Here is a 111,764-nt window from a genome sequence, read left to right as displayed (position 1 = left end):
CGAGACGCCCCTCCTGGAGCTCGACCTCGACATCGAGTCGGACGCGGACGTGTACGCGAAAGCCGAGTGGTTCAACCTCTACGACGCCCCGCACGGCGGCGGCTCGGTCAAGTCGCGGATCGCGAAGGGAATGCTCGACGGCGCCGAGGAGCGTGGCGACCTCGACCCGGGCGTCACCGTGATCGAACCGACCTCGGGCAACACCGGCAGCGAGATCGCCCGACTGGCGGCGGCGCGCGGGTACGACGTGGAGATCGTCATGCCCGACAACGCCGCCGGCGGGAAGGTGGAGGCCGTCCGCGACGCCGGCGCGGAGATCCACTTCGTCGACGCCAACCTCGGCTACGACGCCGTCATCGAGCGCTGCGAGGAGATCGTCGCCGAGGACCCCGACGCCTACTTCCGCCCGAACCAGTACGAGAACCCGGACAACCCCGGCACGCACGAGCGCACGACCGCCCGGGAGATCTACGAGGGGACCGACGGCGAGGTGACGCACTTCGTCGCCGGCGTCGGCACGGGCGGGACGATCACCGGAACTGGGCGCGGGCTGACCGACCTCAGCGACGGCGCGGTCGAGGTCGTCGGCTTCGAGCCGGACGAGCAGCTCCACGCCATCGACGGCCTGAAATACCTCAAGTCGGGCGACCACTACCACCCCGACACGTACGACGAGTCGGTCCTCGACCGGACGGAGTACGTCACGACCTCGGACGCGTACGACCGCGCTCGGGCCCTCCGCGAGCGCTACCTGGACCGCGAGATCGCGATCGCGGATCCCGGGCGACACGACGAGGCGACGGCCCGCGAACACCTCCGAGTGGACGAACAGTTCGTGGTCGGCACGTCCGCCGGCGCGGGCGCGGCCGTGGTGGCGAACCTCGACGCGGCCGGCGACCTCGCGGACGACGACGTGGTCGTGTTCATGCTGTGCGACCGCGGCGACAAGTACGCGGACATCCCGCTCTGGGAAGACTACTTATAAACGAAGGCGTCGGGTGAGCGGAAAACTGACCGGGTTACCGACCGCCGCTGGCGGCCGGAATGACGCGGACCTGCGCGTCCTCGGGCACGTCCGCGTCGAGGCCGTCGACGGGCGTTCCCTCGACGTAGACGTTGATGAACTCCTTGATATCGCCGTCTTCGATCACGCTGTCTCTGAGCTCCGGTCCGTGTTCGTCCGCGTGGTTCTCGAACAGCTCGCGGACCGTCTCGCCGGCGACCTCGACCTCCGAGGTCGAGGAGCCCCCGACCAGCACGGCCGGCAGTTTGATCGTTGCCATACCCTCGGTTCGCCGTCCTCCCCAAAAAGGGGTCCGTCGACGGCAATTGACACCCCGGTCTAACACGCCTCGTCGCTCGCGGAATCGCGGAGTACGAGCAGTCTCCGTCGATCAACAGGAACACTCGGCCGGCTCGGTCGGCAGCGGAAACTTTCCCGATCGGTCGTGCGCCGCGAGCGCACCTCCGAGAAGGCGGCAGTACCTCCGGTGGGCGGCCGGCTTATGAATTCCCGGTGCGTAACGGGGTCAATGAGCGATCTCGACCTCGATCCCACCCAGCTCGACCGGTACTCCCGACACATCATCATGGACGACGTCGGTCCCGAGGGCCAGAAGGCCCTGCTCGACGCCGAGGTGCTCGTGCTCGGCGCCGGCGGGCTCGGCGCGCCGATCATCCAGTACCTCGCCGCCGCCGGCGTCGGCACACTCGGGATCGCCGACGACGACGAGGTCGAGCTGTCGAACCTCCAGCGGCAGGTTATCCACGGAAACGACGACGTGGGGCGCAAGAAGGTCGACTCCGCCGCCGACTTCGTCGAACAGCTCAACCCCGATATCGACGTGCGGAAACACGAGCTGCGCGTCCGACCCGACAACATCGAGGACCTCATCGACGGCTACGACTTCGTCGTCGACGGGACCGACAACTTCGCGACGCGGTACCTCGTCAACGACGCCTGCACGCTCGCCGGGATCCCCTTCTCGCACGGCTCCATCTTCAAGTTCGAGGGGCAGGTGACGACGTTCGCGGGCGGCGACGACTCGCCGTGTTACCGCTGTCTGTTCCCCGAGGCGCCGCCGGCCGGGATGGTCCCGAACTGCGCGACCGCCGGGGTCCTCGGCGTCCTCCCCGGCACCGTCGGCTGTCTGCAGGCGACCGAGACGGTCAAACACATCATCGGCGAGGGCGAGACGCTCGACGGCTCCATGCTCTTCTTCGACGCGCTCGACATGGAGTTCGACAAGGTGGATATCCCCAAGCGCGACGACTGCCCCGTCTGCGGCGACGACCCCGCCATCGAGTCGGTCCACGACGTGGAGTACTCCGCCTCCTGCGCCATCGACGTCGGCGGCGACGACGAGGCGGAGCCGGAGATCGAAGCGAGCGACTGAACGGCCGGGGTCCCGCGCCGTTCCGCCGGCCCCCGTCCCTGCGGTCCGTCTCCCACATTTATCCGGCGCTCGTTCGTATCCGTCCTCACATGACCGACGAGCCGAGCGGCCGCAACCTCGACGGCGACGCGCCGGTCGCGGAGTCGGTCGCCGAGACGGAGGAGGCGACGATCACCGAGGGCGCCGAGCTCGAGCGCACCATCGGCCTGACGGGCGGTCTCGCGATCGGGATCGGGACGATGATCGGGGCCGGGATCTTCGTGTTCCCCGGCCTCGCCGGCGGTGAGATCGGGACGGCGGCGACCGCCTCGTTCGCGGTCGGCGGGCTGATCGCGCTCCTCGTCGCGCTCCCGACCTCGGAGCTGGCGACCGCGATGCCGCGGAGCGGCGGCGGCTACTACTTCATCTCGCGGGGGCTGGGGACGCTCGTCGGGACGGTCATCGGGCTGTCGCTGTGGCTCGGGCTGGTGTTCGCGACCGCCTTCTACCTCGTCGGACTCGGGTACTACGCGCTCGACGCGCTCGCGCAGGTCGGGGTCACGGTCGGCGCGGGCTCGGGCGCGATCGTCTCCGTCATCGCCGTCGTCGCCGGTGTCGCGTTCACCGTTTTGAACGTTACCGGTACCGAGAACGCCGCGAAGCTCCAGAACGGCATCGTCGCGCTACTGTTATCGATGCTGGCCGCCTTCCTCGGGTTCGGCCTCCTGGAGGCGTTCGGGGTCGTCGCCGTCGAGACGCCGCCCGGAGAGGCCGAGAGCGTCTGGGAGGCCGTGCCGATCCTCTCGGTCGCCGCGCTCGTGTTCACCTCCTACCTCGGGTTCGCGCAGGTGGCGACGGTGGCCGGGGAGATGAAGGACCCCGGCCGGAACCTCCCGTTGGCGATGGTCGGATCCGTGGTGATCGTCACGGTCCTGTACGTGCTGACCATCTTCGTCGCGACGAACATCTTCACCCGGGACGCGCTGCTCTCGGCCGGCGAGACCGCGATGGTCGAGGTCGGGCGGGCGCTCCTCGGCCCCACCGGAGCGCTCGTGATCATCGTCGGCGGGCTGTTGGCGACGATGTCGTCGGCGAACGCGTCGATTCTCAGCACCTCGCGGGCGATCTACGGGGTCTCGAAGGACGCGCTCCTCCCGCGGTGGGCGAGCCGGATCAACCTGCGGTACGGCACGCCGCACGTGGCGCTCGGCATGGCCGGCGGTCCGGTCGTCGTCCTGGCGGCGACCGGACAGGTCCAGCTGCTCGCCGAGGTCGCCTCCTTCCTCCACCTGATCATGTACGGGCTGATGTGCGTCGCGCTCGTGGCCATCCGCCGGGACCGGCCCGAGTGGTACGACCCCGACTTCGTCGTACCCGGAGGGCCAGTCATCCCCGTCGTCGGCGCGCTCGCCAGCTTCGGGCTGATCGCGTTCATGGACCGACTCTCGATCGCCGTCGGGGTCGTGGTCATCGCCGTCACGGCCGGATGGTACTTCTATTACGCCCGCGACGTGACGCTCAAGGGGGCCCTGTAAATGACACGAGTACTCGTTCCCGTCGCGGTGCTGGAGGGGGAGACGGTCTCGCCCGGCCTGATGTCGCTGCTCGGCACCGTCGACGTGACGGTGCTCGGCTACCACGTCCTGCCTGAGCAGACGCCGCCGGACCAGGCCCGGCTCCAGTTCGAGGACCGCGCGACCGCCGCGCTGGAGGACCTGAGCCAGGAGTTCCGGGCCGCCGGCGGCGACGCCGACCACCGGCTCGTGTTCACGCGCGATCGCAAGCAGACGGTCCGGCGCGTCACCGACGAGGTGGGCGCGGACGCGTTCGCCGTCTCCAGACCGACCGGCGACGTCGACCGGATCCTGGTGTCGCTCTCGGGCGACGTCGACGTCGACCGGATCCTCTCGTTCGTCGAGGACGTGGTCGGAGACCGCGACATCGGCGTCACGCTGTTTCTCGCGGCTGGAGCGGATCTGTCCGGCGGGCCCGGCGACGCCGGCGGTGTCAGTGATACCACCGCCGGCCGACTGGAGGCCGCGGCCGGTCGGCTCCGCGACGCGGGGATCGACGCGGTCACGGAACGGGCGGCCGACGGGTCGGCGTTCGACGCGCTGATCGACGCGGTCCCAGGTCACGACGCCGTCGTGATGGGCGAGCGCGCGCCGTCGTTCCGCTCGCTCGTCTTCGGCGACGAGAGCGGTCGGGTCGCGGCCGCGTCGGTCGGTCCTGTGCTCGTGGTTCGGAACCGCCGGGAGGTCGACGCGGACGGCGCGAACGGCGCGGAATAGTGCGGCGCAGCGCGCGCCGCTTAAAGGGTCCTACCGCTCGCTCCGAATCGAGACCGTCTCCTGTTCGAACCCGTCGTCGTCGCCGCGCCAGCGCCACGAGCCGACGAACGGGTAGCCGTCGAGCGCGCAGATGACGTACGAGTGGTCGGGCCACGTCGCCCGCGCGGCGTCCGTCTCGCTCGGATTGGCCGGCCCGGTCGGGTGCGAGTGGTAGAACCCGACCACGTCGAGCCCGTCGTCCTCGATCGTCTCGATGAGTTCGAACTGCTCCTCGGGGTCGATCAGGTACCGGATCTCGGGCGTCTCGGCGACGTTCTCGGCCCGGTACGTGTCGGTGACGACGCTCGGCTCGCCGTCGTCGCCGTGCGTCCCCGCGAGGACGCCGCAGATCTCCGCTTCGTCGCCCTCGTACGCGTGGTACACGATGTCGTCGTACACCGCCCGCGAGAGTTCGATCATGGGTGGAGTGAGGCGGGTCCGCCCGATAAGTCCGTCCCGTCCGGCAAGCGACGCGGCCCGTCCGAGGTAGCGGCAGGGGTTGGTCGGCGCGGAGCCTTTTTACCGTCGCCTCCGGAAGCGCCCGTATGAGCGACACCGCGGCCGAATCGCGCGCGCCGACCGCCGACGAGGCGCTCCACACGACCCTCGACGTGCCGTTCGAGGACGCGGTCCCGTTCGTGCAGATCGAACACGAGCTGGCCGACTTCGAGACGGTCCGCGTCACGCGACTCGACGAGATGATCGAGGGCATGCTCGGCCACGACGACGCCGAGCGCACGGCCCTGATCGTCGTCTGCCACCCGGAGATCGCGTACGACGCGCTCTCGATCGACCCGACGCTCGCGGGGATGTTACCCTGCACCACGCTCGTGTACGAACGCGAGGCCGACGACCTCGTGCACGTCCATCACGTGTCGGCGACGAAGGCGATCCGGGACCTCGGCTGCGCGCCCGGCGACTGCGGCGACGCCGTCGACGACCTCGTGGAGAAGACGGGCGAGCTGATGGCCGTCGTCTGGGACAACATCGAGGAGCACGGCCGGGAGTAGCGCGGTCCCCGCTTCTTTCTTATATACTCTCGACGCGTCGGAGCCGCTCTCGCACGCCGTCCGGCGTGGCGTACGGGCCGCCCTGTACCCGGTGGTCCGGGAAGAGGATCGGAATCGGGTTCTCGCGGAGGGCGTCGGTCACGAGCTCCAGGTCCTCCGGGTCGTCGGCGTCGAGCGCGGCCAGCCGCGTCAGGCGGCTGACCGAGACCTCCTCGCCGTAGGGGATCGTCTCGAGCGCTTCGAGGACCTCTCGCTGATCGGTGGGGACCGTGAGCCCGGTGGCGACGTCGTCGAACGCGTCGCGCTCGCCGTCGAGGTACGCCTCGATCCGATCGAGCAGGTCGTGGTCCGGGGTCGCGTCCGCCGGCGTCGACTCCGGGAACGACACCGAGATGACTCGTCCGCCGGCGAAGCCGACCTCTACGGCGCGGTCGATCTCGTCAAACTTACGCGCGAAGACGCCCGACGTTCCCGTCGTGTCCATATCTCTTGTTGGATGATTTGATTACTTAAACGGTGGCCCGTCGATATCTCAGGATCGCCCTCGACCGACAGCGGCGGAGCGGTAAGTCGGTTCGGGCGGCGATCTCACCGGCTTTTCGGACCGCTACGGCCGAGGCAGCGCCCGCCACTTCGCGGCGACGAACCCCCCGAAGATGAACGCGAACCCGGCGACGGTCGCGGGCGTCACGTCCTGCCCGAGCACGAGCCAGCCCGCCAGCGCCGCGAACACGGGAATCACGTACTCGATGAAGCTCATCTCGATGGGGCCGAGGTCGTCGAGGAGCGTGAAGTACAGCAGGAAGCCGCCGACGCCGGCGACCGCGGAGAGGTACGCGAGTGCGCCGAGCGCGGACGGCGTCCACGCGGCGGCCGCGAACGACTGGCCGGGGAGAGCGAGCACGGCGGCGTGGAGGACGACCGCACCGACGGCCATCATCCACGCCTGCGTGGAGAGGAACGGCATCGACGGCGATCGGCTGTGCGTGACGACCGCGGCGACGGCGAACGCGAGCGCGGACGCGAGCACGAGCGACACGCCGAGGACGCTGTCCGCGATATTCGCGGGGTCGGGGTCGGCGATGACGACGACGCCGACGAACCCGAGCGCGACGCCGAGCGCGGTGGCGGCGGTGAACTCCGCGTCGGTGGAGACGAGGCGCGTGAGCGCGGGCGTCACCACCGGGACGAGACCCAACAGAACGGCGGCGACGCCGCCCGTGATGTACCGCTGGCCGGCGAAGAGGAACGCGTGGTGGGCGCCGATGATGAGCGCGCCGCCGACGAGCACGTAGACGTAGTCGTCCCGAGTCCGGGGGCGGAACTCGGTGCCGGACGCGAGAACGGCGGCGAACAGCAGCGCGGCGGCGACGTCGAAGCGCGCGGCCGCGAACGGCACCGCGGGGAGGTCCGCGAGGCCGACGTCCGTCGCCATGAACGCCGTTCCCCAGACGGCACACAGTAGCAGAAAACGGCCGGCCGTCCCGTAGCGACTCATTCACGAGGAGGTCGCCGCCGACGGCGAAATATGCGTCGAACCGCCCCGCCCCTCCGAGCGTCCGGACGCGCTCGGCGACGGCGTTGCGAATGGATTTCTCCAACGCCCCTTCCCCCCGCAAGTCTTATGAACAGATACGTGCATTAGTGTACACTAATGGAGGATCAAACCGAGCTGGCCCCGGCGGTCAGATCGATCCTGTCGGCGGCCCGCGACCGGGCGGCCGAGGGCCGATCCGGCGAGGTCGCCGTCGAGCCGCGCGACCTGCGGGCGGCGTTCGACCGCGCCGGGGCGGAGGGGCGCGTCCCGGTGATAGCCGAGGTGAAGCCCACGAGCCCCACGACGGAGGGTACCCGCGAGGACGACCCGGTCGCGCTCGCGGAGGGGATGGTCGCCGGCGGCGCGACCGCGCTGAGCGTGCTCACCGAGCCGGCGCACTTCGGCGGGAGCACCGACACGCTCGAACGCGTGCGCGAGGCGGTCGACGTGCCCGTCCTCCGGAAGGACTTCGTCGTCGCGGAGTCGCAGCTCGACGCCGTCGCAAGCGACGTGGTCCTGCTGATCGCCCGGTTCGTCGGGGACGACCTCCCGGACCTGCTGGCGGCCGCGCGCGATCGGGGTTTTCAGGTCCTCGTCGAGGTCCACGACCGCGAGGAGCTGGAGCGCGCGCTCGACGCGGGCGCGACGACGATCGGCGTGAACAACCGCGACCTCGGAAGACTCGAGGTCGACCTCGGAACCTTCGAGTCGGTGGCGCCCCACGTTCCCGACGACGTGACGCTGATCGCCGAGAGCGGGATCGGGTCGCCCGCCGACGTCCGGCGGATGCGCGCGGCGGGCGCCGACGCCCTCCTCGTCGGCAGCGCGATCATGGACGGCGACGTGGCGGCGAACACGCGCGAGTTGGTGCGGGCGGAGGCGGACGAGGACGACGGAACACCGGACGCGACAACGGAGCACACGACATGAGCGAGACCGACACACCGACGACGGACGAGACGGAGCGGAGGCGACGCCCCGGCCGCGAGCGCGGCCGCGACGACGGGAAGTTCGGCCGCTACGGCGGCCAGTACGTCCCGGAGGCACTGATGCCCGCGATCGAGGAGCTGACCGACGCCTACGAGCGCTACGTCCTCGGCAACGAGGACGGGTTCATCGAGGAGTTCCGCGAGCGGCTCGCGGACTTCGGCGGCCGGCCGACGCCCCTCCAGCGCGCCGACCGTCTCTCGGAGCGCTACGACACGGAGGTGTTCCTCAAGCGCGAGGACCTCCTCCACGGCGGCGCCCACAAGCTGAACAACGCGCTCGGACAGGTGCTCTTGGCGAAGTACATGGGCAAAGAGCGGATCATCGCGGAGACGGGCGCCGGTCAGCACGGCACCGCGACCGCGATGGCGGCCGCCCACCTCGACATGCCCTGTACGATCTACATGGGCGAGCGCGACATCAACCGCCAGCGCCCCAACGTCTTCCGGATGAAGCTCAACGGGAGCGAGGTGAAGCCGGTCACCGCGGGGCGCGGGACGCTGAAGGAGGCCATCTCCGAGACGATGCGCGACTGGGCCGCCACGGTGGAGGACACCCACTACGTGATCGGCTCGATCGTCGGCCCGCATCCCTTCCCGGTGATGGTCCGGGACTTCCAGGCGGTCATCTCCGAGGAGGCGCGCGCACAGTCGATCGAGAAGGCGGGCGGCCTCCCGACCGACGTGGTCGCCTGCGCGGGCGGCGGCTCGAACACGATGGGCGCGTTCGCCGACTTCGTCGACGACGAGTCGGTCGCCCTGCACGCGGTCGAGGCCGGCGGCTCGACGCTGGAGGTCGACGAGGAGGCCGGCGTCGCGCCGAACTCGGCGTCGCTGTACACGGGGGACGAGGGCGTGCTCCACGGCGCGCGCACGAAGCTCCTGCAGGACTCGGACGGGCAGATCATGGAGAGCCACTCGATCTCGTCCGGACTCGACTACGCCGGCGTCGGCCCCGAGCTCGCGTACCTCGTCGACGAGGGGCGCGTGAATCCGGTCGCCGTCGACGACGACGCCGCCTTGGAGGGGTTCCACCGCCTCTCGCGCACGGAGGGGATCATCCCCGCCTTAGAGACGGCCCACGCGCTCGGCTTCCTGGAGGAGCACCACGAGGACCTCGGCGAGCGCGTCGTCGTCAACGTCTCCGGGCGCGGCGACAAGGACCTCGACGCCGCCATCGAGGAGACGGACAAGCGCGACATCGACGAGGCGCCCGACATGTCGATGTTCACGGGGGGGATCTGAATGGCGGACGCCGGTAACTCGGCTGCGATCGCCGAGGCGTTCGCCGACGGCCCCGCCTACGTCCCGTACCTCGCGGTCGGCGACCCGGACTACGAGTCCTCGAAGGCGTACGTCGAGGCGCTTGACCGCGGCGGCGCGGACATCATCGAGCTCGGGCTCCCCTTCTCGGAGCCGATCGCGGAGGGGTCGACCATTCAGGGGGCCTTGGTCCGCGCGCTCGAGGCCGGCATGACGCCTGACCGGTTCTTCGCGTTCGCGGAGGAGGTAGACGTGGAGGCGCCGCTGGTCTGTATGACGTACTACAACCTCATTTACCAGTATGGCTCGGAATCTGGACCAAGACCGTTCGTCGAGCGCGCCGCCGCGGCCGGGATCGAGGGGCTCGTCGTCCCCGACCTCCCGGCCGAGGAGGCCGACCCGCTGCGCGAGGCCTGCGACGAGTTCGGACTCGATCTCGTCTTCATCGTCGCGCCCACCACGGTCGGCGACCGCCTCGACCGGATCATGAGCCGCGTCTCGGGCTACGTCTACGTGCAGGCGCGACTCGGGACCACCGGGGCGCGCGACGACGTCTCCGATCAGACCACCCAGAGCCTCGACCGGCTCCGCGAGTACGACGTGCCGAAGGCCGTCGGGTTCGGCATCTCGGCGGGCGAGCACGCCGAGCGCATCGTCGCCGGCGGCGCCGACGGGATTATCGTCGGCTCCGCGCTTGTCGACATCGTCGCCGAGGGCGTCGAGGAGGACCGCTCGACCGCCGAGGTCGCCGATCGACTGGAGGCGCTCTCGCGCGAGCTGAAGGAGGGGGCCGAGCGGGGCTACGCCGCGCGCGCCGAGGCTGCAGAGTCGACGGCGACCGAGCCGCGCTGATCGCGGCTTCGAGCCAATACGTCCCCGAACGAAACCCACTTACCTACGATTGCCACAGTTTCACACAACGACCGACCCATCATGACAGCAGGACTCTCGGCACGACTCGACCGCATCTCCACGAACGACCGGTACCTCATCGTCCCCATGGACCACGGGCTCACGATGGGCGCCGTCGACGGCCTCGTCGACATCGAGTCGACGATCGACGGCGTGACGAGCGGCGGCGCGGACGCGGTGCTCACCCAGCGCGGGATCGCGCCGCGCGTCCACGAGAACAAGAACGACGCGGGCTACATCGTCCACCTCAACGGGTCGACGACGATCGGCCCCGACGAGAGCGACAAGCGCGTCACCGGCACCGCCGAGGACGCGGTCCGCGCCGGCGCCGACGCCGTCTCCTTCCACATCAACGTCGGCTCCGACCACGAGCCGGACCAGATCGAGGAGCTCGCGGAGCTGACCGCCGACGCCGACCGCCTCGGCCTCCCCGTGATCGCGATGGCGTACGCGCGCGGGCCGGGCGTCGACGAGACCGATCCGGAGGCGCTCGGGCACGCGGTGCGACTTGCCGAGGAGCTCGGCGCCGACGTGGTGAAAACGGGGTACTCCGGCGACGGCGACTCCTTCGCCCGCGTCACGGAGTCGACCCGACTGCCGGTCGTCATCGCCGGCGGCTCGCGGGGGACCGACCGCGACACCGTGGAGATGGTCCGCGGCGCGATGGACGGCGACGCGGCCGGCGTGTCGATGGGGCGGTCGATCTTCCAGCACGAGGACCCCGAGGGGATCGCTCGCGCGGTGTCGGCGGTCGTCCACGACGACGCGACCGTCGACGAGGCGCTCCGCGCGGGCGGGTTCGTCGAGGCCTGACGGTCACTTCGCCCCGACGTTCTGTTCTCCCTCGAACGAGTCCGGATCGGGCTCGATATCGGCGTACTGCACGGCGCGACGCCCCAGCGTGAGCACTCGCCCGTCGAGGCTCTCGTCGAGGAGGTCGCCGTCCTCGAACTGCGCGTGGGCGCGGGGGATCGCCACCTGATGGGGGATCACCCACGCGTTGAGCGCCCGACACACGGAGCGGAGGTGCTCTAAGGCGGTCACCGGAAACCCGCCGCCGGCGACCGCGAGGAGCCCGACGGTCTTGTCCTCGAACTCCTCGAAGCCGCAGTAATCGAGCGCCGTCTTCAGCGTGGACGAGTACGACCCGTGGTACATCGGCGTCCCGAGGAGGACGGCGTCGGCCTCGCGGACTCGCGCCTTGAACGCGTTCGCGTCCCCCGCTTCGTCGAGATCGGCGTCGAACGTGGGGAGGTCGTACTCCCGGAGGTCGAGCAGTTCGGCGGTGCCGCCCGCGCGGCGGGCCCCGTCGAGCGCGCGACCGACGCCGAGCCGGGTGTAGCTCCCGTCTCGAAGGCTGCCGACGACGCCGACGACGCGTGGTGAATCGGACATGGTCCGGACGACGCGCCATCACCACTAATACGATCGGGCCGCTCCGACCCCGGATACGCCCAAGCCCGCGACATCCGACCCGTTCGCGGACTTCGATTTTCCGCGAGCACGCCACCGGAGGTAGCGACGCGAAGCGGTGCACCAGCGAGGTCAGCAGGCGACCCGTACCCGCTCTTCCGGCTCCGGCTCCCCCACCGGCCCGTTCGGATCGACCGCCTGCTCGACGTGGAAGACGGTCACGGACTCCACGCTGCGGTCCGATCGCTCGCAGACGTACTCCGCCACCGGTCGATACCGCGACTCTCCGGCGTTCTTCATCCTGAATCCGTACTGGTGCCAGAGGGTCGTCGGATACGTCTCCGCCGCGTCCGGCGGTCGGTCGTACGTGACCGTCTCCCCGTCGCGTACGTCGATCGATTCGCCCGATTCGAGCGTCCCGCGGACGACGTACCAGCCGGAGGCGTCCGGCGGGTTCGGCGCGAAGAACGACCAGCTCACCTCCGACAGATCGCCGTCGGAGTCCGACGCCGGGAGGTCGACGAGCCCGACCCCCGCGGCCTGCCACCACACGAGCGCGAGGAAGAAGCCCACGAGCAACAGGGTGGCTCCCACCCGGATCGCACGGCGAGCTCGTGGGGGAACCGGAGACGCGGCCTCGGTCGCGCTGCCGCCGTTATCTCGTTCGATCTCGCTCGTGTCGCCGCCGTCGCTTCGGTACGCCCGATCCGCGGACCGGGAGGGGACGTGGAGGTTCGACGTGGCGGCCTCGACGAGGTTCCAGGCCCCGGGCGGGAGAAACAGGAGCAGGACCGCGATCATGACGAACGGGAACACGGCGAGCCGCATCGTCGCGGCCATACCGAGGTGTGCGGAGACGAACGCGAGCGCGATTCCGACCCTGAGCCACCCGGTCGCGACGACCAGCAGAACGGACGCCGAGAGGAGCGCGATCCAGAGCCAGTTTATCGTCGCGAGAACCGCAGTGTGCTCCGAGACGAACGGTCCCAGCCCCACGGTGAACTCCTCCAACTGGAAGATCCGAGGGACCGCGCCCCCCGACATCCACGCGTCGCTCCGGTACTTGGAGACCGCGTTCGCCGCGTAGATCGACACGAGCGTCAGGAGCGTGACGGCCGTTCCGAGCGAACAGGCCCGCGGGTCGACGCCTCCCTCTCGCTCGTCATCGCCTTGCTCATCGGTATCTCGCCCGTCGGTATCTCGCCCGTCGGTATCTCGCCCGTCGGCGTCGCCCCGATCGGAGCGGCCGCTCCGGCGACCCGCGCTGAGCGACCAGCGAGCGTCGAGCGGGAGGAAGAGGCTCAAGAACAGGAACACGACCAGAATCGTGTTCCCGCCGTTGATCACGTACGGGTTCCGGGCGTACAGCGACGCGAGCAGGACGAGCGAGACGCCCGTCGACGCCCGCGTCCGATAGCCGACGAGCAGGCAGACGGCGACGCAAGCCGCGAGCGCGAGGAGTCCCGTTTGCACCCACGCCGAACCCGATATCGCGTGGATCGAGACGGACTCTAAAAGCGGGTACATCTCCGCGAGCGTCGAGCGAGGGAGGACGCCGTCGTCCGTGTAGAACTCCCTCACTCCCGGCAGTCGATAGACCAACAGGTCCCCGAGAAGGAGGAGCGCCAACGCGATTCGGAACGCGCCGAGCGCTCGCGGGTCGATCCCCAGGTACGGCGCGGCGCGCTCGCGGAGGGAGTCGTGCGCCGCCGCGTATCGGGAACCCGCCTTCGAGAGCCGGTGGCGTGGTGGCGTCATCCGGTAGCTGACTCAAACGGTGTAATCTCACTGGTAAGTGCTTTGTCATCGGAACGCCGCGCCGTCGCCCGCAACGCACGACCCTTCCGCAGTTTTCAAGCCCGCCCGCCGTGAGGTTCCGACAATGACACGCACGGTCTGGGTGAAAGCCGACGGGGACGTCGGCGACTGGGAGGCGCGCAAGCGACGGATCACGGCCGCCATCGAGGCCGGCGCGGACTGGGTGCTCGTCGACGAGGACGACGTGGGCCGCGTCCGCGACTTAGGCGACATCTCGGTCGCCGCGTTCCGCTCGGAGGCGGACGTGATCGACGACGCCGAGAACGGCTCCGAGGCCGACGCCTACTTCGTCGGGAAGGGCGGCGAGGGCGACGGCACCATCGACATGCCCGAGGAGCTGTCGGGCTCCGCGGACCTCACGACGGTCCGGCGCCGCGACGACCGCGCGCAGGGCGTGTACGTCCGGGTGCTCGGCACCGAGTACGAGCGGTTCGCCGAGGAGGCCGCCGCCGACGCCGAGTTCACGGTGATCGTCGGCGAGGACTGGTCGATCATCCCGCTGGAGAACCTGATCGCGCGGGTCGGCGAGGAGACGCACCTCGTCGCCGGCGCGACGACGGCCGCCGAAGCGAAAACGGCCTTCGAGACCTTAGAGATCGGCGCCGACGGCGTCCTCCTCGACTCCGACTCCCCCGACGAGATCCGCGGCGCGGTCGACGCCCGCGACGCCGCCGACCGCGAGACGCTGGACCTCCGGCACGCCGAGGTGACCGCGGTCGAGCGCACCGGCATGGCGGACCGCGTCTGTATCGACACCGGCTCGCTGATGGACGACGACGAGGGGATGCTCGTCGGGTCGATGTCCCGCGGGCTGTTCTTCGTCCACGCCGAGACCGCGGAGTCGCCGTACGTCGAGTCGCGCCCGTTCCGCGTGAACGCGGGCGCCGTCCACGCGTACGTCCGCAACGCCGAGGGCGGCACCAACTACCTCGCGGAGCTGACGAGCGGCGACGAGGTGCAGGTCGTCGACACCGCCGGCCACACCCGCGAGGCGATCGTCGGGCGCGTGAAGATCGAGAAGCGGCCGATGTTCCGGATCCAGGCCGAGTTGGAGACGGAAGACGGCGTCGACCGCATCGAGACGCTCATCCAGAACGCCGAGACGGTGAAGGTCGCGACCGCGGACGGGAAGAAGGCGGTCACCGACCTGGAGGAGGGCGACGAGGCGCTCGTCTACTACGAGGACGTGGCGCGCCACTTCGGTGAGGCGGTCGAGGAGAGCATCATCGAGAAGTAGCGAGACCGAACGAAGTGAGGTCTCGTAGGCGAGCGGCGCAGCCGCGAGTCGAGTGGCTGACCGGTGGGAAACCACTACAAACGAGCGGGCCGGAAGCCCGCGAACGACGTTATCGCGGGGTCACTCGCGTGCTTCCGAATACGCGTCGTCGAACTCGCGTTCGCGTCGCATCAACTCCTCGACGCCGTGTTCTAGGATTCCGCGTCCCATTCCGGTCGGTCGGTAGTAGGTGTAAAACCCCTGACTGTCGGCGGTCCGCCGCTGACGCTTCTCCGCGAGCCCGACGTCGACCAGTTCGCTGAGGTGGTAGTGGAAGTTGGGAGCGGCGGCATCGACGGTCCGCTTCAGGTCGGTCGCGCTCAGCTCGTCGTTCGCGACGAGCGTTCGGAGGATTCGGAACCGCACCGGATGACCGATCGCCTGCTGCATCGCGAGGTACTCTTCGAGCGTCAGTCCGCTCTCCTCCGGGAGCGGCGGCTCGGGACGACGGATCTCGTCTGCGGATCGACGGTCTGTTTCGCCCATACGCGTTCTCGTGAGAACGATGGACCGCCGTTCACTTAACCGTTCTCTAGTAGAATATCTTTGAAAAGCCCGGTTTTTATAAAGTTCCGTTCGGTACGACCACGGAGATGCGGGACCGAATCATCGAGGCCCTTCCCCGGTCAGACGGGGACTCGGAGGCCCTCTCACCGGTTCGTCGCGAGCGGTTCCTCGTCTACCTAATGGGTCCGTATCGGACCTTCGACGTCGACGCGGTGTTGCCGGCCGACGCCGACGCGAACACCGCGGTTCCGTCGTTCGCGACGTGGGATCGGGACAGCGGCGAGTACGCGGAGGACGACGTTTTGCGGCTCCTCCGAGAGACCCGAGACTGCCTTCGCGAACGGGGGTTCAACGCGTTTCTCGCCATCGACGTCGGGATCGATCTGGATGAGATGGGCGCGGCGACACAGAGTATCGCGTTCGCGCGGGCGAGCAACGCGACCGTCTTCGTCGCCCCGCAGGTGGGCGATAACCTCGGCGTCGGGATCGAGATCGGAAGCGTGTTCGAAGATCTGCTGGCCACCGAGGAGATGGACCGGCCGGCGGCCGAGGCGACGCCGCCCGAGCGAGCGCGTCGAATGATGGTCGCGACCGAACCGTCCGTCCGGAGCGCGATGCTCGGATCGGTTCACTCCCGGTGGGACGCCAGCGTGCGAACGTTCTCCGACGCGGCCGACTGTTGCCGACTCTGTGCACAGTTCAGCACCCACATCCAAAACGAGGAGCTGTACGGGTCGCTTCCGAAGAAGGACTGATCGCGGTTCGGCGGTTGCAGCGGTCTCGTCGTGATCGGGGGAGAGCAGTCTACCGATTTTCGTCCGGAACCGTTCGCGCGTCGCGCTCCTCGGTCGTCGGTGAGAGGGCGTCGTCGCCGCGAACGAGGGCGTACCCGCCCACGACGAACAGCACGCCCCAGAGGAGAAACGCGACGTCCCACAACAACACCGATCCGGGGCCGTCCGGCCGGACGTGGTGGATCCCGAGGAGGTGGTGGTTCACGAGCCCCTCGACGACGTTGAAGATCCCCCACCCGAGAACTGTCGATCCGAACAGCGAGCGGCTCGACTTCGGGACGGACGGTCGTCGCCACGCGCGCCACAGGAGAGCGACTCCGAGGACGGTGAAGACGTACGTGGCCGCGTGGAAGAGGCCGTCGGCCAGCACGTTCAACTGCAGGTCGGCGACGGTGGTCGGCGCGACCCGCGCGGACACCATGTGGTGCCACTGGAGGATCTGATGCAAGACGATACCGTCGAAGAATCCCCCCAGTCCCAGCCCGAGGAGAATCCCGGCTCGGACGAGCGGTTTCGCGCGTCTCGGGAGCCCCACCCACGTCTCCGCTTGCGTACTCATGCCCCCGTTCACGGGGCGAATCGGCAAAGGGCTGCGGCCAACATACTTCCGGTCATACTCGCGGCGTCCCATCGCACGCCGACCCGGGCGCACTCCGAGTCGGCTCAGATCCCGTACAGCTCGCCGTACTTCTCCTCGATGTAGTCAGTGAAGGCGTCCGCCGAGAACTCCTCCCCGGTGGCGCGCTCGACGAGCTCGTTCGTCTCGTAGCGGGACCCGTGTTGATGGACGTTCTCGCCGAGCCACTCGCGGAGGTCGTCGAACTCGCCCGCGGCGATCTTGCCGTCGAGGTCGTCGATCTCGCTCTCGGCGGCCTCGAACAGCTGAGCGGCCATCACGGAGCCGAGCGAGTAGGTGGGGAAGTAGCCGAAGTTGCCGTGGCTCCAGTGGATGTCCTGCAGACAGCCCTCGGCGTCGTTGTCGGGGCGGATCCCGAGGTACTCCTCGTACTTGTCGTTCCAGACCTCGGGCACGTCCTCGACCGCGAGGTCGCCGCGGACCAGGTCGCGCTCGATCTCGAACCGGACGACGATGTGGAGGTGGTAGGTGAGCTCGTCGGCCTCGACCCGAATCAGGTTGTCCTCGTGGACCTGGTTGAACGCCTGATACGCGTCCTCGACGGTGGCGTCGTCGGTCTCCGGGAAGTGTTTCTTGAACGTCGGGAGGAACAGCTCCCAGAACGCTCGGCTGCGGCCGACGTGGTTCTCCCAGAGCCGCGACTGCGACTCGTGGACCGACAGGTCGCGGGACTCGCCGAGCGGGGTGCCGAAGTGCTCCTGCGGGAGCCCGAGGTTGTACTGCGCGTGGCCGAACTCGTGGACCGTCGAGCCGATCGCGCCGAGCGGGTCGGACTCGTCGAACCGGGTCGTCACCCGGCAGTCGAACTGGTTGCCCGCGGTAAAGGGGTGCGAGGAGACGTCGAGCCGGCCGCGGTCGAAGTCGTAGCCGACCAGTTCGAGGGTCTCGCGGGCGAGCGCCTCCTGTTCGCCCTCGGGGAACGTCCCCTCGAAGGTGTCGACGGCGAGGTCGGCGTCGGACTCGCGGACCGCGTCGATCATGGGGACGAGCGTCTCGCGGAGCTCCGTCAGGATCGACTCCGCGCGCTCCATCGAGAGGCACGGCTCGAACTCTTCGAAGAGGACCTCGTAGGGGTCCCGGTCGGGGTCGATGTGCTCGGCGTACTCGCGTTTCAGCTCCACGTGCTTCTCCAGGTGCGGGGCGAACTCGTCGAAGTCGTCCTCGGCTCTCGCCTCCTCCCACGCCTGCAGCGCCTCCGTGCCCGTCTCGGAGATCTCCTCGACGAGCTCGACCGGGACGGCGTCGGCGCGCTCGTAGTCGCGGCGGACCTCGCGCACGACCGCCGCCCGCTCGTCGGTGAGGTCGGCGTCGGCGAGCTCGTCGAGCAGCTCGCCCGTCTCCTCGTCGGTGACCATGTCGTGGCGGATCGACGAGAGCGTCGAGAGCTGCTTCGACCGGGCGGGAGTGCCGCCCTCGGGCATCATCACCTGCTGGTCCCACCCGAGCACGCCGGCGGCGCTCCCGACCGCGTTCCAGCGTCGAACGCGGTCCAGGAGGGCGTCGTACGCGTCGGGGGCGTCGGCTTCGTCGTCGGTCGCGGCGTCCGTTGCCATACGCCACGGATCGCTCCCGGCGGTTAAGAAGGGACCGAACGCGGAACCGATCGGTCCCGCCGCAGGGAGCCGGCCGAACCGGCTCCGAGCGCGACCTATTTCCGGCCGGCCGCGAAACGACCGACAACGGATGCCCGAAGCCGACGAGTTCATCGACCTGCGATCCGACACCGTCACGACTCCCTCCGAGGCGATGCGGGAGGCCGCCCGCGACGCCGAGGTCGGCGACGACGTGTACCGCGACGACCCCACCGTCAACGAGTTAGAGCGCCGCGCCGCCGACGCGGTCGGCACGGAGGCCGCTTTGTACGTCCCCTCGGGGACGATGGCGAACCAGATCGCGGTCCACGTTCACACCGAACCCGGACAGGAGCTCCTCTTGGAGCGCGAGTCCCACGTCTACCGCTGGGAGCTGGCGGGCGCCGCGAAGCTCTCGGGGACCCAGACCCGGACGATCGACGCGGGCGACCGCTGCGTCCCGACGCCCGAGGCGGTCCGGGAGGGGCTCGTCGAGGAGGACCTCCATCGTCCCGGAACCGGACTCCTGTCGCTCGAGAACACCCACAACTACCGGGGCGGGACGGCGATCCCCGTCGACCAGATTTCCGGGGCCGCCGAGGCCGCCCGCGACGCTGACGTACCGGTCCACCTCGACGGCGCGCGCGTGTTCAACGCCGCGGTCGCGCTCGGCGTCGACGCGAGCGAGATCGTCGAACCCGTCGACACCGTCACGTTCTGTCTCTCCAAGGGGCTCGGCGCGCCGGTCGGCTCGATCGTCGCGGGCGACGAGGCGTTCGTCGAGGAGGCTCGCCGCGTCCGGAAGGTGTTCGGCGGCGGGATGCGGCAGGCGGGCATGATCGCCGCACCGGGGCTCCTCGCGTTAGAGAACGTCGACCGGCTCGCCGACGACCACGCCAACGCCGAGCGGCTCGCGGCCGGTCTCGACGCGCTCGACGGGGTCGACGCGCCCGAGCCCGACACGAACATCGTCGTCGCGCACACCGAGGCGATGGGGATTCCGGCGGCCGACCTCGTGGCGGCCTGCGAGGACGCCGGCGTCGGCTGCGTGGAGTTCGACGAGCACACGACGCGCTTTACCACCCATCTCGACGTCGACGGCGACGACGTGAACGCCGCGGTCGACCGGATCGGCGACGTGATCGCGGAGTTGGCGTAAACCAGATCGGTATCGGCGCATCAGTATTTAAACAAACTGTGAGCGACGGCGACGATCGCTTATAAAGAATAATGCGGTGGCGCGTGCCTGCGAGCGCCCACCGGGCGCGAGGTGCACGCGCGAGGGAGTCGGCGGCGACCAACGGGAGCCGCCGACGAGGCTGGGGAGGGGTGAGGTGCGGGGCTGTGCGGGGCGGGGAGGGACTCAAAGGGGCAGTCGCCGGCGGCGAAGCCGCCGGCTTCCAGAGGCGCGAAGCGCCTCGCTGTCACCGGCGCTACGCGCCGGTTTCAAGCGAGAGCTTCGCTCTCGCCCTGCCGCGAGGACGGCGCAGGCGTTCACGAGAGCTCCGCTCTCGTGAGCCAATCAGAACGCTTCGCGTTCTGATGACGACGTAAGCACCGCAAGGAGCGCAACGAGCGTACGCCGTCCTCGTGGCTGGGGCTTTGGAAGTCTTCACCGTAGCATCGTTGTTAGCTTATAAACAGCCGCCAGCAACACCTCTCGATCACGTATAACCCCTAATCAACCAATTTGCGAGCCGTACTCCCGGTATCGATCAAGGGAGGCTCTTCGACGGCCGATCGTTTCAGTCGGAATTGGCTCGGAACACGGAACTCTCACGGGTTCGAGCTCCCCGGCCGTGGCATCTCCGAGGGGAGCACCTCCGGGAGCCCGTCGAGCAGCGACGCGGTGTAGTGGAGAAATACGGCGAGCGCGGCGAGCGACAGGAGCACGAGAAACAGGAGGATCAGCCGCTCGTCGGTGCGCACGACCGCGCTGGCGTCGGCGGCGAACCGGCGGACGCCCCCGTGCGACTTCGCGATCGACGATGCGTCTCGCGGGTCCTTAAAAGCGGGCGCTGCCGACTGATCGCCGATTCAGTCGCTCTCGGCGGCCGGCGGCTGCGAGCGCGACAGCGGCTCGCCGTCGACCGGTTCGTCCGGGTTCGAGTCGATCGCGGCCTCGCTGAGCCCGAGTTGGGCGTCGACGTCGGCGTCCTCGCGGACGTGGACCGTGCCGCGGTGGATCGCGATGGCGTCCGCGAGGTGGAGCCGGACCGCGTCGAGCAGCACGTCGGCCTCGAGGGGTTGCCCCCGGCGCTTGATCTCGTCGACGTCGGCGTCCGGGGGCACGTCGAAGGCGCGCTGGGCGATCACCGGCCCCTGATCGAGGTCGGTCGTGACGTAGTGGGCCGTGACCCCGGCGATGCGGACCCCCGCGTCCTTCGCCTGCCGGTACGCCTCCGCGCCGGGGAACGCCGGTAACAGCGAGGGGTGGACGTTAATGATCCGGCCCTCGTACCGGAAGACGACCTCCGGCGAGAGGATGCGCATGTAGCGGGCGAGGGCGATCAGGTCCACGTCGTACTCGGCCAACAGGTCGAGGAGGCGCTCCTCGTCGGTGTTGCCGTTGCCGTCGCCCACGTCGTAGAAGGGCTTGTCGTAGCGCTCCGCGAGCGACCGGAGGTCGCCGCGGTTGCCGATCACGACCGGGATCTCGGCCTCCTCGCCGTCGTCGGCCAGATCGCCGTTGGCCTCGGCCTCCAAGAGGGCCTCGGGCGCGTGCGTCTCCTTGGTGACCAACAGCGCGATCCGGCGGGCGTCGCGGTCGCTCGGGAACCGGACCTGGATGTCCACGTCGAGCTCGCGGCCGAGCTCGGCGAGCGCGCGGCGGAGCTCGCCCCGGGAGGTCTCCAGCTCGGAGGCGTCCACGCGGGTCGTCATCCGGAAGACGCCCTCGCGGACCGCCTGATCGAGGTCCTCGATGTTGATCCCCCGCTCGAACAGCAGGGAGGTGACCCGCGCGATGAGTCCGGTCTTGTCTCCTCCGACGACCGTGATCTCGGTCAGTTCGCGGGTCATGCGACGATCACCTCCGATGATTCGAGCGGCTGCATACAGGCGATGGAGAACGCGGAGGGGTTTGCCCCTTTCGTTCCGTGACGACCCTGCCGCCCACACGATCGACTAATACATATTCACAAACGTGGATGGAAAAGACGTTCCAAAACGGTTTTTACACACGACCCCGCACTATCGGACATGACTGCCTACACCGCGACGGTGACGGTCCGCCTGAAGCGGGGCGTCCTCGACCCGGAGGCCGAGACGACCCAGCAGGCCCTCGAACGCCTCGGGTTCGACCTCGAGGACCTTCGGTCTGCCGACCGGTTCGAGGTCGACCTCGATGCCGCCGACGCCGACGAGGCCGCCGCCCGCGCCGACGAGATGGCCGAGCGGCTGCTCGCGAACCCGACGATCCACGACTACGAGGTCGCGGTCGCGGAGCGATGACGGTCGCCGTCGTCCAGTTCGGCGGCTCGAACTGCGACCGCGACGCGGTGCGCGCGCTCGAGCACGTCGGCGTCGACGCCGAGCGCGTCTGGCACGAGGACGGGCTCCCGGCCGACGCCGACGGGATCGTCCTCCCCGGCGGCTTCTCGTACGGCGACTACCTGCGCGCCGGCGCGATGGCCGCCCGGTCCCCGATCATGGCGGAGGTCCGGGCCGCGGCCGAGGCGGGCGTCCCCGTGATCGGCGTCTGCAACGGCGCGCAGATCGGCTCTGAGTCCGGCCTCGCCCCCGGCGCGTTCACCACTAACGCCTCCGCGCGCTTCCAGTGTGAACCGGTCCACCTCCGCGTCGAGCGCGCGGACACGCCGTGGACCGCCGCCTACGAGGAAGGCGACGTGATCGAGGTCCCCATCGCCCACGGCGAGGGTCGCTTCGAGATCGGCGAGGCGGCCCGCGCCGACCTCGTCGCCGACGACCGCGTGCTCTTCCGCTACTGCGACGCCGACGGGAACGCGACGGAAGACGCGAACCCCAACGGCTCCACCGACAACGTCGCCGGTGTCCTCGGCGAGCGCGAGTCGGTTGCGGTGCTCATGCCCCACCCCGAGCGCGCCACGCTCCCCGACCTCGGTCGGAGCACGGACGGCGCGGGGATCCTCGAAGCGTTCGCCTGACTCTCGGTTTTTTTGCCGTCGGCACCGAATCCGACGCCATGCAGGCACGTCACATCGACCACGTCAACCTCCGGATCCCCGCCGACGGCGTCGACCACGCGCGGGAGTTCTACGGCGAGCGACTCGGCTTCGGGATCGAGGACGCGCTGTACGCGGCCGACGAGAAACCCTTCTTCGACGTGCGGCTGTCGGCGACGGCGGTGATCCACCTGTGGCCGACCGACGAGTTCGAGCCGCCGACCGCGACGAACTACGACCACGTCGCGGTCGTCGTCGAGGAGTCCCTCGACGACATCGAGAGCGAGCTGTACTCGGCGGGCGTCGAGGTCGAGAAGCGGCTCGACTCCCCGCTCGGCGCGACCGGGGAGGCGCCGGCGGTGTACGTCAGGGACCCGTTCGGGTACCGGGTAGAGATCAAAGCGCGGGTTTGAGGCCTGTAAGGTCCGAAGAGACGAGAGTTCTCGAAGTCTTATAGCAAACACACCAAACAGCTATGAGCCAACAGTACCAACATCCGGCTATGTCGAGCGGCACGATCGATATCGACGAGTTCGAGAACGCCGACGACGATGAGTTCGAAACCCGAAACGACACCGAGCGAATCGTCTCGTTCCTCGACGAGAACGACGATCGCGCCTGGAAGGCGGCGACGGTTGCCGAGCGGCTCGGACTGGAGAAGGACGCTGTCAGTGCGATCCTCTCGCGACTGAAGGGACGGGGTCTCGTGCGTCACAAGAGTCCCTACTGGGCGATTACGGACGACGAGGATCGACTTCGAGCCGCGTACCGGCTACATCGACATCACGAGGCTGCAGACGAGAAATACGGTGAGGAACGTCTCGAAGAGCTACGGACCGACGAGATGGAGGAGGTCCGGTGACGGCGTTCGAGGAACTGGAACGCGGTGACGTCGTCTGGGGTATCGATCCGCTTTCGGACAAGGGCCGCCCGATGCTCGTTCTGGGAACGCCTCAGTTTCCTAACCACGGTGTGCAACTGATTACCGTCTTGATCTCCACGATGGCCTACCACGAACAGTGGCTCACGCTTCGAGACGACGACTACGAGGGCGACCCGCTCGGGAAGCGAAGTCACGTCCTGCCGTGGTCGCTTGCGACCCTCAACAATGCTACAGAGGTGGAGTTTCGCATGACCTCTCTTGTCGACAAACGGATCGAAGATGTTGCGGCCCAATCGGTCGGATACATTACTTCCTGACCGAACGGGTTCGGCCCGATCCCTCTCCCCGAGCAACCCTTGTTTCCTTGCGTCCGTTTAAGACCCCCGAGGGACAGGATCGGGTATGAGCGAACAGCAGCCGCGGTCGGAGGGAGAGCGCTCCCGACGCCGCGACGACGCGGACCGGTTCGCGGGCGAGAAGGACGGGGACCTGCGGAGCAGGGACGTGACGGAGGGGGCGGACAAGGCCCCGCACCGCGCGATGTTCCGCGCGATGGGGTTCGACGACGAGGACCTCTCGTCGCCGATCGTCGGCGTGCCGAACCCGGCGGCCGACATCACGCCGTGTAACGTCCACCTCGACGACGTGGCGGACGCCGCGATCGACGGGATCGACGCGGCGGGCGGGATGCCGATCGAGTTCGGGACGATCACCATCTCCGACGCCATCTCGATGGGGACCGAGGGGATGAAAGCGAGCCTCATCTCCCGCGAAGTGATCGCCGACTCCGTCGAGCTCGTCTCCTTCGGCGAGCGGATGGACGCGCTGGTGACGGTCGCCGGCTGCGACAAGAACCTCCCCGGCATGCTGATGGCGTCGATCCGCACCGACCTCCCGTCGGTGTTCCTCTACGGCGGCTCGATCATGCCCGGCGAGCACGAGGGGCGCGACGTGACCATCGTGCAGGTGTTCGAGGGCGTCGGCGCCTACGCCGAGGGCGACATGAGCGGCGAGGAGCTCGACGACCTGGAGCGTCACGCCTGCCCCGGCGCGGGCTCCTGCGGCGGGATGTTCACGGCGAACACGATGGCGTCCATCTCCGAGGCGCTCGGGATGGCGCCGCTCGGCTCCGCCTCCGCGCCCGCCGAGGACGCGGAGCGCTACGAGGTCGCCGAGCGCGCCGGCGAGCTCGCCTTAGAGTGCATCGAGGAGGACCGCCGCCCCTCCGACATCCTCTCGCGGGAGTCGTTCGAGAACGCGATCGCCTTACAGACCGCCATCGGCGGCTCCACGAACGGCGTGCTCCACCTGCTCGCTTTGGCCGCCGAGGCCGACGTGGACCTCTCGATCGAGGACTTCGACGAGATCTCGCGGCGCACGCCGAAGATCGCGGACCTCCAGCCCGGCGGGAGCCGTGTCATGAACGACCTCCACGAGGTCGGCGGCGTGCCCGTGGTCCTCCGCCGCTTGCTGGAGGCCGACCTGCTCCACGGCGACGCGATGACGGTCACCGGCCGCACCCTCGCCGAGGAGCTCGCGGAACTGGAGGAGCGCGGCGACCTCCCGGACGACGACGATATCGAGGCGGACTTCCTCTACACCGTCGACGACCCCAAGGAGGAGGAGGGCGCCATCAAGATCCTCAAGGGGAACCTCGCGCCCAACGGCTCGGTGCTGAAGGTGACCGGCGACGACGAGTTCTATCACGAGGGGCCGGCCCGCGTGTTCGAGAACGAGGAGGACGCGATGGAGTACGTCCAGTCGGGCGCGGTCGACTCCGGCGACGTGATCGTGATCCGCAACGAGGGGCCGACCGGCGGTCCCGGCATGCGCGAGATGCTCGGCGTCACCGCCGCCGTCGTCGGCGCGGGCCACGAGGACGACGTGGCGCTGCTCACCGACGGCCGCTTCTCCGGCGCGACCCGCGGCCCGATGATCGGCCACGTCGCGCCCGAGGCGGCCGACGGCGGCCCGATCGGGCTCATCGAGGACGGCGACCACGTCACCGTCGACATCCCGGAGCGCGACCTCGCCGTCGACCTCTCCGAGGAGGAGCTCGCCGAGCGCCGCGAGGAGTGGGACGCGCCGGAACCGCAGTACGAGGGCGGCGTCCTCGCGAAGTACGCCCGCGACTTCGCCGGCGCGTCCGACGGCGCCGTGACGAACCCGCGGCTGACACACGATTTATAAGGGAACGAGCGGCCGTCTCCGAGGGTTCGTAAGCGATTCCGAACCGTCTCCCGGTTCTCTTTCCTCGCTCTCTACTCCCCCGCCGCCCCGCCGTCGGTGTGCGCGGTCCGGACCGACTCGGCGCGCCAGACGTTGCTCCGGCGGCCGGCGCGCGACAGCTCCATCTTGACCACCGAGCCCACCGGGAGGTCCGCGACGCGCTCGCGGGCGTCCTCGTCGGCGTACTCGACGACGTGGAACGTCTCGTTGCGCGGATGTGCACGTACCGTGGTGCAATCGTGATCGTTCTGCTCGGAAATGACGGTGTATGCATTTGATTCAGACATCTTACTCCGACATTCTTGGACATCCTATTTCAATACTTCGTATATTCACTACAGTCGTCGATCAGGTGGTAATACGAATATAAGGTGTTCAAAAGTCGAAACGACGGCGGGGAGAACGACCGCCGATTCCGCTCGTCGAGGCGACGGTTCACCGAACGACCGTCACGGGCGCGGCGGAGCCCCGGACGATCTTCTCGGCGATGTTGCCGACGAGCAGTCGGTCCGCGAGGGTCCCGCTGTGGCTCCCGATGACGACGACGTCGAACTCCTCGCTCGCGTCGACGACCGACCGCGCCGGGTGGCCGGCCATCACGTCCGTCTCGATCTCGGTCCCGCTCTCGGCGGCGATCTCGCGGGCGCGCTCGAGCAGGTCGCTCGCCTGTTCTCTCGCCGCCTCCTCGGTGTCGTCGGCGAGCGCGAGCCCGGCCGCGCCGCCCATCATGGAGGAGGGCTGGCCCACCACGTGGAGCACGACGATCTCGGCGTCCGGGTGCGCCTCCAGCGCGAACCGGAGCGCCCGCTCCGCCATCTCCGACTCGTCCATCGGGACCAGCACGCGGGATATCATGGACGGATTACGATCGACGCACTGATAAGTGGTATGTTCTCATGGATCAATTCCGCTCCGTCAGACCAGCACGCATATCTCCGCGGGCGACTCACCGGGAGGCATGGAATCCAGCCGGTCGGACGACGGACCCGTCGGCGTGGCGCTGTTCGTCGACGGACCGAACGTGTTGCGCGAGGAGTTCGACGTCGACCTCGACGACGTGCGGGTCGCGGCGGAGGCCGAGGGGCAACTCGTCACCACGCGGCTCTACCTCGACGAGCACGCGACTCCGGGACTCATTCAGGCCGCGGAGGCCCGCGGCTTCGAGGTCGTCGTCACGAGCGGCGACGTCGACGTGAAGCTCGCGGTCGACGCGGCGCGCTTCGCGGCGGAAGGGAGAATGTCGACGCTCGCGATCGCCTCGCGGGACACCGACTTCAAGCCGGTCGTCGAGACCGCGAACGGGTACGGGATCCGGACGCTCGCGATCGCGCCCGGCGAGTTCGGCCGGTCCGACGCCCTCCGGAACGCCACAAACGACTCGGTGACGCTCGACGGCGACAGAGGCGGCGACGATGGCGACGGCGAAAACGGCGACGGGTCGTAACCGGCGACCGATCGGCGACTGATCGGCCCGCTCTTTCTATCGCTCGCGCCCGTTGCGAGCCCCTCGCCGCGCCCCGATCCGCCCGAAGAGGAGCGCGCCGAACCCGCCGGTGGCGGCGGCGAGGCCACCGAACCCGACCGCGGTCGGGAGGAGTCCCACCCGCGCTATCGCGGCGTCGGCGCCGACGCGGAACCAGCCGAGGTTCGGGACCGCGAACAGCGCCTTGGCCGTGATCCACTCCTCGCGGACGACCGGGGCGATCCCGGCGCTCTGGTCGTACTCGCCGTTGGCGTCGCCGTAGGTGACGTACCCGTCGTAGGGTGCGGGACACGCCGCGATCGTCGCGCAGTCGCCGTCGAGCAGCGCGGGGTCGGCCCGGTCCGTCCAGTCCTCGCCGGCGCTCACGGGGAAGGCGATCCGGTGCAGTATCGGGCGTTGGCCGTCGCTCGGCGGGTCGAAGACGACCACGTCGCCGGGGCTCCCGAACGTGGTCGGCGCGTCGGATTCGGCCGCGCCGACGAGCCCGCCCCAGGGGAACCTGTCGATCGAGGTGACGACGACGAGGTCGCCCCGCTCGACCTCCGGGGCCATGCTCCCGCTCTCGACGGCCACGAAAGGGGGCCACGCGCCCGCGACCGCGGCGACGACGACCGCGACCAGCAGGACCGCGGCGGCGGGCGCGAGCAGCCCGGAGAGGTTGCGCGTCACGTACGCTATCCGGGGTGGAAACGGCTTGAGGCTGTCGGCGGTCGGATGGATCGCGGCCGGGGCGCGGCGCGGTTGCGGCCGCGGTGCGGCGGGATCGCGAGACGGGGACCGGGTGCGGGGGATGACAAGACCTTAGGTCGGGCCGAGCGACGGGTCAGCCATGTCAGACCGACGCACCCCGCTCCACGGGGTCCACGCGGATCGCGGCGCGAAGTTCACCGACTTCGGCGGGTGGCAGATGCCGGTCGAGTTCGACTCGATCAGCGAGGAGCACGCGGCGGTCCGCGGCTCGCTCGGCGTCTTCGACGTGTCGCACATGGGCGAGATCGAGGTGTCGGGGCCGGACGCGACGACGCTGATGAACCGCCTCACGACCAACGACGTGGCGGCGCTCGACCCGGGCGACTCCCAGTACGCCGCGATCACGAACGAGGAGGGCGTCATGCTCGACGACACGGTCGTCTACCGCCTCCCGGACGGGATCGAGGCGGGCGACGGCGACGACGCGCTCGCCGGACTCGACCGCGACCTCGACGCCGGCTCCGGCGACCCCGCCTACCTCTTCGTCCCCAACGCGGGCCACGACGGGCAGATGTACGACCGGTGGGTCGACTACCGGGACGACGAGGGGCTCGACGCCGCGGTCGCGAACGCCACCGACGACTGGGCGATGCTCGCGGTACAGGGGCCGGACGCGGCCGACGCGCTCGACGACGCGACCCCCGCGGACCGGGTCGTCGGGCTCTCGAAGTTCGAAGCGACCGTCGCGGCGGTCGGGGAGGTCGATAGCTGGGTCGCTCGAACCGGCTACACCGGCGAGGACGGCTTCGAGGTGATGTGCCCCGCGGGCGACGCGGAGACCGTCTGGGGGGCGTTCGCCGACGCGCCGCGGGACGCCCAGCCCTGCGGGCTCGGCGCGCGCGACACCCTTCGAACCGAGATGGGCTATCTCCTCTCCGGGCAGGACTTCGACCCCGAGACCGAGCCGCGGAGCCCCTACGAGGCCCGGATCGGGTTCGTCGTAAAGCTCGACACGGAGTTCGTCGGTCGCGACGCCCTCGAGGCCCAGAAGGAGGAGGGCGTCGACGAGAAGTTCGTCGGGGTCCGCCTGCTCGAACGCGGCGTCCCCCGCAACGGCTACGCCGTCACCGACGGCGACCTCACCCGAGTCGGCCAGCTCACCTCCGGCACGATGAGCCCCACGCTCGACGAGCCGATCGGATTGGGGTACCTCCACGAGCACTACACGGAGCCGGGCACCGAGGTGAGCGTCGTCGTGCGCGGCGACGAGAAGCGCGCCGAGGTCGTCATTCCGCCCTTCTTGGACCGGTAGGAGGAAGGGGTTTCGGACGCGATCGTGACGGAAGGGCGTCAGATACGACGCGGAACGGCGTCCAGATACGGCGGCGCTGCGGTAATTTGATTGTGGTTTACACGAAAGTCCAAATATGCGACGACGTCGACTCCTCGCCGGAAGCGCCGGGGCGGCAGTCGCGGGGTTAGGTGGTTGTCTCGGCGGCGACGTCTGTCTCGGTAACTGTCCGTCGTGTACGGGCGAGGGGAGCTGGCCGCCGACCGTCGAGGTCGAGGAACCGGAACTCGATCCCGGCGGCTCGGAGACGTTCGACGTCCGCGTAGACGGTATTACGAATTTTTCGTTCGATTCGCGACTGTACAAGTGCGGTCCGAACGACGCGCCGGTACAGTTCGGGGACGTCGAGTTCAGACCCCCCATAGACTCGCAGGCCGACTCCTGTCCGCCGATCTACGTGTGGGACGACTGCACCAACGCGACGCTAAGCGTGACGGTCCAAGCCGCACAGGACGCCGAACCCGGTGAATACGAGTACGGGTTCAGCGTCGGAAAGACGGTCGGAGAACGGCGCTCGAAAGACTACGAATATGCGGTCACGGTGAACGCGGAGTGAGGTCGTGAACGCGAGACGACTGCGACTACGGTTCACTCCCCGGTGGGTCGCTTCTCCTTCTCGACGACCTCGACGTCCGTGATCCCGGTGTCGGGATAGCCGCCGTCGTCGTCCTTCTCCGCGGCCTTCACCATGTCCCAGACGACGTTGAGCCCGGTGGTCACGCCCTCTAAGGCCTCCATCTCGCAGCCCGTCTTCCCGGTCGTCTCCACGGCGACCGTCAGCTCGATCCGGTCGTCGTCGACCGCGAAGTCGGTGTCGACGTTCGTGATCGGGATCTGGTGGCACATCGGGATCGTCTCCCAGGTGTGTTTGACGGCCTGCACCGCGCCCACCCGCGCGGTCGCGAGCACGTCGCCCTTGCCGACCTCGTCGGCCTCGACGGCCGCGATCGTCGAGGGGGTCAGCCGGATCTCGCCGCGCGCGACCGCGCGGCGGCTCGTGTCGGGCTTGTCGCCCACGTCGACCATCCTGACCTCGCCGGACGCGTCGGTGTGGGTCAGGTCGGCAGCGAGGCCGTCGGTCGCCTCGTCGGCGACGCCGTCGTCGGGGTCGTCACTCATCACGCATCGCCTCGGGAATCCGGTCGGGTAAGTCCGTCGCCACGAGGCCGTATCCCATCTCCTCGGCCGCCGCGTCGCCGGCCAGCCCGTTGACGTACGCCCCGACCGCGGTCGCCTCGAAGGGGCTCGTCACGGCCGCGAGCGCGCCCACCGCGCCCGCCAGCACGTCGCCGGTCCCGCCGACGGTCATTCCCGGGTTGCCCGTGCGGTTCAGCCGAACCGCGTCGCCGTCTGTGACCACGTCCGTCGCGCCCTTCACCAGCAGCGTGTGGCCGATCTCGTCGGCGAACGCCCGCACGAGCTCCGCGCGCTCGTCGGGGTCGTCGGCGGTCTCGCCGCCCATCCCCACCAGTTCGCCCTGATGCGGCGTGCAGATCAGCCCCGCGTCCGTGTCGACCTCGGGGACGACCCGCAGCGCGTCGGCGTCGACGACCGCGCGCCCGTCGTACCGCGAGAGGAACTCGCGGACGAACTCGCTCGCCTCGTCGCCGTCGCCGAGCCCCGGCCCGAGCACGACGACGTCGTTGCCGTCGGCGAGCGCCAGCGCGCGGTCGACGTGGGCCGGACCGATCCGGTCGCCCGGGAGCCCGCGGACGATCAGGTCCGCGGAGTACCCCTGTACCGTCCGCGCCACCGTCTCCGGGCAGGCGACGCGCACGAGGTCGGCGCCGGTCCGGAGCGCCGACCGGGCCGAGAGGGAGGGCGCGCCGGCGTACGGGCCGCCGCCGATCACGAGCACCTCGCCGTTCTCGCCCTTGTGCGAGTCCGGATCGCGCGCGATCCCGAGCAGGTCGCCGGGGCCGGTGAACCGCTCCGCCGCCGCCGGGATGCCGATGTCCGCGACGGTCACGTCCGCGTCGAGCGCCGACAGCCCGGGCTTCTCGTCGTGGAAGGTGACGACGCGGTCGGCCTCGACGTGGACGGGATCGGGGTTCGCATCCCCGGAACCGGTCGGCTCGCCGGTGTCGGCGTCGATCCCGGAGGGCACGTCGACGGCGACGACCGCGGCGTCGCTCTCGTTCGCCAGCCGCGCCGCGGTGCGTTCCGGTTCCCGAAGCGCCCCCGTCGCTCCGGTCCCGAGCATCGCGTCGACGATCACGTCCGGGTCGTCGAGCGCGAGGTCGGCGGCGTCAGAGACCGTCTCGGTCGGAATCTCGGCGCTTTCGAGGGCATCCCAGTTCTCGCGCGCGATCTCGGTCCGGATCGACTCGGGGCGTCCGAGCAGGCGGACCGTCGCGTCGTACTCCGAGAGAAAGCGCGCCGCGACGAACGCGTCGCCGCCGTTGTTCCCGCGCCCGCAGAACAGCTCGATCGTCGCGCCGGGGTCGGCGATCGCCCGGACCTCGCGGGCGACCGCGTTGCCGGACGACTCCATCAGCTGCTTCCGCGGGACGCCGAGGGCGGCGGCGTTGGCGTCGACCGCCGCCATCCGATCGGTGGTGATCATGGACGGGCGTTCGCGCGCCGACCGGTTAATGGTGAGGCCGCGGGGCGGGAGCCCGTCCGGGAGTTCGGGACGGCGATCGGGGCCGCGATCGGAGCGACCGTCCGACCGCGACCGGAGCGGTCGAGAAATGAAAATGTTGATGCACGTCCGAAGAAAATCCGCGACGTAACAACCGTGGCACAGTCTGGACACGACGACGGCGCTGCGAGACGGTCCGATCGCGCCGGGGGCGAGACGGCGGCGCTTCCCCGGCCGACGGCGGCCCCGAACACGGCGGTGCCCTCGGATCCGGTCCGCGGCGGATCGGCGCAGTCGACCGACTCCGGAACGTGCTCCGGCGGCGACGCGCGACAGACGACGCGGCGACGGCGAGCCCTCGCATGAACATCGGATTCTTCACGGACAGCTACTTTCCGGGCGTCGACGGCGTGACGTACACGATCCGCTCGTGGCGGGACCGACTCGAGGACCGCGGCCACGAGGTGTACGTCGTCTACCCGGCGAGCAGCTACGAGCCCGACGACCGCGAGATCCCCGTGCCGTCGCTGCCGAACCCCTTCTACCGGCAGTACCGCGTTCCGCTGTACCGGCGACTCTCGTCGCTTCCCGACCTCGACGTGGTCCACTGCCACGGGCCGGCCTCGACCGGCCTGATGGGCCGCCGATACGCGAAGAAGCGCGGCGTGAAGTCCGTGTACACCCACCACACTCCCGTGGAGGACTACTTCGTCCAGGGGCTGAAACTGGAGTCGCTGGCCGGGATCGCCGGTCGGGCGTACGTGGCGTACGAGAACCGGTTCCTCCGGTCGTTCGACTGCGTCACCGCGTCGACCTCGCGGATCCGGCGGGACGTGACGCCGCGGAAGCTCCCCGTCGGCATCGAGACGGACACGTTCAGTCCGGTCGCCGACTCGAAGTTCGCGAGCGACGAGCCGACGGTGGGGTACAGCGGTCGGATGACCCACAACAAGAACGTCGACGAGATCCTCCGGCTGGCCGAGCGCCGGCCCGACCTGCGGTTCGAACTGGTGGGCGAGGGACCGGTCCGGGACGAACTCGAACGCGGCGCCCAGGGGAACGTCCGGTTCCGGGACTTCCTCCCGCGCGAGGACCTCCCGGCGTTCTACTCCGCGCTCGACGTCTTCGTCACCGCGTCGACCTGCGACACGCTCGGGCTCTCGACGCTGGAGGCGAACGCCTGCGGAACGCCGGTCGCCGCCGCCGACGTGCCGCCGTTCGACCGCACCATCGGGCCGGACAACGGGGCCCGGTTCGAACACGGCGACCTCGTCGACATGGAGCGCGCCGTCGTCGACTGCCTCGACGGCGACAGGCCCACTCGCGAGGCGGTCGAGGAGTACTCGGTCGAGCGGACGATCGACGACTTGGAGGAGATATACGGGGTGTCGTAGATGGGCGCGGACAACGTCGACGTCTTCCAGCGACTGGTGTTCAGCGTCCCGCCGCTCTCACAGCAGCTCCCCGCGATGGCGGTCCTCGCGGTCGCGTACAGCGTCGTCTCCTTTGCCGCCTTCTCGGCGTTCACGCCCCTCTCCCCGGAGCCGTCGACGCTCCTCCCGGTCGCGGTGCTGCTCTTCCTGCTCCCCTTCCTGTTCGCCGGAGAGCTGTTCTACCGCGTCCTCCCGGGGTACCCGCGGACGTGGAGCTTCTTTCTGGCCCTGGTCAACCAGTTCGTCACGTTCGTCCACGCGCTGGTCCTCTCCGGGGCCAACGACGTGGGGAACGCGTGGAGCATCGTCTGGCTCCTCTTTATCACGGTCTACCTGATCAACATCCTCGTGCTCGTCGTCTCGACGGGGATCGGCCGCTACAGGCGGATCCTCGTCGTCGCGCTCGCGGAGCCGGCGGCGCTGATCGCCGCGTTCTACGCGTTCGCGGGCGGCGATCTCGGATTTTCGACGTACCGCCACGTGTTCGCGTTCGCCTCGCTGCTCATCGCCGCGGCGTTCCTCGTGTTGGTGCTCGCGATCGTCGACTACCTCATCCGGAGCAACACCGACGTCTCCGCGTTCGAGCTCACCTCCGGCATCCTCCAGAACGACCGCGCCTCGCTCGATCTGGGCGTCGAGGCCCGGCCCGCCGTCGAGACGCTCGCGATCGACAACGGCGACCGGCTGACGCTCGCCGCGCCGTGGGTCCACCCCGGCCCGCTCGGCGGGTTCGGCGGCGGCCAGCTGAGCGGGAACGTCATCGACGCCTTGAACGACGGGGCCGAGGGCGACGGCGGCTTCTTCCTTCACGTCCCCTGCACGCACAAGGAGGACCTCTCGGACCCGGAGGACGCCGAGACGATCCTCGACGCGGTCGCCGACCCCGAGCGCGTCGCCAGCGCGTCGCGGCTGGTGCGCCACGACTACGGCGAGATCGAGTTCTACGGGCGACGGATCGGCGACAAACAGGTGATCTTCCTCCACGGCGAGGGGATCGACGACTACGACACGGGCGTGTTCACGGGCGACGTCGACGGGTCCGAGGTGCTGCTCGTGGACCTTCACAAACACGACCTCCAGGACGGCCCGGAGAAGGAGGTGCTGTACGGCTCCGCCGAGGCGGACCGGCTGAAGACCCACTTCGACGACTTCCGCGACCGGCTCGCCGACGCGCCCCTTCACGACTACGCGGCGGGCTTCGCGGTCCGGCGCGCGGAGCAGGACGTGGCGGCGATCGTCGAGTCGGTCGACGGGCAGGATGTGCTGCTGATGGGGATAGACACCAACGGGGTCACCCCCGACGTGCGGGAGCTGGCGGACGACTACCGCGGGGAGTTCGACGAGGTCCTCGTCTTCTCGACGGACACCCACGCCTCCGTCCACGAGCTCGCCAACGCGACGCGGTCCGACACCGACGCCCTGCGCGAGGCGGTGGAACGGGCCGCCGCCGACGTGGCCCCCGCGACGATCGGGCTTGCGAGCCGAAAGACCCGCCCGCTCAAGCTGCTGAAAAACGACTACAACGGGCTCGTCTTCAGCGTCAACATCCTGATCCGACTGACGATCATCTCGCTCGCGGTGCTGTACGCGCTGCTGGTCATCTGGCTGTTCTTCTGATCGGCGAGACCGTTTCGCTCAGGGTCGGACTCTCACGAGTCCCGCATTTCCCCGCACCGCCCGTCCGCCGGTCCCAACTCGACGAGCGAGCGATAGCAGGAGTGGGTATCGCAGATCGGTGGTGGCGAGTGAGTATTTAAACAGTCGCGAGCGACGACGACCACATATAAATAAACGGCGGTGGCGCGTGCCTCCGAGGGCTCATCGGGCGCGAGTAGCGAGGCGCGAAGCGCCTCTGACAGCCGGCGGCAACGCCGCCGGCGAGAGCACGCGCGAGGGAGTCGGCTCGGCGCTTATAAGCGCCGAGCCGACGAGGCTGGGGAGGCGTGAGGTGCGGTTGCGGTGCGGGGTGGGGTGGGACTCAAAGGGGCAGTCGCTGCGGGCGGCGCAGGGGACGCAAGCACCGCAACGAGGGAGCGAACGCCGTGAGCGACCGAGTGAGGCGCGCAGCGAGCGTGCGCCGCCCGCAGTGGCTGGGGCTTTGGAGGTGTTCACCGTCGATCCCCGAGAGGTCTTCACCGCAACGCCGTCGACCACTTATAAACAACCGACAGCAACGCCACTCGATCCCGTATAGACAACCACTCCACCATATCGATATACGTACTCCCGGTATCAATCGTCTACGAGAGGGCGTCCACTCCGAGCTCCGGCTTGGAAACGAAGTTACAACGACGCCGGCCCGTCGCTCGACCCTCGACCGTCGAGAGTCGCTACGAGGTCCAAAACGCCTTCGTGAACAGCACGAGCACCGGGATGATCTCGATCCGGCCGATCCACATCAGGACGATCATCACGGCCCGGGTGCTCATCGGGAACGACGCGAACGTCCCGTACGGGCCCGCGTCGCCGAACGCGGGGCCGATGTTGAGGAACGTCGTCGCCGCCGCGCCGAGCGCCTCGAACTCGTCTACTCGGAGGTTCGCCCGCTCGGCGTCGACGACGATGACCACGGCGAGCAGGAAGAATATCGCGATGCTCAACAGGAGGTACGCGTAGATGTCGCGAACCGCGCCCTCGTCGATGGGCCGCCCCGAGATCCGGACCGGCCGAACGGACTCCGGGTGGATCGCGGTGTAGAGGTTCCGCTTGAACGACTTCAGCGCGACCAGCCACCGCAGCGACTTGATCGAACAGGTGGTCGACCCGACCATCCCGCCGATGAACATCCCCATGAACAGCATGTGCTTCGCCGCGGGCGCCCACAGCACGTAGTCGGTGCTGGCGTACCCGGTCGTCGTCACGATCGACGCGACGTTGAAGACGGCGTGCCGGATCGTCTCCTCGGCGCCGAAGGTGGAACTCGGATCGAGGAACAGACCGAGGGCGACGATCGACGCGAGCGTCCCCATCGCGCCCAGATAGAAGTGGAACTCCTCGTTCTTCAGAAGGCGCATCGGCTCCCCGTTGATGGCGAAGTAGATGAGGACGAAGCTGGTCGAGCCGATCACCATGAACGGGACGACCGCCCACTGGATGAGCGGGTGGAACGCGCCGACGGAGAGCGGCTGGGGGGAGAACCCGGCCGTCGCGACCGAGGTGAACGCGTGGGCGATCGCGTTGTACAGGTCCATCCGCGGGTCGACGGCGAGCCCGAGCAGGAAGTAGACGACGACCGCGAGCCCGGTGAGCCCGAAGTAGATCCCCCAGATCAGCTGTGCGGTCCGTGAGATCTTCGGCGTGAGCTTGTTGACGTCTTTCGTCTGCGACTCCGTCTCCATGAGCTGTGCGCCACCGACGCCGAGCTCGGAGAGGACCGCGGTCGCCAGGATGAGGATGCCGAGCCCGCCGAGCCACTGGATCACCTGCCGCCACATGAGCACGGACCGAGAGTGGAGCGAGAAGTCGCGCAAGACGGTCGCGCCCGTCGTCGTCAACCCGCTCATCGCCTCGAACATCGCGTTAACGGGGTGGGCGATCGTCCCGACGCCGGCGACGACGAACGGGATCGCGCCGACCGCGGCGACGAGGAACCAGATCATCGCGACCGCGAGGAACGCCTCGCGGGGGCCGAGGTTTACCTCGGGGTCCTGCATCGACCGGAACGCCGCCCCGAGCGCGAGCGAGACCGCGATCGCGGCGACAAAGGGCAGCGTCGATTCGCCGTAGTAGAGCGCGACGAGGAGCGGAAAGGCCAGGGGAACGGGGAGAGCCGTAAGGACGTCTCCGGTGAGTCCCACGCTCGCTCGCCAGCCGACTCGGATGGTGGTGGTCACGGACGGGTTACGCCATCGAGGCGATGTCGCTCACCGAGTCGGACTCCACGAGCAAGATCACGTGGTCGCCGGCCTGAAGCACGGTGTCCCCGCGGGGGGTGACCAGCCTGTGGTCGCGGGTGATCGCCCCGATGACGAACCGCGCGTCGCTCTCCGCGACGATCTCCGAGATCGGGCGCCCGGTGAGCCCGCACCCCTCGGTGAGTTCGAGTTCGAGCACCTCGGCCTGATCGTTCTCCAGGACGGCGATGTTCTCGGCGACGCTCTCGTAGGTGAACCGCGTGATCTCCTCGGCGGTCACCGTGCGGGGGTTGATCGCGATGTCGATGCCGATCTCCTCGAAGACGGTGACGTAATCCGCGCTGTCGACGACGGCGATCACCCGATTGACGCCCAGCCGCTTGGCGAGCACGGAGACGAGCAGGTTCTTCTCGTCGGAGCGGAGCGCGGTGACGAGGATGTCCGCGTCGTCGACGTGCTCTCGAGAGAGGAACTCGGTGTCGGTGGCGTCGTGCTCCATCACCACCGTGTTCGGGAGATTCTCCGCGAGCCATCGCGCGCGGTCGGCGTCGCGCTCTATCAGCCGCGGCTTGAAGTCGCGCTCCTCTAACAGCCGGGCGGTCTGGTACCCGATCTCGCTGCCCCCGACGACGACGATCTCGTCTGCGCGGTCGGGGGTCGTCTCCGGCGCCACGTCGGTCGCGAACGACTGGACGCTCTCCGGGCTCCCGATCACGACCGCGCGGTCCCCGACCGCGATGCCGGTGTCGCCGCGGGGGATCGTCATCTCCCCGTCGCGGAACAGACCGACGAACGTGAGCGACTCGAAGCGGTCGGCCTGCGAGACGGTCTGGCCGGCCACCGGGCTCCCCTCCGCGATCTCGAACTCGGCCATCTGGACGAGCCCGCTCGCGAAGGGGTCGACGTCGATCGCGGCCGGGAGCCCGATGACGCGGACGATGTTCTCGGCGGTCAAGAGATCCGTACACACCATGAAGTCGACGCCGAACGCGCCCTCGTTGCCCTCCCACGTGCGGAGGAAGTCCGTGCTCTTCACGCGGGCGATCGTGAACCCCTCGCCGAGGGTCTTCGCGGTGCCGCAGGCGACGAGGTTCGTCTGGTCGTTGTCGGTGCAGGCGATGACCATGTCGGCCCGTCCGACGTCGGCCGCCGTCTGGATCCCCGAGGTGGTCCCGTCGCCGGCGATCGTGAGCACGTCGAGCTCGTACTTGAGCTGCTCCGCGCGGTCCGGGTCGACGTCGATGACGACGACCTCGTGGTCCGATGCGAGGCTCGCAGCGATGCTCGTGCCGACCTCGCCGGCCCCGATGACGACCACATGCATGGGCGCAACGAGAGACCCGACCCTCAAGTTCGTTACTATCGGGAGTCGGACGGATCGCCCCGCCGCGCCCCGTCGTTGAGCGGCTTCGGCGACGGCGAGCGCCTACCGCCTCACCGAGCGCCTACGGCTCCCCGCCGAACGAGGCGGGCTCCGACCACGCGTCCCGCCCCGAAACGGTGCGCTGCGGGAACGGGATCGTGATGTCCTCCTCGTCGAACCGCTCTTTGACGGCCTTCACGTAGTCGGCTCGCGCCTTCACGAAGTCGGCCCGCGAGGGGTCGTCGATCCAGATCCGCGACTGCAGGCCGACGTACGAGTCGGCCAGCTCGGTCAGCCGCACCGAGGGCGCGGGGTCCTCCAAGATCGCGTCGCTCTTCTCGGCCTCCTCGACGATGATCTCGGTCGCCGTCTCAACGTCGTCCTCGTAGTCGATCCCGAAGACGAACTTCAGCCGCAGGGTCTTCTTCGCGACCGGGTTCTTCACCACGTCGCTCGTCAGGGCGTGGTTCGGCACCGTGAGCAGTTCGTTGTCGAACGTGCGCACGCGGGTGACTCGGAGCGAGATGTCCTCGACGACCCCCGAGTTCCCCTGCCACTCGATCCAGTCGCCGATGCGGAACGGCTTGTCCGTGTAGATGAACACGCCCGCGACGAAGTTCTTGATCACGTCCTGGAGCGCGAAGCCGATCGCGAGCGTCGCCGCGGCCGCGATCGTCGCCAGCGAGCGCAGGAACCCCTGATACCCCGCCGCGCCGAACGCGACGGTGACGCCCGCGAACAGCACGAGGAACGCCACGACCTTCTGGAGCGGGCGTCGTGCGTGTTCGTCGAGCCCCTGTCTGTCGAACAGGCGCCCCATCAGCGACGCGATGACCGACTTATAAAGGACGTACGTCGCGACGACGACGGCGAGGAAGATCGCCGCGTCGACGATGAGCCCGGTCAGCGGGCCGAGGTACGGCTCCAGCGTGCCCGCGACCGCGACGGTGCCGAGCACCCCCGCGGGCGCGCCCATCAGTGCAGCACCGCCGTGTTCCCGCGCGTCTCTATCAGGTCCGCGTCGACCGCCTCGGCGAGTTCCGCGGCGAGCTCCTCGGTCGTGGTTCCGCCGCGCGCGGCTCGGAGGAACTTCACCTTCACGAGCTTGGCGTCGTCGAGCTGGTCGGCCGTCTCGTCGACGACCGCGTCGACACCGTGTTTCCCGACCCAGACGGTGACGTCGAGGTCGTGCGCCTCCTTGCGAAGCTGTTGGTCGCTCATACACCGTGAAATCGACCGCGCGCATTGAAGCTTGAGGTTCGCGCTTCGGCCGACCGAGATCGCCGCCGGCCCGGATCCGTCCGTCCGGCTCAGCGGTCGCGCTCGACGTCGCGCTCCGGGTCCGATTCGACTCTGCGGCCCCGTTCGACGTACTCCGCGGCGTCTTCCGGCGTCTCCGTCTCCAGCAGCCGGTCGAGCTTCCGCTCGAACTGCTCGTCGGTGAGGTCGCCCTCGGCGTACCGGGCCCGAAGCCGGTCGAGCGCGTCGGCGGTGTCGCCGTCCGCGATCCGGTCCGTCTCTCGTCTGCTCTCGCGTTCCCTCTCCCCGTCCGCTTCCCACCCCGTCGCCGGGTCGCCGTCGATCCGCTCCGACTCCTCGTCCTCGCCGAACAGCATCGCGACCACCGGCACGACGACGATGTAGCCGAACAGCATCAGCGGGAGCCACCACTCGACGCCGAGGAAGAGCGCCGCGAGCCACGTCCCCGTCACCACGGTGGAGGCGATCTCGCTCGCGTTCCGCCTGAACCGCTCGCGCGTGGAGGAGTCCGCCATCGACGTACCGGTCCACGCCGGGAGACAAAGTCGTGTCGGCGGTTCAGAACGGGACCCGACTGCGAGAGAATTAGACTCATCTAATCTTTTTATTCGACCAGAAGTATAATATACGCTCCTTCGCTAAACAGTGGTATGTACACGGACGCGAACAGTTCCTCGAACGTCTCCCGGCGTCGGTTCGCCGCGATCGGCGCGGGGGCTCTCGCGGGAGGGCTCGCCGGTTGCACCGGGAACGCGGCCGACGCGGGCTCGGCCGACGACAGCGACGACACCGGCGACGGGACCGGCGACAGCGACGACGCCGAACACACCGTCGTCGCCTCGTTTTTCACGTTCTACGACTTCGCCGACTCGCTCGCGGAGGGGACGGACGTCGCGGTCGAGAACCTCGTTCCGACCGGGCTCCACGGCCACGGCTGGGAGCCGGACCCGTCGATCCAGCGCCGGATCACCGACGCCGACGCCCTCGTCCACGTCGGCCCCGACTTCCAGCCGTGGGTCGACCGGGCGATCGACGCGCTCGCGGCCGAATCGACCGAGACCGAACTCATCAACGCCCGGGCTGGAGTCGACCTGATCCCGCTGGCCGACTCGCTCGACGAGGAGGAGGAGGCCGTCGAGGGGGCGAAGGACCCGCACTTCTGGCTCGACCCGCAGCGCGCGAAGGGCGCCGTCGAGAACATCGCCGACGGGCTGACCGCGGTCGATCAGGACCACGAGGCGACGATCCGGGAGAACGCCGCCGCCCTTGCCGAGGAGCTCGACGCGCTCGACGAGGAGTGGCAGGCGGCCTTCGACGCGGCCGAGCGCGACGTGGCGTTCCTGGCCGCGCACAACGCGTTCGCGTACCTCGCCGAGCGGTACGACGCGACGATCGAACCGCTGGTGGTGAACCTCGCGGCGAACGACGACGTGCGGCCGGCGGACATGCAGCGAGCGCAGGACGCGATCGCCGAGCACGGCATCGAGCACATCGGCGCCGCCGTGTTCGAGCCGATCCGCCCGGCGCGCCAGCTGCTCGAACAGACCGACGTGGAGGCGTACTACCCCGTGACGCCGTACGCGGGAACCGCGGAGTCGTGGGTCGAGCGCGGGTGGGGGTACTTCGACATCGCCCGAGAGGTGAACCTCCCCACGTTCCGGATCCTGCTCGGCGTCGACGACCCGGAGGACGTGACGTTCGCCGACCACGGGCGTAACTTCGAGCCATGAACGGGGAATCGGTACCGACCGACGCCGACGACGGTCCGCTCGTCGAGGCCCGAGGCCTGACCTTCGGCTACGCCGCGGCCCCGGTCGTCGAGGGCGTCGATATCCGCGTCGAGCGCGGCGAGTACGTCGGGATCGTCGGCCCCAACGGCTCGGGCAAGAGCACGCTGCTCCGACTCCTCTTGGGGCTCCACGAGCCCGACTCTGGGTCCGCGGAGCTGCTCGGACACCCGGCCCGGGCGTTCGCGGAGCGCGAGCGCGTCGGCTACGTCGCGCAGGACGTGACGGAAGACGAGAAGCGGATGCCGATCACGGTGAGCGAGGTCGTCCTGATGGGGCGGTTCCCGCGCGCCGGGTTCGGTCGGGTGACCGCCGAGGACCGCGAACACGCCCGCGAGGCGCTCCGGACGGTCGGGATCGAGCACCTCGCCGACCGCAAGATCACCGCGCTCTCCGGCGGCCAGCGCCAGCGGACCTACATCGCCCGCGCGCTCGCCGGCGAGGCGGAGCTGCTCGTCTTGGACGAGCCGACGGTCGGCGTCGACGCCGAGTCGGTCGAGGCGTTCTTCGAGCTCCTCGACGGGCTCGTCGCCGACGGGATGACCGTGCTCCTCGTCGAACACGACATCGGCGCCGTCGTCGAACACGCCTCACGGGTCGTCTGTCTCAACCGCGAGGTGTACTTCGACGGCGACCCGGTCGCGTTCGCCGAGAGCGACGCGCTCGGCCGCGCGTACGGGACGAACGTGCGGCGCGAGGAAGGGGGGATCGTCACGTGATCGCCGCTCCCCTCCCGCCCGCAGCGGTCGCCTCCGTCCCTCTCCTCTCGGCCCCCTACGACCTCCTCGCTCGCCTCGTCGGGCTGTGGAGCGACGGGCTCGGCTGGCTCGGGGAGAAGCTGGGGATCGCGATGTTGGAGTACGTGTTCATGCATCACGCGTTCCTCGTGGGCGCGCTCATCGCGGTGATGGCGCCGCTCATCGGCACGTTCCTCGTCCACCGCCAGCTCGCACTGATCGGCGACGCGCTCGCACACACCGCGTTCGCGGGCGTCGCGATCGGGCTGTTCGTCAACTCGCTTCTCGGCACCGGGATCTCCCCGTACGTCACGGCGATCGTCGTCGCCGTGATCGCCGCCTTGGCGATCGAGCTGATCTCCGAGACCACCGACGCGTACAACGACGTGTCGATGGCGATCGTGCTCTCGACCGGGTTCGCCCTCGGCGCGGTCCTCATCAGCCTGAACACCGGCGGGCTCGCGGTCGGCATCAACCAGTACCTGTTCGGGAACCTCTCGACGGTCTCGCGGGAGAACGCCGTCCTGCTGGTCGTCCTCTTCGCGGTCGTCGCGCTGGTCGTCGCGGTGACGTACAAACAGCTGCTGTACGTGACCTTCGACGAGACCGCGGCCCGCGTCGCCGGCGTCAACGTCCCCTGGTACAACCGCCTGATGACGACGCTGACCGCCCTCGTCGTCGTCGGCGCGATGCAGATCATGGGCGTCATCCTCGTCGCCGCAATGTTAGTCGTCCCCGTCGCGGCCGCCGCCCAGCTCGCGCGCGGGTTCCGCGAGGCGTTGCTCGCGTCCGTCGTGCTCGCACAGATCGCCGTGCTCGTCGGGATCACGCTGTCGTTCCGGTACAACACGACCGCCGGCGGCACCATCGTCCTCGTCGCCGTCGCGGTCTACGTCGCGGCGGTGCTCGCTGGGAAGGCGCAGTCGCGGCGCGCGCGGGACGAGGTCCCCGAACGCGTCAAGGAACCCGAGCGCGTCGACGGGGCCGAGGAACCGACGAGCGACTAGTCCGCGCGCTCGCCGGGCGACTCGCGGAGCCCGCCGTCGAGCCCCAGCCCGACTCGGTCCCCGTACCGGTCCCAGACGACGACGAGCGAGGGGACGAGCAGGATCGAGCAGAGGTACGCGTACAGCACGCCCAGCGCGAGCAGCACGCCGAAGTCCCGCAGGAGGGGGATCACGGCGAGCCACAGGACGCCGAGCCCGCAGACGGTCGTGAGCATACTTCCGGTGAGCGCGCCCCCGGTGCCGGCGATGGTGATGTCCAGCGCCTCGTCGATCGGGTGGCCCGCCTTGTACTCGTCGACGAACCGGTGGACGAAGTGGACGGTGTAGTCGACCCCGAGCCCGATCGACACCGAGAGGATCGGAGCGTTGATCGGCGTCAGCGGAATGTCGAACAGCCGCATCGACCCCGCCAGCAGCCCCACCGTGACCAGCACGGGAACGAGGTTGAGGAGTCCGTAGACGGCCTTCCCCTCCAGGTACGCGTACGACAGCGCGAGGAAGATCGCCGTGAGCGCGAACGCCGCGAACAGGCTCCGGATCGCGGACTCGGTGAGCCGGTCGATCACGGCCTCGTTGACGACGAGGCTCCCGGTCGGCACCGCTTCCAGCGGGGTGCGCTCGGCGAGCTCGCGCACGTCCGCGACCGCCTCGGAGTTGTCGACCCCCGGCCGGATCGTGTAGTCGATCCGCGCGCTCCCGCGGTCGTCGGCGAGGTAGCCGCGGGCCTGTCCCTCGGCCGGGGAGTCGAGCAGGGCGTCGTACACCTCGTCGACGTCGCGGTCGGGCACCCCCGTGCCCAGCCGGTCGTTGCGTTCGACGACGGCCGCGAACTCGGGGTCCCGCGCCGCCTGGTCCTCGATGACGGTGACGACGCTGGTCGAGGCCGCCCGGCGCTCGTCAGTCGTCTCGAAGGTGTCGGGCGGGTTGCGCGTGGTCCGGTCGATCAGCTCCAAGGCGTCGTCGTCTCTCACCGACTGGTCGACGTACAGCGTCACGCTCCCGACGAAGTCCTGCTCGAACTCCTCCTCGAACAGCGTGAGGACGCGCAGGAACGTGTAGTCGGTCGGCGCGAACGGCTCCGGGAGGTTCGAGTACGTCTCCAGCCGGTCCTCGTCGGGGAAGAACGCCTCCTCGGAGAACTCCGTGTTCACCCCGGTTCCGTACGCGCCCCCGACAGCGCCGCCGACGAGGAGCACGGCGACGACGACGACGGGCGCGACCTCCGAGAGGTCGACGCCGACGCGCAGCACGCGGCCGAGCCGCGAGTCGTCCGCGCCGAGCGCGGTCGTGCCGAACGCGGGGATCGGGAGCCGCTCGCGCCAGCGGTCCGCGAGCACCTTCGCGGCGGGCAGGAAGATCCCGAAGACGACGAGCGTGAACACGATCCCGGCGGCGGCGACGATCCCGAAGTCGCGGTTGGGCTCGAAGGGGCTGGCCACGTTCGAGACGAGCCCGAACACGGTGGTGATCGTCACGAGCAGGAACGCGATGAGCAGCTGGTCGGTCGTCGTCCGCATCGCGGCCGCGATTCCGAGCCCCTCGCCCCGCTCCTCGCGGTAGCGGTTGACGATGTGGATCCCGAAGTCGATCCCGACCGCGAGCAACAGCGGGAAGACGGTGACCAGCGAGTCGGAGAACGGAATTCCCGCGTACCCCATGAACCCGAAGGTCCACAACAGCGACAACAGCAGCGCCGCGAGCCCGATCGACATGTCGATCGGGTCGCGGTAGGCGAACACGAGGAAGCCCAGGATCAACAGCAGCGCCGCGGGGAACACGATGATCGCGGTGTCTCCGAGCAGCGCGGTGATCTCCGACTGGAGCACTCCGTCGCCGAAGAGGATCGCGTTCTCGCCGGCCTCGTTGCCGGGCACCGAGTCGACGACCTCGACGCTGCGCGTCTGCAGCTCCGTCACCCGGGCCGTCGTCGCCGCGTCGGGCACGTCGTAGGTGATCCCGACGATGGCGGCGTCCGCGGTCTGGGCGGTCGGGTTGTAGTCGACCGACACCTGCGCCTCGATCGCACCGGACGCGTCTGCGTCGTCGATGGCCGCCCGCAGCTCCCGCGGCGTCGCGTCAGCGACAGCGTCGCGTCGCTGAGCCGCGGTCTCCGCGGTCGGGTCGAGCTGACGCGCGATCGCGTCGGCGTGGCTCGACGTCGATCCCACCCGGAGCGTCGACCGCGACTCCAGCCGGTCTTGGGTCTCCAAGATCCGTAACAGCGTCGACCGCGAGAGCACGTTGTCGTCGGTGACGATCACCTGTGCGGCGGTGGCCGACCCGCCGATAGAGGTCTCGAACTCCTCGTCGATGTCGTCTAACGCCTGCTGGGCGGGGATGTCCTGCGTGAACTGGTCGGCGCCCGCGCTCGTCTCGATCCCGCCGATCCCGCCGACGGCGACGACGCTCACGAGGAGGAAGACGGCGATCACCGCGCCCGGCCGCTCGGTGACGAACTCGTCGACGCGCTCGACGAGCCGGTCGGCGGCGGTCACGGTCGCCTCCGGCGGCCGTCAGACCGCGATCGGTCGCCGAGCGGCGGGGGGCGCTCGCGAGGGCGCTCGGATGTGCGGTCCGTCATCCGGTCACCGCCGCCGGTACCAGACGACTGCACCCGCGCCGGCGACCACGACGAGCAGGCCGACGACGAGCGGGCCGATCGGGAAGCCGCCGTCGTCGGTGGGCTCGGTCACCTCGATCGGGTACTGGCTCACGTCCGAGATGCGGTCGTTGCCGCGCTCGTCGTCGTACCGGAAGTCGAGCTCGACCGGGTGGGTCTCCACGCTGGCGCCGGGCGCGGCCGACACCTCGAACCAGATCTCCGTCGAGTCGCCGGGTTCGAGCTCGTCGACGAACGCCTCGTCGTTGGGGGCCGAGAGCGGGCTGTCGGCGTATAAGCCGGCGTTGATCGACGACAGCGTCTCCGGCCGCTGGTTCGTGATCTCGAAGGAGACCCGCCGGGTCTCACCCGCCGGCACCGTCGTGTTGTCGGCGACGAGGTCGAACTCGGGCTGGCGCGGCGCGACCTCGATCCGCCGGGTCTCGTCGACCGCGATCGTCGAGTCGCCGCTCTCGTACTCGGTCGTGAACCGGAACTGCCGGGGTCCGGGGTCGGCGTTGCCGTTCACGTCCGCGTCGAAGGAGAACTCGACCGACTCGCCGGCCGGGATCTCCGGGAGCGCGTACCGGCTCTCGCCGAGGCTCACCCGCTGGCTCTGCGGGTCGGCGATCAGCACCGCGTCGTCGACGTCGAGCGGGCCCTCGTTCGTGAGCGTCCCGGAGACGGTCCCCGAGTAGCCGACCTCGAGGGTGCCCTCCACGTCCTCGACCGAGAACGACTGCTCGGGGGCCGGGACGACGCCCGCCCGCGAGGCGGGCGCGGTCTCTTCGATCCCGTCGCGGTCGCGGTAGTCGACCGTCGAGACGAACGCGTACGCCCCGCCGCCGAAGTCCGGCGAGATCGTCGAGTCGAACGTCACGGTCCGGTTCTCGCCGGGCTCCCAGTCTCCGACGAACGCCTCGCCGCTGCCGTCGCTTCCGATCACGGCGCCGCTGCCGGTCGTGCTCCCGGTGACGACCGCGTCGCGCGCGACCTCGTCGCCGACGTTTCGGAGCGTCGCGGTCACGTCGCCGCTCCCGCCGACCTGCGCGTCGGTCTCGGTGTCGAGGATCGCGAACCGCGCGCCGTCGTCGACGACGACCGTCAGATCGAAGTCGTCGATCCCGCGGCGGTCCTTGTGGTTGTTGAACTCCGGGACCACCTCGAAGGTGTACCGGTAGCGGGCGGTCACCTCGACCTCGTACCGCCCGTCCGACACGTCGTCCGGGACCGTGACGTCGAGCGGGACGGAGACGGGGCTCGCGTCGGTCCGCACGTCGCCGACCACCGTCGTGCCGTCGCCCACCTCGATGGGTACGTCGCCGTCGTCGACCTCCAGCGTGAGCCCGCGGGCGGTCGTCACGCGCGGGTCGAGGTCGTTGCCCATCTCCATCTGTCCCGTGTTGAGGATGTCGACCGTTACCTGCGAGTCGGCGCCGCTCGGAACGGTCCGTTGTGAGAGGTACAGGTCGAGGTCGGGCGAGCCGCGGATCTGTCTCTCGGTCGTCTGTGCGGGCACGTCGCCGCCGACCGCGCCGCTTCCGACCAACGCCGCCTCCCCGCGGTCGAGGGCGTCGCCCGACCCGGACGCGGCCGCGCCGGAGAGCGCGACGCCGGCGACGAGCGCCCCGGCAGCGACGACCGCCAGCGTCAGCGTGGCGACCCGCGCGGACCGGCTCATCTCCCCCCTCCGGCACCGGGCTTGCCGCCCGCGGCGCCGCGGGGTTTCGGGGACCGTCCGCCGACCGCGTCGTATCGAGTCATACGTTCGTGTCGGACGCTTTCAACATAAGCGTGTTGAATGAACGTTCAATCAAGGGAGCTATAACCACGGGTGAGGTAGGTCGCGTATGAAGGACCCGTTCGCGGAGCCGGCCGACACCCGGCAGGCCATCCTCGGCGCGGCGTTCCGCGCGCTCTGTGAGCACGGGTACGCCGACCTCACGATCAAGCGGATCGGCGAGGAGTTCGACAAGAGCCCCTCGCTCGTCTACCACCACTACGACGGGAAAGACGAGCTGTTGGTCGATCTGCTCGGCTTCCTGCTCGACGACTTCGAGGCGTCGGTCTCGGAGGGGGCGTTCGACATGACGCCCCGAGAGCGGCTCGACGCCTACGTCGCGGCGACCACCGACCCGGACTCGATCCCCGGAGAGTACGGTCCCGACGGCCCGTTCATGACCGCCATCGTCGAACTCCGTGCGCAGGCCGCGACCGACGACGCCTACCGCGACCACTTCGACCGCAGCGACCGGGTGTTCGGCTCGTTCCTCGAGCGCGCGGTCCGGGAGGCGGCGGTCGAGGTACAAGGAGAGACGGGAGACGGAGAACGAGCAGGCGCGATCGACGACCCAGTCCCCCCTTCGGAGGTCGCGTCGACGCTCCAGACGCTCGCGACCGGCGGCATGCTACGCTGGGCGACGACCAGCGACCGCGAGTGGACCGACGACACCCGTAACGGGATCCGTCGGTACCTGGAGACTGTGCTTCCGAGGGTCGATCCCGACGCCTAAGAAGGAGCGGTCGTGTCGGGCTCGGCTAGCGGTCGGTGACGCCCTCGGCTAGCGGTCGGTGACGCCCTCGGCGTCCATCCGTGCGACCTCCTCTTCGAGCCACTCGCGGAGCCACTTCACGCGCTTGATGCGCTGGTGCGCGATGCTCTCGGCGGTGTCGGAGACGACGCGATCGGTGTGGTCGCGGGCGCGCTGGAGCACTCGATCGACCATCTTCGCGGAGTCCATGTGCGTGCGCGACTCGTACCCCATCCGGAGGATCATCAACACCGCGCCGTTGGCGCCGACTTTATCCAGCAGGTCCGCTTCCATCAGACACCGGCTCTCCAAGGGCACGTCGGTCAGATCGCCCGTGTAAGAGTGGTCGACGACCGCGCCGCACACCTCCTCGATGAACGACTCCGGGTAGTTGCCGCGGCTCTGCAGGTACTCGCGGGCGACGCGTGCGCCGGCCTCGGCGTGCACGTCCTGTTCGGCCTCCAGCTTCGCCACGTCGTGGAACACCGCGGCCACGCGGACCACGTCGACGTCCGCGCCCTCGGCCTCGGCGATGTCGACCGCCAGATCGACGACGTTGAGGATGTGGTTGAACCGGTAGTCCGCGGAGTGCCACGGGTACCACCGCATCCGACCGCCGTCCTCCTCGCTCTCGACGCTGGCCGCGAGGTAATCCCTCACAAACCCCTTCATCTCCTCGAAGTCCTCGTCGCTCACCTCCGTTTCCTTAATTTCGACGCCCACGGGAACCACCTCGGGCGAAAAACTCGTCGTTCATTACCGTAACCGAGGAGCGTTTCGTTCTTAGTCGTTACGACGGGGGTGGCGATCGCCCGAATCGATCGCCAATTCCGTCGATCTCGCGGATAGCCGAGCGAAGTCGGCCTCGTTGGGCAAACCGAACTCACCGATCGAAGTCGATCTCGATCACGTTCTCGCTCACGTGGAGGTAGGTGATGGCGTTTTGTCCGGAGCCGCCGGTGACCCGTATTTCCAGTCCGGCGAGGTCCGGATCGTACTCGACGTTCGCATTTCCGCCCGTCTCCAGCGATCTGGTCACGAACGCCCCCCGAAGCGTGGGGTTCCCCTTCGTAACGACGTCGGCGTTCGGCGCGTATACGATCGCCTCGATCGTCGGATTCCCGTCCCCGTCGCTGTTATCGAGGAATCCTTCGTTGACGTAGAACTGGTTCCGCTCGGCTTCGATATCGTCGTTCGCCGTTCCAACGTATCCGTCTCCCTGGAAGTTCAGTGACCCGTTGACGTAGTATTTGACGCCGTTGTCGCTGTCGTCGACTACAGTGAGTTCGCTGTTACCGACGTCGAAATCGCCGTCGACGACGATCGTGATGTTTCCGTCGGTCGTGTTGAAGTCCAGATTGCCGTCGACCGTCGCGTCTCCGTCGATGTAGTAGGTTCCCGTACGGAGGGTGTCGCAGTCGTCGAACCCCGATGACGTTACGCACGACGTGTTGTCGTTGTTTCCGGCCGCCGACTCTATCGAGCTCTCGATGAGTGGCCCGGGCGAGGGACTTGAGACGCCCGATACGTACTCCGACTCGTTCAGTTCACCGTTCGGGTTCCCCTGATGTGAGTACCCGTCGGACTGCCCCACCGTGAGCGTCCGCTCGAACGACACCTCCTCCGGCACGACCAGCCGGGCAGTCGCCGTCTGGTTCGCGTCGTCCTTCGTCACGGTGCCGTCGGCGCGCCGGACGAAGAAGTCGTACCATCCCTCGTAGTACTCGCTCTCGACCTCGACGACGACGGTCCCGTTCCGGAGCGGGTTCGGGGTCCCGGTGACGTTGGAAGCACTCGCGTTCCGGCGCACGACCCCGGTCCCGCTCGCGGGCGACGACTCGTCTCCGGTTACTCGAACGATCGGGAAGGTGAGGGTCTCACCGCGGTAGTGGTACTCCGGCGGCGAGATCATCCGCCCGCGGTCGCCCTCCATCGCCCAGACGCCGCCGCCCTGCATCGCGACGGTTCGCCGGTCGCCGACGTACTCCAACGTCCCGATCGATCCGTCGTACGTGGTGGTGGTGTCGGAACCGTTTTCGATGCGCACCTCGACGCGCCCCGCGTTCTCGTCGAGACGGAGCTGCCCGCCGTCGACGGAGCCGAGGTCGAACCGGCGCGCGTCCGTCTCGCCGAGCGCGACGAGACTCGACTGCGAGCTGAGCTGCGACATCCCGTTCTCCACGCTCGCTGAGCGGGCGTCGTCGGTGACCAGCCCGAGCGCCGCGCTCCCGGTCGCCACCGTCACCGTCACGGCGGCGATCGTGATCCCCAACAGGAGCACGACCCCGATCACCTCGCTTTGGCCGCGCTCGCTGCGTTGCATACTGAGCGATCCGTCGTCGAGATATTTAAACGCCGACCGTCGACAATCAGTTCTGATACCCGCGAGGCGACGCGAGTCCGACCTGCGGTGACCCGGACGACGGGGCTCTTAAGGTCGGGCGGCGACCACCGACACGTATGTGGGGTCCCTGGGGGAGCGGCGAGAAGGCGCGGTTCCAGCGGGCCGCGGGAGTGAACGTCGTCGGCAACGCGGTGAAGATCGCGGTCGAGGGGGCGGCCGGACTGACGTTCGGCAGCGTCGCCCTGCTCGCCGACGCGGCCCACTCCGTCGCCGACCTCGTCGCCAGCGCGGTCGTGTTCGTCTGGGGGGGCTCACGGTACGACGGCGCCGACGAGACCCACCCGCACGGCCACCAGCGGATCGAACCCCTGACCGCGCTGTTCGTGGGCGCGACGATCGTGCTGCTCGGGCTGTTGCTCCTCCAGGAGTCGGTACGGGGGCTGGTGGGACCGATCGAGGTCACTGCGAGCCCCGTCCTCGTCGCCGCGCTGCTGTTCGCGGTGGGCGACATGTACCTCCTCTACTGGTACACCGAGCGGGTGAACGCGACGTTGGGATCGACCGCGCTGACCGCGCTCGCGGCCGATTGTCTCAACGACATCTACACGACGATCGCCGCGCTGGTCGGCGTGTTCGGCCTCCTGTTGGGGTTCCCGATCCTCGACCCGGTGGCGGGGGCGCTCGTCAGCGTCCTCGTCGTGTATCAGGGAGTGGAGATCGCCCGCGAGAACGTCACGTACCTCGTGGGCGCGGCCCCGCCCGCGGCCGACCGCGAGCGCGTCACCGCCGCGCTCCGCGAGAACCCCGCCGTCGAGGGCGTCCACGACCTGACGGTGTTCTACGACGGCACCGACCTCGAGGTCGAGGTCCACGTCGAGGTCGACGGCGAGATGACGCTGCGGGAGGCCCACGACGTCGAGACGGAACTGGTCACGAGCCTCCGAAACCTCGAGGACGTGGGCGACGTCCACGTCCACCTCGATCCGTCGGGCGTCGGCGAGTGGAAGGACGCCGCGGACGCGGGCGGCGACGGGGGCGACGAAGCCTAGGGTCTCGCCCGCCTCCGTCCGGGCTCGCCCCGGCGTGTGGCTTACCCCGTCGGCGCCCCTCCCGTTCGTATGCTCGAGCGACGCTGGTTGGAGATGACGTGGCGCGACGGGCTGTTCTGCCACTGGCCGGTCGAGCCGGCCGTCGTGGCCGAAACGCTGCCCGACCGGCTCTCGGTCGCCACCCACGAGGGCGACGCGTACCTGGGCGTCGTCGCCTTCGTGATGGACGACATCCGTCCGCGCGGCGCGCCCGTCGGGCTCTCCTTTCCGGAGCTCAACCTCCGGACCTACGTCGAGGGCCCCGACGGCCCGGGCGTGTACTTCTACAACCTCGACGCGGACGACCCGATCGGCGTCGCGGTCGCGCGGCGGCTGTTCGCGCTCCCGTACTACCGCGCGGAGACGAGGGTGTCCCGTCCCGAGGGCGCCGACCGCTCGGAGAGCGGGCGAGGCCCCGTCCGGTTCACCAGCCGCCGGACCCACCGCGGCGCCCCGCACGCGCGGTTCGACGCGATCTACGAGCCGACCGGCGCGGGGTTCGCCGCCGAGCCGGGGTCGCTCGACGCGTTCCTCGTCGAGAACTACCGGTTCTACGCCCGGGGCAACCGGCTCTACCGCGGCGAGATCGAACACGATCCGTGGACGCTTCGGGCGGCGACCGTCGACTTCCGAGCGAACACGCTGTTCGAGGCGAACGGGTTCGACCGACCCCACGGGGACCCGATCGTCCACTACGCGGATCCCATCGAGGTGACCGCGGACCGGATCCGATCGGTCCGCTGATATCTCACCCGCCGGATGTCGTCTCGTTCGAAACGGTCGGCCATCGAAAGAGAGCCTGTGAGCGATGCCGGGAGTAGGTATTGCAGATCGGTGGTGGCGAATCAGTATTTAAAGGATCCGTGAGCGGCGGCGACGATCGCTTATAAAGAACAACGCGGTGGCGCGCCCCAGTGAGCGGCCCGTAGGGCCGCGAACCGACGGTGCGAGGGAGTCGCTGGCGGCGACAGCCGCCAGCGACGAGGCTGGGGAGGCGGGAGGCTGTGCGGTCGGGTGGGACTCAAAGGGGCAGCCGCTGTGGGCGGCGCAGGCGACGTAAGCACCGCAACGAGGGAGCGAAGCGACTGAGTGAGGAGCGCAACGAGCGTGCGCCGCCCACAGCGGCTGGGGCTTTGGAGGTCTTCATCGCAACGCCGTCGACGACTTATAAACAGCCGACAGCAACGCCACTCGATCGCTTATAAACAACCACTCCACCATATCGATATATCCACTCCCGCACTCAATCAAGAAGCACTCTTCAGCGACCAGCCGTTTCAGGCGAGAACGTATCTGAAGAACGGGATTTCGACAGAGCCGACGAACCCGTATCACGACGGTGGTATCGGTTCGTCGGAGAAACGACTCTGTGGAGTCAGTTCTCCCCGATATCGCCGAAGAGGAGCGAGAAGAGCGTGCTCTCGGTCGTGCGGAGGTGGCGGTTGAACGTCGGCTGCGCGATGTCCAGCGTCTCGGCGACCTCCTCGCCGGTGCTGGCGCGCGGCCACTCGAAGTAGCCGGACAGGTAGGCCGTGCGCACGACCTCTCGCTGGCGGTCCGTGAGCCGGTCGGTGACCGACGCGGAGAGCGGCTCGGACTCCTCTTCGGGGGACGCCCGTTCGCGGCGCGCGCGGAGTTCGACCTCCCGGTACCGCTTCTCGAGCGCCTCGATCAGCTGGCGCACGTCCGCCGACCGCGGAAGCGTGAGCGTCACGTCGACGCCGTCGGCGTCCGCGCGGAGGTCCGTGACGTCCGCCCCGTAGTCGGCCAGCCGACCGGAGAGCGTCGGGGCGGTCACCGTCACGGCGAACCGCGGATCGCCGTCCCCTCCGACCGAGCGGACCGACTCGACGGCGAGAACCGACGAGGAGAGCGGCGTCGGGTCCACCTGGGATCGCAGGGACAGCACCGCTCGGTCGTCGTCGCCCGGAACCGCGCCCTCGACGCGGACGGGCTCGCCGAGAGCGCCCGCCAGCCGGGACGAGAGGACGCTCGAATCTTCGATCCGCAGCTCCAGTTCGATCGAGGACTCGCCGTGGAGCGACCGCTTCGTCTCCAGCCCGTTGATCGCGTTGCCGATGGTGCCGCCGAGGCTCTCGAGCAGGTCGCCGAGGTCGCCGTCGAACGCCCCCGGCTGCGTCGCGTACACCGACAGCACGCCGTACGCGAGGTCGTTGTACTCGATCGGAACGCTCGCGATCGACTGAAACCCCCGGACGAGGGCGTCCGTTCGCCACTGGGACCCGCGCATGTCCGTCGAGACGTCCGGGATCACGACCGGCGTCCGCGAGGCGAGCACCCGGCCGGACGGCTCGGTGTCCCCCTCCGGCGACAGGCGCGTCTGGTCGGTTCCCAGAACGTCGAGGTCGTCGAGGTAGGCGTCGCCGTCGCCGGCGCGGGCCACCGGCCGTAACCCCTCTCCGCTGCGGTACGTCTCGCCGAACCAGGCGAACGCGACCTGCTCGGCACCGACGAGGTGGGTACAGACGGCCGTCGCGACGTCTCCGAGGGTGTCCGCGTCGACGAGCGCCCCGTTTATCTGCCGGAGCAGGTCGTTGAACTCGTGAAGCCGTTCGAGCCGGTCGTTCCGCGCGGCCAGCTTCTCCCGGCGGCGGGACAGCTCCTCCCCGCGCTCGACGCGACCGAGCGCGACCACCGCGTTGGCCGCCAGGAGCTCGACGGCCTCGACCGCGTCGTCCGGCGTCACGCCGGACCCGAACTCGACGGTCAACAGCCCGTGCTCCTCCAGCGACGCGAACAGGGCGTTGTCGCTCCCCATCGACTCGGCCTCGCCCTCGATGACCCGACCGGTGGGTCGTCGTTTCGCGCCGTCGCTTGTTGACTCCGAATCCGACTCCGACGCTCCGGTCGACGAGCCGGAATCGCTCCGGCTGACCGACCGACGCCCGGTCGCGAACGCCTCCCACTCGGGGGACCCCGGGGATCGGGGGTCCGCGTCCGGTTCCGAGGCGTCGATCGGAACGAGCCGGGACGCGCTCTTGTCGAACCGGTACGCGGCGACCGCGGCGTCCGGCCAGACGGTCGTCGCCGCGTCGACGATCGTCTCGCAGACCGCCCGCTTGTCGTCGGCGCGGAGCAGCTCGCGGGTCGATCGGTTCAGCTCGCGGAGGACGCGCTCGTGGTGCCGGCGGTCCGCCACGTCCCTGAGGACGCCGACCCGGCGCTTGTCCCCGTTCGCGAACTCCACGGTCGAGAACCGCGTCTCGATCGGGATCGACTCGCCGTCTGCCGTCCGGATGGACGACTCGATCAGTCCCACGTCGGAGCCCTCGTCGCGGAGCTGTTCGAGGATTTCGGCGGCCATCGACAGCGTCTCGTCACCCGCGAGCATCGAGGAGTGCGAGCCGACGAGCTCCTCGCGACTGTAGCCGGTTATCTCCGTGACCGCCTCGTTGACGGAGGTGATGACGAACGCCTCGTCGAGCGTGTACACCCCGTCGTCGAGCGTGTCGAGGATGCGCCGCGACCGCTTCACCTCGCGCGAGAGCCGGACCCGATCGGTGGCGTCCCGCAGCTGGACGAAGATCAGCTCTGCGACCGGGAGCGCGCGAACGGCGAGTCGCCCCTCGTCTCCGAGATCGATTCCGAATTCGACGGTTTCGCCGGTCTCGAAGGCCCTTCGAACGGCTTCGACGCCCCTGTCGTCGAAACGGGCGTCCAACCTCTCACCGTCGGGGTCCGGGAGGAGTTCGGCCAGTCGGCCGTCGATCCCCCCGGAGCCGACTACCGTGAGTGACTCGTCCGCGACCAGGAATCCGGCGGTCTCGCGGTCGAACCCGGCCTCGAACTGGCCGTCCCGCTCCGGGAGGGTCGACCAGGCCGAATCGCGCTCCGCGTCCGACGGACTGGTCTCGCATTCGTTCTCGCTCACTGTGGGGGGTATCGGCTACAGCGTAATAAGTATCACCTTAATTAAATAAAGTGGTGACTGTCGCGGAACACTATATTTCTGACTGATAGGTATCGACTGAAACGGGCGGTAGCAGAGTATTAACACTGGTTGCTGTCACGGAAAACTCGACCGATCGCCTGGACGACACGGCATTCCGGTGTGGTAAGGCGCTATTAATCGTACGTAGAGACGCGAGCTACCGGAAGAAATCAATTATCCGTACAAAACCAGAAATTTGAATATATTCATGAATTCGTACTATTTATGAGCAGAAATGATATTCTAACCGCTGGTTTTATATAATTAAGTGCGTGTTAACCGGTATGGCACACAAGTTGAAGACCGCGACCAACCCGGCCCGAGAGGGAGGGATGCTGGATTCCGGCGTCGAGTACGCACGGACGATCGATCTCGTCGAGCTGCCGGCGGCGATTCGAGACGCCGCGGACGGGTACGACCGGGCGATCGGCGACCGAGACCGGTTCCTCTGGAAGTGGATCCACAACCTCTTCGACGAGTTCACCCTGTCGTCGGTCGCGCTCGACGCGGCGGACGCGGTCCGGGAACAGAAGACGCTCCTGACGATCTTCGTCACGACGATGGACGACTTGGCGGAGATGAAAGGTGACAGCGCGACCTTCGACCGGGCGCGCCGGATCCCGTTCGACTCGACCGACCCGACGGCCGACATCCCGGACGACGTCGATCGGGAGTCCGTCGAGTTCCTCGCGGACCTCTGGTCGGAGATCGAAGGCAGGCTCGAGGACGCGCCCCGGTACGCCGAGTTCGAGGACCTCTTCGAGTACGACGTCCGACAGACGATCAACGCGATGGATTACTCTCGCGTGTTGAACGACAACCCGAAGGGGGCAAACCGGGCCGAAGCGGAGCGGTTCGACGCGTACAACATGGCGATGTTCCCCTACGCGTGTATCGACCTGATGCACTCGCCCTCCTTCGAAGGGGCGGAACTGGGCGCGCTGCGGAGCCTGCTCTGCGAGCTTCAGCAGATGGCGCGGATCGGGAACTGGATCACCACCTGGGAGCGCGAACTCGTGGAAGGGGACGTCAGCTCCGGGATACTCGTCTGCGCGCTCCGCCGGAACGTGATCACGCAGGCGGAGATCGCGGAGCCCGACGAGGCGACCGCAGAGCGGTTGATCGAGCGCATCAAGTCACACGGGATCGAGTCCGAGTTCACGCGCGACTGGGAGATCCGCAGTCGGGCAGTTCGCAAACGAACCGCCGAACTCGACAGCGTGGACGCGGAAGCGTTCGTGAACGGGATGGAGACCGTGATGAACCACCACCTCGCGAGCGACGGGTACAAGTGACGTCGTTGTCGGCTTGACATCCTCCGCCCTCGACGGCGCCGGGAGTGCTCGTACCGGGTTCAGACAGGAGCTTCAAGCCGATCGCTGTCGCTCACGTATTCTTCGCGACAGCAAGCGGGGGAAGGGATTCGAACCTCAGTCGGACGTGCTCGCTGCGCTGCGCGCGACCTCCCTGCTTCGAATCCCTTCTAGTCAGATACCTGTGGCTCGCGAGTTGCTCGCCACAGGTATGCGGGGGAAGGGATTCGAACCCTCGAACCTCTACAGGAGCGGATCTTAAGTCCGCCGCTTTTGGCCAGGCTCAGCCACCCCCGCGCGGATTCCGATACCGGCGGCGGGGTCAAACCCCTTTCGGATGCCGCGGCGGCGCCCCGGAGTGACTGGAGCGCCCGCGCGCCCCGCGCTCTCACCTCCTACCAGTCCACCGAGAGCGTCCCGTCGCCGTGGGGGTCCGGCGCGATCTCCTCGTCGGTCCGGCGGTCGACGACGTGGATCACGCCCTGCTCCTTCTTCGCGGGACACACCTCGGCGGCCCGGACGTTCTCCTCCAGTTCGTCCTCGCCGATGTAGTACGACTGCGGCTTCGCCATCCCGCTTTGGACGTCCATCACCCAGTTGTCGGCGACCTCGGCGCACTTGCCCGCGCCGAAGCACTTGTTCGCCTCGAAGACGATCTTGTAGGGCTTCTCCTCGATCGGGGGCCCCTCGCCGCCGATGTCGCTCGCGCGCAGCACCTCGCTCTCGGCGTCCGCCTCGTCGCTCATACCCGTGATCGACGCCGACCGGCCTTTCGTCTGTCGGTCGTTCTCATCGAGAGCAGTTACCGATGCGCGTCGAGCCCCGCTTCCGGCGCCTCGACGATCTCGTAGCTCCCCTCCGTCCAGCCGTCCTCGACGAAGACGAACACGCGGCCGCCGGCGACCTCGGGGTCGGCGATCACCTCGTTGCGCTGGCCCGTCCGCCCGACGATCACGCCGGGGAACACCTCGTCGCGCTCGCCGTCCTCGACGAGGACGCGACCGACCCCGGAGTCCTCCAGGATCTCGTCGTCGGTGTTGTAGTCGTTGACGTACGTCATCACGCCCTCCGTCTCCGTCGGGTCCGTGACGAGCACGTGCGTCTCCTTGCCCGGGCCGGCGGTCACCGACCCCTCGACGGCGTCGGGGACGCCGCGGTAGAGGGTGGTCCGCCCGTCGAGGTACTCGACGACGACGCCCTCCTCGCGGAGGTCGATCCCGATCGACGTGGGGGGAACGTCGCTGCGTGAAGGTGCTGACATACGCGTCGTTCGGGACGCGCCCCTCAAAAGGGGCGCGCTCGGCGGTCGGCGGGGACCACCGCGGTCAGCGCCGCTGGCGACGCCCGTCCGATCGCCCGACCTCAGTCGCGAGAATCGGGGATGGCACCTTTAAGGGCCCTCCGCCGGGAGGGTGTTTCATGCAACGGACGCGACGGGGCCTGTTGGACGTCGGCGCCGCCGCGGTCGTCGGGGTCTCCGGGTGTCTCGGCGTCGAGGGCGTCGAGTACCCCGACGCGGCCGCCGAGGAGCCGCCGAACGCGGGCGACGGTGAGGATGGCGAGGACGGCGGTGGCGGCGATGGCGAGAGCGACGGCGACGAGCAGGTCGACGACCCCGAACCGGTCGCGAACGAGGCGCTCGCGGCGGCGACCCGGAACGTCGTCGACGACGCGGTGTGGTTCGCGACCGAGTATCCGTCGGCGATCGAGACGTATCGGACGGCGATCCGCGAGCTCGTCGCCGAGATCGACGACGTTCGGGACGCGGCGGACGGCGCCGACGCGGTGACCGTCGAGATGGCCGACCGGCTCGACGAGGCCGGGCGCGCGGCCGCCGACACCGCCGCCGGCGCGCTGGAACCGCACTTTCACCCCCGCTCCCGGATCGTCTCGCGGACCGAGCGCCACGTCGAGGTGCTCCGGGAGTTCGCCCCGCGCGACGACGTCGACCGGTTCTTAGAGGAGCTCTCGCGGATGCGCCGCGGCTTCGCCGCCGTCGGCACCGCCACCTACGTCGACGAGGCGTTCTCGCGCGAACCGATCCACGACCGCCTGTTGAACCGGCTGCTGTATCCCCTCCCGGAGGACCCGAGCGAGCGACGGCGGGCCCGCGGCGAAGCGTTCGTGGAGCTCGGGCTCGCGAGCCGCGGGTTCTCCGCGTTCGCCCACGAGCCGTACGACGACGAGCACGACCGCGACCGGATCCCGCGGATCTACGGGACCGCGTTCGAGGCGGCCCGCCGCGAGGAGCTTCGCGCGCGCCTCGGGCCGATACCGCGGTCCGAGGACCGGACCGAGGAGCTGTTCGTCGCGTTCGCGACCCGTCCCGAAGCCGGCAACCGCCCGAGCCGAACGTTCGAGGGGTGGGCCCGCGAACTCGACGGCGTCCCCCTGTACGTCCAGCGGTACCCGGACGCGGCGACCGCGAGCGACCGGCTCGACGCGGCGCTGGCCGCCGCCGGAACCGAGGGGCGCGCGCCGATCGATCCCGACGCGACCGCGGCCGGCTCCGAGTTCTCCGGGAGTTCGACGGCGGGCGAGGGCGCCGACGGCACCGACGGCGACGAGCAGGCCTCTCGGGGACCCACCCGCTGGCACCGTCTCTACCACCACGAGGCCGAGGGCGAGCGGTACGGGTTCGACGAGCACGCCGGCGTCCAGTACGGCTATGTCGTGCGGGCCGGTGAGTTCGTGCTCGCGGCCGGGTTCTCGGGCGACGCGTGGGAGGAGCGCACGGCCTGGCAGGGACAGTTGGCGGACGGGTGGGCGGTGGTCTGATGAACGGGAACGGAGTCGGTCTCACGGCGGCGGTGTTCGCGGTCGTCGGCGCCGGCGTCGGGCTCGTCGCCGCCGCGACCACCGGGTGGGCGGAGGCGGCGCTCGCCACGGCGGCCACCGGCGAGACCGCGCGGTTCGGGCCGGTGTTCGTCGCGCAGTCGTACCTCGCCGTCACCGCCGCCGCGCTGGCCTTCGCGCCCCTGCTGGCGGGCGTGCTCGGCGTCCTCGTCGGGTCCCGGGCGTACGATGCACGGGAGGCGGCCGCGACCTGCGGGCTCGGCGGCGGGCTCGGCGCGCTGGCGTACGGGCTCGTCGTCGTCGTCCTCGTCGTCGCGTCACAGGGGGAGGCGGCGACGCAGGCCCACGGGATCGCGGACGCGTTCGGATCGGTGCTCACGACCGCGGCCGTCGCCGCCGTCGTCGGCGCGGTGACCGGCGTGCTCGGGTCGGTGACGGGGTGACCATGGCGGGAACGCTCACCCGCCGCCGGCTGCTGGCCGCCGCGGTTCCCGGCCTGCTCGCCGGCTGTCTCGTGGAGTCGAGCGGAGACGCGGGGGACTCCGGAGACGCCGGGGACTCCGGAGACGCCGGGTCCGGGGACGACGCGACCGACGCCGAGAGCGGGGGAGACGACGGGGGCGACCGCGAATCCCTCTCCGGGAGCGACGACGGGTCCGCGGCCGAGCAGACGGACGACGAGGATCCCCCGGAGGAGGTCGGCCCAGACGGCGCCGGCCTCGTGGTCACGAACGTCGAGGTGCTCAGCGTGACCGACGGCGGGTACGAGACGACGGTCGAGGCGCGACTCATTGTCGAGAACGCCGGGCGATTCACCTACGGCACATTTGAGCTCCGCGCCGACGCGTACGCGACCCGGCCGAACTCCGTCGAGCGCGAGGCGGTCGGCTACGCGTACGAAAAGCGAGAGTACTCCTCGGGCGACCGATTCGCCGACGGTACCCGACAGTTCACGGTCCGGATCACCTTTCGAAGCCGGGAGACCCGAGTGCGAGCCGACCCGGACTGGTACGAGGTCGACGCCGCGCTCCGACGCGCGGAACCGGTTTGAGGGCGAGGACACTCCGGCAGTCCGACGATCCGCGCCGCCCGGTCCCCCGACCGCCCTGAGAGACTCGCCGTGATCGCTACCTCTTTGTCCGCGCTCGCGAGCCGTGAGTGCATGGAGGGACGGGCAGCGGCGCTCGGCGCCGGCACCGTGTTGAACGCGCTCGCGACGGGCACCGGCGCGGCCTTCGGTATCGACGTCGAGACGCGCGCGACTGTGACGCTCGATCCCGACGCCGACGGCGTGCGCGGAGAGATCGCCGAGGACCCAGACGCGGACACCGCCCTGATCGAGCGCTGTGTCGCGCTCGCGACCGAACGCTGGGGCGACGGCGAGGGCGGCGCCGTCCGCACCGACAGCGACGTACCCCTCGCGGCGGGGCTCAAAAGCTCCAGTGCGGCCGCCAACGCGACCGTGCTCGCGACCTGCGACGCGCTCGGGCTGACGGTGGGAGACGGGACGGACGGCACCGACGCCGGCGGCGGCTCCGACTCAACCGCCGACGTGACCCGGCTGGAGGCCTGTCGGCTCGGCGTCCGCGCGGCCCGCGAGGCGGGGGTCACCGTCACGGGCGCGTTCGACGACGCCACCGCCTCGATGCTCGGCGGCGTCACCGTCACCGACAACGGCGCCGACGAGCTGCGCTCCCGCGAGGCGGTCGACTGGAACGTCCTCGTGTGGACCCCGCCCGAGCGCGCCTACAGCGCGGACGCGGACGTGGCCCGCTGCGAGGCCGTCGCGCCGATGGCGGACCTCGTCGCCGACCTCGCGCTCGACGGGCGGTACGCCGAGGCGATGACCGTCAACGGGCTCGCGTTCTCCGCCGCGCTCGGCTTCGACGCCGATCCCGCAGTGGAGGCGATGCCCCACGCGACCGGGGTGTCGCTGTCGGGGACCGGTCCGAGCGTCGTCGCCGTCGCGGACCCCGACGACCCCGAGACCGACCTCGGCGCGGTCGAAGACGCGTGGAGCGAGCGGCCCGGAACCCTGCGGCGAACGACCACCAGAAACGACGGCGCAGCCGTCGAGTGAGCACACCGCCGACCCATATACCAATGAGTGACACACCCAACACCGAGGACCGAAGCCTCGACGATCTGCGACGCGAGATCGAGGACATCGACCGCGAGATCGTCGAACTGATCGCCCGCCGCACCTACGTCGCCGACACGGTCGCGGCCGTGAAAGACGAGCGCGACCTCCCGACGACCGACGAGGGCCAAGAGGAGCGCGTGATGGAGCGCGCCGGCGAGAACGCCGAGCGCTTCGACGTCGACGCCAACCTCGTGAAGGCGATCTTCCGGCTGCTCATCGAGCTGAACAAGGTGGAGCAACGAGAGAGTCGGTGAAACTGGCATTCGGTCGCGTTTCAAACAAAAGGTGAGCGAACCGTTCTTGGAAGGAACTTCAGAAGAGCTATTCTCCGACGCTTTTTCCTTCGGACGTGACTGCCGACATCACTCTTCGTCCCTTCACTGAGGACGACTTCGACAAGCTAATCGGGTGGGTGGACTCTCCGTCGTTTCTCCTCCAGTGGGCGGGCCCGATATTTTCGTACCCGCTCGACGAGTCGCAACTCCGAGAGCATCTCGAAGCTACGAACGACCCTGAACCGAGTCGTCTGGCGTTCAAGGCCGTCGATTCGACGGAACAGATGGTCGGGTACGTCGAACTGAACACCATCGACCGACGAAATCTCTCAGCGAGCGTCTCTCGGGTCATCGTGAGTCCAGACGAACGCGGGCGCGGTCACGGAACATCGATGCTCCACCGTCTCCTCGAAATTGGTTTCGAGGAACTTGGTCTCCACCGTATCGAACTACGTGTCTTCGACTTCAACGAGTCTGCGATTACGTGTTATGAGAAGGTTGGTTTTACCCGTGAGGGCACACTCAGGGAGGCACGACGGCATGAGGACGAGTACTGGACGCTGGTTCAGATGAGCGTTTTGGAAAACGAGTGGCGGACGGGCGCGTAGAGGTTTTTAAATCGCCTCGCCAGCCAGTCTCTCACCGATGGCGACAGACAAACCGGCGATTTAGACGAAATCTGTAACGTCAGTTTGTGACCTGAACAAGGCTTCCCAAAGGGAATCACGCGAAGACTGATAGACGGCGGTCGAAGGCGTAGTTACCCCGGAAATCGGTGACTCAATCCAGCCCGAGACTCAGTTTCAGCGCTTCGTCCACCTCGGCCATGGTCGACTCGCTCAGACTCCCGACAACCGAGTGAATCCGCTTTTCGATAGCGACGACGCGAATCTGGTCGAGGCGAACTGAGGAGTCCTTCTCGAACGGTGACCCGTCCTCTTCGACCAACACCTCGAACGGGTAGCCTCGATGCGTACCCGTCGCCGGAGCAACGATGGTCGTACTGGAGTTGCGATTTCCAATATCGTTTTGCACAACCACCGCAGGTCGAGTCTTTTTCATCTCACGGCCTTCGGCAGAGTCGAGACGAACGATTACGACATCGCCACGCCGAACCTCGGTATCATCGCTCATTCATCGAGTCCGTTCCACGCCTCGTCAGATGCCCCCTCCCACTCCTCAGCGAGATGGTCGGCGCTCTCGGAAGCACTGCGGTACGCGGCGGCTAATTCGTCCTCGTCGGGCCGGTTAGACTCGACTTCGACGACGGCGACGGTCACGCGCTTGTTCGCGTACTCCGTCCCGAGGTAGATTCGACCTCGGTCGTCGGTCTCGTTAGTTCGCAGGTCGTGAGCATCCACTTTCGTCATGTTACCCACTACGACCCACTTCTGGATAAGCCTTACCCACTATTACCCACAGAATTATTTTCTCTCGAATATATCATGGATTTCAGATACCTGAACAAAGTGGAGCAAAGAGAGAGTCGATAGCTCGACATTCGACGATACAAGCCGCATTGAGCCCAGTTAGTCCTCGAAATTTCTTCCGATAGCTGCGTTTTCGATTCAGGCTCGATTAAAAAAACCTGCCCGGGTTCGGTGGCTCCGAACGATGTGATAGTGGTAAGGGGGCAAGCGTTTTGCCCCTACACTCACAATGTACACATATGAGCTCCGAGTCCAAAAAGAAGCGCGTCCAGTTCCGTGCACCGAGGGGGCTGGTAAACCGGGCCGACGCGCTCGCTGCGGTGTTCGAGACGGATCGGACGGACATCCTCATCTCCGCGCTTCGGGACTACCTGCGGAACGCCGCGCACTCCGACGAGGTGAAACAGGAGATCGCGGAGGCCTTCTACGACGACGACATCACGTTCGAGGAACTGAAAGACCTCGTCGGGCACGAGGAGGCCGCCAACTTCCGACTGCTGAAAGAGCAACTGGCCGACGAATTCGTGGACGAGGTCGCGGAGGAGCTGGCCGACTCGTAGATGGTTCTGATAGTCGCCGACACGTCGGCTCTCGTAACCCTCGGGACGGTGGTGGGCACCTCACCGAATCCACTCGACCTTCTCATCGATTCGCACACCGTGGTCGTCCCAGAGCAGGTCGTCGACGAACTCATCGAGACGGCGTCCTACGACGACGCATCCGGTGAGGCGGCACAGGCGGTTCTCGACCGTCGCTCTGCGTTGGAGACTCATTCCATCGAACTGGACGAGACCTTCCCGCTGGACGACGGGGAGAACGCGGCGGTCACGCTGGCGAACGATATCGACGCCGTGCAATTGCTCTGTGACGAGTTCAATCGACTTGCACTCGTCCACGCCTCGCTGGCCGAGACCCGCCTCGTCACGACGCCCATCCTCCTCACCGCACTGGTTCGCAACGACGCGATCTCGCCGGACGCTGCCGACGAGTTTTTGGCCGAGATGAGTGACGCTCGCAGTTGGTCGTCAAACTCCTACGTCGAGCGGGCGCAGTCCACGCTTCGACAGCAACGCGATAACGAGCAACCCGATCCGAAGTGATCGACTCGTTAGACACGCGCTAGCCGATCGGAACGACTCTCCGTAGTGCAAGGGCATCTTATTTAAATACGCCACCGATACACGCCCTTTGTATCCTGAATTCTGTCGTATTGGACGTGTTGTTGGACACTATTCCAGAGAATCCAGTATGGATTTCAGCTACCTGAACGAGGTGGAGCAGCGGGAGTCTCGGTAGCGACCTCAGGTCGATTTCACGGGCTCTACCCTCCGATTAGTGATTCGAAAAACCGATCTGCGGAGGATTAGCGATCGGTTCCCGCTGCAGTGTTCCTGCCCAGAGATACGCGATTCCGCGTACACACGGGTTTCCGTTCGAGGTCTCCTCGAGATCGAAGATAGTTCGGCTTCCGTGATTTTCTTTTAAGTAGACGAATGTGAATTTTTATCACGACGGCTCAAAATAATCGCTTATGGGACAAGACAATAATCCTACAAGATCGGACGATTCGGCGGACGACTCGACCGATGACTCGACGGAGGGCGTTACGGCGACGAAACGGACGTTCCTGCAGGGTGCGGGCGTCACGCTGGGTGCGGGGGTGTTCCCGGTCGGGGCCGGTCGCGCGGCCGTGACGCCGTCGAACGCGACCGATTACGCTTCGGTGGCGGAGTCGACCGGCGGGATGGTCTCGAGCGTCCATCCGCAGGCGACGGAAGCCGGCGTGGAGGTCCTCGAGGACGGGGGGAACGCGGTCGACGCGGCGGTCGCCGTCCAGTTCGCGCTCAACGTCGTCCAGCCCCACTCGTCGGGGATCGGTGGCGGTGGGTTCATGCTCGTCTACAGCGCCGAGGAGGACGAGATCACCGCGATCGACAACCGGGAGCGGGCGCCCATCGGCGCCGAACCGGACATGTTCTTAGACGAGCAGGGCGAGGAGGTCCCGTTCCTGGCGCGCCACACGAACGGTAAGGCGGTCGGCGTCCCCGGGACGCTGAAGGCGGCCGACGTGGCCGTCAAGCGGTTCGGTCGGACGGAGCTCAGCGAGCTGATCCAGCCCGCGATCGAACTGGCCGCGCCCGACGGACGATCGGTCACCGTCGACGAGTTCCTGGCGAGTTCGATCGCCGACAACGTCGACGACGGGGCCCTCACGCCGACCGCCCAGCAGGTGTTCGCGCCGTACAGCGAGCCCCTAGAGGAGGGCGACGAACTGGTCCAGCCGGATCTCGCCGACACCCTTCGCACCATCCGCGACGAGGGGATCGCCCCGTTCTACAAGGGCGAGATCGCGGCGGACATCGCCGAAACGGTCCAGGGGGCGTCGCGCTACCGTCGGACCGGCGGGAGCATGACCGTCGACGACCTCGGTCGATACAACGTCGAGATCACGCGGCCGACCCACCACACCTACGAGGGCGACGCCCACGAGATCACCGTCCGGACGATGCGGTCGCCGACCTCAGGCGGCTACGTCATCGCGCAGATCCTCGCGCTGCTCGAACCGTTCGATCTGGCGCAGTACGACCGGCGGTCGTTCGACGTGTACCACCGGCTGATCGAGGCGTTCCAGCTCGCGTTCGCCGACCGCAACGAGTACCTCGGCGACGAGGAGTTCGTCGACCTCCCGTGGCAGGGGATGCTCGACGACGAGTACGTCGACGAACGCCGGGAGATCATCGATCCGGAGGAGGCGACCGACGCGACCCGAGAGCCCGGCGACCCCTTCGCGTACCAGCCCGGCGAACAGTACTACACGAGCCCGAGAGACGTCAAGGGGGGTACCGGAGAGAACGCGTCGGGCGCGCACACGCACGACGCCTCGGGCGCCCACACGCACAGCGCAGTGAGCCATCCCGGGCAGACGACCCACTTCACGACCGCCGACGACGAGGGGAACCTGGTCTCGTGGACCAGCACCATCGAGCAGCTGTTCGGATCGGGGATCATGGTCCCCGGACGCGGGTTCGTGCTGAACAACGAGCTCACGGACTTCGACTCTACCCCCGGCGGTCCGAACGAGGTCCAGCCGGAGAAGCGCCCGCTCAGCAGTACGAGCCCGACGATCGTGACGCGCGACGGCGACCCCTTCATGACGGTCGGCTCCCCCGGCGGCTGGTCGATCATTCACACCGTCTCCCAGATACTCCTCAACGTCGCCGAGTTCGGCATGGACGTCGAGGCGGCGGTCGCGGAGCCGCGCGTGTACTCCGCGACCGGGACGTGGGTGCAGGCCGAGGACGGCGTTCCGGACGGCGTCGTCGAGGAACTGAACGCCGCCGGTCACGACGTCTCGATCGTCGAGTCCATCGGTAACGCGCAGTCCATCGTGGTCAGAGACGACGGCGGCTACGTCGGCGTCGCCGACACCCGGAGAGACGGGTCGGCCCAGTCGCCGTCGGGAGGGGAGTGACGATCCGCTATGGATCGGCCTGAGACGGCCCCGTCGAAACCCCGTTTCAGCATACTTCGAGGTGGAGCCTCCGGCGTCACGGAGCGACCGGAGGGAGCGAGTAGGCCGGAGAGGAAACCGACATGGTACTGAGCAGCCGTTAAGTTGCAGCCTCCCGTACTACCAGTTAGTGCTGTGCTGGCACAAGTCCCGCGCAGTACGGGCCGCAGTAGCCCGGCCCCAAATGGTGGGTTCGTCGACCTCGAAGGGCGTTCGGTAGGCGGGGCGCACAAAACGCTCCGTCGCGTCAACTGACGGCGAGGACCACATCAAAGCCCCATCACCAGAAATCTCCGATTTCTGGTTAGCAGTCAGAACGCAACGCGTTCTGACGACACCCTCAACGAGCCAGCCCTTCAGGGCGAGCGAAGTAGGGTGGGGTCGGTTACTGAGAGTCAAGGAGAAAGCCTCGCGCTTCAGCGCGGGGGTGAATCCGACAATTCTCTCCAGCAACCACGAACTTCTGGTCGGGTGTTTTAACTGAGTGATCGTTGTATTAATAGTTATCCGAGGCGGTCTATCCGCCCACTTAATCGGACAATATCGGGATTCCCGACCACACACAGAAAGCACCCTTTCTGTTGTAGTGTTCGGGTACAGTAAGAAGTACCTCTGAATCCCATGCCGGGATAGGAGTACCGGCTGATTGGCACAGCCAGTGGCGGTCACCGGGACAGCTACAAACCGTAAACACCCCAAACCAGCGGTTCGGGGCCGTGGGAATCTTCGCCCTTCAGGGCGGAGAGGATGTCAACGCGAGAAGATGCTCCCCGAGGGTCTCGCCGGTGCCGAACCGACGAACTGGCGTCGACGTGGGCGGACCGGTACCTCACTCAAGCCGCTCGGAGATGAACTCCAGAAGCGCTTCGGTCTCCTCGTCGCTGCGGTAGGTGACGACCTCGCTCCCCTGGTCGTACGTTATCGCGTCTGCGTCCGCCAGCATCGGCAGGTGCGTGTGGCGCAGTTCGATGGCCGTCCGAGCGGTCCCGGAGTCGGCCGAGCGCTCGCGCGATTCGATCGCCGCCGCGAGGTCGTCGACGTCGACCGCGCGGCTATCGGTCTCGCACAGGTGGCGGAGTATCGCCCGCCGCTCGGGGTTCGCAACGGTTCGGAGTAAGGTCTCGGTCGAGGTCGGCTGAGTTTCTGAGTGCATTCGTTGTCCCACCATGTTTGGACGGGACATTCGCTCGCAGGAACATGGGTGTGAAATGACACGCTTCCCGAACGTATAACCTAGATCGTTCACTCAAGTGATCACACCACATCGGTGACGGTAGTCCCCGCCTACTCGGCCCGTCTGGCGTCGAGGGTCCCAGTTGTCACCGCTTAACAAAGATTTGGCTGTGATAACGGTGGGGCCATGCACAGCCCTTCCACCGATACGGACGCGACGGGCGCTCCGGCGACCGGGACGATCCGATCGACCGAGACGAACGAGGTGACCCGGCGATGACCGAGTTCGTCGAGATCCGAAACGGCCGCGTCGTCACGCCCTCGGGAGTCGTCGAGGACGGGCGCGTCGTGATCGCGGGCGACCGGATCGCCCGCGTCGACCGGGGAGGACCGAGCGGCTCGTCCGGGCCGACGACCGTCGACGCCGACGGCCGGGTCGTGATGCCCGGGATAATCGACCTCCACGGCGACGACATCGAGCACCACCGCGCCCCGCGGGCGGGCGCCGACGTCGACGTCCGGACCGCGCTCACGGCGGCCGACCGCGCGAACCTGCTCAACGGGGTCACGACAAAGTTCCACGCGGTCGCGTTCGAGGAGTCGCCCGACGACGGCCGGACGCTCCGGACCGCCGAGGAGATCGCCGCCGAGATCAGTCGGGAGGAGTACACCCTCGGCGACAACCGGCTGCACGCCAGGTGCGAGCTGGCGGACGCGAGCGTCGAGGCCGTCGAGGGCGTCATCGAGCGGTTCGGCGTCGACCTCCTCTCGGTGATGCACCACGCCCCCGGCGACGGGCAGTACGACGACGAGGAGTTCGAGCGCCACTACGTCGAGGACCGCAACTGGCCGGCGGAGTCCGTCGACGACGTGATCGAGACGCGGCGGTCGCTGGACCGCGACGACCGCGACGCCCGCATCCGCCGGATCGCCGACCTCGCGCGGCGCGCCGGGGTGTCGCTGGCGTCTCACGACGACGAGTCGCCGCGCGACGTGGAGCGGGTGGCGGGCCACGACGCCGACATCAGCGAGTACCCGCTCACCCGCGAGGCCGCACGGCGCGCGACCGACCTCGGCCTCGACACGGTGATGGGCGCTCCGAACCTGGTCCGCGGCGGGAGCCTCTGGGACAACCTCAGCGCGCGCGACGCGATCGACGACGGGCTCGTCGACGTGCTCTGTGCCGACTACCACCCGCCGTCGCTGCTCGCGGCCCCGTTCGTCGACACCGGCGAGTCGCTGTCGACGCGCGTGAACCGCGTCACTCGCAACCCCGCGGAGGCCGCCGGGCTGGAGGACAGAGGCCGGATCGAGGTCGGCGCACGCGCGGACCTGATCCTCGTCGACCCGAACGGAACGCCGACCGTCGACCGCGCGTTCGTCGCCGGCACGGAGGCCGTTCGAGCCGACCGCGCCGCGACGGTCGACCGCCGAACGCCGACGGCGGGGTCGTGAGCGTCCGACCGTCGCGGAGAGAGGCTGACGGACTCCGTCGGCGGAGACGGCCGACGAGTCGCTCTAGTGGGGCGTTCGATCGATCGCAACGGTAGTTCCGACTGCGGGGAGCGAAAAAAACGAGACGGGGGAGTACGGAAAGGCGAGGACCGGTACCACAGTGGAGGCGGGCCGCCCGGGGTCAGGGACGTTCACGTCCGACTGCGGTACGACTCCTGATTAGGGAGGGGTAGACTTTGCTATATAACGTCTAAAATAGATATGGTACACTTATCATACGCCAGACGGTACTCGGCCGCTCAGATGTGTCGCGAAGGTCTCGATCGTCACCACAGTCACGGGTAACGACACATTCGATAAACAACGTTTTGAGCCCTCACGAAGGCGATATCGCGTTCGGATCGACGAGCGAACCGATAGTGTTTATAAAAACGAGTCGTTACTGCCAGTGAGGCACACCACCCATGACTTCTTCCGACGCGATATGCCGGCGCACGTCGGCTTCGAACCCTAGTTCACCGATCGCTCGAGTTTCGATGGAAGGCGAGACCTCCGCGACCGTCGCGGTCGTACGAGCCGTCGCCGAGGCGGAGGGAGCGTCCCCCGGAGATCTCCCCATGTTGAGCGACGTGATCGACCCCGAAGCGTTCGACGCCCTGTTCGACGACGACCGCGCCGGACGGTCGGGCGTCTCCTTCTCGTTCGACTACTGCGGCTACGTCGTGACCGTCACCGACGACGCGGTCACGGTAGACCTTCAGTGACGGCCGCGTAGCGCTCGATCTGCGGATCGAGGGCGCTCGACGGCTCTCGTACCCGATCGTGAGGAGTACTCATCGATCGATCGGGAGGGATACCTGTCGCTCGAACAGTAGGACGGTCCTAACCGGTTTGGCTGGGTCCGCGCGTAACCCGCGACGCCGCGAGTCGGCCGAAAGGTTCCGCATTACAATCAGTGCCGGCACTCCAGGCAGGGCATGGTCCGACCTTATTTCGGAGCCCGGAACCGTAGCCGGGCAGCCGTTCGCACCGCGGACGTCGATCGCTCGCAGACGGTTCGGGAGGGTGCGACGCGCCGATGAGTTCCTTCGATCAGGCGGTCGTCCTCGCCGCGGGCGAGGGGAAACGCATCCGGCCGCTGACCCGGTACCAGCCGAAGCCGATGCTCCGCGTCGCGGGCCGGCCGATACTGGAGTACCCGCTCGACGCCCTCGCGGCGTTCGGCGTCGAGGAGGTCGCGATGGTCGTCGGCCACGCGAAGACGCGGATCCAGAACCACTTCGGCGACGACTACCGCGACCTCGATATCACGTACCTTACCCAACAGAGCCAGCTGGGTAGCGGCCATGCCCTCCAAGTCGCCGCGGGCCGCGTCGGAGACGACTTCCTCGTGGTGAACGGGGACAACGTCATCGACGAGGCGATGGTGCGCGGAACCGCGGAGCGGTACGCGGAAACGGACGCCACCGCCGCGCTGGCGGTGGCCTCGGCGACCGACGCGACCGAGTACGGGGGGGTCGGCGTCCGCGACGGCCTCGTCGAGCGGATCGACGAGGGCGGCCACGACGAGTTCGGACGAGTCAACACCGGCGTCTACGCGTTCGACGAGTCGATCTTCGGCGCGCTCGATCGGACCGAGTTCGAGAACGGCGAGCGACCGCTCACGGGGGCGATAGCCGAGCTCGAGGGGCCCGTGGTCGCCGCCACGCCGAACGGCGTCTGGTTCGACTCCTCGTACCCGTGGGACTTACTGGAGACCAACGAGACGCTCCTGTACTCCCACCCGGAGCTCGTCGCCGCGGACCGGCCCGTGGACGACTCCGCGCGGGTCCACGAGTCGGCGGTGATCGGCGACCACGTCCTCGTCGGCCCCGACTGTAAGGTCTCCGCCGGCGCGGTCGTCCGGAGCGGGACGTGCCTTCACGCGAGCACCACCGTCGGCGAGAACGCCGTCGTGGAGGGCTCCATCGTCGGGCCGGACGCCCGGATCGGCGCGGGCGCGGTCCTCCGGGACACGATCGTCGGCGGCGGCGCGACGATCGGCGACGGCACGGTCTCGCCCGGCCGGTCCGCGACGCTCGTGTTGGACGGCGTCGAGTACACCGACCGCCGGCTCGGCGGCATCGTCGCGGACCGCGCGACGGTCGGGTCGAACGTCACGGTCACCCCCGGCTGTCGGGTCGGACCGCGCGCGAGGGTCGGGTCCGGCGTCGCGCTTAGACACGACGTTCCCGAGGGCGCGGAGGTGATGGGCTGATGTGCGGGATCACCGCCCGCGTCGGGACGGACGACGCGGTCGACGAGCTCCTCTCGGGGCTCCGCAACCTCGAGTACCGCGGCTACGACTCCGCCGGGATCGCCACGGTCACGGCGGACGGGCTCGACGTGATCAAGCGCTCCGGCGAGATCGACGAGCTGTGCGAGGCGGTCGAGTCGAGCACGCTGCGAGGCGCGACGGGAATCGGTCACACCCGATGGTCGACTCACGGCCCGCCGACCGACGCGAACGCGCACCCCCACATCGACTGCCTGGGACAGGTCGCGGTCGTCCACAACGGGATCATCGACAACTACACCGAGCTCAGAGACGAGCTCTCGACCCACGAGTTCACGAGCGAGACGGACACCGAGGTCGTGCCGCACCTGATCGAGGAGCTCCTCTCGGCCGGCTACTCCCCCGAGCAGGCGTTCCGGCGGGCGGTCGATCGGATCTCCGGGAGCTACGCGCTCGCCGCGGTCTTCGAGGGAAGCGACGCCGTGTACGGGACCCGGTCCGGATCCCCGCTGGTGCTCGGCCGGTCCGACGACGGCTGCTACCTCGCGAGCGACGTGCCGGCCTTCCTAGAGTACACCGACGAGGTCGTCTACCTGCAGGACGGCGACGTGGTCGTCATGGACCCGGACGGCTACGAGATCACCGACACCGACGGCGTCGCCGTCGAGCGCGAGGTCGAGATCGTCGACTGGGACCCCGACGACGCGGGGAAGGGCGGCTACGACCACTACATGCTCAAGGAGATCTACGAGCAGCCGACCGCCCTCCGACAGTCGATCCGGGGGCGAAGCGACCCGCTGGAGGGACGCGTGGAACTGGAGGAGCTCGCGGACGACGCGTTCGACGGGATCGAGTCGGTCCACCTCGTCGCGATGGGCACCTCCTACCACGCGGCGCTGTACGCGCAGACGCTGCTCGCCGACCGGGGGATTCCGGCGCAGACGTTCCTGTCGGGCGAGTACGGGTCGAGCCCGCCGCCGACCGACGACCGCACGCTCGTGATCGCGGTCACCCAGAGCGGGGAGACCGCCGACACGCTGTCGGCCGTCCGGAGCATTCAGGGGACCGGCGCGCGCACGCTGGCGGTGACGAACGTCGTCGGATCGACGATCACCCGCGAGTGCGAGGACACCGTCTACATCCGCGCCGGCCCTGAGATCGGCGTGGCCGCGACGAAGTCGTTCTCCTCGCAGGTGGCGACACTCCTCCTGTTGAGCGAGCGGCTGAGCCACGACATCACCGGCGGGACCCCGCGGGCGACCGCGGAGCTCTTAGAGGCGCTCTCGGTGCTGCCGGACGACGTCCAGCGCATCCTCGACGAGTCGGCGGCAAAGGACGTCGCCGCCGAGTACCACGACAGCGACTCGTACTTCTTCATCGGTCGGGGGGTCGGCCACCCGGTGTCGCTGGAGGGGGCGCTGAAGTTCAAGGAGATCACCTACGACCACGCCGAAGGGTTCTCCGCGGCGGAGCTCAAACACGGGCCGCTGGCGCTCGTCACCGAGAACACGCCGGTGTTCGCCGTGTTCACCGGCCGGGACGACACCAAGACGCTCCACAACGTCAAGGAGATCCGCGCCCGCGGCGCGCCCGTGGTCGCGGTGGCCGCCGAGGGCACCGACCGGATCGAGGAGTACGCCGACCACGTCCTCGAAATTCCGGACACCCATCCCGACGTGGCGGGCGTCCTCGCGAACGTCCAGCTCCAGCTCGTCTCGTACCTCGCCGCGGACGAGCTCTCTCGGCCGATCGACAAGCCGCGGAATCTCGCGAAGAGCGTCACCGTCGAGTGACGCGGTCCGCGGCGTTCAGTTGACCGCGGCGTTCAGTTGACCTCGACGATCTCGACGTCGAACGTCAGCGTCTCGCCGGCGAGACGGGGGTTGAAGTCCACGCGGACGACCTCCTCGTCGACGTGGACGACCTCGCCTTGACTGCCGTTCTGCGCCTCGAGGTAGGCGCCCTCCTCGGGGGTCTGGCCGCCGAGCATCTCTCGGAGCTCGTCGGTTTCGAACTCCTGGATCTGGTCCTCGCTGGGCTCGCCGTACGCCTTCTCCGGCGGGATCGTCAGGGTCTCGGTCTCCCCGGCCTCGAGTCCGATCAGCCCCTCTTCCATCCCCTCGATGACCTGTTCGTCGCCGATCTCGACCGTCAGCGGCGCGTACTCTCGTTCGGGCTGGGCCTCGGCGAGGCCCGTCTCCTCGGCGACGGACTGCCGAGAGGTGTCGAACACTGTCTCGTCGTCGAGTCGTCCCGTGTACTCCAGCGTCACGGAGTCGCCGGTTTCTATCGTCATACGAACGCGAGACGTGCCACACGGAAAGGCCATTGCATCGAGCGGCGGTCGTCGCTTACGAATCAGATTTTTGGTTGTTCGTCCAATCTGATCTATCAATTTACTATTAAATAGAGTGTAAAAAATGGTTGTACACGAAAGTGGTAGTTTGATTCCCGTCGGTCGGGTGAAGTTGTACGTGACGGAACCCCACGACGACGAGATTATTCACCGAGAGATAGACACCGACAGAGAGGAACCGGCCGCCGCGATAGCGGAAGCGGTCTCCGACCTCGAGGGAACGCCGGTGAACGAACTGCCGGCGGTGTACAACTGCATCGACGGGATGCTGTTGAACCTGTACTCGGACCCGCCGGCACCGGAGGCACAGATGTCGGTCGAATTCACGTACAACGGCTACCGCATCACGGTCGAACAGAGCGGCACCGTGAAGTTCGTCCGAGTCTCGTAGCCGCGTCGACGGACGGCTCCGGTTACCCGCGGATCGATCCTCGCGGAGCGCGACCTGAGACGGGTCACCAGACCACGTCGTCGCCGACGCCGATCGCTCCCGACTCGACGATCCGAGCGTCGAGTCCGCCGCGGTGTTTCAGCGCCTCCGCGGCGTCTGGCTGGTCGGCGAGCGACTGCATGTACCCGCACGGCTCGCACAGCTCGAGCCCCTCCAGGACGGCCTCGCCGACGCGGAACCGCTCGCCGACGAGGTGGTTGAGCGCCACTCCCCGGGTCGTGACGTTCCGCCGGTGCGCTCCCGGCTCGAACTCGACGCCGTACTCCTCGCGCGCCGCGGCGAGCGCCTCCGCCTCGATGAGCGTCACGTCGCTCGGTTCGAGGTCCTCCCGTTCGTTGTAGATCCCCTCGCCCCGGTAGTACCGATCGCCTTCGAGTCCGCGACCGGCGACCGCTTCGACCGAGTCGCGCGACTCGGGATCGCCGCCGGTCTCCGGGCTGACGTGGATCAGTTCCACCGATCCGACGCGATCGGATTCGCGTGCGCCCTCGCCTGGAGTTCCCATGGAACGGGCTCCGTCGCGGGCCGACATAACTACCGGCGCTTCGGAACCGCGCGGCGACGGACCGCGACTTCCGCCGCGGTGGGATGTCAAGTGAACACACATCGCGGACTTCCAACAAGGTTAATACCGCTAGCCCGCGTAGTCGAAAACGGGACTCCGGTCGCAAAACCAGCTTGTGTGCCAGCACCTGTGTATTGCAACCACCGGGTCCCCCTTTTAAACACCGAGCGACCGCCACGCGGCGCCATTGCCGGCGCGGAGTTCCCGCCAACGCTGAGCCGCTGCCGACGCCGCGTCGCTGTCGACGCTGAGCCGCTCCGACGCCGGTCTGCCCCACGCTTCGCTTTGGTGTCGCGCCCCCCGCTTCTCCCCTCGAAAGGACCGCCTACTAAACCCGACGTCGGGCCAACCGGGACCCATCATGGACGCACAGCGTGTGCTCGTTACGGGAGGCGACGGATTCATCGGCGGCGCGCTCGTCGACTCGCTCCGCGGTGACGTCGAGGTCAGCGTCCTCGACGTGAACCCGGGGACCGACGTGCCGGACGACGTCCGGGTTATCGAAGGCGACATCCGGGACCGAGCGGTCCTCGACGAGGCGGTCGCCGGGGTCGACGTGGTGTTCCATCAGGCCGCCCTCGTGAGCGTCGCCGACTCGGTGGAACGGCCCCTGGAGAGCCACTCCGTCAACGCGACCGGCACGCTGCGCGTGCTGGAGGCCGCACGGGAGCACGACGCGCGCGTCGTCTTGGCGTCGAGCGCCGCGATCTACGGCGACCCCGAGAGCGACCCCGTTCCGGAGACGGCGACGCTCGCGCCCACCTCGCCGTACGGGCTCCAGAAGCTCGCGTCCGACCACTACGCCCGGCTGTACCACGAGCTGTACGGCGTGGAGACGGTCGCGCTCCGGTATTTCAACGTGTACGGCCCCGGTCAGACCGGCGGCGACTACGCCGGCGTCATCGACGCGTTCCTCGAACAGGCTCGCGGCGGCGACCCCCTGACGGTCCACGGAGACGGCCAGCAGACCCGCGACTTCGTCCACGTCGACGACGTGGTCCGGGCGAACCGCCTCGCGGCCGAGACCGACGCGGTGGGGGTCGGGTACAACGTCGGCACGGGCGAGTCGGTGACGATCGCCGAGCTCGCGGAGCGCGTGCGGGAGGCCGTCGGGAGCGACTCGGAGATCGTCCACACCGACGCCCGCGAGGGCGACGTCCGACACAGCAGGGCGGACGTCTCCCGAGCGCGCGCGCGACTAGGCTACGAGCCGACCGTCGACCTCGAGACGGGCCTCGACACGCTCACCCGTGGAGAGTAGGACGATTTCCGCGACGGCTTATCGAGTCCGTAACAATGTCCCAGAGGGGAGTACCCCGGGACAGTGACACGCCGCGTCCGATCGGGACGCGCGATCGCTCCGATCATGAACCCACAGCTCGCCTCGCTCAGTCGACGGCCGACCGATCAGCCGACCGCGCGGCCGACCGACCCGTCGATCGGTCGCGGACAGCTCGCCGAACGCCCCCCGACCCGGCGGTCCGGGGCGACCCGACCGACCTCGCGGACGCGATAACGGATGGCGGACGATTCCCCCCGCGTCGTCGTCGTCTCCCAGCACTATCCGCCGGACCGGTCCGGCAACGCTTCACGGGTGAGCGACACCTGCTCGCACCTCGCGGAGGGCGACTGGGACGTCACGGTGGTGGCCCCGCCGCCGGCGTTCCCGCACGGTCAGTTCGACCGCTCTTGGAAGCGCAAGACGACGGAGACGGTCGACGGCGTCACCGCGCACCGGCTCTGGGCATGGCAGCCGGCGTCGGAAGACCCGGGCTTCCTCGCTCGGATGGCCTACTACGTCCTGTTCCCGCTCCACGCGCTTCTGTGGCTGCTCGTCAACCACCGCGAGTACGACGCGATCGTCACCTCCTCCCCGCCGATCTTCACCGGGCTGGCCGGGCTCCCGTTCGGCCTGTTGACGGACACGCCGTGGATCGTCGACGTCCGGGACCTCTGGATCGACGCCGCCGTCGGCCTCGGATTCATTGACGGCGGGGGCGTCATCGAGCGCGCGAGCAGGTGGTACGAGGGGACCGTCCTCCGGACTGCGGACCGCGTCACCGTCACGACGCGGGTCCTCGGCGAGGACCTCGTCGACCGGTACGGGCTCGACGGGGACTCCGTCCGCCACCTGCCCAACGGGGTCGACACCGACGAGTTCCGACCGACCGACGTTGACCGCGAACCGACCATCGTGTACGCCGGAAACGTCGGCCACGCGCAGGACTTGGACGCCTGCATCCGGGCGATGTCGTCGGTCGGGTCCGACGACGCGACCCTTCGGATCGTCGGCGACGGAGACACGAGAGAACGGCTGGAACGGCTGGCCGACGAGGCCGGAGTGACCGACCGGGTCGAGTTCACCGGGCTCGTGCCGCGAGAGACGGTCCCGGGGATATTCGGCGAGGCCATGATCGGGGTCGCTCCGCTGAAGCGCGACGACACGCTGGAGTACGCGGTGCCGACGAAGGCGTACGAGTACATGGCCTGCGAGCTCCCCGTCGTCGCCACCGGCGTCGGCGAGATCGAGACGCTGATCGACGAGTCGGGCGGCGGGGTGTTCGTCGCCAACGACGCGGAGCGGCTGGCGACCACTTTCGACTCCCTGCTGTCGGACGTCGAGCGCCGGGACGAGCTCGGCGCCAGCGGGCGAACGCACATGGTAGAGCGGTACGACCGCGGGGTCGTCGCCGGCGAGCTCGCCCGGATCCTCGACGAGGTGGCCGGCCGATGAGCGACCCGTCCCGGACATCCCCGGAGCGACGGATGACCGAGGGGGGTGCGCCGGCCCGCGGAGATGCGCCGACCCGCGGAGACACGACGGTCGAACCCGCGTGGAGACGCACCGATTCGGGCCGAAGTCGGGACGGGTCCGACGACGGTCGGGGACTTCTCCGCCGCCCCGAGGACTGGTCGGTCGCGTTTCACACGATAGCCAACATGCAACCGATCCAGCTCGCCGGCATCGCCGAACGCCGGCTCCGACACGCCGTCGTCCCGCGGCTCCCGGTCGACTTCGACGAGCGGTACGACCGGCGGGTCCCGGACGACCTCTCCGTCACGTCCGGCCCGATCCGCGCCAACCTCGACCGGCTCCGGGAGAGCCTCTCCGAGGCCGAGCGCGCCGACTACCGGACGATGGCCGACGAGGCGGCGGCCGGGCGGTACACGTTTCTCGACCGCACGATCGACTTCGGCGACGACATCGACTGGGACCGCGCGGCGATCGACGAGGAGCCGATCTTCTGGCGGCTGAAGCTCGCCTCGTTCGAGGGGTTCGAGCGGCTCGCGCTCGGTCACGAGTCGCCGACCGGGCTCGACGGGGTCCGGTCGCGGCTCGAGGCGCAGGCGTCCGACTTCGACGCGTCGAACCCGATCGGCGAGCCGGCGTACCTCCGCCGGTCGTGGACGCCGCACTCGGTGTCGCTCCGGATACTCGCCTGGTCCCGCTACGTCGCCTGGTGCGACGGCGACGACGGGACCGAGGTCCCCGACCGGCTGGTCCGGATGATCTACCGGAACGCCCTGTTCCTCGCGAACCACGTCGAACACGAGATCGGCGGCAACCACCTGATCGAGAACGCCGCGGCGCTGATCGCGGCGGGCGTGCTCTTCCGGGACCACGGCACCGGGTGGATACGGTCGGGCCGAGAGATCCTCAAGCGGGCCGGCAACGAGCAGTTTCTCGCCGACGGCGGCCACTTCGAGCGGAGCCCGATGTACCACGTCACGGTCCTCCGGCGGTACGCGACCGCGGCCGACCTCCTGTCCGCGGTCGGGCGCCCGACGACCGCCGTCGAGACGGTCGCCGAACACGGGATGGGGTTCCTCTCGTCGCTCGTCGAGCCCACGGGGGAGATCCCCCTGCTGAACGACTCGGTCCACGGGGAAGCGATCCGCGCGGCCTCCTGTCTGGCGTACTGTCGGGCCTGTTCGCTGACGCCGACGACGCGGTCGCGCCGTCATCCCCAGGGCTCCGGCTACCGGACGATCTCCGCCGGCGACGGGACCCTCCTCTTCGACGTCGGCGACGTGGGACCGCCGCACCTCCCGGCGCACTCGCACAACGACCAGCTCGGCGTCCTGCTGTGGATCGACGGTCGACAGGTGCTCGCGGACACCGGCGTGTACGACTACGGCGCGAACGCCCGCCGGCAGTACGCCCGCAGCGCGGCGGCCCACAACACCGCGCAGTACGACGGGGTCGAGCCGATCCCGACCGCGGGCAGCTACATGCTGGGCAAGCGCACGAGCGTCGCGGTCGAGGCCGACGAGCACGACCGGATCGCCGCCAGCCACGCCCGGAACTCGCTCGGCGGCCCCGCGTACGAACACCGCCGATCGGTGGCGACGAGGGGGGCGGCGTCGGACTCGGCACCGGAACCGGCGTCCGAGGGAGAGACGGCGACGGGCTGGCGGATAATCGACCGGGTCACCGGCGCTCCGGACGCGACGTACACGGTCCGTTACCACTTCCACCCGAGCGTCGACGTGCGCGGGTCGCCCGTGCCCCCCGCCGACGCGGCGCCGGACGCCGAGCCGGACCCCGAAAGCGAGCTTCGGTCCGGGACTGAGGGGCTCGCGATCCGCGCCGACGGGGACCGAATCGCGTCGATCCGGTTCCCCGGAACGGAGCGCGTGCGACTCACGGAGTCCCCCTACTTCCCCGAGTACGGGAAGGAGCGACTTCGGCCGATGATCGCGGTCACGAAGCCCACCGGCGAGAAGGTGCGGACGCTCCTGACTGTCGACTCAGGAAACGAATAGGCGGGCGCTAAGCAGGGCGAGAACCGGCTGCGTTCGCAGTCGATACGGTATTTAACCGATCGGCTCCGTTGAAACCGATTCTGCAGACGCATTCGTGTTCGACACAGTTAGTCGCTGAAAGACGCGTACAAAGTATTTACTCTCGCATTCTGTATGATGATTAAATGAACAGTTTCCGGAACATGACATCAGCGATCGCTGCCCGGTCGAAGACGTATTTATACGGGAGCGTCCTCTCGAAGCGTACCACGCTGACGCTCCTCCTGATTGGCGGGATCATCTCGCTCCACTCGCTGTTCAACATCGAATCCATCCAATCAGGCGGCGCGCAACGCTATATACTGGTCTTTTCGGGGATATCCGCCTTGCTGTGGAGCGTGTCAGAACTGCTCCCGCACCGATATCGAAAAGCCATCGGAGCGATCAGAATCGGTGTGTTCGCGTGTCTGGCAACCGGAATCGCCTCGCTCGTCGGTCTTTTCCTGTTCTGGTGGGGGATGAATTTCGGGGCGGAGACCGGCGACTAGTCGTCGGAATTTGCTCTACGGAACACGAGTTGCACTGAGCGATCTGTGCTTCGCCTCGATTGCAAACGACTGCTTATAAGTAACTATGCGGTGGCGCGTGCCTGCGAGGCCGCTTCGCGGCCGAGGAGCACGCGCGAGGGAGTCGGCCGGCGCTTATAAGCGCCGGCCGACGAGGCTGGGGAGGCGTGAGGCTGCGGTCCCGTGAGCGACCGACGGGAGCGAACGGGAGCACAGAAGTCGCAGCCCGCGCAACGAACGGAGTGAGCGAGCAGGACCAAGGCGAGACCGAAGGTCTCGCTTACTCACGCGGTGAAACCGCGTGACCGTCTTCCGGCGGTGCGGTTGCGGGCGGGTGGGATTCAAAGGGGCAGCCGCGAGGCGGGCGCAGGCGAAGCAAGGACCGCAACGAGGGAGCGAACACGGTGAGCGACCGAGAGAGGACCGCAGCGAGCGTGCGCCCGCCTCGCGGCTGGGGCTTTGGAAGTGTTCGCCGTCGATCGACAGTCAATCATTTATAACCGAGCAACTGGGGTTTGGAGGTGTCCGCCGTCGATCTGTCGACAGCAACCGCTTATAAGCGATCAATCGGCGCTTCGGAGGCTTCCACCGCCGGATTGCAGCCAATCGTCGATAAACGGCCGCGCCATCGATCTGCGTCACGTACATCCGTCAGCGTCAAGCAGCCGGTTCTGTTAAAATCCTTAGAGAATGTCCGCCTCCCCCTCCGGTCAGTACAGGAGATGAATTCAGCACAGGCCTGATTTAGCTCTCAATTAGGTCGAAAATGTAACAGCAAAAACCTTTAAATATGAGAATTTATTGTTGGTAACCATATGTCCACAGAACAGCAATCCGAATCAAACAATCAACTCAACGACAGGCCGAACTTTTTGCTTGAAAACGAGAATATTATATTAAAACTTTCGACTAAGTCAAAGAGCGTTTTTGATTCGACTGATATGGAATACTATCTGACGGATTCGCGGGTTATCGCAACAACGTCGAACTTGTCTTCTAACCAATTATCTGATATCTCGCTCGATCAGATAGTTGGTGTCGATGAAAAGACGGATAATATCATAGTGCAACTCATAACGGGCGGTTCCTTCATAGTAGGGGGGATTATCATGTCTCTTGTAGTTACTGGTTCAGAACTTCTTGGACTCTTATCAATTCTCGGTGGTTTATTTATTATTGTAGCTTCATATTTACAAAAATCAACGGGATATGTAATTACCACGCCGAATCCAGATGTATCTATAGAGCTGAACGTCGCCCGCAATTCACCCAAAACGCGAAAATTCATTGACAGAGTGCGAAAAGAAGCACGACGCAGATAAGTCGGTTTGCAACTTCCGTACTTTCTGACTGAGAACTCGGCGGTCGACACGATCGGCGATCGATACGCGCGTTGTATCTCACGCGGCTATCGGAGTGGCTCTCTGAACCGGTAGAACTGCTGGCAGTCAACACACAGTTCCTATCGACCGATTGCTTCATTTGAGGAGATACCTGGACAATTGAATTCCAACAGAGCCGAGCAGCCGTTTTCACCCGAAAAGACGCCGATCAGTCGATCTCCGCCACGAATTTTCGAAGAAACGTCTCCAACTGCCCCCCCACGACCGCGGGCGAATTCTCCCGTGCGACCCGGTCCCGACCGCGCTCTCCGTACCGCCGCCGAAGCTCCGGGTCCTCCAGAAGCGCGGAAACGGCCTCGCGAAGCGCCCCGCTTTCCTCCGGATCGATCAGGGAGCCGCTCTCGCCGTCCGTCACCTGTTCGCGCATTCCGAACGCGTCGTTCGCGACGACCGGCAGGCCGGCCTCCTGCGCCTCCAGGACGACGCGCGGGTAGCCGTCGAGGTACGAGACGTAGACGAAGGCGTCCGCCAGCGCGTACAGATCGGCGACGCCGTCGACGAACCCGAGCGCGTGGATCCGCCGCCGGACGTCGGGGTCGTCGACGCGCTCGTCGAGGGTCGCCCGGAGCTCCGAGACGTACTCGCCGCCGCCGGCGATGACGTACGCGAGGTCCGGGTCGGCGTCGAGGAGGGGGACGAGATCCTCCAGCGCCGTCTCGACCCCCCGGAGCTTCGCGCGGTACTTCAGGTTCGTCACCGTCAGCAGGACGCGGCCCGCGTCGATGCCGAACCGGCCCGCGTCGCCAGCCGGACTCCCCCCTTTCACTCCCGGCGCCGGCACCGGGACCGTCCCGATCCGCTCCGGGGGACAGCCGGTCCGCCGGCGGACGACCTCGCCGAGCTGGTCCGACACGACGAGGAACCCGCTCGCGCGGGAGAAGACGAACTCGTCGACCGCGAGGATCGCCCGGTAGGAGGCGGCGCGTCCCCACTCCCCGTCGGCCGTCGCCTCTCGGATCCCGTTCTCGAACCGCAGCCACGTGTCGCCCACGAGCCGGTCGACGAGGGGGACGCCGCGGCGGTCCGCCAGCAGCGTGACCAGCGCGCCCATCGCCTCGTAGCAGTCGAGCAGGACCGCGTCGGGGTCGTGGTCCGCGAGCGCGCGCCGCGTCCGCCGGACGGTGGTCACGGCCCGCGAGGGGAGCGAGCCGTCATCGCTGACGCTGACGACGGCCACGTCGAGGTCCGTCTCGCGGAGCGGCTCGACGACCTCCTCGGGTCGGTGAGAGGTGAAGACGAGGACGGAGCGATCGGTCGCTTCCCCCTCTGCATCCGTCATTCGATCGCCTCCCGGTGGAGTCGCTGGACCCGCTCGGCGTGCGCCTCCCACGTCCACCCCTGTTCCAAGAGCCGGTCGCGGCCCGCCCGCCCCATCTCTCGGGTGCGGTCCCGGTCCGCCAGCAGCGACCGGAGCCCGGCCTCCAGCCCGTCGACGTCGGTCGGCTCGATCAGCAGACCGGTCTCGCCGTCGACCACCTGTTCGGGGACCCCGCCGACCGACGAGGCCAACACGGCGGTCTCGCTCGCCATCGCCTCGTAGACGACGGTGGGGCGCCCCTCCGTGTGGCTCGGCAGCCACAGCGCGTCGGCGAGCGCGAACCACCGGCGGAGCGCGACCGGGGGGAGACCGTCGAACACGAGCCGCGGCGACCGCCCGGTCTCCGCGAGCGCGTCGCGCACCTCGTCGCCGAGGTTCCCGCCGTGGCCGACGAAGACGAACGTCGCGTCCGGGTCGTCGACGCGCCGGACGACCTCGATCGCCTCCTCGACGCCCTTGCGCTTCAGGAACTGCCCGACGAAGAGGACGACCGTCGCGTCGGGGTCGACGCCGAGCTCGCGCCGGAGCTCCTCGCGCCGGTCGACGGGGAACCGCTCCGGGTCGGCGCCGAGCGGTACCGTCGACACCGCTTCGGGGTCGGTCAGTTCGCGCGCCCGCTCGGCCAGCGCGTCGCTCACGCAGAGGACCCCGGTCGCCTCGTCGAGCGTCTCGCGGACGCGCTCGCGGACCCCGCGGGCGAGGTCGTCGTACGTGTTGAGGATCGTCCCGTGCGCGACGACGAACAGCGGGAGGTCGTGCTCGCGGACGTAGGGGAGGACGCCGTACCCGTCGAGGTAGATGTGGCAGGCGTGGACCACGTCCGGCGTCTCGAACGCCCGATCCGCGTACGGCGGGACCCGGCGGGCGAAGGAGTCTCCGGCCAGCCCGTAGAAGAACCGCTTGGGGAGCAGGTACCAGAACCGGGGGTGATGCACGTCGTACGCCCCCCAGTCCTCGACGGTCGGGATCGACGCGTACTCGGCGTACGGGCCGACCGGCGGGGCGAAGGGTCGGGGAGACACGGCGTTCAGGCCGACGCCGGCCTCCGCGAGCGATCGGAGGATGCGGTGGTTGAACAGACCGTTGTAGCGCTCGATCGTGTCCGGGTGGTTGACGGCGCTCGCGAGGATGGAGTACATTCGATACGGCTCGACCGCCCCTCCGTCTGCGGTCGGTAAAGGTATCCACCGGATACCGGCGGATCGGCGGTCGTCCGTCGACCGACGCGACCCTCAACCCGCGGATTAGCGTCTCGGTAACGAAGCCTCTCGGGCCGCTCTCCTTCGATATTCATCGTCGCGACCGGTCGGTCGCACCCGAAGACACCGGCCGTCGACCGCCCAACCCAGTGATCTGCACAACCCAATGATTCGCACATACCTCTCGGCCGCACGGAACCACGCCGGTATCGAAACCCAGCGCCTGCGCCTGCGCCTCGCTCGCGATCCCCCGGTCCTCGACGCGTCGCTGCCCGACGGCGCCGCGTCCGGGACCTCCGAGGTGCTGTTCCTCTGTTACGGGAACATCTGCCGGAGTCCCCTCGCGGAGCTGTACCTCGAAGCGGTCGCCGAAGCCCGGGAGATCGACGGGCTCTCCGTCGACTCCGCCGGGCTCCGGACGACGGCCGGCCGCTCCAGCCCGGACGACGCGATCCAGGTGGCCGACGAGCTCGGCGTCGACCTCTCGGACCACCGCTCGAAGCCGGCCACCGACGCGCTGATCGAACGGAGCGACCTGGTGGTGGTGATGGATCTCCTCAACTACTCCGACCTCCGCCGGGAGTTCGGCGACCTCGACGACAAGACGCGGTTCCTCGGGGTCTTCGGCGGCGAGGGATACGAGATCGACGACCCGTACGGCGGCGGACTCGACGGGTTTCGAGCCCTCTACGACGGCGTGATCCGGGGCGTGGACGGGCTCGCGGACGCGCTGGAGTCGGAGCGATGACCGCCGATCGACCGGCGGCGGTCGTCCCGGCGATCGGCACTCAGAGCAGCGTCGTCGCGACGCGGTCGCTCGCCCGCGCGGGATTCGCGCCCGTCCTCGCGTCCGACGGCCAGCGGTCCCCGGCGCTCTCCTCGAAGCACTGCGCGGAGGTCGTTCACGTCCCGGACCCGACCGAGTCGATGGGGGGATACGCCGACGCGCTGGTCCGCCTCGCCGCGCGCGACGAGGTGACGACGGTCCTCCCGCTGCGCGAGGCGGACGCGTACGTCCTCGCGTCGCGGCGCGGGGAGCTCTCGGAACACCTCGACCCCGTCTGGCCCGACTTCGACACGCTCCGGAGCGCGCAGGACCGAAAGACCCTCTTCTCGATCGCCGAGGGCCTCGGTATCCCGGTCCCGCGGACCCGACCGCTCACCGACTGGCCGGCCGACGACGACGGGCCGCTGGTCGTCAAACCGCGGTACACAATCGTCGTGGACGAGGACGGAGAGGCGTCTCACGAGCCCGACGTCCGGCTCCTCGACGCCGGCGAGCGACCGCCGGTCGAGTCGGTGGTCGACGAGATGGGCCACGTGCCCGTCGTTCAGGAGTTCGTGCCGAGCGGCGGCGAGTTCGGGTTCTTCGCGCTGATGGACCGCGGCGAGCCGGTCGCGACGTTCCAGCACGAGCGGATCCGGAGCTTCACGTATTCCGGCGGCGCGAGCGTCTACCGGGAGGCGGTCGACGTCGAGACGCTGCGGGAGCACGGCACCGCGCTCCTGTCGGCGTTGGACTGGCACGGCCCGGCGATGGTGGAGTTCCGGCGCGACGCGCGCGACGGCTCCTTCCGGCTCATGGAGATCAACCCCCGATTCTGGGGGTCGCTTGCGCTGCCGGTGCACGCCGGCGTCGACTTCCCCCGTCACCACGCCGCCCTCGCCGACGGGCGACGCCCGGAGGGAGGCGTGCCCGACTACCGGGTCGGTGTCGGCTCGCACCTGCTCAGCGGGGAGTTCGCGTACCTCTACAACGTGCTTCGGGCCGACAGCCACGGCGACCCGCCCCCGATCGGTCGCGAGGTCCTCGCGGTGGGGACCTCGCTGTACCGGAACCCGAACTTCGACCTGCTCTCGGCCGACGACCCGCTGCCGTTCGTCGCCGACGCGTTCGGCATGGCCGCGACGCTCGGGTCGCGGGTCGCCGACGCGGTCCGTCGATAACCAGTGTGATCAGTCGGCCGAGTACATCCCCAGCGCCCAGTGTCGGCCGGTGAACACCGCGCTGTTGGCGACGTTGCCGTCGGCGACGCAGAGCCAGCGACCGTCGACGTACCACGGGTCGACGTGATGCATCCGACCCGAGTTCCAGCCCACTCTGGCGCCGGTGCCCTCGAGTATCGGCGACTCCGGCCGCTCCTCGTCCGCGTAGCGCTCCGGCCCCAGATCCGTGATCTCGAACGCGCGGACGGCCTCGCCGTACCGATGGTCGCAGTCTTGGAAGAAGACGACGATCCCGTCGGACCCGACGACCGGGCGGCCACCGGGCCGGAACGCGGCGGGGCGGTCGGTGACGATCGGGTTGTCCCGGTGGGGCTCCCAGTCGTCGGCGACGAGCGAGTCGCTGTGGTGGGCCCGGAGCCCCGCGACGTCGCTGTCCCCGACGAGCAGCCACCAGCGGTCGCCCCACCTGAACACGACCGTGTCGTCGGTGCGGTGGTCCGCCGACACGAGCGTTGCGCGGGGCTCCCACTCGTGGGGGAAGTCGGTCGCCTCGTAGAGCCGGACCGACCGGCCCGCCGATCCGCCCTCCTCGGGAACCATGTAGCGCGTTCCCTCCCACTCGAACACGTAGGGGAAAGAGAGGTGCTCGCCGGTGTTCAACACGGCCCGGTCGTACTCCCAGCGGAGCCCGTCGGGGCTGGTCGCGTGGCCGATCACGGCGTCCGGGTCGCGTGCGTAGTTGCACACCTCGAAGAAGAGGTGCCAGCGCTCCGGTCCGGGGAGCATGAACGGGTCCGCGACGAAGTCCACCGACCCGAAGTCCGTCACGTCCTCCGCCGTGAACGCCGGATTTCGCGCGGCCGCGATCTCGGTGGGACGCAAGGGCAGATCCGTCTCGTCGCGCGCCCCCGGTCCGAAACAGGCCGCCGGCGCGGCGCTCGCGGGATCGACCGCGGACCGATCGACCGCGTCGGGATCGAGGTCGGGACGCAGCAGCTCCGGGAGCGTGTGGTTGACCAGCTTCCCCGCCGAACGAGCGGCGGAGAGGACGAACGGGACCCGCCGCAGGGTCTCTACTCGATCGCTCACGCTGGTCCCTCCAACGAAGCCGGTGGACAGCTCATCGGTAGCGCTTCCGCGCGTAGGCGGCCAGTTCGCCGAGGTCCGGCGGGTGGTACACCGGCCCGAGATCGTCGACGACCATCGGTTCCCGATCCTCGTCTCGCACGGCCTCGATCGCCTCGGCCAGCTGGCCGGTCGACCCCTCGTACAGCGCGCGGCGGACCTCGTCGAGGGTGTCGCAGTCGGAGATGTCGACGTCGCGGTACGACCGGACCACCCCGGCGTCGAGGTCGTCGGTCAGCGACTGGACGATCGTCCCGGCGGTCTCCTCGCCGTGCATGTACTCCCAGAACCCGGCGGGGCCGCCGCGGTAGGCCCGCGGGTCGCCGTGGTGGTAGCTCAAGACGCCGTACTCGGTCGCTGAGAGCAACGAGCCGCGAACCAGCCCGAAGCCGCGGCGGAACACCACGTCCGACCGCGCGGCGATCTCCGAGACCACCTCCTCGGGGAGCTCGTTCCAGAGCCCGCTGACGTCGGTCGGGTAGGTCCGGATCCGCTCGGCGTCGTCGACGCCGGCGATCTCCGAGATATGTACGGAATCGTCGTACCGCTCCGAGTCGGACCGCCGCGGCCGGAGCGCCGACGCGATCCAGTAGGCCGCGTACGCCGGGTACTTCAGCCCGCGTTTCACGTTCCCGCTCCCGAGTAGCCCGGCGTCCTCGTTGATCACGACGAGGGAAATTTCCGTGTCCGTCTCCGCCAGCATCGTCTCGATCGCGTCCGCGACCCATCGTTCGGTGTGTTCGCCGTCGAACAGCAGGCAGACCCGGAGCGGAGCGTCGCCGTCGGTCGCGGTCGTCTCGCTGATCGCGGTCGCCTCGGCCGCCGCTCCGGCCTCCTCGTCTGCCTCGCCGGTCTCCTCGTCGGTCTCGCTCGCCTCGCCCGTCGCTTCTGGGGGCGAGACCGCCGCGAGCCCGGCGAGGAGGTCGGCGAAGAACTTCGTCGCCCAGTTCGGGTACCGCAGGTAGAGGTAGTCGCCGACGTGCGGGTACGACCCCGGGATCGCCCCGCGCACGGGGTCGGGGCCGTCCAGCGACTGGTGCCGCTTGAGGAACTCGGCGGCGGTCCGGGCCGCCCTGGCGTACTCCGCCTCCCCCGTCAGCTCGTAGAGCCGGAGCCACACCAGCCCCATCTGCGCGTTGCCGGTGAGGCAGTGGTACCACGTCCCGTCCCAGTCGTCGTCGTAGGTCCCCGTCAGGGGACCGGTCCGCTTCTGGAGCTCTAAGAGCACGTCTGCGGACCCCCTCGCGGCGTCGATCATCGCGTCGTCGTCCAGCCGGACGCCGCCCTCCAAGAGCCCGCGGATCGTGTACGCGATCGTGTGGAGATCGGGCTCGTCGCCGTCGACGAAGGCCGCGCGGTCGAACCAGCCGTTCGGCCGGCGGTTCTCCAGCGCCCACTCCAAGTTCCGTCTCGCCGCATCGCGGTACGTCTCCGCCCGGTCGTCGAGGATCGACGCCCCCTCCAGTAGCGCCCACGCGATGCGGGTGGAATACGCGTGTACCTCGTCCTCGTGGTCGTGCCGTCGCCACGCGCCGTCGTCGTCCTGTACGACGGCGAGCCAGTCGCAGGCGGCGCGGACCGCGTCGGCGTACGCCTCCTCGTCCGTCCGGCGATACGCCTCGACGAGCCCGAAGACGACCTGACCGGTGTTGAACACGTTGGGGTCGCCGGTCTCGCCGGTCCCCTCCGGGAAGCTCCCGTCGTCGCGCTGGACCGACAGGAGCCACTCGGCCATCGCGGTCGCGCGCTCGAACGCGTCGCTCTCGGGGTGGTCGTCGGCGTACGCGTAGAGGGTGGGGACGATGTACCCGGTCGTCTCCGGGTACGGGGGCTCCCACCCGAGCAGGAGGTTGTACGTGGCGGCCGACCCGCCGCCGCCGGTCGCGTCCTGGCTGCGGAACAGCCAGTCGACCGCCGCCTCCAGGTGCTCCTCGTCGCTTCCGGTGTCCGCCAGCGCCGGGAGCTGTCGCCGCGCGGCGTGGGCGACCGCGCGACCGCGCGAGGCCCCGACGGTGAGGCCGCGCGAGAGCCCCGTGATGCCGTCGAACATGTCGGTCACGCCGGCCGGACGGGCGGGGAGTCGCGGTCCGCCGTCCGAGTCCGGTCCGCCGTCCGAGTCCGGTCCGCCGTCCGAGTCCGGTCCGCCGTCCGAGTCCGGTCCGCCGTCCGGGTTCGATCGCACCGCTGTGGTGGTTCCATGTCGTGTCCGTCGAGACCGCCGGCTATGTATATACGTCCGCTAACCCACGAGCGACGCGACGTCGGGGTGATCTCGGTGGGGATCGGCCTCGTCGAGCTCGCCGGCGTACGCGCGCTCGCGGAGCTCCTGCCACTCCGGGTGCCGGGCGAGCACCAACACGGGGATCGCGTCGAGGTCGAGGGCCTTGGCGATCATCAGCCGGTGGTAGCCGTCTCGGTGGTAGATCGTCCCGTCGGCCCCGATACAGACCAGCGGGTCGAAGTTGTGATGGTAGCCGATCCGGCGGATGTCCATTCCCGGGAACCCGTCCGTCCCGTTCTCGGACCGGACGTATCCGTCCCGCCGGATGCTCTCGTACAGCTCGTCCACGTAGCCGCAGCGGTGCTCGATGAACTCTTCCTCGGAGTCGTACCCCCAGATGTCCTCGCCCTTCGCGAAGTACTCTCGGCGAGGATACTGGACGTACTCCGTCTCCTCCCAGTCGAGGCCGTCGACGAACCGCTGTTCGAGCCCCCGACACTCCCACTTCTCGGAGAGGGGGAGCGAGTCGCTCTCCCAGTCGCCGCCGCGGACCGCCCCGAGCCCGAGGGTCTTGGAGACGCCCCACGTGTATCGAGCGATCTCCGACGGCGGGACGGAGAGCGGCTCGTGCAGGCCCGTCGGAACGTCGTACCGGAACCGGTGCGCGACGGCCCGACCGCGGTTCAACAGCGGCCACAGCACCGGAGACCCGCGCCACGCGAGGTAGTCCACGCCCCGCTGGACCATCGTCAGCGTGCCCTGCGAGCGCCGCACTCGCGCCGCTTCTCCCAAGAGCCCGATCATACCGACTGTGCCGCTGCTATCCACATATATATAGAGAACATAGAGGCGGGTACCGCTCCGTATGGCCGTGATTACTCCGCGGGCGGAGCTCTCGCCACCGCTCTCAAGCGACACCGCTGGTCGGTGTCCTCGCTCTCCGGCGGCGCCGCTGGTCGGAGCGGCCTCGCTCGGAGCGATCCGGGACGCGCCCTCTCAGCCGCCGGTTCCGACGCCGACCTCGTCGGCGCTCGGCACCGGCCCGGTCGCGATCGAGTCGACGATGTCGTTCGGCACGTCGACGTCGATGGCCTGCACGACGAGCTTCTCGAGTTCCCCGTCGAACGGCCCGTTCCGGTTCCCGAAGTTCACGTACCGCGAGATCGTGGACCGTTCCGTGCTCCAGTAGTGGATGCCGGCGCCCGCCTCGGCGTTGAACGAGCGGACCTCGTCGGCGGTCACGGTCGCGTTGTCCATGATCGCGATGTTCCCGCTCCCGTCCGCGCCGCTGTTGTTCCCGAGCGCGGTGACGGTCCCGACCGTGTACTCGGTGTCGCGCCCGAAGCGGAACCCCTGATCGCCGTTCGACTGGGCCACGACGTGGTCGAGCTCGACCGTGGCGGGCTCCCCCGTCCTGGTCGGCGTGTCGTTCCGCTGGTACCCGAGGTGTTTGTTGTTCGCCAGTCGCACCCGGCGGAACGCGGCTTCGACCACGTCCCCGGTCGTCTTGGCACCCCATCCGTTCTCCTCGAAGACGCAGTCCTCGACGACGGTCGTCCCCCCGGAGCAGTCGATCCCGTAGATGTCGCAGTCGGACGCGTGGGAGTTCCGGACGACCACGGGCGGCAGGGCCGGGCCGACCTTGTCGTACGTGTCGATGCCGAACCCGTGTTTCCCGGCGCCGCTGGCGGTGCACCGCTCGGCGACGCAGCCGCCCTGCAGGAAGGTGAACCCCTCGGTGTTGGCGTTCACGCTCCGCACGTCGCGGAACGCGATGTCGACGGTCGCGTCGTCGCTGCCGGCCTCGCTCACGCCGAGATTCAGTCCGTTGTCGTCGTTCTCGGGGTCGGCGGGCTGCTCGTCCCGGTTTCCGTCGACCGTGAGGTCGCGGACGACGTGCCCGGAGATCCCGCTCTCCGGCTTCCAGGAGAACAGGCCGTGGTTGTCCTCGTGCCCGCCGTCGAGCCGAATCACGGACTCCTCGCCGTCGCCGCGGAAGGTCACGTCGTCCGGCAGGTCGTTGCCCCGGACCTCGATCGCCTTCGCTCCCTCCTCCGCCTTGTCGTCCGCGGACACGAGCGCCGTTCCCGACGGGAAGTAGACGGTGCCGCCCGCTTCGACCGCGTCGATCGCGTCCCGGACCGCCTGCGTGTCGTCGGTCGTCCCGTCGACGGCGGCCCCGAAGTCACGGATGTCCACGAGGTCGTCGTCCGTGTCGTCCGGGTCGGGTCCGTCCGAGTCGTCCGGGTCCCCGTCGTCGGAGTCGTCGTCTCTCGCGTTACACCCCGCCAGCGCTACGGCCGAGAGGGAACAGAGGGCGAGCACGCGGCGGCGAAATACCATTACCGCGTTTTGGAGCCGCCGAGGCATAGTTAGCGAGCGACAAACGTCCGGACCGCGGGTTCGGCGCCGCGAGGCGGCGGACGCTCGCTCACCGGGCGTCGGCCCCCGGGCGCTCGCTCACCGAACGTCGACCGTCGGCGTCAACTGCGAATTCAGACCTCGTACTCCCGCGTCGCCGTCGCGTTCGAGGTGTCGTTCACGCAGAGTCGGACGGTGTCGATCGCCCCGCGGACGCGGAGCATGTGGGTGTAGCTCGCCCCGTCGCCCGACACCGTCGTGCTGTCCGCGGCGACGACTCGGCCGTTGCGTTCGAGCGTCGAGACGACCGCGTCGAGGTCGCCGTCACCGTCGGACACCTCCCAGTCGATGTCGAACCGCGTCCACTTCTCGCTGCTCCGGTCGGTGACCTCGAACCGCTCGACCGTCGGCGCGGCGTTCTCGTCCGCCGCGTTCTCGTCCGCGTCGTCGAGGGTCGCGAACGAGACGGTCCCCCCGGTGACGGTCGCGTCGTCCCCGTCGGCGACGGCGCGGAACTCGTACGCCGCGTCCGCGCCGAGCCCCGACACGGCGTACGTGAACTCCGCCGGCTCGCTCAGCGTCTCGCCGCCCGCGGTCGTCCAGGCGTCCGCGCCCGCGGCGCGAAGCTCGAAGCGGACGCGGACCTCGTCGGTTCCGCCGAGACCCCGGAGGTCGCCGGCGAGCGTCGCCGAGTCCGCCGTCAGCTCCCGGGCCTCCAGCGAGACGACCTCGGGGTCGGCGTCGTCGCTCGGTTCGTCGTCGTCGGCCGATCCGTCGTCGTCGGCCGAGCCGTCGTCGGTCTCGAGTTGGACCGTTCCGCCGTCGGTCGCGACGCCGAGCACGTCGGTCTGGAACGCGCCCGGGTCGTAGGAGCCGAGCCCGACCCACCCGTCGTCGTGATCCGAGTCGGTGACGTCGACGTCCCAGCCGTCGGGCTCGGACTCGGTCGCCTCCCACACCTTGACTCGCAGGCTGTCGCCCTCGGCGCGGAACCGCCGGTAGAAGAACGTCCCCTCGGCGGGCGCGCCGAACCGGGCCATCGTCTCCATCCCGTCGGCGGAGTACTTCGCCAGCCTGAACCCGTCCGCGGCGTCCTCCAGTTCGATCCAGTAGCCGAGCTCTTCCCCGCCGCCGTACGACGACCGGAGGTGCACCCGGGCGTGGTACCCGAGGTCGCCCTCCGCGTCGAACGACGGAACGCGGACCCTGTCCAGGACCTCGACGTCGGAGGGAGTGCCGACGGCGTCCCAGGAGATCGCCCGCCGGGCCGGGCCCGTGCCGTCGTGGTCGTACCGGAGCGCGTGCCCGCCCTCGTACTCGTCGCCGGCGACGACGCCCCAGTCGCTGGCCTCGGAGTCCCAGCGCGGGGTCCACGCGTCGAACGCCGAGCCGTCGGTCGTCTCGTCGGTCGACCCGTCGTCGTCGTCTTGAGTGTCGGGCTCGCCGTCGGTCCACGCGCCGACCTGATCGGCGGTCGGGACGCCGTCGAGGTCGGTCTTCAGGTCGGATTCTATCGTCCCGAACGAGATGTTCTGATCGTTCGAGACCGCCCCGTCCTCGTTGTCCGCGTGGTAATAGGTCCCGACGCGGCTCCCGCTCCCGTCGGAGCTGGCGCGGAGGCCCGCGCCGCCGGTCTGACCGTTGATCCAGATCGTCGCGTCGCCGGCCTTCAACACCGACTCGTGGGTGAGGTAGAGCCCGCCGCGGACGTCCGGGCCGTTGTCGACGAACACCAGTTCGGAGTCCGCCGGGACTCGGTAGGTGCCGTCCTCCGTCAGCCGCATGCAGTCCACGTTGTCCTCGGCGACGATCCGGTCGAAGACGACGGTCGCGCCCTCTCCGCTCGTGTTCTGAAAGGTGTGTCCCTCGTTGCTCGCCAGCCGGCAGCGCCGGTACACCATGTGGTCGCTCCCGACCGAGCACTTGGTCGCGCCCGCGCCCTCGTTGTCGCGGAGCACGCAGTCCTCGGCCACGGCCTTCCCGCCCGACAGGTCCATGCCGTAGTACCCGCCGCCGAAGCCGTTGCCGTAGGCGAGACAGCGCTCGAACCGGACGGGCGGGTCCTGGAACGCGTCGTCGCTCGTCTCCATCCCGAACCCGTGCTGTCGGTTGTTGTCGGCCGTGCAGTTCGTGACGGTCGTTCCCGCGGCGCCGACGTCGATACCGTTGCCGTAGCAGTTCGTCGCCCGCACGTCGCGGACCGTGATGTCCACGTCGCCCTCGGCGCCGCCGCCGGGGCTCCGCACCTGGACCGCCGAGGCGACGTTCGGGTCGCCCTCGACGTTCCCGAGCCCGCCGTCGAGCGTCAAGTGCTCCATCACGAAGCCGTCGAGTCCCGCGTCGCCGGGGTCGACGCTGATCATGAACACGTTCCGTCCGCCGTTGCCGCCGCCGTACTCGATCCGGCTCCCCTCGCCGTCGCCGTAGAGCCTGACGCCGTCCATCGACGGTCCCACCTCGACGACCGAGTCCCATCCCGTCACGACGTAGGACTGGTCGGTCGTGGGGACGTACACCTCGTCGCCGTCGCCGGCGGCGTCGAGCGCGTCTTGGATCGCGTCGGTGTCGTCGGTCGAGCCGTCCCCGACCGCACCGAAGTCCCGGACGTTCAGAACCGTCACAGCGACCCCTCGCTGAAGTCGGTGAAGTAGAGTTCGCCGGTGTCCGTGGTTGCTCCCGTCGACCCGCCGACCGAGGCCCCCCCGACCAGGAGGCTCGCCGCGGTCGCGGTGCCGAGCTTGACGTACTGCCGCCGGGAAAGCCGCCGTTTCCCGCCGTCCTCAGAGTCGGCCGCAGAGCGGTCGCTACCGCCGTTGTGTGCCAGCTTGTGTGCCATTGCGAATGGTAATCCAAGAGTAACCGCAATAAGTGTATCGTTACTTATATGTTCATCATCTGATGACTGTTCAAATAGCTAACCCGATCGGCGATGGCGATTTCGGGCGAGAGGAACCGGGCTCGCGGTCGAAATCCTGTTTCTGAGAAGACGACGTAGAGGCGTTAAGGCGCTATTAATAAGGCATTACTCCGCGTTTCGCTCGGATCTGGCCGGGGGTATCTCCGCCGGTCCCGTTTGGCTCGTCGGTTCCGCCGGATTCGTTGGTTCCCCCTGTCACGTCGGTCCCAGTACCTCCGTCCGTCCCAGTGGTACCGTTCGTCTCGGTACCCCCGTCCGTGGCACTATCCGTCCCGTCGGCACCGGCCGTCCCGGTGGTCGCGTCTGGCGCCGGTTCGGCGTCGACCAGATACACGTTCACCTCTCCGTTATCGTACACGCGGTTGACCGAGCGATCGACTTCCAGCCGGTCGAAGTCCTCGGGCACGAACCGCCACTGCTCGCGGTAGTCCGGGAACCGCTCCGGATAGGTGATCCGCCCCGCCCTCGGCAACAGCAGGTACCTGTCGTCGTCGTAGCTCTGTCCGAGCCGCTCGTTGACGGTGTAGTTGTAGTGGTCAGGCGGTGACGCCCCCTCCCAGCGTATCGTCTCGTCCGGCTGGTTCGTCCCGTAGTAGCGGTGGTAAAAGCGGTAGTGGGTGATCCCCTGTTCGTCGATGAAGTGCTCCGGGTCCCGGTTCTCGAACAGCCACTCCGTCCCGTCGAGCTCCATCTCCGTGACCTGGTGGTTCTTGTCGAACACGATGGGAGACGTGTACATGCCGAACACGGACAGCAGGATCGCCACCAGCAACAGCCCGGCGAACGCGACGCTGACGACGGTCCGCACCTCGACTCGGTCCGACCGCTGCCAGACGAGGTGGAACAGCGCCCCGACGAACGCCGCGCCGAACAGCTTCCCGAACAGGAGGGGCCGACCGAACCCGGCGATGAGGTCGTTCGTCAGGAACAGCGCCGCCATGAAGCCGAACAGGATCGTGGTGCTCCCGTACGCGAGCGTGAAGACGCCGGGCCGCTCGTCCCGGAAGTACCACAGCGCGAACGCGACCGCGAGGAACACCGACGCCAGCCCGAAGACCAACACGTCCATTCCCTGTTCGATGAGCGCGACCTGCAGGAGGTCGACGAGGTCGGGCGAGGTCCGCTGGACGGTGTCGGTGGTTGACTGCAGGGGCGAGGGGCCCCCGGCCGGCCCCAAGAAGTCGTCGACGATGTTACGAAACCGGACGACGATCCCGGTGTACTTCAGGTACCAGGCGACGAACAGCACGGTCGCAAGCGAGGTGAGGTTCGGGAGGCCGCTCCACTGCGACCGTATCGGCGGCAGTCGGTTGAAGGCGCTGTAGGTGGTGAGTGTGATCAGTCCGAAAACGGCCGTCAGCGGGTGATACACCACGACGCCGACCATCGCTATCAACACCAGCGCGCGGACGGGGACCGCGTGCGACCCGCGCTCCTTGACGAGGAGGTAGAGGAGGAACGGGACGAGGAGGACGCTCAGGATGAACGGGACGGCGGTCACGTGAGCCGAGCCGCCGATCGGCACCAACACGAGGGGGAGGGAGAACGCCCGCCGCCGGGGGTCGTCGAACAGGTGGTCGACCAGAAGCGCCATCGAGCCGAGATAGATGGCGAGGAACACCGCCGGCAGGAGGTTGATCGTGCCGATCTCGGGGAGGCCGGTCGCGGCCGACAGCGCCTGCGTGAGGATGTGAGTCGGCGGGTAGATGTTCAGGGTGATCCCCAGATCGGGGAGGTCTCGCAAGAGCCCGACGTGGGTCAACACGTCGCCGCGACCGTACACGGGATACCCGCGGACGTACGGGAGCAACACCAGAAGGAAGCCGGGCACGACGACGAGCGCCGCCCCGGGGAGCACGTCCGCCCCGTCGCGCCCGTCGGCGGCCCCGGCCAGCAGCACGACGAGCCCCCCGACGAACATCGCCGCTATCAGGAACACCCAGAACGGCGTCGGGTACGCGCGGTAGATCGAGACCTCGTAGCCGGCCGCGGGCGGGATCCGGTAGAGAAACCAGACCGCCCCCAACAGGCACGCGGTCCCGACGGCGGCCAGCCACTTCGTCCACGTCGTCCCGGTGTCGTCGTACATGTCGTATCGAAATCCGGCGGCCCGCGGGGTCACGGTCGGCGTGCCCCGCGGGCGGTACCTGTTCCGACACAGTGGCCTACTCCGTGTAGTAATACCCGCGATAACGCGTGGCCTCTCGACGCAGGCCGGCGATCGCGGCCGAGCCGCGCACCGCGTCGCCGCCGCGATCGCCGGTTCTGTCGCCGAGCGAGGTGGTTTCCGGCTCCGAGCGAGGCGGTTTCCGGCTCCGAGCGAGGCGAGGTCGAACGCGAACGGTGCGGATTCCGAACCGACCGTCATGACCCGTCGGTTAGCGCTGATATAACAACGCGTGTCGAGGCGGTACCCCGCCCAATGGCCTCCGAACTCCGCGACCCGTTCCTCGTGACGCTGATCGCGTGGCTGCTCGCGTCGCTCGGCGCGTTGGTCGCGCTCGACGCGTTCACCCCGCAGAACTTCTTCGTCGTCTCCTTCGTCGGCCTGCTGTCGGTCATGCAGCTGTACGCGCCGCCGGAGCCCGGCGAACACTGGCCGCTCCCGCTCCGAGCGCTCGTCGCCGTCTGCTTCGTCGTGTTCGGATACGTAGTCTACGTTCGAGTCACGGACGTCTTTTGAGACCGCCGCTCCGGACTCGCGCGGGCGCCCTCCTCACCCGGACCGCGCTCCCCCCGGATCGACTTCGATCGCACCGCCGCTGGTGACCCAGACGAACGCCCCGTCGTACGTGAACGAGACGGAGATGTCCCGTTGTACCGCGGTGCGATCGGAGGCCATGATGTGCTCCAGGGACTCCACGTCGAGCGCGTCGTACAGCGGGGGCATCTCCAACGGGTCCCGGTCGTTCGCGGTCGCGACCGCCTCCACGACGGCGGTGCTCACGGATTTCGCCTTGTCCCACGCGACTCGAACGCTCTCCGACGTCTTTCCCTCTCCCGCCGCTTCCGTCTGATCTGTGTTATTGACTGTCATCCAAAGTCTCAGAGTCGAGTCCGAGCCGGTCTCTCTCACCGTTCGGCTCGGGTCTCCTCGGCCCGTGTGATTCTCCGTATCACGCGTTGCGCCGCTGAAGGGAAGTATGTTTTGAGCATCTGGGTGACAGATCGTCGTCCGTCATCTGAGATCGCCGTTGAGCCACGAGAACATCGTCTTCAGCACGACCACGAGGCTGTTGGTCTCGCCGGCGCCCCAGATGGCGGTCTCGTTGCGCTCGCCCGAGGGTTGATCGCCGTTCCCCTCCACCAGTACGCTCGCGAGCGTTCGACGGCGATCGACCATCAGGAGCCGCCCGGCGGGGACCCCGCTCCACGCGCGTGAGGACTCGAACCCGCACCCGTCCGGGAGGCGGCCCTCGTCGGTCGCCGAGAAGTCCATCCCGGACACCCGGACGGCGACGCCGCGGTCGGCCGCGTCCCGGAGGGCGTCCGCGACGCCCTCGGTCAGGAGCCCGTCGAGGGTCACGAGGACGACCTCCTCGCTCGCGTCGTCGACGAACTCCACGGCGCGGTCCGACACCATCTCCCGCCCCGAGACCGTCCAGACGCCGCGCTGTTCCGCGCTCGGCGACACCGGCTCGATCGCGCCGAGCGCACTCGTCAGCGCCTCCGCTCGGCCGGTGTACTCTCGGCGGAAGCGTCGTCCGGCCGTCTCGGCCGACACCGCGGTGAACCGCTTGGGCGTGGACTGCTGGACGTCGACGAGGCCGTGCTCGCGGAGCTCGGCGGTCGCGTCGTAGACCCGCGTGCGGGGGACCTCCGCCAGCGCGCTCACGTCCTTCGCCGTCGCCTCGCCGAGGCAGGTCAGCGCGACGAACGTCCTGGCCGCGTAGGCACTCAGACCGAACGCTTCGAGCTGGTCGACGGCGGTGGACTCCGGGTCGTCCGAATCGTTGAAGCTCATCTGCGGACGTGTCGTCTCGGTCGGGAACTACCCGAAGGGGTAGTTCGGCGCGCGGGCACAGAGTGGTTGGGACCCTACCTGATCCCGCGCGCCGTCGATCGCTTCGTGACCCCGGGATATATTCTTATTGTGATTATGTGAGTGAACCCAGCGTCCGGACGCGGGTGAGCGAACCGAGCCGATCGCGGACGTCGTTCGCGGACCACTTTTCCGGCACTCGACGCAACGCCGCTTCAGGGTTCGGAACCGCGGCAACCGACACCTAAGCGTTTTAGATCGTTTGCGGATCGCCCTCGACGGGGGGGGATCTGAAGGGGAAGCGATTTTCACGTGGGGACTCAAAAGCGCAGTAGCTACCGAATTGTCAGTAGCGGAATGGTTGGGACCCATGAATGATCTGTCACATCACGAACAGGCGATCGAGTTGCTTCAGGAGCTCGGACTCAAAGAGTACGAGGCGAAGGCGTTCGTCGCGCTCACTCGGCTTCCGGAGGGGACCGCAAAGGAGATCAGCGAGATCTCCGAGGTCCCCCGCACGCGCGTCTACGACGCGGTTCGGGTCTTGGAAACGAAGGGGTTAGTCGAGATCCAGCACGCGAACCCGCAGCGGTTCCGCGCCGTCGCCATCGACGAGGCGGCAGACACGCTCAGACGCGAGTACGAGGACCGCACCGATTCCCTGCGGGCGACGCTCCGGGCGATCGAACCGGCGGCCCCGGACGAGGAGACGGAGGTCACCCACGAGGTGTGGTCGCTGTCCGGGGGCACGGCGATCACCAGCCGGACCCGACAGCTCGTCGACGAGTCCGACGACGAGGTCGTCCTCGTGATCGGCGACGAGTCGGCGTACACCTCGGAGCTACGGGAGCGCTTGCAGGCGGCCGGGGACCGAGGCGTCAGCGTCGTGATCGGGATCACGGAGGGGTCGCTGCGGGAGCGCGTCGAACGCGATCTCCCCGACGCGAGGGTGTTCGTCTCCGGGCTGGAGTGGCTGCACAGTTCGGCCGAGACCGGCGACGAGACGGTGATCCGGCGGCTCCTCCTCGTCGACCGAAACACGATCTTGGTGAGTTCGTTCCACGAGGACTTGGGCGAGGGTCACGAGCACGAGCAGGCGGTGTTCGGACGCGGGTTCGACAACGGGCTGGTCGCGATCGTCCGCCGACTGATGTACACCGGGCTCCTCTCGAACGTCGAGGCGTGACGCGGACTCGCGACGAGACCCGCCGATACGGGCCGTGACCGTCCTAAACCCGTGTTAGGCAGCGTATATCCTTATCTCGGGGATCCGACCGGAGACCCATGCAAGCAGTGGTACTCGCGGCGGGAAAGGGGACGCGGCTCCGACCGCTGACGGACGACAAGCCGAAGGTGCTCGTGGAGGTGAACGGGACGCCCCTCCTCGAGGACGTGTTCGACAACCTGATAGACGCGGGCGCGACCGAACTCGTCGTCGTCGTCGGCTACAAGGCCGAGCAGATCATCGACCGGTACGGCGACGAGTACGAGGGGGCCCCGATCACGTACGCGCACCAGCGCGAGCAGTTGGGGCTCGCACACGCCATCCTCCAGGCCGAGCCGCACGTCGACGGCGACTTCATGCTGATGCTCGGCGACAACGTGTTCCGCGGCAACCTCGGCGACGTGGCCAGCCGCCAGCGAGAGGACCGCGCGGACGCCGCGTTCCTCGTCGAAGAGGTGCCCTACGATGAGGCCTCGCGCTACGGCGTCCTCGACACGAACGAGTACGGCGAGGTCGTCGAGGTCGTCGAGAAGCCCGACGACCCGCCGAGCAACCTCGTGATGACGGGCTTCTACACGTTCACGCCAGCGATCTTCCACGCGTGTCACCTCGTCCAGCCCTCCGACCGCGGCGAGTACGAGCTCCCCGACGCGATCGATCTGCTCATTCAGTCCGGCCGCACCATCGACGCCGTCCAGCTCGACGGCTGGCGGATCGACGTGGGCTACCCCGAGGACCGCGACCGCGCCGAGGAGCGACTCGACGAGGGAGTCACCGTCGGCGCGTCCGACGCCGAGGACGCGGTCGACGACACTGAGGAGCCGGCGGATAGCTAAAACGTCAGTAATTCCCGGTTGATGGCCGTCTAACGCTCGTTACGAGTCGCATTACGATGACCGTCCCTGTCGCATCTGAGGACACACATGATGCCGACTGGGGAACCCGAACATCACGAACCGTCGATCCGCGCGACGATCGTTCGGTACGACGATCACCCCGACGAGTGTACCCTCCACCCGGAGGACCCGGACGAGGACCGGAAGCTGACGGAGTGGATCACGGCCGAGTCCGGGTACTACTTCGCGATCGCGTCCTGCCGCTGACGGCGGCGGACGCCTCTCGTTTCTGACCCGTTGAACCTGTTCCGCGCCTGACGGCGTCTCGCGTCTTCGCGGTCGCCGGGGCGCTCGGCGGGGCGACTCACTCGGCGACGACGTTGACGACCGCACCGAACAGGACGACGAGCGCGCCGAAGTAGAGCCACAGCAGGAACAGCAGCACGATCCCGAGGAAGCCGTACGCTCGGTACTGCCCGGCGACCGTCGAGTACAGGTGGAACAGCGTCTCTAAGACGACCAGTCCGACGACGGCCGCGACGGTCCCGGGCAGGATCTCCCGGAGCGAGACGGGGCGGGGCGGTAAGACGTAGTACACCGGCAGCAGCGCGATCAGCAGGCCGACGAAAAGCAGCGCGACGCCGACCGCCCTCGAGGGAACGACCCGCTCCACGGCCGGGAGCCCGAGGAGCACCTGCGCGCTGACGAGCAGGGTCAGCCCGACCGCGATCGTCGTCATCACCGCCGTCGCGTTGAGGAACTGCCTCCGTATGGGGGTTACCGTCTCCGAGGCGTATATCCGATCGAACGCGAGGTCGATCGCGCGGAACACCTTGAGACCGGTCCACAGGAGCGCGAGGGTCCCGATCGCCGTGGCGCCCACCATCCCCGACTGGTCGGTGAGCGCCGCGTTGACCACCGCGGTCCCCTCCGCGGAGAGGTAGGACTCGAACAGCGCGACCACGCCCGCCGCGAACCGCTCGCCCCCGACCGCCGAGCCGACCGCGACGGCCAAGACGAGGGCGGGCACGACGGAGAGGAACGCGAAGAAGGCGATGCTGGCGGCCAGAAACGACAGCTCGCTCTCCCGACCGAGCACGGCGATCGAGCGGACGACCGCGACGGTCGAGCGGGCGACCGCGGCGATCGAGCGGACGGCCTCGACGACGGGTGTTGCGTCGCGTCGCACGGTGGACGAGTGGACGGAGGCGTGCGACGGATATCGTTAGGCAGGACGTAGTCGGGGCCGCGCGGGTGAGCCGGTCGGACGCGCCGTCGTCTCGGGCGACCTCCCGCCGATCGCTCGGATCACGGGCCGACGGACGCTCCCGTTCCGTCGACGCTGACGAACCCGTCGCTGCGAACGGTCACGTCGTAGCCCGCGTGGACGAACGAGATCGTCACCACGTTCGAGTCCGGCGTGTTCGTACAGAGACCGTTGAGCGACTCGGGGTCGATCGTGTCGGCCAGCGTCGGAATCGCGTCCGGCTCGACGTCGGCGGCGTCGCTCAGCGTCTCGACGACGCCCACGAGGGGGGGAACGTCGTCCCAGTCGTATCGGTTTCTGACGGAGAAGTCGTTACTCATGATGACGAAAGCTCAGTCCGATCGGAGCGGAGGGGAACTCGTCTCGTATACCTGTCCACAGTAATTGTAGTTGGTTATGATAAAAAATAGCTCTGGCGAAATCCGTCTGAGATTTCCGCAAGGGGCACGGCTATTCACGAGATTTCAGCCCGCTCTCAGCCGAACCGGGCCTCTCGGTGAATCGCAAGACTCGGTGGAGTTTCGGTGAACGAACCCCGTTCTAATCAAATTTCCAACAGTATTTTGCGGAGAATTCAGCCGACAGATCGCAGTTCTCGATCGATCACGGGAGTACGTGTCGTACGTCGGTCGACTGGTTGTTTATAAGTCGGGCGGTGGTGTCGCTGGCGACTGACTCCCTCGCGCGTGCTGTCGCCACCGCGTTGTTCTTTATAAGCTATCGTCGCCGTCGCTCGGGTCTATTTAAATACGCACTGGTGTCACCTCTGCGACACCCATCCCCGCGATCGTTCGCCGCTGCGTTCGTCTTCACACCGCGGGAAACGATCGCGATCGGTCGTATGCCGGATACGATATCAATAACAATTCGCTCGGCTCCCGTCGAGACTACCCGATGGAGCGATCCAACAGATCATGACCGCCTCTCAACCCCCGAACGACCTCGCCGCGACCCTAGACGACGGGGACGTCGCGCTCGGCGTCCTCGACAACACGTACAGCCCGACGCTCGTGGAGTTCTACGGCGAGCTCGGCGTCGATTTCGTCTGGCTGGACTTCGAACACGGCGGCCCGGACCCGTGGGACGGGGGACAGATCGAAGACCTGCTCCGTGCGGGCGAACGAACGGGCGTGGAACTGCTCGTCCGGCTCCCCGACACCGATCCGACGCTCGTCCGAAAGGCGCTGGACCTCGGCGCGAGGAACGTCTTCCTCCCCCGCGTGGAGACCGCCGAGGAGGTCCGCGAGGCGGTCCGATCCGCTCGGTTCCGCTACGACGGCGAGCCCGGAGACCGGGGGCTGGCGTCGCCGCGGGCCCGCCGCTGGGGGCTCGCCGAGGACTACGTCGCCACCGAAGACCGGGAGACGCTCGTCGGCGCGACCGTCGAGACCGAGGCGTCCCTCGAGAACCTCGACGACATCCTGGCCGTCCCGGAGCTGGGATTCGTCTTCGTCGGTCCGCTCGACCTCTCCGTGTCGCTCGGCCACCCCGGCGAGATCGACCATCCGGACGTACAGGAGGCCGTCGAGACGACCCGATCGAAGGCGGTCGACGCGGGCGTCCCCGTCGCGGGGCTCGGATTCGGGATGGACGACGTCAACGAGAAGGCGGACAACGGCTACCAGATGCTGAACCTCGGGAGCACGACCGGGGCGCTCAAGGGGGCCGTCACCGACTGGCTCGACGCCTACGAGGGGCGCGACGACTGAAGCGCTTCCAGCGTATCCGGTCGCGCCGCCTTCCGGATGCGCGTATATTGCACTCCTGTCAGGGCCACAACTTTTTGGGCGATTTCGCCGACTGCGGCGTGATCGCAGCGTTCGGTGGGCCGACGTTAAGCGCCGTATAGCATAGTGGCCGACCGGAGAACCGCGAGGCATGGAGAACGAACGCGTCCTCGTGACTGGCGGCACCGGATTCATCGGCTCCAACCTCGCGAACCGGCTCGCGGCGGACAACGAGGTGACGGTGATCGACAACGGCTACCTCGGCACCGAGGAGAACCTCGACTCCGGCGTCCGCTACCGTCAGCGCGACGTGTTGGAGGACGACCTCCCGACCGACGTCGACGTCGTGTTCCACCTCGCCGCGCGCTCCTCGTACGCGATGCACGAGGAGAACCCGGTGGAGGGCGCGCGCGTCAACGTCGACGGGTTCGTGAACACCGTCGAACAGGCGCGCGAGCAGGGGTGTGACACCGTCGTCTACGCGTCGACCTCCTCGATCTACGGGAGCCAGACGGAGCCGTGCCCCGAGGACATGCCGGTCACGGTGAACACCGGCTACGAGGCCTCCAAGCTCTCGCGGGAGCGCTACGCGGAGTACTTCTCGAACCACTACGACGTGACGACGGCCGGGATGCGCTTTTTCTCGGTGTATCAGGGGTACGGCGGCGCGGAAGAGCACAAGGGCGAGTACGCCAACGTGATCGCCCAGTTCGCCGACGACGTGGCCCACGGGCGCGCCCCGAAGCTGTACGGCGACGGCACGCAGACCCGGGACTTCACGCACGTCGACGACGTGGTCGACGCCCTCGTCGCCGCGGCCGACCACGAGCTCGACGGCGTCTACAACGTCGGAACCGGAGACGCGTACTCCTTTAACACCGTCGTCGACCTGTTGAACCGCGCGCTCGACGCCGACGTCGACCCGGAGTACGTCGAGAACCCGATCCCCGAGAGCGTGTACGTCTCTGACACCTGCGCGGACGCCTCCAAGCTGCGCGAGGCGACGGGCTGGGAGGCCGACATCGACTTCGAGAGGGGGATCGAACGGGTGTGCGAACCGTATCTGGCCGCCTGAGTGCCTGTCAATACCCATTTCGACGGTGAGATAGACCAAGTTATTTGATCGCTCGGACCGACCCCCACGTATGGCGACCCTCGTGCCGGACCGACTCGAAGAGCGGTTCTGGAAGCGACACTCGAACCCCAAGAGCGGGTGGAGTCGGACGGCGTTGACGCCGGTTCTCCTGTACGCCGTCTATCACCGAAAGTGGCGGCTCGCGGGCGCCGCCGTGCTCTTCGCCCTCGTCAATCCGGTCCTGTTCCCGCCGCCTGCGGACGACGACGCCTGGATGACGCGCGTGGTGTTGGCCGAGCGGTGGTGGACGCGCGAGCGGAAGGCGGGCCTGCTCGATCGCTCCTATCCGAACGGTCTCAATCTGCTCAACGTCCCCGTGTCGATCTACGCGTTTCTCGCCGCGTATCGCCGGCGACCCGTTCGGGCCGGCGTTGCGGGGGCGGTTTCGATGGCACTGAAGTTCTGGTACGTCGGCGCGCTGGTCCGGCGATACGACGCCGCTGAGAGCCGGGACGAAACCGTCGAGAGCCGGGACGACTGACCTACTCGTTCCGAAAAAACGAACGCCCGAACCGACTCAGACGCGTCGCACGGAGAAGCCGACCTCCCGCCACCGATCGAGATCCAACATCCCCGTCGCGTCCACCAGGTTCGGCTCCGCCATCCGCCCCGCCAGTTCGGCGGGGTCGAGGTCGGCGAACTCGTCGTGGTCGGTGACGACGACGATCGCGTCGGCGTCCCGCGTCGCCTCGCCGAGGGACTGCAGGTCGAGCGTCGCGTCCGCGACGTGCGGGTCGTGGACGGCGACGCTCGTCGCGTCGCTCACGCCGCCGTCGGTGGCGGGCGCCACCGCCTCCGGCCCGTGCTGGAGCTCGCGCGCGAGCGCGAGCCCCGGGCTCTTCCGGGTGTCGTCGACGTTCCCCTTGTACGCCGCGCCGAGGACCGCGATCCGCGTTCCGCGCAGGTCGGCCACGAGCTCCCGGAGGAGCTCGACGACGAACCCGACCATCCCGTCGTTCACCCGCCGCGCGGCCTCGATCAGGTCGAGTTCGTCGGAACCGTCGCCGAGGAACCACGGGTCGATCGGGAGGCAGTGGCCCCCGACGCCCGGTCCGGGCCGGAGGATGTCCACCCGTGGGTGGCCGTTCGCCATCTCGATCGCCTCCCGGGAGTCGATCCCGTAATCGTGGGCGAGCCGAGCGATCTCGTTCGCCAGCCCGATGTTCACGTCCCGGGCCGTGTTCTGGATGAGCTTGACGAACTCGGCGGTCGTCGGCCCGTCGGTCGCTCGGATCTCGCCGTCGACGAACGACTCGTACAGCGCCACCGACGACGCCGTGGCCTCGGGGGTCACCCCGCCGACGATCCGGTCGTTCGCCCGGAGCTCCGCGATGATGTTGCCGGGGAGGACCGTTTCCGGACAGTGGGCCAGCCCGAACTCGTCGTCCGCGCTCAGTCCGGACTCCTCTAAGATCGGCCGCATCTGCGAGACGGTCGCCCCCGGCGGCACCGTCGACTCGAGGATGACCGTGTCCCCCTCGCGGAGGACGGGGCGGACGGCCCGCGACGCGGCCCGGACGTACTCCAGATCCGCCCGCCGGTTGCCCTCGTCGAACGGCGTCGGGACGCAGACGAGGTGGTACTCCGCGGGCCGCACCTCGTCGACGATCCGCAGGTTCCCATCGTCGAGCGCGCTTCCGACGAACTCGGAGAGGCCCGGCTCGTTCAGGTCGACGTCGCCGTCGCGGAGGGTCGCGACGAGGTCGTCGTCGACGTCGAAGCCGCGCACGTCATGTCCCGAGTTGGCGAGCATCGCCGCGGTCGGCAGCCCGATGTACCCCAGCCCGTGGACGCAGACGGTGCTCACTGCGGCACCTCCTTCGACCGGGCCGCGACCGGCAGCGCCTCGAGGATGCGCTCGGCGGCGTCGCCGTCGCCGAACGGGTTCTCCCACTCGCCCGCGTCGAGCATCTCCGCGACGCTCCGCTCGATCCGCTCCGGCTCACAGGAGCTGAGCCGGTTCGCTCCCACGTCGACGGTCTCGGGGCGCTCGGTGCTGTCCCGCATCGTCACGCAGGGAACGCCGAGGATGCAGGCCTCCTCCTGGACCCCGCCGGAGTCGGTCAAGACGAGGTCGGCCGACGCCGTCGCCCGCAGGAAGTCGAGGTACTCCAGCGGTTCGACCGTCCGGACGCGCGGCGGGAGGTCGATGTCGAACGACTCGAGCCGCTCTCTCGCGCGCGGGTGTATCGGGTAGATCACCTCGGCGTCGTGGGCCTCGCCGGCGCGCTGGGCGCCCGCGAGCAGCCCCTCGAAGCGGTCCTCGTCGTCGACGTTCTCCGCCCTGTGGGCCGTCATCAGGAAGTACCGCGAACCCTTGAGTCCCAGGTCCGCGAGGACCGTGCTCTTCTCGCGGGCGATGTCGAGGTTCCGTTGGATCGCGTCGACCACGGTGTTGCCCGTGATCGTGATCCGGAACGACGAGATCCCCTCCCGGAGGAGGTACTTCTTGCTACACTCGGTCGGCGGAAAGTGGTAGTCCGCGGCGTGGTCGGCTATCACCCGGTTCGTCTCCTCGGGCATCTCTCGGTCGAAGCTCCGGAGCCCCGCCTCGACGTGGCCCAGCTCGGTGTCCATCTTGCTGGCGGCGAGCGCCCCGGCGAGCACGCTGTTCGTGTCCCCTTGGACCAACACGACCTCGGGCTCGGTCTCCTCTATGGCGCGCTCGACGCCGACGAGCATCTCCGCGGTCTGTTTCCCGTGGGACCCGGAGCCGACGGCCAGGTCGTAGTCCGGGTCCGGAAGCTCGAGCTGGTCGAAGAACACCGTATCGAGGCTGTCGGAGTAGTGCTGTCCGGTGTGGACGATCACGTACTCGATCCCCTGCCGATCGCACGCCTGAACGAGGGGAGCGAGCTTGATGATCTCGGGCCGCGTTCCGAGGACGAAGGCGATCTCAGTCATCGGACTCACCCTCCGCCGGCCGGGTCACTTCGCCGCCGTCCTGGAACACCGGGAACCGCTGGTCTCTCCCGACCTCGCGGTCGGCGTCGACCTGCGGTTTCGGCCCCGGACTCGGCTCCGGAGACTCGGGGACGGATCGGACGAGGTCGTCGTTTTCCGACACGTCGAACCACATGCCGAGGGTCAACAGCAGCCCGCCGAGGGCCCCGACGGAGACCGACAGCATGCCACCGAGGAACGCGTCGACGCCCGCCGACGCGAGGGTGTAGGCGCCCCCGAAGATCCCGGTGAGCGTGACCGTCGCTCCCAGCGCGTAACAGATGACCAACGGATGGAACTGCCGGAGGACGTACGACCGCCCGATTCGCTCGACGAAGTTCTGCGCCAGAAGCGCCGAGAGCCGCGGGACGAACGTCGAGTACCGGATGGTGCTCGTCTCGTCGCCGTACACCGACGGGTGGGCGATGTCGGCGATCTCCTCCCGGTCGAGGTTCAGCGCGAACAGGAGGTGGTTGAGGAACCCGTACTCGTCGTAGAGCCGATCGAACCGGACCCGCCGGAGCCCCTCGTTCGAGATCGCGGTGAAGCCGTTCTGGGGGTCGGAGACCTCCCAGTACCCGCTGGAGATACGTGTCAGGAGCGTCAAGAGGACGTTTCCGAACAGCCGCCACCGGGACATCCGCTCGTAGTCGCGCCGGGAGCTGAGCCGGTTCCCCTTCGCGTAGGTCACCTCGCCCGCGGCGACGGGCGCGACGATCCGCTCTAAGTGGGCCGGATCCATCTGCCCGTCGCCGTCCATCACGGCGACGACGTCGACCCCGTCGTCGAGCCCGCGCGAGTAGCCGGTCTTTACCGCCGCCCCGGCGCCGCGGTTCCGCTCGTGTTGGATCGTGATGACGCGCGACGCGCCCGCGCCGCGCTCGGGCACTGATTGGGAGGCCCGATCGTTGATTCGGCGGGCGGACTCCCGGATCTCTTCCCAGGTCCCGTCGGTCGACGCGTCGTCGACCGCGTATATCCGGTCGACGTAGTCGGGCATCGTCTCGATCACGTCGCCGACGTGTCCCTCTTCGTTGTACGCGGGGACGACGACTCCGACGCTCCGTCCGTCGTACATGGTCAGGCCCTCCCCCCGCCTCGGGTCGCGGTCGGCCCGGTCCGTCGGGTCCGGAGCTGCCGTCGGCGGCCGTGAGCGTCTCTGGCGTTGGATATGATCATGAGTTGAGTGTGGGTGCCCCCGCGTGCGAGGCCAGACGCGACGCGAGGTGACTGACTGAACACCCGACGCAAGCGGGCTTCGTTATACACCGCATCACTCGGTCGCACGGCTGGTTCCGCGCTCATAGGTCCACGTACCGGTCCTCCCAGTTCCGCCGCGCCTGCAGCGCCTCGAGCCCCTTCTCAGTCACCTGATAGTAGTTGGTTCGGCGATCGATCTCTCCCTTCTCGAGGTAGCCCTTCTTCACCAGCGTGTCGAGGTTCGGGTACAGCCGACCGTGGGTGATCTCGTCCATCACCGTCTCGAGCTCGGTCTTGATCTCTTGGCCCGACGGGTCCGTCTCGCCGACGACCACGTAGAGGAGGTCTCGCTGAAAGCTCGTCAGTTCGAAAAGGGGGTCGGTCATGTCGGGACAGTGGACCCCCTAGAGTTTCGTTATGTACGGAGAAACGGGAGTACCGAGGAAATCAGATCGTTTTGCCTCGGATACCTGTTCGCGTGCCCCCCGATATGGACGTGATAACAAATTGAATGAGGCGTCACGTGTGTGTTATCCGACCGTCCCCGTCGGGAGAGGGGGCGAAAGTCGCCGACCGATTACGATACCATCCCATGAACTCGACGGAGGAACTTACGAAAGACGAGGTGTTCGAGGTATTGAGCAGTTCACGGCGTCGGCAGATCCTGTATCATCTGCACCGACGGGGCGGTCGCGCGGACCTGCGCGCCCTGGCTCGTGACACCGCGACCGACGAGACGAACGAGACGGACGAGCCGGTCGACAACGACGTCGTGAAACGGTTCTACATCTCGCTGTACCAGACGCACGTCCCGAAGCTGGAACAGGTCGGGCTGGTGGAGTACGACGGCGACGAAAAGACGGTCACGCTCACCGATCGGGTCGAGGACGTCGCCCGCGTTCTGAACGAGGACGTCGAGCCCGACCGGCAGTGGGCGGTCTACTACGGCGCGCTCGCGGTGGCCGGCGTCGCGATCGGCGTCGCGCAGCTGCTGAGTGCGGTCTCGGCGCTCCCGAGCCTGGTGTTCGCCGTGGCCGTCATGTCGCTGGCGGCGTTTCAGTACTACGAGACGGCGGTCAAACGCGGGGAGTACACGTTCCTTGAACGGTTAGTAGCGGACTGAGCGGCTCGCTGGCGGGGGAGAACGGAACGCAACGGACGGAGACCGCGAGACCGCGATCAGTCGAGGTACTGGACGCCGAGGATGGCGGCGATGCCGACGACGCATAGCAGCGTCCAAGCGGCCGCCGGCACGGCCGAGAGGGCGCCGACACCGAGCGTCCCGAGCCCGACGACGGCGACGACGCTCGCGGCGATCGCGGGGACGAGCCACGTCCGTTCGCCGTTCGGTTCCTCGCTGTCGTCCTCGTCGATAGGGTCCATGTAAGCCAACAGCTGGGACACCGAGTCCTGCAGTTCGATCGTCCCGCGGTTCTTGTCGTACTCGACGACTCCCATGTTGTCCATCTTCGGGAGGTGACACTGGTAGAGGCCGATGTACACCCGCTTCCGCTGGTCGGACGAGAGTTCCCGGACCGTGATGTCGTTCTCGTCGGCCGCGATGTGTTCGGCGACCTCGTTGAGCTCCGCGTAGCCGTCGTGAGCGCGGAGGTACTGAATGATGCTCCGCCGCCGACTGTTCTTCAGGAGATCGAAGATCTCGCCCTTCTCTAGGGTAGACCCGTTCGATCGGGACGCCTTCCCGATCTCCTCCAGGTTGGCTACGTCGTCGGTCGATGCTTCGGGATCCGTCCCGAGCTGTTCTCCGCTAAGTGACCCCGAATTTCCCGCACTCATGGAGCGACCCATACGTTACACCCCCTTAGGTATAAGGAAACTAACGTCTTCTAATAATTCAGTAACGCGTGAATTAACCTACAGGATGACCCTTCGACGACCAGCGGCAGGTTGGTATACCCTACCGTTTTTCAAACGTTAACCTCCGGTTCGGCCGTCCGGTCTGTGCTCTCGTAGTTTTAGGGTCGTCCGACTCCGTTAGCAGACGTATACTCTTCCGCCGTCCTCGCGTGCGGACTACAATGACATACCGTGTCGCGATAATCGGTACCGGCGAGGACCCCGAAACGCGTGATCGAGACGGGTACGCGATGGCGTATCGTCACGCGTCCGGGTACCAGCGCCTCGATTCGTGCT

At 68.3% G+C, this 111,764-nt stretch carries 111 protein-coding genes and 1 tRNA gene (2 of these 112 cut by a window edge); 60 read left to right on the top strand and 52 right to left on the bottom strand.

The genetic code is table 11. The features are described from left to right. Window positions 1–985, top strand: the 3' portion of a protein-coding gene (locus tag EDM04_RS11315) for a PLP-dependent cysteine synthase family protein (RefSeq protein WP_123622144.1). 35 nt of this gene lie to the left of the window's left edge; only the last 985 of its 1,020 coding nucleotides appear in the window; its start codon lies beyond the left edge, outside the window; the stop codon is at window positions 983–985. Window positions 986–1,019: 34 nt separating this feature from the next. Here the strand turns inward: EDM04_RS11315 and EDM04_RS11310 are convergent, their stop codons facing one another. Then, on the bottom strand, window positions 1,020–1,283 hold the full coding sequence (locus EDM04_RS11310; protein WP_123622142.1) for a MoaD/ThiS family protein: 264 nt from the start codon (window positions 1,281–1,283) through the stop codon (window positions 1,020–1,022). Between the two features lie 249 nt (window positions 1,284–1,532). Here EDM04_RS11310 and EDM04_RS11305 point away from each other — a divergent pair, with 249 nt between their 5' ends. The 3 genes from EDM04_RS11305 to EDM04_RS11295 all read left to right on the top strand — a co-directional run bounded on the left by EDM04_RS11305 (window position 1,533) and on the right by EDM04_RS11295 (window position 4,666). Then, a complete protein-coding gene (locus tag EDM04_RS11305; RefSeq protein WP_123622140.1) occupies window positions 1,533–2,396 on the top strand; it encodes a molybdopterin-synthase adenylyltransferase MoeB in 864 nt (287 codons plus the stop codon). 89 nt (window positions 2,397–2,485) lie between these two features. Then, window positions 2,486–3,910, top strand: coding sequence for an APC family permease (locus EDM04_RS11300; protein ID WP_123622137.1), 1,425 nt, complete (start codon window positions 2,486–2,488; stop codon window positions 3,908–3,910). Then, window positions 3,911–4,666: a universal stress protein gene (locus EDM04_RS11295; protein WP_123622135.1), complete on the top strand. Its 756-nt coding sequence runs from the start codon at window positions 3,911–3,913 to the stop codon at window positions 4,664–4,666. A gap of 30 nt (window positions 4,667–4,696) precedes the next feature. Here the strand turns inward: EDM04_RS11295 and EDM04_RS11290 are convergent, their stop codons facing one another. After that, window positions 4,697–5,125 carry a desampylase gene (locus tag EDM04_RS11290; protein WP_123622133.1) on the bottom strand — a complete coding sequence of 143 codons (429 nt, stop codon included), beginning with the start codon at window positions 5,123–5,125 and terminating at the stop codon, window positions 4,697–4,699. 125 nt (window positions 5,126–5,250) lie between these two features. Between EDM04_RS11290 and EDM04_RS11285 the strand changes: the two genes are divergently transcribed. Further along, window positions 5,251–5,715, top strand: coding sequence for a DUF302 domain-containing protein (locus EDM04_RS11285; protein ID WP_123622131.1), 465 nt, complete (start codon window positions 5,251–5,253; stop codon window positions 5,713–5,715). A 19-nt stretch (window positions 5,716–5,734) separates the two neighbouring features. Here the strand turns inward: EDM04_RS11285 and EDM04_RS11280 are convergent, their stop codons facing one another. Beyond that, the gene (locus EDM04_RS11280; RefSeq protein WP_123622129.1) at window positions 5,735–6,199 is read right to left on the bottom strand and encodes an MGMT family protein; all 465 of its coding nucleotides are present in this window, start codon (window positions 6,197–6,199) and stop codon (window positions 5,735–5,737) included. A 123-nt stretch (window positions 6,200–6,322) separates the two neighbouring features. Further along, on the bottom strand, window positions 6,323–7,213 hold the full coding sequence (locus tag EDM04_RS11275) for a DMT family transporter (protein WP_123622127.1): 891 nt from the start codon (window positions 7,211–7,213) through the stop codon (window positions 6,323–6,325). Window positions 7,214–7,369: 156 nt separating this feature from the next. On the opposite strand from EDM04_RS11275, the gene trpC reads away from it, so the two are divergent. From trpC to EDM04_RS11255, 4 genes are all read left to right on the top strand, one after another. After that, window positions 7,370–8,182: an indole-3-glycerol phosphate synthase gene (trpC, locus tag EDM04_RS11270; protein WP_123622124.1), complete on the top strand. Its 813-nt coding sequence runs from the start codon at window positions 7,370–7,372 to the stop codon at window positions 8,180–8,182. After that, window positions 8,179–9,483, top strand: a complete 1,305-nt coding sequence (gene trpB / locus EDM04_RS11265; protein WP_123622122.1) for a tryptophan synthase subunit beta — start codon at window positions 8,179–8,181, stop codon at window positions 9,481–9,483. Before trpC ends, trpB begins: the two co-directional genes overlap by 4 nt. Then, complete coding sequence (gene trpA, locus EDM04_RS11260; RefSeq protein ID WP_123622120.1) at window positions 9,484–10,353, top strand: tryptophan synthase subunit alpha; 870 nt, start codon at window positions 9,484–9,486, stop codon at window positions 10,351–10,353. Between the two features lie 81 nt (window positions 10,354–10,434). Continuing rightward, window positions 10,435–11,226, top strand: coding sequence for a 2-amino-3,7-dideoxy-D-threo-hept-6-ulosonate synthase (locus EDM04_RS11255; RefSeq protein ID WP_123622118.1), 792 nt, complete (start codon window positions 10,435–10,437; stop codon window positions 11,224–11,226). 3 nt (window positions 11,227–11,229) lie between these two features. Here the strand turns inward: EDM04_RS11255 and EDM04_RS11250 are convergent, their stop codons facing one another. Together EDM04_RS11250 and EDM04_RS11245 are read right to left on the bottom strand one after the other, a co-directional pair. Then, a complete protein-coding gene (locus EDM04_RS11250) occupies window positions 11,230–11,808 on the bottom strand; it encodes an NADPH-dependent FMN reductase (protein ID WP_123622116.1) in 579 nt (192 codons plus the stop codon). A gap of 150 nt (window positions 11,809–11,958) precedes the next feature. Continuing rightward, the gene (locus tag EDM04_RS11245) at window positions 11,959–13,584 is read right to left on the bottom strand and encodes an HTTM domain-containing protein (protein WP_123622113.1); all 1,626 of its coding nucleotides are present in this window, start codon (window positions 13,582–13,584) and stop codon (window positions 11,959–11,961) included. Between the two features lie 124 nt (window positions 13,585–13,708). On the opposite strand from EDM04_RS11245, the gene EDM04_RS11240 reads away from it, so the two are divergent. Beyond that, the gene (locus EDM04_RS11240) at window positions 13,709–14,881 is read left to right on the top strand and encodes a 3-dehydroquinate synthase II (protein WP_123622111.1); all 1,173 of its coding nucleotides are present in this window, start codon (window positions 13,709–13,711) and stop codon (window positions 14,879–14,881) included. A gap of 120 nt (window positions 14,882–15,001) precedes the next feature. Here EDM04_RS11240 and EDM04_RS11235 read toward each other — a convergent pair whose 3' ends face one another. Then, the gene (locus tag EDM04_RS11235; RefSeq protein ID WP_123622109.1) at window positions 15,002–15,406 is read right to left on the bottom strand and encodes a helix-turn-helix domain-containing protein; all 405 of its coding nucleotides are present in this window, start codon (window positions 15,404–15,406) and stop codon (window positions 15,002–15,004) included. A gap of 107 nt (window positions 15,407–15,513) precedes the next feature. Here EDM04_RS11235 and EDM04_RS11230 point away from each other — a divergent pair, with 107 nt between their 5' ends. After that, window positions 15,514–16,182 carry a hypothetical protein gene (locus tag EDM04_RS11230; RefSeq protein ID WP_123622107.1) on the top strand — a complete coding sequence of 223 codons (669 nt, stop codon included), beginning with the start codon at window positions 15,514–15,516 and terminating at the stop codon, window positions 16,180–16,182. Between the two features lie 49 nt (window positions 16,183–16,231). Here EDM04_RS11230 and EDM04_RS11225 read toward each other — a convergent pair whose 3' ends face one another. Next, window positions 16,232–16,780, bottom strand: coding sequence for a DUF2243 domain-containing protein (locus tag EDM04_RS11225; RefSeq protein WP_123622105.1), 549 nt, complete (start codon window positions 16,778–16,780; stop codon window positions 16,232–16,234). Between the two features lie 104 nt (window positions 16,781–16,884). Continuing rightward, on the bottom strand, window positions 16,885–18,411 hold the full coding sequence (locus tag EDM04_RS11220) for a carboxypeptidase M32 (protein ID WP_123622103.1): 1,527 nt from the start codon (window positions 18,409–18,411) through the stop codon (window positions 16,885–16,887). 130 nt (window positions 18,412–18,541) lie between these two features. Here EDM04_RS11220 and EDM04_RS11215 point away from each other — a divergent pair, with 130 nt between their 5' ends. Beyond that, window positions 18,542–19,588, top strand: a complete 1,047-nt coding sequence (locus EDM04_RS11215; RefSeq protein ID WP_123622101.1) for a low specificity L-threonine aldolase — start codon at window positions 18,542–18,544, stop codon at window positions 19,586–19,588. A 617-nt stretch (window positions 19,589–20,205) separates the two neighbouring features. Here the strand turns inward: EDM04_RS11215 and EDM04_RS11210 are convergent. Continuing rightward, window positions 20,206–20,412 (bottom strand): hypothetical protein, encoded by a 207-nt coding sequence (locus EDM04_RS11210; RefSeq protein ID WP_123622099.1) that lies wholly within the window; start codon window positions 20,410–20,412, stop codon window positions 20,206–20,208. Between the two features lie 54 nt (window positions 20,413–20,466). Continuing rightward, window positions 20,467–21,450, bottom strand: coding sequence for a formyltransferase family protein (locus EDM04_RS11205; RefSeq protein WP_123622097.1), 984 nt, complete (start codon window positions 21,448–21,450; stop codon window positions 20,467–20,469). A 180-nt stretch (window positions 21,451–21,630) separates the two neighbouring features. On the opposite strand from EDM04_RS11205, the gene purS reads away from it, so the two are divergent. From purS to ilvD, 6 genes are all read left to right on the top strand, one after another. Further along, window positions 21,631–21,882, top strand: a complete 252-nt coding sequence (gene purS, locus EDM04_RS11200; protein ID WP_123622094.1) for a phosphoribosylformylglycinamidine synthase subunit PurS — start codon at window positions 21,631–21,633, stop codon at window positions 21,880–21,882. Continuing rightward, on the top strand, window positions 21,879–22,556 hold the full coding sequence (gene purQ / locus EDM04_RS11195; protein WP_123622092.1) for a phosphoribosylformylglycinamidine synthase I: 678 nt from the start codon (window positions 21,879–21,881) through the stop codon (window positions 22,554–22,556). Before purS ends, purQ begins: the two co-directional genes overlap by 4 nt. Before the next feature lie 38 nt (window positions 22,557–22,594). Then, window positions 22,595–22,987: a VOC family protein gene (locus tag EDM04_RS11190; RefSeq protein WP_123622090.1), complete on the top strand. Its 393-nt coding sequence runs from the start codon at window positions 22,595–22,597 to the stop codon at window positions 22,985–22,987. A gap of 89 nt (window positions 22,988–23,076) precedes the next feature. Further along, window positions 23,077–23,436 (top strand): helix-turn-helix domain-containing protein, encoded by a 360-nt coding sequence (locus tag EDM04_RS11185; protein ID WP_123622088.1) that lies wholly within the window; start codon window positions 23,077–23,079, stop codon window positions 23,434–23,436. After that, complete coding sequence (locus tag EDM04_RS11180; protein WP_123622086.1) at window positions 23,433–23,774, top strand: PemK-like protein; 342 nt, start codon at window positions 23,433–23,435, stop codon at window positions 23,772–23,774. The genes EDM04_RS11185 and EDM04_RS11180 overlap by 4 nt, the downstream gene beginning before the upstream one ends. Before the next feature lie 85 nt (window positions 23,775–23,859). Next, on the top strand, window positions 23,860–25,647 hold the full coding sequence (gene ilvD, locus EDM04_RS11175) for a dihydroxy-acid dehydratase (RefSeq protein ID WP_123622084.1): 1,788 nt from the start codon (window positions 23,860–23,862) through the stop codon (window positions 25,645–25,647). Window positions 25,648–25,718: 71 nt separating this feature from the next. Here ilvD and EDM04_RS11170 read toward each other — a convergent pair whose 3' ends face one another. Both EDM04_RS11170 and EDM04_RS11165 read right to left on the bottom strand, forming a co-directional pair. Beyond that, window positions 25,719–25,973, bottom strand: a complete 255-nt coding sequence (locus tag EDM04_RS11170) for a hypothetical protein (RefSeq protein WP_123622082.1) — start codon at window positions 25,971–25,973, stop codon at window positions 25,719–25,721. A 148-nt stretch (window positions 25,974–26,121) separates the two neighbouring features. Next, complete coding sequence (locus EDM04_RS11165) at window positions 26,122–26,541, bottom strand: universal stress protein (protein WP_123622080.1); 420 nt, start codon at window positions 26,539–26,541, stop codon at window positions 26,122–26,124. 103 nt (window positions 26,542–26,644) lie between these two features. On the opposite strand from EDM04_RS11165, the gene EDM04_RS11160 reads away from it, so the two are divergent. Beyond that, window positions 26,645–27,130 carry an NYN domain-containing protein gene (locus tag EDM04_RS11160; protein WP_123622078.1) on the top strand — a complete coding sequence of 162 codons (486 nt, stop codon included), beginning with the start codon at window positions 26,645–26,647 and terminating at the stop codon, window positions 27,128–27,130. A gap of 36 nt (window positions 27,131–27,166) precedes the next feature. On the opposite strand, the gene EDM04_RS11155 is transcribed toward EDM04_RS11160, so the two are convergent. Further along, the gene (locus EDM04_RS11155) at window positions 27,167–27,838 is read right to left on the bottom strand and encodes a S26 family signal peptidase (protein ID WP_123622075.1); all 672 of its coding nucleotides are present in this window, start codon (window positions 27,836–27,838) and stop codon (window positions 27,167–27,169) included. Between the two features lie 160 nt (window positions 27,839–27,998). On the opposite strand from EDM04_RS11155, the gene gcvT reads away from it, so the two are divergent. Continuing rightward, window positions 27,999–29,171: a glycine cleavage system aminomethyltransferase GcvT gene (gcvT, locus tag EDM04_RS11150; RefSeq protein WP_123622073.1), complete on the top strand. Its 1,173-nt coding sequence runs from the start codon at window positions 27,999–28,001 to the stop codon at window positions 29,169–29,171. 115 nt (window positions 29,172–29,286) lie between these two features. After that, a complete protein-coding gene (locus EDM04_RS11145) occupies window positions 29,287–29,766 on the top strand; it encodes a hypothetical protein (protein ID WP_123622071.1) in 480 nt (159 codons plus the stop codon). 32 nt (window positions 29,767–29,798) lie between these two features. Here EDM04_RS11145 and moaC read toward each other — a convergent pair whose 3' ends face one another. Both moaC and EDM04_RS11135 read right to left on the bottom strand, forming a co-directional pair. Continuing rightward, on the bottom strand, window positions 29,799–30,329 hold the full coding sequence (gene moaC, locus EDM04_RS11140) for a cyclic pyranopterin monophosphate synthase MoaC (protein WP_123622069.1): 531 nt from the start codon (window positions 30,327–30,329) through the stop codon (window positions 29,799–29,801). After that, a complete protein-coding gene (locus EDM04_RS11135) occupies window positions 30,322–31,776 on the bottom strand; it encodes an NAD(P)H-hydrate dehydratase (protein ID WP_123622067.1) in 1,455 nt (484 codons plus the stop codon). Before EDM04_RS11135 ends, moaC begins: the two co-directional genes overlap by 8 nt. A 380-nt stretch (window positions 31,777–32,156) precedes the next feature. On the opposite strand from EDM04_RS11135, the gene EDM04_RS11130 reads away from it, so the two are divergent. Beyond that, window positions 32,157–33,188: a glycosyltransferase gene (locus EDM04_RS11130; RefSeq protein WP_123622065.1), complete on the top strand. Its 1,032-nt coding sequence runs from the start codon at window positions 32,157–32,159 to the stop codon at window positions 33,186–33,188. After that, on the top strand, window positions 33,189–34,844 hold the full coding sequence (locus EDM04_RS11125) for a DUF2070 family protein (RefSeq protein ID WP_123622063.1): 1,656 nt from the start codon (window positions 33,189–33,191) through the stop codon (window positions 34,842–34,844). Between the two features lie 713 nt (window positions 34,845–35,557). Here the strand turns inward: EDM04_RS11125 and EDM04_RS11120 are convergent. From EDM04_RS11120 to EDM04_RS11100, 5 genes are all read right to left on the bottom strand, one after another. After that, window positions 35,558–37,060 carry a TrkH family potassium uptake protein gene (locus EDM04_RS11120; RefSeq protein WP_123622061.1) on the bottom strand — a complete coding sequence of 501 codons (1,503 nt, stop codon included), beginning with the start codon at window positions 37,058–37,060 and terminating at the stop codon, window positions 35,558–35,560. A gap of 7 nt (window positions 37,061–37,067) precedes the next feature. Next, a complete protein-coding gene (gene trkA, locus EDM04_RS11115) occupies window positions 37,068–38,405 on the bottom strand; it encodes a Trk system potassium transporter TrkA (RefSeq protein WP_123622059.1) in 1,338 nt (445 codons plus the stop codon). A 121-nt stretch (window positions 38,406–38,526) separates the two neighbouring features. Then, complete coding sequence (locus tag EDM04_RS11110) at window positions 38,527–39,420, bottom strand: mechanosensitive ion channel family protein (protein ID WP_123622057.1); 894 nt, start codon at window positions 39,418–39,420, stop codon at window positions 38,527–38,529. Further along, the gene (locus EDM04_RS11105; RefSeq protein WP_123622055.1) at window positions 39,420–39,665 is read right to left on the bottom strand and encodes a YhbY family RNA-binding protein; all 246 of its coding nucleotides are present in this window, start codon (window positions 39,663–39,665) and stop codon (window positions 39,420–39,422) included. The genes EDM04_RS11110 and EDM04_RS11105 overlap by 1 nt, the downstream gene beginning before the upstream one ends. An 89-nt stretch (window positions 39,666–39,754) precedes the next feature. After that, window positions 39,755–40,219 carry an SHOCT domain-containing protein gene (locus tag EDM04_RS11100; protein ID WP_123622053.1) on the bottom strand — a complete coding sequence of 155 codons (465 nt, stop codon included), beginning with the start codon at window positions 40,217–40,219 and terminating at the stop codon, window positions 39,755–39,757. 135 nt (window positions 40,220–40,354) lie between these two features. On the opposite strand from EDM04_RS11100, the gene EDM04_RS11095 reads away from it, so the two are divergent. From EDM04_RS11095 to EDM04_RS11085, 3 genes are read left to right on the top strand one after another with little or no spacing between them, the layout of a single operon-like run. Continuing rightward, window positions 40,355–41,434, top strand: a complete 1,080-nt coding sequence (locus EDM04_RS11095; protein WP_123622051.1) for a metal ABC transporter substrate-binding protein — start codon at window positions 40,355–40,357, stop codon at window positions 41,432–41,434. Beyond that, complete coding sequence (locus EDM04_RS11090) at window positions 41,431–42,210, top strand: metal ABC transporter ATP-binding protein (RefSeq protein ID WP_123622049.1); 780 nt, start codon at window positions 41,431–41,433, stop codon at window positions 42,208–42,210. Before EDM04_RS11095 ends, EDM04_RS11090 begins: the two co-directional genes overlap by 4 nt. After that, window positions 42,210–43,235, top strand: coding sequence for a metal ABC transporter permease (locus EDM04_RS11085; RefSeq protein ID WP_123622174.1), 1,026 nt, complete (start codon window positions 42,210–42,212; stop codon window positions 43,233–43,235). Before EDM04_RS11090 ends, EDM04_RS11085 begins: the two co-directional genes overlap by 1 nt. Here the strand turns inward: EDM04_RS11085 and EDM04_RS11080 are convergent. Together EDM04_RS11080 and EDM04_RS11075 are read right to left on the bottom strand one after the other, a co-directional pair. Then, complete coding sequence (locus EDM04_RS11080; RefSeq protein WP_123622047.1) at window positions 43,232–45,730, bottom strand: RND family transporter; 2,499 nt, start codon at window positions 45,728–45,730, stop codon at window positions 43,232–43,234. The genes EDM04_RS11085 and EDM04_RS11080 overlap by 4 nt on opposite strands. Window positions 45,731–45,820: 90 nt before the next feature. Then, window positions 45,821–47,515 (bottom strand): COG1361 S-layer family protein, encoded by a 1,695-nt coding sequence (locus EDM04_RS11075; protein WP_123622045.1) that lies wholly within the window; start codon window positions 47,513–47,515, stop codon window positions 45,821–45,823. Between the two features lie 169 nt (window positions 47,516–47,684). On the opposite strand from EDM04_RS11075, the gene EDM04_RS11070 reads away from it, so the two are divergent. After that, complete coding sequence (locus EDM04_RS11070) at window positions 47,685–48,347, top strand: TetR/AcrR family transcriptional regulator (RefSeq protein WP_123622043.1); 663 nt, start codon at window positions 47,685–47,687, stop codon at window positions 48,345–48,347. Between the two features lie 48 nt (window positions 48,348–48,395). On the opposite strand, the gene EDM04_RS11065 is transcribed toward EDM04_RS11070, so the two are convergent. Together EDM04_RS11065 and EDM04_RS11060 are read right to left on the bottom strand one after the other, a co-directional pair. Next, window positions 48,396–49,097 carry an HD domain-containing protein gene (locus tag EDM04_RS11065; RefSeq protein WP_123622041.1) on the bottom strand — a complete coding sequence of 234 codons (702 nt, stop codon included), beginning with the start codon at window positions 49,095–49,097 and terminating at the stop codon, window positions 48,396–48,398. 151 nt (window positions 49,098–49,248) lie between these two features. Further along, window positions 49,249–50,688 carry an archaellin/type IV pilin N-terminal domain-containing protein gene (locus tag EDM04_RS11060; protein ID WP_123622039.1) on the bottom strand — a complete coding sequence of 480 codons (1,440 nt, stop codon included), beginning with the start codon at window positions 50,686–50,688 and terminating at the stop codon, window positions 49,249–49,251. Between the two features lie 137 nt (window positions 50,689–50,825). On the opposite strand from EDM04_RS11060, the gene EDM04_RS11055 reads away from it, so the two are divergent. Beyond that, on the top strand, window positions 50,826–51,758 hold the full coding sequence (locus EDM04_RS11055) for a cation diffusion facilitator family transporter (RefSeq protein ID WP_123622037.1): 933 nt from the start codon (window positions 50,826–50,828) through the stop codon (window positions 51,756–51,758). A 69-nt stretch (window positions 51,759–51,827) separates the two neighbouring features. Continuing rightward, window positions 51,828–52,541, top strand: a complete 714-nt coding sequence (locus EDM04_RS11050; RefSeq protein ID WP_123622035.1) for a YqjF family protein — start codon at window positions 51,828–51,830, stop codon at window positions 52,539–52,541. Between the two features lie 631 nt (window positions 52,542–53,172). Here the strand turns inward: EDM04_RS11050 and EDM04_RS11045 are convergent. Beyond that, a complete protein-coding gene (locus EDM04_RS11045) occupies window positions 53,173–55,689 on the bottom strand; it encodes a bacterio-opsin activator domain-containing protein (RefSeq protein WP_123622033.1) in 2,517 nt (838 codons plus the stop codon). Between the two features lie 344 nt (window positions 55,690–56,033). Between EDM04_RS11045 and EDM04_RS11040 the strand changes: the two genes are divergently transcribed. Next, a complete protein-coding gene (locus EDM04_RS11040; RefSeq protein ID WP_241154894.1) occupies window positions 56,034–57,044 on the top strand; it encodes a hypothetical protein in 1,011 nt (336 codons plus the stop codon). Between the two features lie 230 nt (window positions 57,045–57,274). Here EDM04_RS11040 and EDM04_RS11035 read toward each other — a convergent pair. From EDM04_RS11035 to EDM04_RS11025, 3 genes are all read right to left on the bottom strand, one after another. Beyond that, a tRNA-Leu gene (locus EDM04_RS11035) sits at window positions 57,275–57,359 on the bottom strand. A gap of 98 nt (window positions 57,360–57,457) precedes the next feature. After that, complete coding sequence (locus EDM04_RS11030; RefSeq protein WP_123622031.1) at window positions 57,458–57,808, bottom strand: ferredoxin; 351 nt, start codon at window positions 57,806–57,808, stop codon at window positions 57,458–57,460. A 56-nt stretch (window positions 57,809–57,864) separates the two neighbouring features. Beyond that, window positions 57,865–58,323, bottom strand: a complete 459-nt coding sequence (locus EDM04_RS11025; protein WP_123622029.1) for a DUF5796 family protein — start codon at window positions 58,321–58,323, stop codon at window positions 57,865–57,867. 158 nt (window positions 58,324–58,481) lie between these two features. Here EDM04_RS11025 and EDM04_RS11020 point away from each other — a divergent pair, with 158 nt between their 5' ends. The 6 genes from EDM04_RS11020 to EDM04_RS18810 all read left to right on the top strand — a co-directional run bounded on the left by EDM04_RS11020 (window position 58,482) and on the right by EDM04_RS18810 (window position 62,884). After that, the gene (locus EDM04_RS11020; protein WP_123622027.1) at window positions 58,482–59,840 is read left to right on the top strand and encodes a hypothetical protein; all 1,359 of its coding nucleotides are present in this window, start codon (window positions 58,482–58,484) and stop codon (window positions 59,838–59,840) included. Beyond that, window positions 59,840–60,301, top strand: coding sequence for a hypothetical protein (locus EDM04_RS11015; protein WP_123622025.1), 462 nt, complete (start codon window positions 59,840–59,842; stop codon window positions 60,299–60,301). Before EDM04_RS11020 ends, EDM04_RS11015 begins: the two co-directional genes overlap by 1 nt. A gap of 2 nt (window positions 60,302–60,303) precedes the next feature. Continuing rightward, window positions 60,304–60,909: a hypothetical protein gene (locus tag EDM04_RS11010; protein ID WP_123622023.1), complete on the top strand. Its 606-nt coding sequence runs from the start codon at window positions 60,304–60,306 to the stop codon at window positions 60,907–60,909. 111 nt (window positions 60,910–61,020) lie between these two features. Next, a complete protein-coding gene (locus EDM04_RS11005; protein WP_123622021.1) occupies window positions 61,021–61,938 on the top strand; it encodes a shikimate kinase in 918 nt (305 codons plus the stop codon). 23 nt (window positions 61,939–61,961) lie between these two features. Next, window positions 61,962–62,255, top strand: coding sequence for a chorismate mutase (locus tag EDM04_RS11000; protein ID WP_123622019.1), 294 nt, complete (start codon window positions 61,962–61,964; stop codon window positions 62,253–62,255). Window positions 62,256–62,350: 95 nt separating this feature from the next. Beyond that, window positions 62,351–62,884: a GNAT family N-acetyltransferase gene (locus EDM04_RS18810; RefSeq protein WP_241154893.1), complete on the top strand. Its 534-nt coding sequence runs from the start codon at window positions 62,351–62,353 to the stop codon at window positions 62,882–62,884. A gap of 172 nt (window positions 62,885–63,056) precedes the next feature. Here the strand turns inward: EDM04_RS18810 and EDM04_RS10990 are convergent, their stop codons facing one another. After that, the gene (locus tag EDM04_RS10990) at window positions 63,057–63,410 is read right to left on the bottom strand and encodes a type II toxin-antitoxin system PemK/MazF family toxin (protein ID WP_123622017.1); all 354 of its coding nucleotides are present in this window, start codon (window positions 63,408–63,410) and stop codon (window positions 63,057–63,059) included. Continuing rightward, window positions 63,407–63,646 carry a hypothetical protein gene (locus EDM04_RS10985; protein WP_123622015.1) on the bottom strand — a complete coding sequence of 80 codons (240 nt, stop codon included), beginning with the start codon at window positions 63,644–63,646 and terminating at the stop codon, window positions 63,407–63,409. Before EDM04_RS10985 ends, EDM04_RS10990 begins: the two co-directional genes overlap by 4 nt. A 299-nt stretch (window positions 63,647–63,945) precedes the next feature. On the opposite strand from EDM04_RS10985, the gene EDM04_RS10980 reads away from it, so the two are divergent. From EDM04_RS10980 to ggt, 3 genes are all read left to right on the top strand, one after another. Beyond that, window positions 63,946–64,266, top strand: coding sequence for a hypothetical protein (locus tag EDM04_RS10980; RefSeq protein ID WP_206424452.1), 321 nt, complete (start codon window positions 63,946–63,948; stop codon window positions 64,264–64,266). Beyond that, window positions 64,267–64,806, top strand: a complete 540-nt coding sequence (locus tag EDM04_RS10975; RefSeq protein WP_123622014.1) for a hypothetical protein — start codon at window positions 64,267–64,269, stop codon at window positions 64,804–64,806. Window positions 64,807–65,237: 431 nt separating this feature from the next. Next, window positions 65,238–67,178 carry a gamma-glutamyltransferase gene (ggt, locus tag EDM04_RS10970; protein ID WP_123622012.1) on the top strand — a complete coding sequence of 647 codons (1,941 nt, stop codon included), beginning with the start codon at window positions 65,238–65,240 and terminating at the stop codon, window positions 67,176–67,178. An 868-nt stretch (window positions 67,179–68,046) separates the two neighbouring features. Here ggt and EDM04_RS10965 read toward each other — a convergent pair. Beyond that, window positions 68,047–68,370, bottom strand: a complete 324-nt coding sequence (locus EDM04_RS10965) for a hypothetical protein (RefSeq protein WP_123622010.1) — start codon at window positions 68,368–68,370, stop codon at window positions 68,047–68,049. A gap of 296 nt (window positions 68,371–68,666) precedes the next feature. Between EDM04_RS10965 and EDM04_RS10960 the strand changes: the two genes are divergently transcribed. From EDM04_RS10960 to glmS, 4 genes are all read left to right on the top strand, one after another. Continuing rightward, window positions 68,667–69,845: an alpha-D-ribose 1-methylphosphonate 5-triphosphate diphosphatase gene (locus EDM04_RS10960; protein WP_123622008.1), complete on the top strand. Its 1,179-nt coding sequence runs from the start codon at window positions 68,667–68,669 to the stop codon at window positions 69,843–69,845. A 536-nt stretch (window positions 69,846–70,381) separates the two neighbouring features. Further along, on the top strand, window positions 70,382–70,609 hold the full coding sequence (locus EDM04_RS10955; RefSeq protein ID WP_123622006.1) for a HalOD1 output domain-containing protein: 228 nt from the start codon (window positions 70,382–70,384) through the stop codon (window positions 70,607–70,609). Between the two features lie 314 nt (window positions 70,610–70,923). Then, complete coding sequence (locus tag EDM04_RS10950; protein WP_123622004.1) at window positions 70,924–72,102, top strand: sugar phosphate nucleotidyltransferase; 1,179 nt, start codon at window positions 70,924–70,926, stop codon at window positions 72,100–72,102. Further along, window positions 72,102–73,913 carry a glutamine--fructose-6-phosphate transaminase (isomerizing) gene (gene glmS / locus EDM04_RS10945; protein WP_123622002.1) on the top strand — a complete coding sequence of 604 codons (1,812 nt, stop codon included), beginning with the start codon at window positions 72,102–72,104 and terminating at the stop codon, window positions 73,911–73,913. The genes EDM04_RS10950 and glmS overlap by 1 nt, the downstream gene beginning before the upstream one ends. Window positions 73,914–73,945: 32 nt before the next feature. On the opposite strand, the gene EDM04_RS10940 is transcribed toward glmS, so the two are convergent. Next, entirely contained in the window at window positions 73,946–74,392 is a 447-nt protein-coding gene (locus EDM04_RS10940; protein ID WP_241154895.1) for a peptidylprolyl isomerase, read from the bottom strand. Between the two features lie 202 nt (window positions 74,393–74,594). On the opposite strand from EDM04_RS10940, the gene EDM04_RS10935 reads away from it, so the two are divergent. After that, window positions 74,595–74,867, top strand: coding sequence for a HalOD1 output domain-containing protein (locus tag EDM04_RS10935; protein ID WP_123621998.1), 273 nt, complete (start codon window positions 74,595–74,597; stop codon window positions 74,865–74,867). Between the two features lie 64 nt (window positions 74,868–74,931). Here EDM04_RS10935 and EDM04_RS10930 read toward each other — a convergent pair whose 3' ends face one another. Beyond that, on the bottom strand, window positions 74,932–75,432 hold the full coding sequence (locus EDM04_RS10930) for an MOSC domain-containing protein (protein WP_123621996.1): 501 nt from the start codon (window positions 75,430–75,432) through the stop codon (window positions 74,932–74,934). Window positions 75,433–75,853: 421 nt separating this feature from the next. Here EDM04_RS10930 and EDM04_RS10925 point away from each other — a divergent pair, with 421 nt between their 5' ends. The 5 genes from EDM04_RS10925 (at window position 75,854) to EDM04_RS10905 (ending at window position 82,126) form a co-directional block, all read left to right on the top strand. After that, window positions 75,854–76,753, top strand: coding sequence for an NAD-dependent epimerase/dehydratase family protein (locus EDM04_RS10925; protein WP_123621994.1), 900 nt, complete (start codon window positions 75,854–75,856; stop codon window positions 76,751–76,753). A gap of 258 nt (window positions 76,754–77,011) precedes the next feature. Continuing rightward, on the top strand, window positions 77,012–78,226 hold the full coding sequence (locus EDM04_RS10920) for a glycosyltransferase family 4 protein (RefSeq protein ID WP_123621992.1): 1,215 nt from the start codon (window positions 77,012–77,014) through the stop codon (window positions 78,224–78,226). Continuing rightward, the gene (locus EDM04_RS10915) at window positions 78,223–80,259 is read left to right on the top strand and encodes an alginate lyase family protein (protein ID WP_123621990.1); all 2,037 of its coding nucleotides are present in this window, start codon (window positions 78,223–78,225) and stop codon (window positions 80,257–80,259) included. Before EDM04_RS10920 ends, EDM04_RS10915 begins: the two co-directional genes overlap by 4 nt. Window positions 80,260–80,423: 164 nt before the next feature. Then, window positions 80,424–80,786 (top strand): hypothetical protein, encoded by a 363-nt coding sequence (locus EDM04_RS10910; protein WP_123621988.1) that lies wholly within the window; start codon window positions 80,424–80,426, stop codon window positions 80,784–80,786. Window positions 80,787–81,619: 833 nt separating this feature from the next. Beyond that, window positions 81,620–82,126, top strand: coding sequence for a hypothetical protein (locus EDM04_RS10905; RefSeq protein ID WP_123621985.1), 507 nt, complete (start codon window positions 81,620–81,622; stop codon window positions 82,124–82,126). Window positions 82,127–82,355: 229 nt separating this feature from the next. Here the strand turns inward: EDM04_RS10905 and EDM04_RS10900 are convergent, their stop codons facing one another. Together EDM04_RS10900 and EDM04_RS10895 are read right to left on the bottom strand one after the other, a co-directional pair. Next, on the bottom strand, window positions 82,356–83,486 hold the full coding sequence (locus tag EDM04_RS10900; RefSeq protein ID WP_123621983.1) for a glycosyltransferase family 4 protein: 1,131 nt from the start codon (window positions 83,484–83,486) through the stop codon (window positions 82,356–82,358). After that, complete coding sequence (locus tag EDM04_RS10895) at window positions 83,483–84,664, bottom strand: glycosyltransferase family 4 protein (RefSeq protein ID WP_123621981.1); 1,182 nt, start codon at window positions 84,662–84,664, stop codon at window positions 83,483–83,485. Before EDM04_RS10895 ends, EDM04_RS10900 begins: the two co-directional genes overlap by 4 nt. A gap of 226 nt (window positions 84,665–84,890) precedes the next feature. Between EDM04_RS10895 and EDM04_RS10890 the strand changes: the two genes are divergently transcribed. Together EDM04_RS10890 and EDM04_RS10885 are read left to right on the top strand one after the other, a co-directional pair. After that, window positions 84,891–85,472, top strand: coding sequence for a low molecular weight protein-tyrosine-phosphatase (locus EDM04_RS10890; protein WP_123621979.1), 582 nt, complete (start codon window positions 84,891–84,893; stop codon window positions 85,470–85,472). Next, a complete protein-coding gene (locus EDM04_RS10885) occupies window positions 85,469–86,671 on the top strand; it encodes an ATP-grasp domain-containing protein (protein WP_123621977.1) in 1,203 nt (400 codons plus the stop codon). The genes EDM04_RS10890 and EDM04_RS10885 overlap by 4 nt, the downstream gene beginning before the upstream one ends. A gap of 9 nt (window positions 86,672–86,680) precedes the next feature. On the opposite strand, the gene EDM04_RS10880 is transcribed toward EDM04_RS10885, so the two are convergent. From EDM04_RS10880 to EDM04_RS10850, 7 genes are all read right to left on the bottom strand, one after another. Beyond that, window positions 86,681–87,760, bottom strand: coding sequence for a hypothetical protein (locus EDM04_RS10880; protein WP_123621975.1), 1,080 nt, complete (start codon window positions 87,758–87,760; stop codon window positions 86,681–86,683). A gap of 31 nt (window positions 87,761–87,791) precedes the next feature. Then, complete coding sequence (locus EDM04_RS10875; RefSeq protein ID WP_241154892.1) at window positions 87,792–89,978, bottom strand: prenyltransferase/squalene oxidase repeat-containing protein; 2,187 nt, start codon at window positions 89,976–89,978, stop codon at window positions 87,792–87,794. Window positions 89,979–90,035: 57 nt separating this feature from the next. After that, window positions 90,036–90,821 (bottom strand): hypothetical protein, encoded by a 786-nt coding sequence (locus EDM04_RS10870; RefSeq protein ID WP_123621971.1) that lies wholly within the window; start codon window positions 90,819–90,821, stop codon window positions 90,036–90,038. Window positions 90,822–91,013: 192 nt separating this feature from the next. Continuing rightward, on the bottom strand, window positions 91,014–92,360 hold the full coding sequence (locus tag EDM04_RS10865; RefSeq protein ID WP_123621969.1) for a glycosyl hydrolase family 28-related protein: 1,347 nt from the start codon (window positions 92,358–92,360) through the stop codon (window positions 91,014–91,016). Between the two features lie 152 nt (window positions 92,361–92,512). Beyond that, complete coding sequence (locus tag EDM04_RS10860; RefSeq protein WP_123621967.1) at window positions 92,513–94,999, bottom strand: right-handed parallel beta-helix repeat-containing protein; 2,487 nt, start codon at window positions 94,997–94,999, stop codon at window positions 92,513–92,515. Continuing rightward, window positions 94,996–95,214, bottom strand: a complete 219-nt coding sequence (locus tag EDM04_RS10855) for a hypothetical protein (protein ID WP_123621965.1) — start codon at window positions 95,212–95,214, stop codon at window positions 94,996–94,998. The genes EDM04_RS10860 and EDM04_RS10855 overlap by 4 nt, the downstream gene beginning before the upstream one ends. Window positions 95,215–95,389: 175 nt before the next feature. Next, window positions 95,390–97,384, bottom strand: coding sequence for a hypothetical protein (locus EDM04_RS10850; protein ID WP_164471120.1), 1,995 nt, complete (start codon window positions 97,382–97,384; stop codon window positions 95,390–95,392). A 333-nt stretch (window positions 97,385–97,717) separates the two neighbouring features. Between EDM04_RS10850 and EDM04_RS10845 the strand changes: the two genes are divergently transcribed. Continuing rightward, a complete protein-coding gene (locus tag EDM04_RS10845; protein ID WP_123621963.1) occupies window positions 97,718–97,978 on the top strand; it encodes a hypothetical protein in 261 nt (86 codons plus the stop codon). Window positions 97,979–98,011: 33 nt separating this feature from the next. Here EDM04_RS10845 and EDM04_RS10840 read toward each other — a convergent pair whose 3' ends face one another. Next, on the bottom strand, window positions 98,012–98,242 hold the full coding sequence (locus EDM04_RS10840; RefSeq protein ID WP_241154891.1) for a HalOD1 output domain-containing protein: 231 nt from the start codon (window positions 98,240–98,242) through the stop codon (window positions 98,012–98,014). 231 nt (window positions 98,243–98,473) lie between these two features. Next, window positions 98,474–99,259 carry a TrmB family transcriptional regulator gene (locus EDM04_RS10835; protein WP_123621959.1) on the bottom strand — a complete coding sequence of 262 codons (786 nt, stop codon included), beginning with the start codon at window positions 99,257–99,259 and terminating at the stop codon, window positions 98,474–98,476. A gap of 388 nt (window positions 99,260–99,647) precedes the next feature. On the opposite strand from EDM04_RS10835, the gene EDM04_RS10830 reads away from it, so the two are divergent. From EDM04_RS10830 to EDM04_RS10820, 3 genes are all read left to right on the top strand, one after another. Then, the gene (locus EDM04_RS10830) at window positions 99,648–100,463 is read left to right on the top strand and encodes a TrmB family transcriptional regulator (protein WP_206424451.1); all 816 of its coding nucleotides are present in this window, start codon (window positions 99,648–99,650) and stop codon (window positions 100,461–100,463) included. A 98-nt stretch (window positions 100,464–100,561) separates the two neighbouring features. Then, the gene (aglF, locus tag EDM04_RS10825) at window positions 100,562–101,338 is read left to right on the top strand and encodes a UTP--glucose-1-phosphate uridylyltransferase AglF (RefSeq protein WP_123621958.1); all 777 of its coding nucleotides are present in this window, start codon (window positions 100,562–100,564) and stop codon (window positions 101,336–101,338) included. Window positions 101,339–101,428: 90 nt separating this feature from the next. Continuing rightward, window positions 101,429–101,605 (top strand): hypothetical protein, encoded by a 177-nt coding sequence (locus tag EDM04_RS10820; protein WP_241154890.1) that lies wholly within the window; start codon window positions 101,429–101,431, stop codon window positions 101,603–101,605. 97 nt (window positions 101,606–101,702) lie between these two features. Here the strand turns inward: EDM04_RS10820 and EDM04_RS10815 are convergent, their stop codons facing one another. Both EDM04_RS10815 and EDM04_RS10810 read right to left on the bottom strand, forming a co-directional pair. Further along, window positions 101,703–102,527: a YihY/virulence factor BrkB family protein gene (locus tag EDM04_RS10815; protein ID WP_123621954.1), complete on the bottom strand. Its 825-nt coding sequence runs from the start codon at window positions 102,525–102,527 to the stop codon at window positions 101,703–101,705. Between the two features lie 119 nt (window positions 102,528–102,646). Further along, a complete protein-coding gene (locus EDM04_RS10810; protein WP_123621952.1) occupies window positions 102,647–102,925 on the bottom strand; it encodes a HalOD1 output domain-containing protein in 279 nt (92 codons plus the stop codon). A gap of 594 nt (window positions 102,926–103,519) precedes the next feature. On the opposite strand from EDM04_RS10810, the gene EDM04_RS10805 reads away from it, so the two are divergent. The 3 genes from EDM04_RS10805 to EDM04_RS10795 all read left to right on the top strand — a co-directional run bounded on the left by EDM04_RS10805 (window position 103,520) and on the right by EDM04_RS10795 (window position 105,948). After that, window positions 103,520–104,314 carry an HpcH/HpaI aldolase/citrate lyase family protein gene (locus EDM04_RS10805; RefSeq protein WP_123621950.1) on the top strand — a complete coding sequence of 265 codons (795 nt, stop codon included), beginning with the start codon at window positions 103,520–103,522 and terminating at the stop codon, window positions 104,312–104,314. Window positions 104,315–104,483: 169 nt separating this feature from the next. After that, on the top strand, window positions 104,484–105,407 hold the full coding sequence (locus tag EDM04_RS10800) for an NAD-dependent epimerase/dehydratase family protein (RefSeq protein ID WP_123621947.1): 924 nt from the start codon (window positions 104,484–104,486) through the stop codon (window positions 105,405–105,407). 70 nt (window positions 105,408–105,477) lie between these two features. Next, window positions 105,478–105,948: a DUF6653 family protein gene (locus EDM04_RS10795; protein WP_123621946.1), complete on the top strand. Its 471-nt coding sequence runs from the start codon at window positions 105,478–105,480 to the stop codon at window positions 105,946–105,948. Window positions 105,949–105,984: 36 nt separating this feature from the next. Here EDM04_RS10795 and EDM04_RS10790 read toward each other — a convergent pair whose 3' ends face one another. The 4 genes from EDM04_RS10790 to EDM04_RS10775 all read right to left on the bottom strand — a co-directional run bounded on the left by EDM04_RS10790 (window position 105,985) and on the right by EDM04_RS10775 (window position 109,996). Further along, window positions 105,985–107,274, bottom strand: a complete 1,290-nt coding sequence (locus tag EDM04_RS10790; RefSeq protein ID WP_123621943.1) for a nucleotide sugar dehydrogenase — start codon at window positions 107,272–107,274, stop codon at window positions 105,985–105,987. Further along, window positions 107,271–108,371 carry a non-hydrolyzing UDP-N-acetylglucosamine 2-epimerase gene (gene wecB / locus EDM04_RS10785; protein ID WP_123621941.1) on the bottom strand — a complete coding sequence of 367 codons (1,101 nt, stop codon included), beginning with the start codon at window positions 108,369–108,371 and terminating at the stop codon, window positions 107,271–107,273. The genes EDM04_RS10790 and wecB overlap by 4 nt, the downstream gene beginning before the upstream one ends. After that, window positions 108,364–109,488, bottom strand: a complete 1,125-nt coding sequence (locus EDM04_RS10780) for a glycosyltransferase family 2 protein (protein ID WP_123621939.1) — start codon at window positions 109,486–109,488, stop codon at window positions 108,364–108,366. The genes wecB and EDM04_RS10780 overlap by 8 nt, the downstream gene beginning before the upstream one ends. A 223-nt stretch (window positions 109,489–109,711) precedes the next feature. After that, window positions 109,712–109,996, bottom strand: coding sequence for a PadR family transcriptional regulator (locus EDM04_RS10775; RefSeq protein WP_123621936.1), 285 nt, complete (start codon window positions 109,994–109,996; stop codon window positions 109,712–109,714). Window positions 109,997–110,202: 206 nt separating this feature from the next. Between EDM04_RS10775 and EDM04_RS10770 the strand changes: the two genes are divergently transcribed. Continuing rightward, window positions 110,203–110,733 (top strand): hypothetical protein, encoded by a 531-nt coding sequence (locus EDM04_RS10770; RefSeq protein ID WP_123621934.1) that lies wholly within the window; start codon window positions 110,203–110,205, stop codon window positions 110,731–110,733. A gap of 56 nt (window positions 110,734–110,789) precedes the next feature. Here EDM04_RS10770 and EDM04_RS10765 read toward each other — a convergent pair whose 3' ends face one another. Further along, the gene (locus tag EDM04_RS10765; RefSeq protein WP_123621932.1) at window positions 110,790–111,407 is read right to left on the bottom strand and encodes a hypothetical protein; all 618 of its coding nucleotides are present in this window, start codon (window positions 111,405–111,407) and stop codon (window positions 110,790–110,792) included. A gap of 242 nt (window positions 111,408–111,649) precedes the next feature. On the opposite strand from EDM04_RS10765, the gene EDM04_RS10760 reads away from it, so the two are divergent. Beyond that, window positions 111,650–111,764 carry the 5' end (the start) of a Gfo/Idh/MocA family protein gene (locus EDM04_RS10760; protein WP_123621930.1) on the top strand. Its footprint extends 1,034 nt past the window's final position, so only the first 115 of its 1,149 coding nucleotides appear in the window; it begins with the start codon at window positions 111,650–111,652; its stop codon lies off the right edge, out of view.

It is taken from the genome of Halorubrum sp. CSM-61 (assembly GCF_003781945.1).
Lineage (GTDB): Archaea > Halobacteriota > Halobacteria > Halobacteriales > Haloferacaceae > Halorubrum.
The sequence above is the reverse complement of the archived record's forward strand: the minus strand, read 5'-3'. Positions and strand labels throughout refer to the sequence as shown.

Excerpts from the sequence above, each read along its gene's own strand:
- EDM04_RS11310 (WP_123622142.1), bottom strand. The coding sequence starts at position 1,283 with ATGGCAACGATCAAACTGCCGGCCGTGCTGGTCGGGGGCTCCTCGACC.
- EDM04_RS11305 (WP_123622140.1), top strand. The coding sequence starts at position 1,533 with ATGAGCGATCTCGACCTCGATCCCACCCAGCTCGACCGGTACTCCCGA.
- EDM04_RS11300 (WP_123622137.1), top strand. The coding sequence starts at position 2,486 with ATGACCGACGAGCCGAGCGGCCGCAACCTCGACGGCGACGCGCCGGTC.
- EDM04_RS11295 (WP_123622135.1), top strand. The coding sequence starts at position 3,911 with ATGACACGAGTACTCGTTCCCGTCGCGGTGCTGGAGGGGGAGACGGTC.
- EDM04_RS11290 (WP_123622133.1), bottom strand. The coding sequence starts at position 5,125 with ATGATCGAACTCTCGCGGGCGGTGTACGACGACATCGTGTACCACGCG.
- EDM04_RS11285 (WP_123622131.1), top strand. The coding sequence starts at position 5,251 with ATGAGCGACACCGCGGCCGAATCGCGCGCGCCGACCGCCGACGAGGCG.
- EDM04_RS11280 (WP_123622129.1), bottom strand. The coding sequence starts at position 6,199 with ATGGACACGACGGGAACGTCGGGCGTCTTCGCGCGTAAGTTTGACGAG.
- EDM04_RS11275 (WP_123622127.1), bottom strand. The coding sequence starts at position 7,213 with ATGAGTCGCTACGGGACGGCCGGCCGTTTTCTGCTACTGTGTGCCGTC.
- trpC (WP_123622124.1), top strand. The coding sequence starts at position 7,370 with ATGGAGGATCAAACCGAGCTGGCCCCGGCGGTCAGATCGATCCTGTCG.
- trpB (WP_123622122.1), top strand. The coding sequence starts at position 8,179 with ATGAGCGAGACCGACACACCGACGACGGACGAGACGGAGCGGAGGCGA.
- trpA (WP_123622120.1), top strand. The coding sequence starts at position 9,484 with ATGGCGGACGCCGGTAACTCGGCTGCGATCGCCGAGGCGTTCGCCGAC.
- EDM04_RS11255 (WP_123622118.1), top strand. The coding sequence starts at position 10,435 with ATGACAGCAGGACTCTCGGCACGACTCGACCGCATCTCCACGAACGAC.
- EDM04_RS11250 (WP_123622116.1), bottom strand. The coding sequence starts at position 11,808 with ATGTCCGATTCACCACGCGTCGTCGGCGTCGTCGGCAGCCTTCGAGAC.
- EDM04_RS11245 (WP_123622113.1), bottom strand. The coding sequence starts at position 13,584 with ATGACGCCACCACGCCACCGGCTCTCGAAGGCGGGTTCCCGATACGCG.
- EDM04_RS11240 (WP_123622111.1), top strand. The coding sequence starts at position 13,709 with ATGACACGCACGGTCTGGGTGAAAGCCGACGGGGACGTCGGCGACTGG.
- EDM04_RS11235 (WP_123622109.1), bottom strand. The coding sequence starts at position 15,406 with ATGGGCGAAACAGACCGTCGATCCGCAGACGAGATCCGTCGTCCCGAG.
- EDM04_RS11230 (WP_123622107.1), top strand. The coding sequence starts at position 15,514 with ATGCGGGACCGAATCATCGAGGCCCTTCCCCGGTCAGACGGGGACTCG.
- EDM04_RS11225 (WP_123622105.1), bottom strand. The coding sequence starts at position 16,780 with ATGAGTACGCAAGCGGAGACGTGGGTGGGGCTCCCGAGACGCGCGAAA.
- EDM04_RS11220 (WP_123622103.1), bottom strand. The coding sequence starts at position 18,411 with ATGGCAACGGACGCCGCGACCGACGACGAAGCCGACGCCCCCGACGCG.
- EDM04_RS11215 (WP_123622101.1), top strand. The coding sequence starts at position 18,542 with ATGCCCGAAGCCGACGAGTTCATCGACCTGCGATCCGACACCGTCACG.
- EDM04_RS11205 (WP_123622097.1), bottom strand. The coding sequence starts at position 21,450 with ATGACCCGCGAACTGACCGAGATCACGGTCGTCGGAGGAGACAAGACC.
- purS (WP_123622094.1), top strand. The coding sequence starts at position 21,631 with ATGACTGCCTACACCGCGACGGTGACGGTCCGCCTGAAGCGGGGCGTC.
- purQ (WP_123622092.1), top strand. The coding sequence starts at position 21,879 with ATGACGGTCGCCGTCGTCCAGTTCGGCGGCTCGAACTGCGACCGCGAC.
- EDM04_RS11190 (WP_123622090.1), top strand. The coding sequence starts at position 22,595 with ATGCAGGCACGTCACATCGACCACGTCAACCTCCGGATCCCCGCCGAC.
- EDM04_RS11185 (WP_123622088.1), top strand. The coding sequence starts at position 23,077 with ATGTCGAGCGGCACGATCGATATCGACGAGTTCGAGAACGCCGACGAC.
- ilvD (WP_123622084.1), top strand. The coding sequence starts at position 23,860 with ATGAGCGAACAGCAGCCGCGGTCGGAGGGAGAGCGCTCCCGACGCCGC.
- EDM04_RS11170 (WP_123622082.1), bottom strand. The coding sequence starts at position 25,973 with ATGTCTGAATCAAATGCATACACCGTCATTTCCGAGCAGAACGATCAC.
- EDM04_RS11165 (WP_123622080.1), bottom strand. The coding sequence starts at position 26,541 with ATGATATCCCGCGTGCTGGTCCCGATGGACGAGTCGGAGATGGCGGAG.
- EDM04_RS11160 (WP_123622078.1), top strand. The coding sequence starts at position 26,645 with ATGGAATCCAGCCGGTCGGACGACGGACCCGTCGGCGTGGCGCTGTTC.
- gcvT (WP_123622073.1), top strand. The coding sequence starts at position 27,999 with ATGTCAGACCGACGCACCCCGCTCCACGGGGTCCACGCGGATCGCGGC.
- EDM04_RS11145 (WP_123622071.1), top strand. The coding sequence starts at position 29,287 with ATGCGACGACGTCGACTCCTCGCCGGAAGCGCCGGGGCGGCAGTCGCG.
- moaC (WP_123622069.1), bottom strand. The coding sequence starts at position 30,329 with ATGAGTGACGACCCCGACGACGGCGTCGCCGACGAGGCGACCGACGGC.
- EDM04_RS11135 (WP_123622067.1), bottom strand. The coding sequence starts at position 31,776 with ATGATCACCACCGATCGGATGGCGGCGGTCGACGCCAACGCCGCCGCC.
- EDM04_RS11130 (WP_123622065.1), top strand. The coding sequence starts at position 32,157 with ATGAACATCGGATTCTTCACGGACAGCTACTTTCCGGGCGTCGACGGC.
- EDM04_RS11125 (WP_123622063.1), top strand. The coding sequence starts at position 33,189 with ATGGGCGCGGACAACGTCGACGTCTTCCAGCGACTGGTGTTCAGCGTC.
- trkA (WP_123622059.1), bottom strand. The coding sequence starts at position 38,405 with ATGCATGTGGTCGTCATCGGGGCCGGCGAGGTCGGCACGAGCATCGCT.
- EDM04_RS11110 (WP_123622057.1), bottom strand. The coding sequence starts at position 39,420 with ATGGGCGCGCCCGCGGGGGTGCTCGGCACCGTCGCGGTCGCGGGCACG.
- EDM04_RS11105 (WP_123622055.1), bottom strand. The coding sequence starts at position 39,665 with ATGAGCGACCAACAGCTTCGCAAGGAGGCGCACGACCTCGACGTCACC.
- EDM04_RS11100 (WP_123622053.1), bottom strand. The coding sequence starts at position 40,219 with ATGGCGGACTCCTCCACGCGCGAGCGGTTCAGGCGGAACGCGAGCGAG.
- EDM04_RS11095 (WP_123622051.1), top strand. The coding sequence starts at position 40,355 with ATGTACACGGACGCGAACAGTTCCTCGAACGTCTCCCGGCGTCGGTTC.
- EDM04_RS11090 (WP_123622049.1), top strand. The coding sequence starts at position 41,431 with ATGAACGGGGAATCGGTACCGACCGACGCCGACGACGGTCCGCTCGTC.
- EDM04_RS11075 (WP_123622045.1), bottom strand. The coding sequence starts at position 47,515 with ATGAGCCGGTCCGCGCGGGTCGCCACGCTGACGCTGGCGGTCGTCGCT.
- EDM04_RS11070 (WP_123622043.1), top strand. The coding sequence starts at position 47,685 with ATGAAGGACCCGTTCGCGGAGCCGGCCGACACCCGGCAGGCCATCCTC.
- EDM04_RS11060 (WP_123622039.1), bottom strand. The coding sequence starts at position 50,688 with ATGCAACGCAGCGAGCGCGGCCAAAGCGAGGTGATCGGGGTCGTGCTC.
- EDM04_RS11055 (WP_123622037.1), top strand. The coding sequence starts at position 50,826 with ATGTGGGGTCCCTGGGGGAGCGGCGAGAAGGCGCGGTTCCAGCGGGCC.
- EDM04_RS11050 (WP_123622035.1), top strand. The coding sequence starts at position 51,828 with ATGCTCGAGCGACGCTGGTTGGAGATGACGTGGCGCGACGGGCTGTTC.
- EDM04_RS11040 (WP_241154894.1), top strand. The coding sequence starts at position 56,034 with ATGGCACACAAGTTGAAGACCGCGACCAACCCGGCCCGAGAGGGAGGG.
- EDM04_RS11030 (WP_123622031.1), bottom strand. The coding sequence starts at position 57,808 with ATGAGCGACGAGGCGGACGCCGAGAGCGAGGTGCTGCGCGCGAGCGAC.
- EDM04_RS11025 (WP_123622029.1), bottom strand. The coding sequence starts at position 58,323 with ATGTCAGCACCTTCACGCAGCGACGTTCCCCCCACGTCGATCGGGATC.
- EDM04_RS11020 (WP_123622027.1), top strand. The coding sequence starts at position 58,482 with ATGCAACGGACGCGACGGGGCCTGTTGGACGTCGGCGCCGCCGCGGTC.
- EDM04_RS11015 (WP_123622025.1), top strand. The coding sequence starts at position 59,840 with ATGAACGGGAACGGAGTCGGTCTCACGGCGGCGGTGTTCGCGGTCGTC.
- EDM04_RS11010 (WP_123622023.1), top strand. The coding sequence starts at position 60,304 with ATGGCGGGAACGCTCACCCGCCGCCGGCTGCTGGCCGCCGCGGTTCCC.
- EDM04_RS11005 (WP_123622021.1), top strand. The coding sequence starts at position 61,021 with ATGGAGGGACGGGCAGCGGCGCTCGGCGCCGGCACCGTGTTGAACGCG.
- EDM04_RS11000 (WP_123622019.1), top strand. The coding sequence starts at position 61,962 with ATGAGTGACACACCCAACACCGAGGACCGAAGCCTCGACGATCTGCGA.
- EDM04_RS10990 (WP_123622017.1), bottom strand. The coding sequence starts at position 63,410 with ATGAGCGATGATACCGAGGTTCGGCGTGGCGATGTCGTAATCGTTCGT.
- EDM04_RS10985 (WP_123622015.1), bottom strand. The coding sequence starts at position 63,646 with ATGACGAAAGTGGATGCTCACGACCTGCGAACTAACGAGACCGACGAC.
- EDM04_RS10980 (WP_206424452.1), top strand. The coding sequence starts at position 63,946 with ATGAGCTCCGAGTCCAAAAAGAAGCGCGTCCAGTTCCGTGCACCGAGG.
- EDM04_RS10975 (WP_123622014.1), top strand. The coding sequence starts at position 64,267 with ATGGTTCTGATAGTCGCCGACACGTCGGCTCTCGTAACCCTCGGGACG.
- ggt (WP_123622012.1), top strand. The coding sequence starts at position 65,238 with ATGGGACAAGACAATAATCCTACAAGATCGGACGATTCGGCGGACGAC.
- EDM04_RS10965 (WP_123622010.1), bottom strand. The coding sequence starts at position 68,370 with ATGCACTCAGAAACTCAGCCGACCTCGACCGAGACCTTACTCCGAACC.
- EDM04_RS10960 (WP_123622008.1), top strand. The coding sequence starts at position 68,667 with ATGACCGAGTTCGTCGAGATCCGAAACGGCCGCGTCGTCACGCCCTCG.
- EDM04_RS10955 (WP_123622006.1), top strand. The coding sequence starts at position 70,382 with ATGGAAGGCGAGACCTCCGCGACCGTCGCGGTCGTACGAGCCGTCGCC.
- EDM04_RS10950 (WP_123622004.1), top strand. The coding sequence starts at position 70,924 with ATGAGTTCCTTCGATCAGGCGGTCGTCCTCGCCGCGGGCGAGGGGAAA.
- glmS (WP_123622002.1), top strand. The coding sequence starts at position 72,102 with ATGTGCGGGATCACCGCCCGCGTCGGGACGGACGACGCGGTCGACGAG.
- EDM04_RS10930 (WP_123621996.1), bottom strand. The coding sequence starts at position 75,432 with ATGGGAACTCCAGGCGAGGGCGCACGCGAATCCGATCGCGTCGGATCG.
- EDM04_RS10925 (WP_123621994.1), top strand. The coding sequence starts at position 75,854 with ATGGACGCACAGCGTGTGCTCGTTACGGGAGGCGACGGATTCATCGGC.
- EDM04_RS10920 (WP_123621992.1), top strand. The coding sequence starts at position 77,012 with ATGGCGGACGATTCCCCCCGCGTCGTCGTCGTCTCCCAGCACTATCCG.
- EDM04_RS10915 (WP_123621990.1), top strand. The coding sequence starts at position 78,223 with ATGAGCGACCCGTCCCGGACATCCCCGGAGCGACGGATGACCGAGGGG.
- EDM04_RS10910 (WP_123621988.1), top strand. The coding sequence starts at position 80,424 with ATGAACAGTTTCCGGAACATGACATCAGCGATCGCTGCCCGGTCGAAG.
- EDM04_RS10905 (WP_123621985.1), top strand. The coding sequence starts at position 81,620 with ATGTCCACAGAACAGCAATCCGAATCAAACAATCAACTCAACGACAGG.
- EDM04_RS10900 (WP_123621983.1), bottom strand. The coding sequence starts at position 83,486 with ATGACGGATGCAGAGGGGGAAGCGACCGATCGCTCCGTCCTCGTCTTC.
- EDM04_RS10895 (WP_123621981.1), bottom strand. The coding sequence starts at position 84,664 with ATGTACTCCATCCTCGCGAGCGCCGTCAACCACCCGGACACGATCGAG.
- EDM04_RS10890 (WP_123621979.1), top strand. The coding sequence starts at position 84,891 with ATGATTCGCACATACCTCTCGGCCGCACGGAACCACGCCGGTATCGAA.
- EDM04_RS10885 (WP_123621977.1), top strand. The coding sequence starts at position 85,469 with ATGACCGCCGATCGACCGGCGGCGGTCGTCCCGGCGATCGGCACTCAG.
- EDM04_RS10870 (WP_123621971.1), bottom strand. The coding sequence starts at position 90,821 with ATGATCGGGCTCTTGGGAGAAGCGGCGCGAGTGCGGCGCTCGCAGGGC.
- EDM04_RS10865 (WP_123621969.1), bottom strand. The coding sequence starts at position 92,360 with ATGGTATTTCGCCGCCGCGTGCTCGCCCTCTGTTCCCTCTCGGCCGTA.
- EDM04_RS10855 (WP_123621965.1), bottom strand. The coding sequence starts at position 95,214 with ATGGCACACAAGCTGGCACACAACGGCGGTAGCGACCGCTCTGCGGCC.
- EDM04_RS10850 (WP_164471120.1), bottom strand. The coding sequence starts at position 97,384 with ATGTACGACGACACCGGGACGACGTGGACGAAGTGGCTGGCCGCCGTC.
- EDM04_RS10845 (WP_123621963.1), top strand. The coding sequence starts at position 97,718 with ATGGCCTCCGAACTCCGCGACCCGTTCCTCGTGACGCTGATCGCGTGG.
- EDM04_RS10835 (WP_123621959.1), bottom strand. The coding sequence starts at position 99,259 with ATGAGCTTCAACGATTCGGACGACCCGGAGTCCACCGCCGTCGACCAG.
- EDM04_RS10830 (WP_206424451.1), top strand. The coding sequence starts at position 99,648 with ATGAATGATCTGTCACATCACGAACAGGCGATCGAGTTGCTTCAGGAG.
- aglF (WP_123621958.1), top strand. The coding sequence starts at position 100,562 with ATGCAAGCAGTGGTACTCGCGGCGGGAAAGGGGACGCGGCTCCGACCG.
- EDM04_RS10820 (WP_241154890.1), top strand. The coding sequence starts at position 101,429 with ATGCCGACTGGGGAACCCGAACATCACGAACCGTCGATCCGCGCGACG.
- EDM04_RS10810 (WP_123621952.1), bottom strand. The coding sequence starts at position 102,925 with ATGAGTAACGACTTCTCCGTCAGAAACCGATACGACTGGGACGACGTT.
- EDM04_RS10805 (WP_123621950.1), top strand. The coding sequence starts at position 103,520 with ATGACCGCCTCTCAACCCCCGAACGACCTCGCCGCGACCCTAGACGAC.
- EDM04_RS10800 (WP_123621947.1), top strand. The coding sequence starts at position 104,484 with ATGGAGAACGAACGCGTCCTCGTGACTGGCGGCACCGGATTCATCGGC.
- EDM04_RS10795 (WP_123621946.1), top strand. The coding sequence starts at position 105,478 with ATGGCGACCCTCGTGCCGGACCGACTCGAAGAGCGGTTCTGGAAGCGA.
- wecB (WP_123621941.1), bottom strand. The coding sequence starts at position 108,371 with ATGACTGAGATCGCCTTCGTCCTCGGAACGCGGCCCGAGATCATCAAG.
- EDM04_RS10780 (WP_123621939.1), bottom strand. The coding sequence starts at position 109,488 with ATGTACGACGGACGGAGCGTCGGAGTCGTCGTCCCCGCGTACAACGAA.
- EDM04_RS10775 (WP_123621936.1), bottom strand. The coding sequence starts at position 109,996 with ATGACCGACCCCCTTTTCGAACTGACGAGCTTTCAGCGAGACCTCCTC.
- EDM04_RS10770 (WP_123621934.1), top strand. The coding sequence starts at position 110,203 with ATGAACTCGACGGAGGAACTTACGAAAGACGAGGTGTTCGAGGTATTG.
- EDM04_RS10765 (WP_123621932.1), bottom strand. The coding sequence starts at position 111,407 with ATGAGTGCGGGAAATTCGGGGTCACTTAGCGGAGAACAGCTCGGGACG.